The sequence below is a fragment of the Sphingobium sp. FG11 genome, from assembly GCF_057809915.1.
The window spans coordinates 1-113,801 of sequence record NZ_JBMDKW010000010.1; the positions used below are offsets into that span (position 1 = coordinate 1).

The 113,801-nt window shown below is 63.6% G+C and carries 104 protein-coding genes and 2 tRNA genes; 62 read left to right on the forward strand and 44 right to left on the reverse strand.

The genetic code is table 11. The features are described 5' to 3' along the window. Positions 1-90: 90 nt before the first annotated feature. Positions 91-1,122, reverse strand: a complete 1,032-nt coding sequence (locus ACODSN_RS10185; RefSeq protein ID WP_489055093.1) for a hypothetical protein — start codon at positions 1,120-1,122, stop codon at positions 91-93. Positions 1,123-1,247: 125 nt separating this feature from the next. Here ACODSN_RS10185 and ACODSN_RS10190 point away from each other — a divergent pair, with 125 nt between their 5' ends. Further along, positions 1,248-2,192, forward strand: coding sequence for an NAD(P)H-dependent flavin oxidoreductase (locus ACODSN_RS10190; protein ID WP_489055094.1), 945 nt, complete (start codon positions 1,248-1,250; stop codon positions 2,190-2,192). 28 nt (positions 2,193-2,220) lie between these two features. Here ACODSN_RS10190 and ACODSN_RS10195 read toward each other — a convergent pair whose 3' ends face one another. From ACODSN_RS10195 to ACODSN_RS10205, 3 genes are all read right to left on the reverse strand, one after another. Beyond that, on the reverse strand, positions 2,221-3,099 hold the full coding sequence (locus ACODSN_RS10195) for an alpha/beta fold hydrolase (RefSeq protein WP_489055095.1): 879 nt from the start codon (positions 3,097-3,099) through the stop codon (positions 2,221-2,223). A 115-nt stretch (positions 3,100-3,214) separates the two neighbouring features. Continuing rightward, positions 3,215-5,176 carry a hybrid sensor histidine kinase/response regulator gene (locus ACODSN_RS10200; protein WP_489055096.1) on the reverse strand — a complete coding sequence of 654 codons (1,962 nt, stop codon included), beginning with the start codon at positions 5,174-5,176 and terminating at the stop codon, positions 3,215-3,217. A 160-nt stretch (positions 5,177-5,336) separates the two neighbouring features. Then, a complete protein-coding gene (locus ACODSN_RS10205) occupies positions 5,337-6,398 on the reverse strand; it encodes an NAD(P)-dependent alcohol dehydrogenase (RefSeq protein WP_489055097.1) in 1,062 nt (353 codons plus the stop codon). 173 nt (positions 6,399-6,571) lie between these two features. Between ACODSN_RS10205 and uvrC the strand changes: the two genes are divergently transcribed. The 8 genes from uvrC to ACODSN_RS10245 all read left to right on the forward strand — a co-directional run bounded on the left by uvrC (position 6,572) and on the right by ACODSN_RS10245 (position 13,545). Next, positions 6,572-8,488 carry an excinuclease ABC subunit UvrC gene (gene uvrC / locus ACODSN_RS10210; RefSeq protein ID WP_489055243.1) on the forward strand — a complete coding sequence of 639 codons (1,917 nt, stop codon included), beginning with the start codon at positions 6,572-6,574 and terminating at the stop codon, positions 8,486-8,488. A 250-nt stretch (positions 8,489-8,738) separates the two neighbouring features. Then, complete coding sequence (locus ACODSN_RS10215; RefSeq protein ID WP_489055098.1) at positions 8,739-8,897, forward strand: hypothetical protein; 159 nt, start codon at positions 8,739-8,741, stop codon at positions 8,895-8,897. Positions 8,898-8,965: 68 nt separating this feature from the next. Further along, the gene (locus tag ACODSN_RS10220; RefSeq protein WP_489055099.1) at positions 8,966-9,175 is read left to right on the forward strand and encodes a hypothetical protein; all 210 of its coding nucleotides are present in this window, start codon (positions 8,966-8,968) and stop codon (positions 9,173-9,175) included. A 58-nt stretch (positions 9,176-9,233) separates the two neighbouring features. Then, positions 9,234-9,968 (forward strand): DNA repair protein RecO, encoded by a 735-nt coding sequence (gene recO, locus ACODSN_RS10225; protein ID WP_489055100.1) that lies wholly within the window; start codon positions 9,234-9,236, stop codon positions 9,966-9,968. A 49-nt stretch (positions 9,969-10,017) separates the two neighbouring features. Continuing rightward, complete coding sequence (gene leuB, locus ACODSN_RS10230; protein WP_489055101.1) at positions 10,018-11,061, forward strand: 3-isopropylmalate dehydrogenase; 1,044 nt, start codon at positions 10,018-10,020, stop codon at positions 11,059-11,061. Between the two features lie 54 nt (positions 11,062-11,115). Continuing rightward, positions 11,116-12,324 (forward strand): trans-sulfuration enzyme family protein, encoded by a 1,209-nt coding sequence (locus ACODSN_RS10235; protein WP_489055102.1) that lies wholly within the window; start codon positions 11,116-11,118, stop codon positions 12,322-12,324. A gap of 34 nt (positions 12,325-12,358) precedes the next feature. Beyond that, positions 12,359-12,757 (forward strand): Co2+/Mg2+ efflux protein ApaG, encoded by a 399-nt coding sequence (apaG, locus tag ACODSN_RS10240; RefSeq protein WP_489055244.1) that lies wholly within the window; start codon positions 12,359-12,361, stop codon positions 12,755-12,757. Next, the gene (locus ACODSN_RS10245) at positions 12,754-13,545 is read left to right on the forward strand and encodes a LysR family transcriptional regulator (protein ID WP_489055103.1); all 792 of its coding nucleotides are present in this window, start codon (positions 12,754-12,756) and stop codon (positions 13,543-13,545) included. Before apaG ends, ACODSN_RS10245 begins: the two co-directional genes overlap by 4 nt. Before the next feature lie 10 nt (positions 13,546-13,555). Here ACODSN_RS10245 and ACODSN_RS10250 read toward each other — a convergent pair whose 3' ends face one another. Both ACODSN_RS10250 and parE read right to left on the reverse strand, forming a co-directional pair. After that, complete coding sequence (locus ACODSN_RS10250; RefSeq protein ID WP_489055104.1) at positions 13,556-14,881, reverse strand: serine hydrolase; 1,326 nt, start codon at positions 14,879-14,881, stop codon at positions 13,556-13,558. 18 nt (positions 14,882-14,899) lie between these two features. After that, the gene (gene parE, locus ACODSN_RS10255) at positions 14,900-16,876 is read right to left on the reverse strand and encodes a DNA topoisomerase IV subunit B (protein ID WP_489055105.1); all 1,977 of its coding nucleotides are present in this window, start codon (positions 16,874-16,876) and stop codon (positions 14,900-14,902) included. A gap of 150 nt (positions 16,877-17,026) precedes the next feature. Between parE and ACODSN_RS10260 the strand changes: the two genes are divergently transcribed. Continuing rightward, on the forward strand, positions 17,027-17,872 hold the full coding sequence (locus ACODSN_RS10260; protein WP_489055106.1) for an outer membrane protein: 846 nt from the start codon (positions 17,027-17,029) through the stop codon (positions 17,870-17,872). A gap of 71 nt (positions 17,873-17,943) precedes the next feature. On the opposite strand, the gene ACODSN_RS10265 is transcribed toward ACODSN_RS10260, so the two are convergent. Further along, positions 17,944-18,624 carry a GcrA family cell cycle regulator gene (locus tag ACODSN_RS10265; RefSeq protein WP_489055107.1) on the reverse strand — a complete coding sequence of 227 codons (681 nt, stop codon included), beginning with the start codon at positions 18,622-18,624 and terminating at the stop codon, positions 17,944-17,946. 115 nt (positions 18,625-18,739) lie between these two features. Between ACODSN_RS10265 and ACODSN_RS10270 the strand changes: the two genes are divergently transcribed. Continuing rightward, positions 18,740-19,591 (forward strand): ABC transporter permease, encoded by an 852-nt coding sequence (locus tag ACODSN_RS10270; protein ID WP_489055108.1) that lies wholly within the window; start codon positions 18,740-18,742, stop codon positions 19,589-19,591. Positions 19,592-19,716: 125 nt separating this feature from the next. On the opposite strand, the gene ACODSN_RS10275 is transcribed toward ACODSN_RS10270, so the two are convergent. Next, a complete protein-coding gene (locus ACODSN_RS10275) occupies positions 19,717-21,021 on the reverse strand; it encodes a UDP-glucose dehydrogenase family protein (RefSeq protein WP_489055109.1) in 1,305 nt (434 codons plus the stop codon). A gap of 157 nt (positions 21,022-21,178) precedes the next feature. On the opposite strand from ACODSN_RS10275, the gene wecB reads away from it, so the two are divergent. The 5 genes from wecB to putA all read left to right on the forward strand — a co-directional run bounded on the left by wecB (position 21,179) and on the right by putA (position 30,295). Then, complete coding sequence (wecB, locus tag ACODSN_RS10280) at positions 21,179-22,291, forward strand: non-hydrolyzing UDP-N-acetylglucosamine 2-epimerase (RefSeq protein WP_489055110.1); 1,113 nt, start codon at positions 21,179-21,181, stop codon at positions 22,289-22,291. 102 nt (positions 22,292-22,393) lie between these two features. After that, complete coding sequence (gene wecC / locus ACODSN_RS10285) at positions 22,394-23,689, forward strand: UDP-N-acetyl-D-mannosamine dehydrogenase (RefSeq protein ID WP_489055111.1); 1,296 nt, start codon at positions 22,394-22,396, stop codon at positions 23,687-23,689. A gap of 156 nt (positions 23,690-23,845) precedes the next feature. Beyond that, positions 23,846-24,514: a polysaccharide biosynthesis/export family protein gene (locus ACODSN_RS10290; protein WP_489055246.1), complete on the forward strand. Its 669-nt coding sequence runs from the start codon at positions 23,846-23,848 to the stop codon at positions 24,512-24,514. Positions 24,515-24,531: 17 nt separating this feature from the next. Further along, positions 24,532-26,604, forward strand: coding sequence for a GumC family protein (locus ACODSN_RS10295; RefSeq protein ID WP_489055248.1), 2,073 nt, complete (start codon positions 24,532-24,534; stop codon positions 26,602-26,604). A gap of 91 nt (positions 26,605-26,695) precedes the next feature. Then, positions 26,696-30,295, forward strand: a complete 3,600-nt coding sequence (gene putA, locus ACODSN_RS10300) for a trifunctional transcriptional regulator/proline dehydrogenase/L-glutamate gamma-semialdehyde dehydrogenase (RefSeq protein ID WP_489055112.1) — start codon at positions 26,696-26,698, stop codon at positions 30,293-30,295. Between the two features lie 55 nt (positions 30,296-30,350). On the opposite strand, the gene ACODSN_RS10305 is transcribed toward putA, so the two are convergent. Both ACODSN_RS10305 and ACODSN_RS10310 read right to left on the reverse strand, forming a co-directional pair. Continuing rightward, positions 30,351-30,427: transfer RNA gene (locus tag ACODSN_RS10305), tRNA-Pro, on the reverse strand. Positions 30,428-30,708: 281 nt separating this feature from the next. Beyond that, complete coding sequence (locus ACODSN_RS10310; RefSeq protein WP_489055113.1) at positions 30,709-31,008, reverse strand: JAB domain-containing protein; 300 nt, start codon at positions 31,006-31,008, stop codon at positions 30,709-30,711. Positions 31,009-31,175: 167 nt separating this feature from the next. Here ACODSN_RS10310 and thyA point away from each other — a divergent pair, with 167 nt between their 5' ends. The 4 genes from thyA to ACODSN_RS10330 all read left to right on the forward strand — a co-directional run bounded on the left by thyA (position 31,176) and on the right by ACODSN_RS10330 (position 35,939). Next, entirely contained in the window at positions 31,176-32,120 is a 945-nt protein-coding gene (gene thyA / locus ACODSN_RS10315) for a thymidylate synthase (protein WP_489055114.1), read from the forward strand. Between the two features lie 94 nt (positions 32,121-32,214). Continuing rightward, on the forward strand, positions 32,215-33,513 hold the full coding sequence (locus ACODSN_RS10320; RefSeq protein WP_489055115.1) for a 3-methyl-2-oxobutanoate dehydrogenase (2-methylpropanoyl-transferring) subunit alpha: 1,299 nt from the start codon (positions 32,215-32,217) through the stop codon (positions 33,511-33,513). A 156-nt stretch (positions 33,514-33,669) separates the two neighbouring features. After that, entirely contained in the window at positions 33,670-34,674 is a 1,005-nt protein-coding gene (locus ACODSN_RS10325) for an alpha-ketoacid dehydrogenase subunit beta (protein ID WP_489055250.1), read from the forward strand. A gap of 5 nt (positions 34,675-34,679) precedes the next feature. Then, positions 34,680-35,939 carry a dihydrolipoamide acetyltransferase family protein gene (locus tag ACODSN_RS10330; RefSeq protein ID WP_489055116.1) on the forward strand — a complete coding sequence of 420 codons (1,260 nt, stop codon included), beginning with the start codon at positions 34,680-34,682 and terminating at the stop codon, positions 35,937-35,939. Positions 35,940-35,945: 6 nt separating this feature from the next. Here the strand turns inward: ACODSN_RS10330 and ACODSN_RS10335 are convergent, their stop codons facing one another. After that, on the reverse strand, positions 35,946-36,689 hold the full coding sequence (locus ACODSN_RS10335) for a class I SAM-dependent methyltransferase (protein ID WP_489055117.1): 744 nt from the start codon (positions 36,687-36,689) through the stop codon (positions 35,946-35,948). Positions 36,690-36,803: 114 nt separating this feature from the next. Then, positions 36,804-37,277: a hypothetical protein gene (locus ACODSN_RS10340; protein WP_489055118.1), complete on the reverse strand. Its 474-nt coding sequence runs from the start codon at positions 37,275-37,277 to the stop codon at positions 36,804-36,806. A gap of 164 nt (positions 37,278-37,441) precedes the next feature. Between ACODSN_RS10340 and ACODSN_RS10345 the strand changes: the two genes are divergently transcribed. Then, positions 37,442-38,596, forward strand: a complete 1,155-nt coding sequence (locus ACODSN_RS10345; protein ID WP_489055119.1) for an AI-2E family transporter — start codon at positions 37,442-37,444, stop codon at positions 38,594-38,596. Positions 38,597-38,638: 42 nt separating this feature from the next. Continuing rightward, a tRNA-Asp gene (locus ACODSN_RS10350) sits at positions 38,639-38,715 on the forward strand. 147 nt (positions 38,716-38,862) lie between these two features. Here the strand turns inward: ACODSN_RS10350 and ACODSN_RS10355 are convergent. The 4 genes from ACODSN_RS10355 to ACODSN_RS10370 all read right to left on the reverse strand — a co-directional run bounded on the left by ACODSN_RS10355 (position 38,863) and on the right by ACODSN_RS10370 (position 40,463). Further along, positions 38,863-39,102, reverse strand: coding sequence for a DUF2842 domain-containing protein (locus tag ACODSN_RS10355; protein ID WP_489055120.1), 240 nt, complete (start codon positions 39,100-39,102; stop codon positions 38,863-38,865). Next, on the reverse strand, positions 39,099-39,686 hold the full coding sequence (locus ACODSN_RS10360; protein ID WP_489055121.1) for a 5-formyltetrahydrofolate cyclo-ligase: 588 nt from the start codon (positions 39,684-39,686) through the stop codon (positions 39,099-39,101). Before ACODSN_RS10360 ends, ACODSN_RS10355 begins: the two co-directional genes overlap by 4 nt. Before the next feature lie 230 nt (positions 39,687-39,916). Further along, on the reverse strand, positions 39,917-40,252 hold the full coding sequence (locus tag ACODSN_RS10365; protein WP_489055122.1) for a cell division protein ZapA: 336 nt from the start codon (positions 40,250-40,252) through the stop codon (positions 39,917-39,919). Beyond that, positions 40,245-40,463 carry a hypothetical protein gene (locus tag ACODSN_RS10370; RefSeq protein ID WP_489055123.1) on the reverse strand — a complete coding sequence of 73 codons (219 nt, stop codon included), beginning with the start codon at positions 40,461-40,463 and terminating at the stop codon, positions 40,245-40,247. The genes ACODSN_RS10365 and ACODSN_RS10370 overlap by 8 nt, the downstream gene beginning before the upstream one ends. 189 nt (positions 40,464-40,652) lie before the next feature. On the opposite strand from ACODSN_RS10370, the gene tkt reads away from it, so the two are divergent. From tkt to ACODSN_RS10385, 3 genes are all read left to right on the forward strand, one after another. After that, positions 40,653-42,620 (forward strand): transketolase, encoded by a 1,968-nt coding sequence (gene tkt / locus ACODSN_RS10375; RefSeq protein ID WP_489055124.1) that lies wholly within the window; start codon positions 40,653-40,655, stop codon positions 42,618-42,620. Positions 42,621-42,653: 33 nt separating this feature from the next. Then, a complete protein-coding gene (gap, locus tag ACODSN_RS10380) occupies positions 42,654-43,664 on the forward strand; it encodes a type I glyceraldehyde-3-phosphate dehydrogenase (protein ID WP_489055125.1) in 1,011 nt (336 codons plus the stop codon). Between the two features lie 121 nt (positions 43,665-43,785). Then, positions 43,786-44,988 (forward strand): phosphoglycerate kinase, encoded by a 1,203-nt coding sequence (locus ACODSN_RS10385; RefSeq protein WP_489055126.1) that lies wholly within the window; start codon positions 43,786-43,788, stop codon positions 44,986-44,988. A gap of 13 nt (positions 44,989-45,001) precedes the next feature. On the opposite strand, the gene ACODSN_RS10390 is transcribed toward ACODSN_RS10385, so the two are convergent. Continuing rightward, positions 45,002-45,508 (reverse strand): TlpA family protein disulfide reductase, encoded by a 507-nt coding sequence (locus ACODSN_RS10390; protein ID WP_489055252.1) that lies wholly within the window; start codon positions 45,506-45,508, stop codon positions 45,002-45,004. A 135-nt stretch (positions 45,509-45,643) separates the two neighbouring features. On the opposite strand from ACODSN_RS10390, the gene ACODSN_RS10395 reads away from it, so the two are divergent. From ACODSN_RS10395 to ACODSN_RS10510, 24 genes are all read left to right on the forward strand, one after another. Next, complete coding sequence (locus tag ACODSN_RS10395; protein ID WP_489055127.1) at positions 45,644-46,549, forward strand: fructose bisphosphate aldolase; 906 nt, start codon at positions 45,644-45,646, stop codon at positions 46,547-46,549. 84 nt (positions 46,550-46,633) lie between these two features. Continuing rightward, positions 46,634-47,320: a thiamine phosphate synthase gene (gene thiE / locus ACODSN_RS10400; protein WP_489055128.1), complete on the forward strand. Its 687-nt coding sequence runs from the start codon at positions 46,634-46,636 to the stop codon at positions 47,318-47,320. Between the two features lie 261 nt (positions 47,321-47,581). Further along, entirely contained in the window at positions 47,582-48,148 is a 567-nt protein-coding gene (gene efp / locus ACODSN_RS10405) for an elongation factor P (RefSeq protein WP_489055129.1), read from the forward strand. Positions 48,149-48,187: 39 nt separating this feature from the next. Next, entirely contained in the window at positions 48,188-49,000 is an 813-nt protein-coding gene (locus ACODSN_RS10410) for an inositol monophosphatase family protein (RefSeq protein ID WP_489055130.1), read from the forward strand. A 127-nt stretch (positions 49,001-49,127) separates the two neighbouring features. Beyond that, positions 49,128-49,502 (forward strand): NADH-quinone oxidoreductase subunit A, encoded by a 375-nt coding sequence (gene ndhC, locus ACODSN_RS10415; RefSeq protein ID WP_489055131.1) that lies wholly within the window; start codon positions 49,128-49,130, stop codon positions 49,500-49,502. Continuing rightward, positions 49,493-50,047 carry a NuoB/complex I 20 kDa subunit family protein gene (locus ACODSN_RS10420; RefSeq protein ID WP_489055132.1) on the forward strand — a complete coding sequence of 185 codons (555 nt, stop codon included), beginning with the start codon at positions 49,493-49,495 and terminating at the stop codon, positions 50,045-50,047. Before ndhC ends, ACODSN_RS10420 begins: the two co-directional genes overlap by 10 nt. A gap of 1 nt (position 50,048) precedes the next feature. Then, complete coding sequence (locus ACODSN_RS10425; RefSeq protein WP_489055133.1) at positions 50,049-50,942, forward strand: NADH-quinone oxidoreductase subunit C; 894 nt, start codon at positions 50,049-50,051, stop codon at positions 50,940-50,942. Then, positions 50,935-52,170 (forward strand): NADH-quinone oxidoreductase subunit D, encoded by a 1,236-nt coding sequence (locus tag ACODSN_RS10430; RefSeq protein WP_489055134.1) that lies wholly within the window; start codon positions 50,935-50,937, stop codon positions 52,168-52,170. Before ACODSN_RS10425 ends, ACODSN_RS10430 begins: the two co-directional genes overlap by 8 nt. Beyond that, a complete protein-coding gene (locus tag ACODSN_RS10435) occupies positions 52,170-52,838 on the forward strand; it encodes a complex I 24 kDa subunit family protein (RefSeq protein WP_489055135.1) in 669 nt (222 codons plus the stop codon). The genes ACODSN_RS10430 and ACODSN_RS10435 overlap by 1 nt, the downstream gene beginning before the upstream one ends. Further along, positions 52,835-52,981 carry a hypothetical protein gene (locus tag ACODSN_RS10440; RefSeq protein ID WP_489055137.1) on the forward strand — a complete coding sequence of 49 codons (147 nt, stop codon included), beginning with the start codon at positions 52,835-52,837 and terminating at the stop codon, positions 52,979-52,981. The genes ACODSN_RS10435 and ACODSN_RS10440 overlap by 4 nt, the downstream gene beginning before the upstream one ends. Next, positions 52,981-54,318 carry an NADH-quinone oxidoreductase subunit NuoF gene (nuoF, locus tag ACODSN_RS10445; RefSeq protein WP_489055138.1) on the forward strand — a complete coding sequence of 446 codons (1,338 nt, stop codon included), beginning with the start codon at positions 52,981-52,983 and terminating at the stop codon, positions 54,316-54,318. Before ACODSN_RS10440 ends, nuoF begins: the two co-directional genes overlap by 1 nt. Next, entirely contained in the window at positions 54,315-55,022 is a 708-nt protein-coding gene (locus tag ACODSN_RS10450) for a hypothetical protein (protein WP_489055140.1), read from the forward strand. Before nuoF ends, ACODSN_RS10450 begins: the two co-directional genes overlap by 4 nt. Beyond that, positions 55,022-57,028, forward strand: coding sequence for an NADH-quinone oxidoreductase subunit NuoG (gene nuoG / locus ACODSN_RS10455; RefSeq protein ID WP_489055142.1), 2,007 nt, complete (start codon positions 55,022-55,024; stop codon positions 57,026-57,028). The genes ACODSN_RS10450 and nuoG overlap by 1 nt, the downstream gene beginning before the upstream one ends. Then, positions 57,025-58,077, forward strand: a complete 1,053-nt coding sequence (gene nuoH, locus ACODSN_RS10460; RefSeq protein ID WP_489055144.1) for an NADH-quinone oxidoreductase subunit NuoH — start codon at positions 57,025-57,027, stop codon at positions 58,075-58,077. Before nuoG ends, nuoH begins: the two co-directional genes overlap by 4 nt. Then, positions 58,074-58,559 carry an NADH-quinone oxidoreductase subunit NuoI gene (nuoI, locus tag ACODSN_RS10465; RefSeq protein ID WP_489055146.1) on the forward strand — a complete coding sequence of 162 codons (486 nt, stop codon included), beginning with the start codon at positions 58,074-58,076 and terminating at the stop codon, positions 58,557-58,559. The genes nuoH and nuoI overlap by 4 nt, the downstream gene beginning before the upstream one ends. Before the next feature lie 33 nt (positions 58,560-58,592). Further along, a complete protein-coding gene (locus tag ACODSN_RS10470) occupies positions 58,593-59,219 on the forward strand; it encodes an NADH-quinone oxidoreductase subunit J (RefSeq protein WP_489055148.1) in 627 nt (208 codons plus the stop codon). Further along, a complete protein-coding gene (nuoK, locus tag ACODSN_RS10475; RefSeq protein WP_037463269.1) occupies positions 59,216-59,521 on the forward strand; it encodes an NADH-quinone oxidoreductase subunit NuoK in 306 nt (101 codons plus the stop codon). Before ACODSN_RS10470 ends, nuoK begins: the two co-directional genes overlap by 4 nt. Positions 59,522-59,531: 10 nt before the next feature. Further along, on the forward strand, positions 59,532-61,631 hold the full coding sequence (nuoL, locus tag ACODSN_RS10480; protein ID WP_489055150.1) for an NADH-quinone oxidoreductase subunit L: 2,100 nt from the start codon (positions 59,532-59,534) through the stop codon (positions 61,629-61,631). Next, the gene (locus ACODSN_RS10485) at positions 61,631-63,199 is read left to right on the forward strand and encodes an NADH-quinone oxidoreductase subunit M (RefSeq protein WP_489055152.1); all 1,569 of its coding nucleotides are present in this window, start codon (positions 61,631-61,633) and stop codon (positions 63,197-63,199) included. Before nuoL ends, ACODSN_RS10485 begins: the two co-directional genes overlap by 1 nt. Continuing rightward, on the forward strand, positions 63,199-64,635 hold the full coding sequence (gene nuoN, locus ACODSN_RS10490; protein ID WP_489055154.1) for an NADH-quinone oxidoreductase subunit NuoN: 1,437 nt from the start codon (positions 63,199-63,201) through the stop codon (positions 64,633-64,635). Before ACODSN_RS10485 ends, nuoN begins: the two co-directional genes overlap by 1 nt. After that, on the forward strand, positions 64,632-65,339 hold the full coding sequence (locus tag ACODSN_RS10495; RefSeq protein WP_489055254.1) for a biotin--[acetyl-CoA-carboxylase] ligase: 708 nt from the start codon (positions 64,632-64,634) through the stop codon (positions 65,337-65,339). The genes nuoN and ACODSN_RS10495 overlap by 4 nt, the downstream gene beginning before the upstream one ends. Positions 65,340-65,356: 17 nt before the next feature. Continuing rightward, positions 65,357-66,136, forward strand: coding sequence for a type III pantothenate kinase (locus tag ACODSN_RS10500; protein ID WP_489055156.1), 780 nt, complete (start codon positions 65,357-65,359; stop codon positions 66,134-66,136). Continuing rightward, positions 66,136-67,773: a ribonuclease J gene (locus ACODSN_RS10505; protein ID WP_489055158.1), complete on the forward strand. Its 1,638-nt coding sequence runs from the start codon at positions 66,136-66,138 to the stop codon at positions 67,771-67,773. Before ACODSN_RS10500 ends, ACODSN_RS10505 begins: the two co-directional genes overlap by 1 nt. A 101-nt stretch (positions 67,774-67,874) precedes the next feature. Next, positions 67,875-68,144: a DUF1467 family protein gene (locus ACODSN_RS10510; RefSeq protein WP_489055160.1), complete on the forward strand. Its 270-nt coding sequence runs from the start codon at positions 67,875-67,877 to the stop codon at positions 68,142-68,144. 88 nt (positions 68,145-68,232) lie between these two features. Here the strand turns inward: ACODSN_RS10510 and ACODSN_RS10515 are convergent, their stop codons facing one another. Together ACODSN_RS10515 and gltX are read right to left on the reverse strand one after the other, a co-directional pair. Then, positions 68,233-69,519, reverse strand: coding sequence for a citrate synthase (locus ACODSN_RS10515; protein ID WP_489055255.1), 1,287 nt, complete (start codon positions 69,517-69,519; stop codon positions 68,233-68,235). Beyond that, positions 69,506-70,993, reverse strand: coding sequence for a glutamate--tRNA ligase (gltX, locus tag ACODSN_RS10520; protein ID WP_489055162.1), 1,488 nt, complete (start codon positions 70,991-70,993; stop codon positions 69,506-69,508). The genes ACODSN_RS10515 and gltX overlap by 14 nt, the downstream gene beginning before the upstream one ends. Before the next feature lie 35 nt (positions 70,994-71,028). Here gltX and ACODSN_RS10525 point away from each other — a divergent pair, with 35 nt between their 5' ends. Beyond that, complete coding sequence (locus ACODSN_RS10525; protein ID WP_489055164.1) at positions 71,029-73,182, forward strand: ComEC/Rec2 family competence protein; 2,154 nt, start codon at positions 71,029-71,031, stop codon at positions 73,180-73,182. Here ACODSN_RS10525 and lexA read toward each other — a convergent pair. The 15 genes from lexA to ACODSN_RS10600 form a co-directional block, all read right to left on the reverse strand. Continuing rightward, positions 73,179-73,844 carry a transcriptional repressor LexA gene (lexA, locus tag ACODSN_RS10530; RefSeq protein ID WP_489055165.1) on the reverse strand — a complete coding sequence of 222 codons (666 nt, stop codon included), beginning with the start codon at positions 73,842-73,844 and terminating at the stop codon, positions 73,179-73,181. The two genes, ACODSN_RS10525 and lexA, sit on opposite strands and share 4 nt — an antisense overlap. An 87-nt stretch (positions 73,845-73,931) precedes the next feature. Next, positions 73,932-75,116, reverse strand: coding sequence for a molybdopterin molybdotransferase MoeA (locus ACODSN_RS10535; RefSeq protein WP_489055167.1), 1,185 nt, complete (start codon positions 75,114-75,116; stop codon positions 73,932-73,934). Next, on the reverse strand, positions 75,113-75,583 hold the full coding sequence (moaC, locus tag ACODSN_RS10540; protein WP_489055168.1) for a cyclic pyranopterin monophosphate synthase MoaC: 471 nt from the start codon (positions 75,581-75,583) through the stop codon (positions 75,113-75,115). Before moaC ends, ACODSN_RS10535 begins: the two co-directional genes overlap by 4 nt. Beyond that, entirely contained in the window at positions 75,580-76,371 is a 792-nt protein-coding gene (trpC, locus tag ACODSN_RS10545; protein WP_489055170.1) for an indole-3-glycerol phosphate synthase TrpC, read from the reverse strand. Before trpC ends, moaC begins: the two co-directional genes overlap by 4 nt. Next, positions 76,368-77,360, reverse strand: coding sequence for an anthranilate phosphoribosyltransferase (gene trpD, locus ACODSN_RS10550; protein ID WP_489055172.1), 993 nt, complete (start codon positions 77,358-77,360; stop codon positions 76,368-76,370). Before trpD ends, trpC begins: the two co-directional genes overlap by 4 nt. A gap of 70 nt (positions 77,361-77,430) precedes the next feature. Then, positions 77,431-78,378 (reverse strand): hemolysin family protein, encoded by a 948-nt coding sequence (locus ACODSN_RS10555; RefSeq protein WP_489055174.1) that lies wholly within the window; start codon positions 78,376-78,378, stop codon positions 77,431-77,433. A 63-nt stretch (positions 78,379-78,441) separates the two neighbouring features. Continuing rightward, positions 78,442-78,951: an rRNA maturation RNase YbeY gene (gene ybeY / locus ACODSN_RS10560; protein ID WP_489055175.1), complete on the reverse strand. Its 510-nt coding sequence runs from the start codon at positions 78,949-78,951 to the stop codon at positions 78,442-78,444. Between the two features lie 38 nt (positions 78,952-78,989). Beyond that, on the reverse strand, positions 78,990-79,988 hold the full coding sequence (locus ACODSN_RS10565; protein WP_489055177.1) for a PhoH family protein: 999 nt from the start codon (positions 79,986-79,988) through the stop codon (positions 78,990-78,992). A gap of 102 nt (positions 79,989-80,090) precedes the next feature. After that, positions 80,091-81,443 carry a tRNA (N6-isopentenyl adenosine(37)-C2)-methylthiotransferase MiaB gene (miaB, locus tag ACODSN_RS10570; protein WP_489055179.1) on the reverse strand — a complete coding sequence of 451 codons (1,353 nt, stop codon included), beginning with the start codon at positions 81,441-81,443 and terminating at the stop codon, positions 80,091-80,093. A gap of 9 nt (positions 81,444-81,452) precedes the next feature. Further along, the gene (locus tag ACODSN_RS10575; RefSeq protein WP_489055257.1) at positions 81,453-82,211 is read right to left on the reverse strand and encodes a lysophospholipid acyltransferase family protein; all 759 of its coding nucleotides are present in this window, start codon (positions 82,209-82,211) and stop codon (positions 81,453-81,455) included. Positions 82,212-82,215: 4 nt separating this feature from the next. After that, a complete protein-coding gene (locus tag ACODSN_RS10580; RefSeq protein WP_489055180.1) occupies positions 82,216-82,638 on the reverse strand; it encodes a Fur family transcriptional regulator in 423 nt (140 codons plus the stop codon). Positions 82,639-82,743: 105 nt separating this feature from the next. After that, the gene (locus ACODSN_RS10585; protein WP_489055259.1) at positions 82,744-83,172 is read right to left on the reverse strand and encodes a Ros/MucR family transcriptional regulator; all 429 of its coding nucleotides are present in this window, start codon (positions 83,170-83,172) and stop codon (positions 82,744-82,746) included. Positions 83,173-83,288: 116 nt separating this feature from the next. Beyond that, positions 83,289-83,768, reverse strand: a complete 480-nt coding sequence (locus ACODSN_RS10590; protein ID WP_489055181.1) for a GNAT family N-acetyltransferase — start codon at positions 83,766-83,768, stop codon at positions 83,289-83,291. Continuing rightward, a complete protein-coding gene (tsaB, locus tag ACODSN_RS10595) occupies positions 83,765-84,391 on the reverse strand; it encodes a tRNA (adenosine(37)-N6)-threonylcarbamoyltransferase complex dimerization subunit type 1 TsaB (protein WP_489055183.1) in 627 nt (208 codons plus the stop codon). Before tsaB ends, ACODSN_RS10590 begins: the two co-directional genes overlap by 4 nt. 123 nt (positions 84,392-84,514) lie before the next feature. Next, positions 84,515-85,090, reverse strand: a complete 576-nt coding sequence (locus tag ACODSN_RS10600) for a NifU family protein (RefSeq protein WP_489055185.1) — start codon at positions 85,088-85,090, stop codon at positions 84,515-84,517. A 109-nt stretch (positions 85,091-85,199) separates the two neighbouring features. Here ACODSN_RS10600 and ACODSN_RS10605 point away from each other — a divergent pair, with 109 nt between their 5' ends. From ACODSN_RS10605 to ACODSN_RS10615, 3 genes are all read left to right on the forward strand, one after another. Then, positions 85,200-85,670, forward strand: coding sequence for a pyridoxamine 5'-phosphate oxidase family protein (locus tag ACODSN_RS10605; protein ID WP_489055187.1), 471 nt, complete (start codon positions 85,200-85,202; stop codon positions 85,668-85,670). 289 nt (positions 85,671-85,959) lie between these two features. Beyond that, on the forward strand, positions 85,960-87,339 hold the full coding sequence (locus ACODSN_RS10610; protein WP_489055189.1) for a DEAD/DEAH box helicase: 1,380 nt from the start codon (positions 85,960-85,962) through the stop codon (positions 87,337-87,339). A gap of 95 nt (positions 87,340-87,434) precedes the next feature. Next, a complete protein-coding gene (locus ACODSN_RS10615) occupies positions 87,435-90,326 on the forward strand; it encodes a M16 family metallopeptidase (RefSeq protein WP_489055190.1) in 2,892 nt (963 codons plus the stop codon). A 19-nt stretch (positions 90,327-90,345) separates the two neighbouring features. Here ACODSN_RS10615 and ACODSN_RS10620 read toward each other — a convergent pair whose 3' ends face one another. Both ACODSN_RS10620 and ACODSN_RS10625 read right to left on the reverse strand, forming a co-directional pair. After that, positions 90,346-90,516 carry a hypothetical protein gene (locus ACODSN_RS10620; RefSeq protein ID WP_489055192.1) on the reverse strand — a complete coding sequence of 57 codons (171 nt, stop codon included), beginning with the start codon at positions 90,514-90,516 and terminating at the stop codon, positions 90,346-90,348. 100 nt (positions 90,517-90,616) lie between these two features. Beyond that, positions 90,617-92,221 carry an alpha-glucosidase family protein gene (locus ACODSN_RS10625; protein ID WP_489055194.1) on the reverse strand — a complete coding sequence of 535 codons (1,605 nt, stop codon included), beginning with the start codon at positions 92,219-92,221 and terminating at the stop codon, positions 90,617-90,619. A 214-nt stretch (positions 92,222-92,435) separates the two neighbouring features. On the opposite strand from ACODSN_RS10625, the gene ACODSN_RS10630 reads away from it, so the two are divergent. From ACODSN_RS10630 to ACODSN_RS10650, 5 genes are all read left to right on the forward strand, one after another. Then, entirely contained in the window at positions 92,436-93,596 is a 1,161-nt protein-coding gene (locus tag ACODSN_RS10630) for a glycosyltransferase family 4 protein (RefSeq protein WP_489055196.1), read from the forward strand. A 144-nt stretch (positions 93,597-93,740) separates the two neighbouring features. Further along, complete coding sequence (locus ACODSN_RS10635; protein ID WP_489055261.1) at positions 93,741-94,904, forward strand: efflux RND transporter periplasmic adaptor subunit; 1,164 nt, start codon at positions 93,741-93,743, stop codon at positions 94,902-94,904. 3 nt (positions 94,905-94,907) lie between these two features. Then, positions 94,908-98,060, forward strand: coding sequence for an efflux RND transporter permease subunit (locus tag ACODSN_RS10640; protein WP_489055198.1), 3,153 nt, complete (start codon positions 94,908-94,910; stop codon positions 98,058-98,060). Positions 98,061-98,085: 25 nt separating this feature from the next. After that, entirely contained in the window at positions 98,086-99,480 is a 1,395-nt protein-coding gene (locus tag ACODSN_RS10645; RefSeq protein WP_489055262.1) for an efflux transporter outer membrane subunit, read from the forward strand. 82 nt (positions 99,481-99,562) lie between these two features. Further along, entirely contained in the window at positions 99,563-100,057 is a 495-nt protein-coding gene (locus ACODSN_RS10650) for a methylated-DNA--[protein]-cysteine S-methyltransferase (protein ID WP_489055200.1), read from the forward strand. Positions 100,058-100,101: 44 nt separating this feature from the next. Here the strand turns inward: ACODSN_RS10650 and ACODSN_RS10655 are convergent, their stop codons facing one another. Together ACODSN_RS10655 and ACODSN_RS10660 are read right to left on the reverse strand one after the other, a co-directional pair. Further along, positions 100,102-102,423 carry a TonB-dependent receptor gene (locus ACODSN_RS10655; RefSeq protein ID WP_489055202.1) on the reverse strand — a complete coding sequence of 774 codons (2,322 nt, stop codon included), beginning with the start codon at positions 102,421-102,423 and terminating at the stop codon, positions 100,102-100,104. Positions 102,424-102,776: 353 nt separating this feature from the next. After that, positions 102,777-104,288, reverse strand: a complete 1,512-nt coding sequence (locus tag ACODSN_RS10660) for a malonate--CoA ligase (protein WP_489055204.1) — start codon at positions 104,286-104,288, stop codon at positions 102,777-102,779. A gap of 238 nt (positions 104,289-104,526) precedes the next feature. Between ACODSN_RS10660 and madL the strand changes: the two genes are divergently transcribed. Together madL and madM are read left to right on the forward strand one after the other, a co-directional pair. Then, positions 104,527-104,955 (forward strand): malonate transporter subunit MadL, encoded by a 429-nt coding sequence (gene madL / locus ACODSN_RS10665; RefSeq protein WP_489055205.1) that lies wholly within the window; start codon positions 104,527-104,529, stop codon positions 104,953-104,955. Next, on the forward strand, positions 104,952-105,731 hold the full coding sequence (gene madM, locus ACODSN_RS10670; RefSeq protein ID WP_489055207.1) for a malonate transporter subunit MadM: 780 nt from the start codon (positions 104,952-104,954) through the stop codon (positions 105,729-105,731). The genes madL and madM overlap by 4 nt, the downstream gene beginning before the upstream one ends. 55 nt (positions 105,732-105,786) lie before the next feature. Here madM and ACODSN_RS10675 read toward each other — a convergent pair whose 3' ends face one another. Next, a complete protein-coding gene (locus ACODSN_RS10675; protein WP_489055209.1) occupies positions 105,787-106,497 on the reverse strand; it encodes a class I SAM-dependent methyltransferase in 711 nt (236 codons plus the stop codon). A gap of 175 nt (positions 106,498-106,672) precedes the next feature. Between ACODSN_RS10675 and ACODSN_RS10680 the strand changes: the two genes are divergently transcribed. Further along, entirely contained in the window at positions 106,673-107,698 is a 1,026-nt protein-coding gene (locus ACODSN_RS10680) for an aspartate-semialdehyde dehydrogenase (protein ID WP_489055211.1), read from the forward strand. A 60-nt stretch (positions 107,699-107,758) separates the two neighbouring features. Here ACODSN_RS10680 and ACODSN_RS10685 read toward each other — a convergent pair whose 3' ends face one another. Genes ACODSN_RS10685 through ACODSN_RS10695 form a run of 3 tightly spaced genes read right to left on the reverse strand, consistent with a single transcriptional unit; the run spans position 107,759 to position 110,835 of the window. Then, positions 107,759-109,327, reverse strand: a complete 1,569-nt coding sequence (locus ACODSN_RS10685; protein ID WP_489055213.1) for a DHA2 family efflux MFS transporter permease subunit — start codon at positions 109,325-109,327, stop codon at positions 107,759-107,761. Further along, on the reverse strand, positions 109,314-110,390 hold the full coding sequence (locus tag ACODSN_RS10690; protein WP_489055215.1) for an HlyD family secretion protein: 1,077 nt from the start codon (positions 110,388-110,390) through the stop codon (positions 109,314-109,316). The genes ACODSN_RS10685 and ACODSN_RS10690 overlap by 14 nt, the downstream gene beginning before the upstream one ends. Further along, complete coding sequence (locus ACODSN_RS10695; protein WP_489055217.1) at positions 110,383-110,835, reverse strand: MarR family winged helix-turn-helix transcriptional regulator; 453 nt, start codon at positions 110,833-110,835, stop codon at positions 110,383-110,385. Before ACODSN_RS10695 ends, ACODSN_RS10690 begins: the two co-directional genes overlap by 8 nt. Positions 110,836-110,981: 146 nt before the next feature. Here ACODSN_RS10695 and ACODSN_RS10700 point away from each other — a divergent pair, with 146 nt between their 5' ends. Beyond that, positions 110,982-111,743 (forward strand): alpha/beta fold hydrolase, encoded by a 762-nt coding sequence (locus ACODSN_RS10700; RefSeq protein ID WP_489055219.1) that lies wholly within the window; start codon positions 110,982-110,984, stop codon positions 111,741-111,743. Between the two features lie 6 nt (positions 111,744-111,749). Here ACODSN_RS10700 and ACODSN_RS10705 read toward each other — a convergent pair whose 3' ends face one another. Both ACODSN_RS10705 and ACODSN_RS10710 read right to left on the reverse strand, forming a co-directional pair. Further along, positions 111,750-113,204 (reverse strand): AMP nucleosidase, encoded by a 1,455-nt coding sequence (locus tag ACODSN_RS10705; RefSeq protein WP_489055221.1) that lies wholly within the window; start codon positions 113,202-113,204, stop codon positions 111,750-111,752. Between the two features lie 46 nt (positions 113,205-113,250). Continuing rightward, positions 113,251-113,733 carry a peroxiredoxin gene (locus ACODSN_RS10710; protein WP_489055222.1) on the reverse strand — a complete coding sequence of 161 codons (483 nt, stop codon included), beginning with the start codon at positions 113,731-113,733 and terminating at the stop codon, positions 113,251-113,253. Between the last annotated feature and the right edge of the window lie 68 nt (positions 113,734-113,801).

Here is a 113,801-nt window from a genome sequence, read left to right on the forward strand (position 1 = left end):
CCCACCCGACCGCCCATCAGGATATTATGTCTGGGCGGTCGGGTGGGGGTGAGGGCCGGTGCGGTCTTCCGCGCATTTCCAAACAGACTCTCAGACGGCGGCGCGGTCGAGATAGGGAAGGCGCCGGGTGATATCGTCGGGCAGCAGGCCGATGATAGCCGTGCGCGCCCGATGCCAGAGCGCCGAGAGCAGCAGCAGCGACGATCCGATCACCAGCGCGGTGAAAGCGGCGGACAGTTCCACCGCCCCCGCCTGCTTGAATAGGGCGTAGAGCGCATACAGCACATAAGCGAGGCTGGACACGAGCAGCGCGCGCCGGTCGATCGCCAGGGCCACGACCCCAAAAACGATGTAGAGCGCAATCACGAGCAGCGCTTTCGCGACGCCGATCTCGCCACCGAACACCCCCAGCAGTTGAAACAGCGAATGCGCGATCATCGGCGCGGCGGTCAGATGGAGCCAGAAGGCGACATCGGAATTGCGGGTCGAACGGGCGCGATCCGACATGTCCCAACCCATGGCGAGCGCGAAGATCGCGATGCCGGCGACCAGCAGAAGCAGGAAGGGTGTGACGCTGTGCTCCGGCAAGGCCGCAAGGACCAGCCCTGCGACCACTCCGGCCCCGGCCGCCGCTCCCGCCGCCACCGTGATCGGCACCATGAAGCGCCGCCAGTGGATCAGCGCCGCGACGGCGGTGAGCAATGCGGCGCCCGACAGGATCAGCGCATCGCCTCGATCGCCGGTATGCGGAAAGACCTTGCTTGCCAGAGCGAAAAGCGCCGAGGCGACGCCGCCGATGAAACCCGCGAGCAGCAGGATGGACGGAAGGGCCATGCGCCGCCGACGCGTGAAATATTCGGCGAGTCCCCAACTGGACGCGGCGATGAGCACGCCCGGCGCGCCCGTCCCAAGGCCGTTGCCGAGCCAGCCGACCGCCACCAGCAGGATGATCGACGCGATGGCGACAAAAATATCGTTGAAGCCGGTGAGCAGGCGAAAATGTTCTTCATCAACCGCGGGACTGGCGCGCAATGTTGCGACATGGTTGCGTAGCGCCTGCGCTGCCTCGGAAGAAATGGCGCCCGCCGCTACGGCATCTTGCAGATCATCTTCGCTGTACATGATGCTGTTCCCCCGATGCCGTCAGACCGCCTTACTGTATTGCCCGATCAATACGGTCGAGTTTTGACTTTTTCAAGACCTCCGGGGATGTTAGCCGCGATGATCGATATTGCGGGAGTGGATTCATGACCTTGCCAGCACTGCTCGAAGGCCGACTGTCGCTGCCGTTGATCGGGTCGCCCATGTTCATCATTTCGCGGCCCGAACTGGTGATTGCCCAGTGCCGGGCTGGCATTGTCGGCGCATTTCCTTCGCTCAACGCGCGCCCGTCCGGCATGTTCGAGGCATGGCTTCAGGAAATCGGCGATGCCCTCACGCCAGCGGACGCGCCGTTTGCCGTGAACCTGATCGTTCACCGCAGCAATGCGCGGCTGGAGGAGGATCTGGAACTGTGCGTTCGCTACAAGGTGCCGATCGTCATCACCTCGCTCGGCGCGCGGGAGGATGTGAACGCCGCCGTCCACAGCTATGGTGGTATCGTCCTGCACGATGTCATCAATGACGGGTTTGCGCGCAAGGCGATCGCAAAGGGCGCCGACGGGCTGATCGCGGTCGCGGCCGGGGCGGGCGGGCATGCCGGGATATTGTCGCCCTTCGCACTGGTTCAGGAAATCCGCGCCTGGTTCGATGGCCCGCTGGCCCTATCGGGTGCGATAGCGTCGGGTCGATCCATCGCCGCCGCGCGAGCGATGGGCGCTGACTTAGCCTATATGGGGTCGCCCTTCATCGCAACGGAAGAGGCGAATGCGGAACCTGCCTATAAGCAGATGATCGTGGATAGTGGCGCGGCCGACATCGTCTATTCGGATCACTTCACAGGCGTTTCGGGCAATTATCTGCGCCCCAGCATCGTGGCGGCGGGGCTGGACCCCGATACACTGCCGGAAGCATCGGCGATGAATTTCGGGTCGCTGGGCGATGGCGCGAAAGCCTGGCGCGATGTGTGGGGCGCGGGGCAGGGGATCGGGGCGATCCATAAGGTGCAGCCGGCCGCCGCCTTCATTGCGCAGTTGCGAGAGGAATATGAGGCGGCGATCAGCGCGTTATGCCGGAGAGACGGGCCTACCTGATGCGTCGATGATCCGATCGGTCGCGCCGTTACAGGAAGGCACGCAGCTCGGCGAGAAACTGGTCGAACTGGTCGTGATGAAGCCAATGACCCGCATCCGCGAACTCCACCAGTCTGGCGTCAGAAAAATGCGCCATGCGACCGTCCTGCGCCGGGTTCGACGCCCAGCTGTTAAGGCCGATGCACAGGAGGGTCGGACAGCTGATTCGCCGCCAGAACTCCGGCAGTTCCTCATCCGTCCCGCCGAATATCGGCTGGCCGTGGAAATAGGGATCGAATTTCCAGCTATAGCTGCCATCCTCGTTCCGGTTGACGCCATGCGACGTCAGATGCAGCGCCTGCTCCAGCGACAGGTGATCGTTGCGCTCGCGCATGCGGGCGACGGCTGCCTCGATCGTGGGGTAGCAGCGCGGCACGCGCCGCGCGCTGGCGCGGCGAGCCTCGATCCAGGACCGCCACCGATCGGGCGCTTCGAATTGACTCGCCTCTTCCAGTCGTTTGGGAGATAGGCCAAGTCCTTCGATCGCAACGACTTTCGCGACATTTTCGGGAAACAGGGCGGCATAGCGCAAGGCGACTGCCCCGCCGAAGGAATGGCCCACGATGAGCACAGGCGAACGATCCACAAGGTCCACAAGCTGGGCCAGATCATAGACGCATTTGTCGATCGAATAGCCGCCGTCGGTCGACCAGTCGCTGTCCCCATGCCCGCGCAGGTCCGGCGCTATTACATGGAAATCTCCAGCGAGCGCGCGCGCCGTCCGGTCCCAGCTATGCGCATGGTCGAATCCGCCATGGGAAAGAATCAGCGTGGGCGCTGTCGGGTTGCCCCAGTCAAGATAATGAATCCGCGTCCGCAGCGAAGTGAAGAAATGCGAGGTCGGTGTCGGCGCGGGTGCGATGTCCATGCGGTCCTGCTGGTTAATGGCGAGAATCTAGTCTCACATTCGCGATATATACCGTCGTGACAAGAAGCTGTTTTAGCGACAAGGCGAATTGTCGCCAAATGGGCGATTGATGCCCTCAGGCGCTGTCGGACCTGATCGGATTCTGCGTCACCGGCTCCGACCGCACGCTTTGCCGCGCTCTGGAGAGCATGACGGACAGATCGGATTGTTTGAACGGCTTGTCGAGCCTCAGCCGATTCACCGCTTGCGGAGGCAGTTCGGCAAAGCCGGTGACGATGACGACGGGCATATCGGGCCATCGCTCCTCGATCATGTCGGCAAGCTGAGCGCCGGTCATGCCGGGCATCGCATGATCGGTGATGACGATGTCGAAATGACCTTGATCCAGCATATCCAGCGCCTGCCGGGCCGATCCCGCCTGAAATACCGTATGCCCCATATCCTCCAGCAGCCCGGCGGTGTTGGTCAGTACCAGATCGTCATCGTCCACTGCCAGGATGACCAGCGGATTTGTACCCGCATCGCATATTTCCAGCGCCTGTGCGCTGTCCCGCGATTCAATCATATGCGCTACCGGCAGACAGAGGGAGACGGTAGCGCCCTGACCGGGCGCGCTGGCGATATGGAGAGCGCCGCCGCACTGCTCGGCAAAGCCATGCACCATGGAAAGCCCAAGTCCCGTGCCCTTGCCGACGCCTTTGGTCGTGAAAAAGGGTTCGCGCGCACGGGCCAGCGTGTCGGCGTCCATCCCCAGTCCTTCATCGGAGACGGACAGCTGGATATAGCGGCCCTCGGCAAGTTTTAGCCCCATGCACTTTTCCGGCGCCAGCTCCACACCCTCGATCAGAATCTTGCCGCCGTCGGGCATGGCGTCGCGGGCGTTGACGGCCAGGTTGAGCAGCGCCAGTTCGAGCTGCGCCGGATCGGCATGAGCCGGGCTGAAACCGGCGGGGAAGCGAGTCTCGATCGCAATGCCCGTCCCCAGGGTCGCCTGAAGCAGATTCGCCATGTCCCGCACCAGCGCCACGCAATCGACGCTGGCAAGCTTGAGTTCCTGTTTGCGTGCGAAGGCAAGCATCCGCTGCGTCAGCGTCGCGCCGCGTTCGGCCGCCGTCATCGCATTGTCGAGATAGCGGGTGATGTCGGCGCCCGTAGTGAGTCGCTGGCGGGCAAGATCGATGCTGCCGACGATCACGGCCAGCAGATTGTTGAAATCATGCGCCACGCCCCCGGTCAGCTTGCCGATGGCGTCCATCTTCTGCGCCTGAAAGACCGCTTCGCGGGCTTCTTCGAGTGTCTGCTGGGTTTTCATCCGCTCGGTAAGGTCGCGCGTGACCTTGGCGAAACCGATAAGGGTTCCGATGGCATCGCGAACGGGATCGATCACGACATTGGCCCAGAAGCGGGTGCCATCCTTGCGGATGCGCCAGCCTTCCGCTTCGAACCGTCCTTCGCGTTCCGCTGTTTCGAGCGCGCGCGAAGGAATGCCCGCCAGCCTGTCCTTTTCGGAATAAAAGCGGGAGAAATTCTGCCCCAGTATCTCGTCGGACCTATATCCCTTGAACCGTTCAGCGCCTGCATTCCAACTGGTGATCGTGCCGACGGGATCGAGCATGTAAATGGCGTAATCGGTGACGCTCTGCACCAGCAGGCGAAACCGCTCTTCGCTGCGTCGAAGCGCCTCTTCCGCCTCGCGTCGCTCGGTGAGGTCGCGGGTGATCTTGGCGAAGCCGATCAGCCTGCCCTGCGGATCACGAATGGGATCAATGACGACATTGGCCCAGAAACGGCCGCCATCCTTGCGAATGCGCCAGCCTTCGGCCTCGAACCGATTTTCGGTTTCGGCGGTATGCAGCGCGATCGCGGGGATGCCGGCGGCCAGATCTTCCGGCGAATAGAAGCGCGAAAAATGCTGTCCTATGATTTCATCGGCTTCATAGCCCTTGAACCGGCGGGCGCCCGCATTCCAGCTCACGACGATTCCCATGGGATCGAGCATATAGATGGCGTAGTCGGTGACGCTTTGAACCAGCAGTTCAAAGCGATCGCTGCCCTGGGTCGAAACCGCTATTGTCATGAAATGTCTCGATCGCCCCGCTTGTTTGCCTAAGGCAAACGTCATGGCGTTGCAATCGTTCCCCTTTTAGGCGTCATGATCCATCGCGGCACAAATGACACTCTGATCGGCTCTGCTCTGCGAAGTAGACGCTGGCAGCCGGTTACCGCTACCTCATTCATCAGGCCGCCAGCGTGGCGTTGTCGATCACGAACCGATATTTGACGTCGCTTTTCTGCATCCGGTCATAGGCCCGCTCAATGCCCTCTGCGGACACCATCTCAATGTCGGCGATGATGCCCTTTTCCGCGCAGAAATCCAGCATCTCCTGCGTCTCGGTGATCCCGCCGATCAGCGATCCCGCGATCGATCTGCGGCCGAAGATCAGCACGCCGACCGATGGCGAGGGATGCGGATGTTCCGGCACGCCCACGACGCACAATGTCCCTTCGCGCTTGAGCAGCAGGGTGAAAGCGTCGAGATTGTGGCTGGCCGCCACGGTGTTCAGAATGAAGTCGAAGCTGCCTGCGTGCGCGCCCATCTGGTCTGCATCGCGCGAAACGACCACTTCGTCCGCACCCAGATCGAGCGCGTCCTGTCGTTTGCCTTCGGACGTGGTGAAGGCGACGACATGGGCGCCCAGCGCGTGAGCGAGCTTCACGCCCATATGACCAAGGCCTCCGATGCCGACGATCCCGACCTTCTTGCCCGGCCCGACATTCCAGTGGCGCAGCGGTGACCATGTTGTGATTCCGGCGCAGAGCAGCGGCGCGACCCCGGCCAGTTGATCCTCAGGGTGCCGGATTTTCAGCACAAATTTGTCGTTTACGACGATGCTTTGCGAGTAGCCGCCGAGCGTATGGCCGGGTGCATCGGGCGTCGGTCCGTTGTAGGTGCCTACAAAGCCGGTGCCGGTGCCGGTGCAATATTGCTCCAGCCCTTCCTCGCAGGACGGGCATTGCCGACAACTGTCGACCATACAGCCGACTCCGACGATGTCGCCCACATTGAAGTCGGTAACGTCCGGCCCAACTGCGGTGACATGGCCGACAATCTCGTGGCCCGGCACGCAGGGATACAGCGTGCCCTCCCATTCCGACCGCACCTGATGCAGATCGGAATGGCAGATGCCGCAATAGGCGATGGCGATCTGAACATCATGCGCGCCGACCGCGCGGCGCTCAATCTCCATCGACTCCAGAGGTTTGTCGGCGGCATGGGCACCGAAGGCCTTGACTGTCATGATGAACCCTTTTCGTGAAAATATGGAGCGCGACGCGGCGCGGGGATATGCCGGCCACCTGTCGGTTGTGACGTGGAGATAGGATGGGGGCGAGCGCGATCAACCAGGGTGCCGATTTTGCCTCGCCTGCCGCGGCCCATTGCCATCGCAGCGCCCCCCGCTATCTGTTCCCCATGTCCTCCCCCCAATCCCCCGACCGCTTCAATGAAGACAAGGCCAGCTATACCGTGCGCGGGCAGGGCGCGCCGGACATGGACGCCGGAGTAGAGGCGATCCGCAACACGCTCAAAACCCTGCCGACCCGTCCGGGCGTCTATCGCATGCAGGATGCGCGTGGGGATGTGCTTTATGTCGGCAAGGCGCGTGCCTTGCGCAATCGCGTCGCGAACTACACGCAGGTGGATCGCCTGCCTCGTCGTTTGCAACGGATGGTGGCGCAGACCCGGTCGATGACGATCGTGACCACCAACAGTGAGGCGGAAGCACTGTTGCTGGAGGCGCAGCTCATCAAGCGCTACCGCCCGCCTTATAACGTCCTGCTGCGCGACGATAAAAGCTTTCCGTTCATCCTGCTGCGCGAGGATCACGACTTTCCGCGCGTGCAGAAGCATCGCGGCGCGCGGAAGGCGAAGGGGCGCTATTATGGTCCGTTCGCCAGCGCAGGTTCGGTGACGCGCACGATCAACGCGCTCCAGAAGCTGTTCCTGCTGCGCAGTTGCACGGACAGTTTCTTCGCCAATCGCTCGCGCCCCTGCCTGCTCTATCAGATCAAGCGCTGCTCCGCGCCCTGCGTCGGCCGAATTGACGAGGCAGGCTATCGCGAACTCGTGCAGGACGCGCAGGATTTTCTCGGCGGTAAATCGACCAAGGTGCAGCAGAAGCTGGGCGCGGCGATGCAGGCGGCGTCCGACGCCATGGATTTCGAACAGGCGGCCGTGGTGCGCGACCGGCTGAAAGCGCTGACATTCATTCAGGGCAGCCAGGCGATCAATGCCGAAGGGCTGGGCGATGCAGACATATTTGCGCTGGCGACGCAGGGCGGCGCGATGTGCATCCAGGCCTTCTTCATTCGCGGTGGCCAGAATTGGGGCCATCGCAGCTTCTTCCCGGTCCACACTGCCGAAGTGGCCGAGGATGAGGTGCTGGCGAGTTTCATGGCGCAATTTTACGAGGAAGTGCCGCCCCCCCGGCTGATCCTGTCCGACCGCGCGCCCGCCGAATGCGAACTGATGGCGCAGGCCCTGACCGAGCGGATCGGCAGCCGTGTCAGGATAGAGGTGCCCCAGCGCGGCGATCGCACGCGCCTGATCCGGCAGGCGCAGCGCAATGCGGTGGAAGCGCTGGATCGCCGGCTGGCCGAGACGACGACGCAGGCAAAGGTGCTGGCCGAAATGGTGGATATTTTCGGCCTCGATGACGTGCCGGACCGGATCGAAATCTACGACAACAGCCATATTCAGGGCGCTCATGCGCTCGGGGCGATGGTGGTCGCCGGGCCGGAAGGGTTTCGCAAGAGCGCCTATCGCAAGTTCAACATGAAGAATCCCGAGATATCGAATGATGATTTCGCGATGATGCGCGAAATGTTCGAACGGCGCTTTGGTCGCGCGGCGAAAGAGGATCCTGATCGGGATGGTGGCGAATGGCCAGACCTGGTGCTGATCGACGGCGGCAAGGGTCAGCTATCGGCGGCGCGCACGATGCTGGAGGATATGGGCATTGAGGATGTTTGCATGATCGGCGTCGCCAAGGGGCCGCATCATGGCCGCGAGGGCCGGGAAGTGTTCCACCTGATGGACGGGCGCGAGATCATCCTGCCGCTCAACCATCCCGTGTTGTTCTACATGCAGCGGTTGCGGGACGAGGCGCATCGCTTCGCGATCGGCGCGCACCGGGCCAAGCGCAGGAAGGCAATCACGGTCAGTTCGCTCGATGAAGTGCCCGGCATCGGGCCGGCGCGCAAGAAGGCGCTGCTGATGCATTTCGGCACGGCGAAGGCGGTGAAAAGTGCGGCGCTGGAGGATTTGTTGCGGGCGCCCGGCGTGTCGAAGGCGGTGGCGCAGCAGGTCTATGATTATTTTCATGGATGAACGCTGGCTGGCGACAAGCGCGCGATTTATGCTGCATTTGCAAAATCGGTAAAAAGTCGCTATATGGGCTTTGCTGACGTCATTCATGACGATCTATGACTCTTCCAGGCGGCGAATTTGCGGCCGGAAGCCTTCTGCGAAGCAATAGCTTCCCGTCGATCATGGCTCTCCCCAAGGAATGCACCAGCGTCGCGCCGTCAATGGATGGCGCGTCCTACTCACAAGTCGCGGCATTGGCTGCAAGGATTACATGCAAATTTCTGATACTTCTTCTTCCAGACCTACACTTTCCGCCAGCTTTGGCCGCGCGTCGCGCGCCGTTGCGTCGCGTTCCCGTGTAAACGGAGCTTCCGACGGCATATTGTCTCATGCTGAGCTGAAACAGATTGTCGCCGACCTGCTCGGCTGAATAACCACAACCGGGCGGTGCGCATGCGCCGCCCGTTATTTCTTTTTTAAGCCCGAAGGAAATGCCCGATGAGCCGCGAAGTCCTGAAACCCTTTCTGATCAGCAAGGACGAGGAGGGCGGCTATCGCCTGACCGTGCGCGACACCCGCTATAATTCGCAGGGCTATCCGATCGTCACCGCGACCTTGCAGGACGAGAAATTCACGACGATGTCGGCCGCCAAAGCGTTTGCGCGCCAGCACTGGAACGCCGAATCAGGCCAATATTCCACGAAATAAGCTGGGTTTCGCGCCGAACGGCGTGACGACGGCCAGGGCTTGCGACTAAAGCCGGGGCATGGCCGCGCTCATCACATCCGCCATCGTCTGCGCCCTTCGCCATCATGGCGAACATGGCGCGGTCGCGCGATTGCTGACGCCCGCGCACGGTCTGGTCGCCGGTTATGTGCGCGGCGCGCGCTCCCGCGCGCTGCGGCCTGTGTTGCTGCCGGGCAATCAGGTGAAGGCGGAATTTCGCGCCCGCACCGATGAGCAACTCGCCAGCCTGACGGTAGAACTGAGCCATAGTCGGGCGCCTTTGCTGGCGGAACCCCTGCCGGCGGCGGCGATCGACTGGGCCTGCGCGCTGACGGCGGCGAGCCTGCCCGAAGGCGTGCCTTGTCCTGCGCAGTACGAGGCGCTTGACGGCCTGCTGAACGCTGTGGAGGCTGCGCCCGCCGCGCGTGGCTGGGCGGTGGCGCTGATCCGCTATGAATTGCTGTTGCTGGCCGAGCTTGGCTTCGGGCTGGACCTGACGCGCTGTGCCGCGACGGGCGCGACGACCGATCTCGCCTTCGTCAGTCCGCGCAGTGCCGCCGCGGTGAGCCTCTCCGCTGCCACCGGCTACGAAAAGCGGCTGCTTCGCCTTCCGCCGTTCCTACTCACCGGCGGGCTGGCCGAATGGAGCGACATCATCGACGGTCTGGCGCTGACCGGCTTTTTCCTGGAGCGCTCGCTGCTGGCCGACCGGCGCGCGGATATCTTCTCTGCGCGCGAGAGGCTGGTCGAGCGGCTTAAAAGAGCGGTTGCGTGATCGGCGGTAGCTTCATAAGGCGCGGCGACTGGATGTGAGGAGTGCTGGCATGTTGATCGCCCTGTTGCCCGGAGACGGTATCGGACCCGAGATCGTCGCGCAGGCGAAGCGGGTGCTCGATGCGCTGGCGATCGATGGCCTCACCTATGAGGATGGGCTGGTCGGCGGTGCGGCCTTTAAGGCGGTGGGTCATCCGCTGCCGCCCGAGACGCTGGAGCTGGCGAAGCGCGCCGACGCCATCCTGTTCGGCGCGGTCGGCGATCCTAGTTGCGACGCGCTGGAGCGGCATTTGCGGCCCGAACAGGCGATCCTTGGGCTGCGCAAGGAACTGGGGCTGTTTTCCAATCTCCGTCCGGCGAAGGTTTTTCCCGAACTGGCCGGCGAATCCGCGCTCAAGCCCGAAGTGGCGAGCGCGATCGATCTGCTGATCGTGCGCGAAACAAATGGTGACGTGTATTTCGGCGAGAAAGGCTTTCGCACCACCGCCGACGGCCTGCGCGAAGGCTATGACGTCATGTCCTATAATGAGGCCGAGGTGCGCCGGATCGCGCATAGCGGCTTCAAGGCGGCGCAGGCCCGCCGGGGCAAGCTCTGTTCGGTCGACAAGGCCAATGTGCTGGAAACCAGCCAGTTGTGGCGGGACGTGGTGATCGAGGTTTCGGCCGAATATCCCGATGTCGCGCTCAGCCATATGTATGTCGACAACGCCGCCATGCAGCTCGTGCGCAACCCCGGTCAGTTCGACGTGATCGTGACCGGCAACCTGTTTGGCGACATATTGTCCGATCAGGCGAGCATGTGCGTTGGCTCGATCGGCATGCTGGCGTCCGCCACGCTTAACGGCAGCGGGCAGGGTCTTTACGAGCCGATCCACGGTTCCGCCCCCGACATTGCCGGGCAGGGCAAGGCCAATCCGCTGGCGACGGTCCTGTCGGCTGCGATGATGCTGCGCTATTCGCTGGGGCTTGGCGCACAGGCGGATCGCATCGAGGCGGCGGTGAGCAAGGCGTTGGCCAACGGCGCGCGCAGCCCCGATCTGGGCGGCGCGATGACCACGGTCGAGATGGGCGACGCCGTGCTGGCGGTGCTTTGACCGGATGGATTGACCGGACGGCTATTGGCTGTCCCCACGGGATTTGAGGGCATTATGAAGCGCAAGAGCGGGCAGAACCCCGATATCACCCGCCACTGGAAGCCCGCGACGCTGGCGATCCGGGGCGGCACCGCGCGCAGCGAATGGGGCGAAACCTCCGAAGCGCTGTTCCTGACCAGCGGCTATAGCTACGACCGGGCGGAGGATGCGGCGGCGCGCTTTGCCGGCGATCAGCAGGGCATGACCTATTCACGCCTGCAAAATCCGACTGTCGAGATGCTGGAACAGCGGATCGCCTTGCTGGAGGGGGCGGAAGCCTGCCGCGCGACCGCGACGGGCATGGCCGCAATGACGGCGGCTTTGCTGTGCCAGCTATCGGCAGGCGACCATGTCGTCGCCGCCAAGGCGGCGTTCGGCTCGTGCCGCTGGTTGACCGATTCGCTGCTGCCGAAATTCGGGATCGAGACGACGACCGTGGACGGGCGCGATACCGGCGCCTGGGAGGCGGCGATCCGCCCCAATACCAAGGTTTTCTTCTTCGAGACGCCCGCCAATCCGACGATGGATATCGTCGATCTGGCAAAGGTGTGCGGCATCGCCAAGGCCCACGGTATCACCAGCGTCGTGGACAATGCGTTCGCGACGCCGGCGCTCCAGCGGCCGATGGATTATGGTGCGGATGTCGTCGCCTATAGCGCCACGAAGATGATGGACGGCCAGGGACGCGTGCTCGCGGGCGCCATTTGCGGGACCGAAGAATGGATTTTGGGCACATTGCTGCCCTTCCATCGCAACACCGGGCCGACCCTGTCGCCGTTCAACGCCTGGGTGGTGCTCAAGGGGCTGGAAACATTGGACCTGCGCATCCGGCGGCAGAGCGAAAATGCGCTCAAGGTCGCGGCGTTTCTCGAAGGATGCGTTGAAAAAGTCCTGTATCCGGGCCTTGAAAGCCATCCCCAGCATGGTCTGGCCATGTCGCAAATGACGATGGCCGGGCCGATATTCTCGCTCTATGTCGGCGGCGGCCGGGCGGAGGCGCATGGGCTGCTGAACGGGCTGGAACTGGTCGATATCAGTAACAATATCGGCGATTCGCGATCGTTGATGACCCATCCTGCATCGACCACCCATTATGGCATGGCGGAAGAGGCGCGGCTGGAAATCGGCGTGACCGAGGATATGCTGCGGCTGAATGTCGGCCTGGAGGATCCGGACGATGTGATCGCCGATCTCGACAGGGCGCTGGCATCGATAGGGCGTTGACGGATCGGCTCTGCCGGGCGCATCTCTCATGTCCATGAACGCCCTGTTTCCCTTCCATGCGACGACGCATGACATCACGGTGCACGTCGCCGTCACCTTCCTGCCCGAACAGTCGGAGCCGGATCGGGGACGCTGGTTCTGGGCCTACCATATCCGGATCGAAAATATCGGCAGCCAGCCGGTGCAATTGCTGACCCGGCACTGGATCATCACCGATGGGCGCGGCGCGCAGCATCGGGTTGATGGCGACGGGGTGGTGGGCGAGCAGCCGGTGGTGCAGCCGGGCAAAAGCTATGACTATGTGTCGGGCTGCCCGCTCAATACGCCGACGGGTTCGATGAAGGGGCGCTATCATATGCTGGGTGCCGATGGCGTCACGTTCGACGTGGCCATTCCTGGCTTTGCATTGGTCGCACCGGCGGTGGCGGAATGAAGCGCACCCATTTGCCGATGAACGGCCTGCGCGTGCTGGACGCGGCGGCGCGGCATCTGTCCTTCACGCGCGCGGCCGACGAACTGGCGGTGACTCCGGCGGCTGTGGGGCAGCAAATCCGCGCGCTGGAGGATATGCTGGGCGTCGTCCTGTTCCGCCGGACGCCCAAGGGGCTGGAACTGACGCCGGAGACGGAGGCGGGGCTGGATGCCCTGCGCGCCGGATTTTTGGAATTTGAGGAAGCCGTGCGCGCGATGCAGGCGGGACAGGCGAGTTCGGCGCTCACGATCGCCGCGCCGCGCGACATTACCGCCAAATGGCTTCAGGCGCGGCTCGCCGCTTATGCCGCGACCCAGCCCGACCTGCGGTTCCAACTGGTGGCGGCCGATGACGCGCTGGATTTCACCGAGGCGAATCTGGACCTCGCCTTGCGGCTGGCGGACTCTCACGGTGAGCATGAAGGCGTGGCGATCGGCGAAGCGACCTTCGTGACCGTCGAAGCTGTGGCGGGCGGACCCGCACACCGGATCGAATGGCCCGGTAGCCCCCATGGCGAGGAGCCGGTGACGATCCGCGTCGCGGATGCGGGCCTTGCGATCGAGGCAGCGGCGAACGGCTTTGGCTGGGCGAGCGTACCGTCGCTGCTGGCGCAGGCGGATATCTCCTCCGGGCGGGTACGGGTGGTCGGGGAAGCGTCGCGTTCCACGCTGTCCTATTGGCTGATCGCGCCGATGCCGCAATGGCGGCAGAAGAAGGTGAAGGCACTGGTCGAGGCGCTGACCGCCTAGGTCGAGCGCATTAGCGAGCCAGCAGGTTGAGCGCCCGCGTCATCAGCGCGACGAAGCGCGCCTCGTCCACCCGCGCGGCGGGATCGTTCCAGGCCGCACTGACCGCATAATATTGGCCGTCATGCGCGCGGGCGAGGAAGTTCATCGCGATGACGCCGGGTTCGCTGCCGCCCTTATAGCCGAGATAGGCCCAGCGTTTCGCGTCGGCGGCGGCGATGCCTGGTTCGATGGCAAGGATCGCGAGCGCCTCGCCGCCCTGCCTGCGCAAATGGTCGATCAGGCGAATCTCGTCCATGGGTGAGGCGAACCATTCGATCCGGTCGATCGCGGCGGGGGTTTCGGCGATGCTGCCGATGTCGATCATGCCGGGTTCGAGGCGCGCGGCATTATCACGCAGCAAGATGCGGCGTTCGGCCGGCGAGCTGCTCACATAACGGTCTCGCAGCGCTGCATTGGCCGGCATTTTCAGGGCGAAGGCTTCCGCCGTGGTGAGCAGGGGCAGCGTCTTGTCTGGATCGGCATGACCTGTCGCCCGGACCATGGCGTCGATTCTTTCCCGCCCTAGCGCAAGCAGCAGCGAGTCCGCCGCGCTATTGTCGCTTTCGGCGATCATCGCGGCGGCGAGGCTATGCAGCGTCATGGGCGCATTGTCGGGATAGCGCATCAGGCGGCCAGAAAAGCTCTTATGCGCGAGCGGAATAACGTCCGCCCAACGCCGCTCGCCCGCTGCAACGGCGCGGGCGGCTTCCGCCAATAGGATGAGCTTGAAGGAGGAGCCGGTCGCCATCTGTGCGTCGGGCGCGCGCGCTGCGATCAGTTGCGGCCCGGCATCGGTCAGTTTTGCCGCGGCGAAGGCGGTACGACCGGGAAGGGCCGCCAGGTCGCCCAAGACCTTCGCCATGCTGTCGTTCGTGCGGCCGACGCCGACGATGCGCAGGCCGATCACGAGATTTGGGGCGGCGGGAGCCACGACGAGCGTGAAGCCGACCACGGCCTTCTCATAGCGAATCTCGACCTGACCGGCGCTGGGACCATCCTGTCGAACCGACCCCAGGGCGACCGGCTTGCCATTGTGCTGGCGCAAATCGGCAGCGACGGCACGCCATTGCTCGGTAGAGACAGCCCTGAGGAACAGGTCTGAGAAAAAGTCCGTCTCGTCGCCCGGCGTGGACAGGATGCGGACGAGTTGGGCTGCGCGCGATTGGTACGCTGCGGTGGGTTGGGCGGTGGCAGGTGCAGCGAACAGGACGAGCGCCGCGAGAGACGCGATCAGCAACCATGCGACCGCGAAAGCAGGAAACCAGGATAATAGTGGGCGCGCGGGATCAGGCGACATATCAGATGGTCCTCCCCCTCACGCGTCGATCGCTTCCTCGTCCACGGCGGCGGCATTTTCCTGAATGAAAGCAAAGCGATGGGCCGGATTTGTGCCCATCAGCCGGTCGACCAGATCGCGCACCCCGGCGCGTTCCTCGACATCGGCGGGCAGGGTGATGCGGATCATGCTGCGGGTCTTGGGATCCATGGTGGTCTCGCGCAACTGCATCGGGTTCATTTCGCCAAGCCCCTTGAACCGGCTGACCTCTACCTTCTTGCCCTTGAACTCCTTCTTCATCAGCGCCTCGCGATGGGCGTCGTCGCGCGCATAGAGGCTCTTGCCGCCCGATACGATGCGATAGAGGGGCGGCTGGGCAAGGTAGAGATGGCCGCGCCGCACCAGTTCGGGCATTTCTTGGAAGAAGAAGGTCATCAGCAGAGTCGCGATATGCGCGCCATCGACATCGGCGTCAGTCATGATGACGATGCGCTCGTAACGCAGGCTGTCCGGGTTGCAATCCTTGCGCGTGCCGCAGCCGAGCGCCAGGATCATGTCGGCGATTTCCTGATTGGCCAAAATCTTGGCGTTGTTCGCCGATGCGACGTTTAGGATCTTGCCGCGCAGGGGCAAGATCGCCTGCGTCTTGCGGTCGCGCGCCTGCTTGGCGGAGCCGCCGGCCGAATCGCCCTCCACCAGAAAGATTTCAGTGCCTTCGGGATCGTCGGTGGAACAGTCGGTCAGCTTGCCGGGCAGGCGCAGCTTGCGCGCGCTGGTCGCGGTCTTGCGCTTGACCTCTTTCTCGGCCTTGCGCTTGAGCCGTTCGTCCATGCGATCGATGACATAGGCCAGCAGCGCCTTGCCGCGATCCATATGATCGGTCAGAAAATGATCGAAATGGTCGCGCACCGCATTTTCGACCAGTCGCGCGGCGTCCGGGGACGTTAGCCTATCCTTGGTCTGGCTTTGAAACTGGGGATCGCGGATGAATACTGACAGCATGATTTCCGATGACGTCATGATGTCGTCGGCGCTGATGTCCTTGCCCTTTTTCTGGCCCACCAGTTCGGCGAAGGCGCGGATGCCCTTGACCAGCGCGGCGCGCAGACCCGCTTCATGAGTGCCGCCATCGGGGGTCGGGATCGTGTTGCAATACCAGCTATAGCTGCCGTCCGACCAGAGCGGCCAGGCAACCGCCCATTCGACGCGGCCCGCCGTCCCTGGAAAATCCTGGTTGCCCGAGAAGAAAACGCTGGTCGCGCATTCGCGGGATCCCACCTGTTCCTTCAGATGATCGGCGAGACCGCCGGGAAACTGGAACATCGCCTCGGGCGGAATGTCGTCCGAAATCAGTTCGTGCGCGCATTTCCAACGGATTTCGACGCCGGCGAAGAGATAGGCTTTCGACCGGGCTAGGCGATAGAGGCGCGCTGGCTTGAACTTCTGTTCGCCGAAAATCTCGGTATCGGGGATGAACATGGTTGACGTGCCGCGCCGGTTGGGCGCCGCGCCGACCTTTTCGAGGCCACTGGTGGGCAGGCCCTGCGCGAAGCCCTGGCGGAACAGCTCTTTGTTGCGGGCGACTTCCACCACGGTCACACTCGACAGGGCGTTGACCACGCTGGCGCCGACGCCATGCAAGCCCCCCGAAGTGGCATAGGCCTTGTCGGTGAATTTACCCCCGGCATGGAGGGTGGTCATGATGACCTCCAGCGCCGATTTGCCCGGATATTTGGGATGCGGATCGACCGGGATGCCCCGGCCATTATCGGTGATGGTCAGGCGATTGCCCGGCTCCAGCGTGATTTCGATCCGGGTGGCGTGACCCGCCACCGCTTCGTCCATGCTGTTGTCGAGCACTTCGGACGCGAGATGGTGGAGGGCGCGCTCGTCAGTGCCGCCGATATACATGCCGGGGCGGCGGCGTACCGGCTCCAGCCCTTCCAGCACCTCAATCGAGGAGGCGTCATAGCCGGGTGAGGATGTGGGTTGTTTGGCGAACAGATCATCGGACATGGGACGAGGTATAAGGGCGGGGGTGGGTTGCGCAAGCGGGGCGTCCGACAATGCCTGGCAATGAAATGTAACACGGGCGGCGGAAACCAAAGTCAGGCGGAGCCGTTGGGGCGGACAGGGCGTATTGGCCCTAGGGCAGGAGAAAATTGCATGAAATTACTGGGGATTGCGCCGCTTGGCGCCACGGTCTCGCTCATTCTCGCGATGCCCGCAGTGGCGCAGACGGATGCCGGGGCGGTGAACTGGACTGGCCCATATGTGGGCGGGTCTCTGGGCTACACGTTCCAGAAAAAGGATGGTGGCGAACATCTGCGGTTCGACACCAATGGCGACGGCAATTATAATGATGTGGTGCGTACCGGCACCGGCGCCAACGCCTTTGATCGTGGCACATGCGGCGGCGCGGCTCGCGGCCCCAACCGGGCAGATGGTTGCGACGGTGACAAGGATGCGGTCAGCTGGATGGGGCATATCGGCTATGATATGCAGTTCGGCAGCATCGTGGCGGGCGTCGTGGCAGAAGGCGGTAAAGCCTATATCAGCGATAGCGTGAGTGAATTTTCGCGGACTCCGGCGAGTTACACCATGACGCGGCGGATCGACTGGAACGGTAATCTGCGCGCGCGATTGGGTTACACAACGCCCGGCGGGGTAATGCCATACATCACGGGCGGTCTTGCTTATGCGAAGGTGAAGAACAGCTTCAGTTCGATAGGCTCCGCGAATGGCTTTGCACCATCCGGCAGCAATGAGAACGCGTGGGGCTGGACAATGGGCGGCGGTGTAGAGGCGAAGGTCGCGCCCAATTTTTCGATCGGGGCGCGTTATCTTTGGACCCGCTATAAAACCAACGATTACAACGTGAATGTCACGGCCGGGTCGGCAACCTTACCCAATCCCTTTGTCAACTTCCCGACGCGGGATAGCACCGATATCGGGCGCGGCGACAAGTTCGACACGCAAAGCGTGATGGCGACGGCCAGCTTCCGCTTCTGAGCAGCGAAAATAGAAAAGGCCGGCACCTGTAGGGGAGCCGGCCTTTTTCCTTTGCGGAAAATGCGAGTATATTAGCGCACCCGTGGGCCACCGAACGGTAGCGGCGGGGGCGGGCGGCGCGTGCCACGCGGCAGTTGCGCCTGATAGGCGCGGCCGCAATGTTCGACGCAGTAGGGGAAGCCGGGGTTAACCTGTTCCCCGCAAAAATGAAAGTCAGGCTCGCCCGGATGGCCAAGTGGCCATTTGCAGATCCGCTCCGTCAGGTCGAGCAGGCTCGTCTTGCCGGCGATCTCGGCGCTTGGCTTGGCAGGGACAAGCCGGCGCGGCGGCGCGGGCGGGATCGGGGCCTGCTGATCGCCAGGGCCCTGACGCAGAAATCCGCCGGGGCCGACCGAAACGATGCGCGGCTGGGGCGCGGCAGGCGCTGGCGCCGCTTCGCCAGCAGGCGAGGTCGGCGCGGAGGGCGCCACCGGCGCGGCGGCGCGAACGGGTGCAGGCTCTGGCGCTGCGGCGGGGCGGGGGGCTTCCGGCTCGGGCGTCGCGCTGGCGGCGGCCTTGCGCGGCGGAGGCGCTTTCTTGGGCGCTTCATTCGCTTTCACCGGCGATGGGCGGGATTGCAGGTCCAGGCGATGCGCCTTGCCGATCACCGCGTTACGGCTGACGCCGCCAAGCTCTTCCGCGATCTGGCTCGCGGTCAGGCCCTTTTCCCACATCGCCTTGAGCTGGTCGATTCGCTCGTCGGTCCAGGACAATGAAAAACTCCTCAAAATCTCTTGATCGCGCCCTATATGGTGAGCGATCGCGCGCTTGCAAAGGCGCGAACAACGCCCTTGCGGCGCTCAACGCCACCCGATAGTCGATCCCGTCATGAACAACCAGCCGAAAATTGCAGACGCCGCCGCGATCCCGGCGCCCTTTCACGAGCCGGGCGAAAAGGTCATCCGCAACGTCAACTGGCCCGGAACCTACGCGCTGTACAAAAAGGAAGTGAGGCGCTTCATGAAGGTGCAGCTCCAGACGGTATGGGCGCCCGCGATCCAGACTCTGTTGTTCCTGGTGATCTTTTCGATCGCGCTGGGTGGCGGGAGCCGGACGGTGCTGGGCGTGCCTTTTACCGATTTCATCGCGCCGGGCCTGATCGTCGGTACCGGCATGTTGCAGGCGGCGTTCCAGAACAGCTCCTTCTCGCTGCTCGCCGGGAAGATGCAGGGGACTATCATCGATTATCTGATGCCCCCGATTTCCGCCGGCGAACTGTTGTTCGCGCTGGTCGCGGCATCGGTGACGCGGGCCTGCGTGGTGGGCATCGCGCTGTGGATCGCGATGGCGCTGTGGCCGGGCGTTCATGTGATGCCCATCCATCCCTGGGCGATCATGTGGTTCGGCATTGGCGGAGCGATGCTGATCTCCTTCATCGGCGTGCTGACGTCGATCTGGGCCGACAAGTTCGATCATGGGGCGGCGATCACCAATTTCGTGATCGCGCCGCTGTCTCTCTTGTCAGGCACTTTCTACGCGATCGACCGGCTGTCGCCCCTGTTCCGGACGTTGAGTCACGCCAACCCGTTTTTCTACATCATCTCGGGTTTTCGGTATGGCTTCCTGTCGCGCGCGGACAGCAATGTGCCGACCGGCGCGGTTGTGATTCTTGGACTGAACCTCTTGTTGGGGGCGGCATGCTATGTGGCGCTGCGCCGGGGATGGAAGATCAAGGCCTGATTTCGGCCAGCCTCAGGTAAAAGCAGCGAGCACCGGCACAACCAGCATCAGGAGCATCAGGAGCGCGAGGGCGATGGCCCAGTGGCCGGGTTGCGGCCAAACGCTCTCCTCGCGCGGCTTTATCCTCATCCGCCGATGCGCGTGAGGGCGAATCCGGCTTCTGTGACTTCGTGGACGGGATAGATGTTGCGCAAGTCGACGAGAATCGGCGATCGGACGGTGGCGGCGAGGCGCTTGAGGTCCAGGGCGCGGAAAATATCCCATTCGGTGACGAGCACGACGGCGTCGGCGCCCTGCGCGGCGGCATAGGCGTCGCTCGCCATGACGACGTTGGGCATCATCGGTGCGGCGACCTCCATGCCTTCGGGATCATAGGCGATGATCGTCGCGCCGGCATCTTCCAGCGCCTGAACGATGGCGAGGCTGGGCGCATCGCGCATGTCGTCGGTATTGGGCTTGAAGGTGAGGCCCAGCAGCGCGACCGTCTTGCCGCGCGCGTCGCCGCCCAGCGCCTTGACGATCTTGCGGCCCATGGCGCGCTTGCGCAGGTCGTTGACCTGCACCACCGTCTCGACGATGCGGATCGGCGTGTCATAATCCTGGCCGGTCTTGACCAGCGCCAGCGTATCCTTGGGAAAGCAGGAGCCGCCATAGCCTGGCCCTGCGTGCAGGAATTTGCTGCCGATGCGATTGTCGAGACCGATGCCGCGCGACACATCCTGCACTTCCGCGCCGACAGCTTCGCACAGGTCGGCCATTTCGTTGATGAAGGTGATCTTGGTCGCCAGGAACGCATTGGCGGCATATTTGATGAGTTCGGCCGTGCGCCGCCCGGTGAACATCAGCGGCGCTTTGTTCAGACTGAGCGGCCGGTAAATCTGGCGCATCACCCCGATCGCGCGCTCGTCGCCGGTGGTGCCCACCACGACCCGGTCGGGCCGCTTGAAATCACCGATCGCCGCGCCTTCGCGCAGAAATTCCGGGTTGGAGACGACCGCGATGTCGAGGTCGGGGCGCAGCTCGCGCGCGATCCGCTCGACCTCGTCGCCGGTGCCGACCGGCACGGTCGACTTGGTGACGATCACCGCCGGGCCATCGAGCGCCTCCACAATCTCGCGCGCGGCGGCGTAGACATAGGATAAGTCGGCATGGCCATCGCCCCGGCGCGAAGGCGTGCCGACCGCGATGAAGATCGCGTCCGCGCCTTTTACGCCTTGCTTGAGGCCGGTCGTGAAAGTCAGTCGCCCCGCCGTCGCGTTGGAGCCGACGAGTTGATCCAGGCCCGGCTCGAAGATCGGCATCCGTCCCGCCTCGATCGCTGCGATCTTGCCGGCATCCTTGTCCACGCACACCACATCATGACCGAAATCGGCAAAACAGGCCCCCGACACAAGGCCCACATAGCCCGTGCCGATCATCGTGATTTTCATAAGGATTCTGGCTCCGCCAACAAAATCTTTATCCGGCTCTAATCACAGGCAACGAAGAATTCAATTCGTTGCGTTGCAGCATCATTTGATCGGTGTTCAGCCGCTGTATACTATTTTCTGCCAGATGAGGGGCCATTGCACAGATAGGGAGTGGCTAATGAAAGTTGCGCTGGTTTTCGGCACCCGGCCGGAGGCGATCAAGCTGTTTCCGGTGATCCACGCGCTGCGGGCGCGGGCCGATATCGAAACACGGGTGATCGTGACGGCGCAGCATCGCGGCTTGCTGGACCAGGTTCTGGAGATTGCGGGCGTCACTCCGGATATCGATCTGGATGTCATGACCCCCAATCAGACGCTGGACGGGCTGACGGCCACGCTGATCGTGGCATTGGGCAAAGCGTTCGATGCCGAGCAGCCGGACCGCGTGGTCGTGCATGGCGATACGCTGACGACGATGGTGGCGAGCCTTGCCGCTTACTACCGCAAGATCCCGGTCGCCCATGTCGAAGCCGGCCTGCGCAGCGGCGATATTCATCATCCCTGGCCCGAGGAGGTTAATCGCCGCGTCGTCGCCTGTATCGCGGACATGAACTTCGCGCCGACGCAGGCGGCCGCCGATGCGCTGCTGAAAGAGAATAGGGACACGGCGGGCATATATGTGACGGGCAATACGGTGATCGATGCGCTGTTGGCAACGCGCGAGCGGGTGCTGGCGGACCCGGCGCTCGCAGGCGGACTGGACGATCTCGCCTCGCGTTTCTCTGGCAAACGGATCATCGCTGTCACCAGCCATCGACGCGAGAATTTCGGCGGCGGGATGGAGGCGATCGCCCGGTCGATCGCCGATATCGCGGCGCGACCCGATGTTGCCGTGATCTTTCCGGTGCATCCCAATCCCAATGTCCGTCCGGTTATGGATGCGGTGCTTGGCAACCTTTCCAATGTCGCGATGATCGAGCCGCTCGACTATCCGCATTTCGTCCGGCTGCTCGACATGAGCCATCTGGTGCTGACCGACAGCGGTGGCGTGCAGGAAGAAGCGCCTTCGCTCGGTAAGCCGGTGCTGGTGATGCGCGAGACGACCGAGCGGCCCGAAGGGATCGAGGCGGGAACGGCGAAGCTGGTCGGCACGGATCGCGATGTGATCGTGCGCGAAGTGCTGGCGCTGCTGGACGACGAGGATGCCTATGGGGCGATGGCGCGAGCGCACAACCCATTCGGTGACGGGCAGGCGGCGGAGCGGATCGCGGCGGTCATTGCCGCCGGCTGAACGGCCCGTATCCGACTCAATCTGGCGAAGCCATTACCGAAATCTTCAGCATTTTCGGGCAGCACGGCGGGCGATCCATCGCCTCAAAGGACTTCGCTGCCCATGCCCGTCGATACCCATCAGAAGGTTTCCGTCATCGGCCTTGGCTATATCGGCCTGCCGACCGCGGCGCTGATCGCACGCGGTGGCGCGCAGGTGGTGGGCGTCGATGTGAGCGCCCATGTCGTCGAAACTGTCAATTCGGGCCGGGTCCATATCGAGGAAGTCGATCTCGACGGGCTGGTGCAGGGTGTGGTGGCGCGCGGCAAGTTGCGCGCCAGTCTGGAGGTCGAGGAAAGCGATGTGTTCATCATCGCCGTGCCGACCCCGGTTGCGGAGGATCGCGCGCCCGACATCAGCTATGTCCTGAAGGCCGCGCGCACAGTCGCGCCCGTATTGAAGGCGGGTGACACCGTCATCCTGGAATCCACCTCGCCTGTCGGCACGACCGAAGCGATGCGCGATGTGATCGGCGCGATGCGGCCAGACCTCAAAATGCCGGGTAAGGGCGTGCAGGGCGATATCGCCATCGCCTATTGCCCTGAGCGCGTGCTGCCGGGCCGCATCCTCGTTGAACTGATCGACAACGACCGCTGCATCGGCGGGATCACGCCGCGTTGTGCGCGCAAGGCGTTGGGATTTTACCGCCAGTTCGTGCGCGGGGCGTGCATCACCACGACGGCGCGGGCGGCGGAAATGGTGAAGCTGGTGGAGAATAGTTTTCGTGACGTGAACATCGCCTTTGCCAATGAATTATCGGTCATCGCGGAGAATATGGATATTGATGTGTGGGAGGTGATCCGGCTCGCCAACCGGCATCCGCGAGTCAATATCCTGTCGCCCGGCCCCGGCGTCGGTGGCCATTGCATCGCGGTCGATCCGTGGTTCATCGTCCATGGCGACCCCGAAAACGCCCGGATCATCCGCACCGCGCGCGAGGTGAATGACGGCAAGACCGATTATGTCGTGGCGAAAGCATCGGATATGATCGATGCGTTCGCCGGTGAGAGCGTCGCCTGCCTCGGCCTCGCTTTCAAAGCCAATATCGATGATTTCCGCGAAAGCCCGGCAGTCAAGGTCGCGGCGCGGCTGGCGCGGCGTTATGGCCGCAGGATCAGGATCGTCGAACCCTATGCGCAAGACCTGCCGATGGAGTTTGCGGGGACGGGCGCTGAGCTGATCGATCTCGATACGGCACTGGAACAATGCGGCGTTTTCGTCATTCTTGTCGATCATGACATGTTCAAATCGGTTCCCGTCGACGAGCGCGCCGGCAAAGCGGTGTATGATACGCGGGGTATCTGGCCCGATCAGCCGCGCAGGCTGGCGGCGCCGGAACCCACTCGCGCCGCGCTCTGATCGTCCACGCCCGCGCGCAGCCCGTCCGGCGCGCGGTTGCCAAGCTTTGGCGGCATCGCTACGCCCCGCCGCTGAAGATGGCTTTATCGGCCGTCATCCGCTCCGCGCGGGGAAGGGCCGGGAATGACGGGCAGCTTCGGATCCTATCTGGCGGGCATGGCGATGCTGGCCGCGCTCGCGGGCTGTTCCACGACGGGCGACGCGCCTAAGGGGAGCGCCGCCTATGCGGTGATTCCGCCCCCCGCTGCTGTCGGCGCCGACTATCCTATTGCCGCCGACGATGTGCTGCGCATTCAGGTCTATCATGAGCCGGGCCTTTCGCTGGAGGACGCGCGCGTGACGGCGGCCGGCGCGGTGCGCATGCCGTTGATCGGGGATGTACCGGTAGCGGGTCTTTCGGCGGAGGAAGCGGCCGATGTGATTGCGGGGCGGCTGGGTCAGCGCTATCTCATTTCGCCGCAGGTGACGATTTTCGTGAAAGAGGCGGTGGCGCGACGGATCACCGTGGATGGTGAAGTGCGCGAGCCGGGCTTGTTCCCGATCGCGGGGCGGATCACATTGTTGCAGGCGGTGGCCATGGCGAAGGGGCCGACGCGCCTCGCCAGCCTGGTCCAGATCGTCGTCGTGCGCGAGGGCGAGAACGGGCGACAGGCCGCCATGTTCGATCTGTCGGCGATCCGCAAAGGCGCAGCGACCGATCCGGAAATACGCCCCGGCGATATCGTGATCGTGGGGCTTTCGCGGGCAAAAGCGATTCTGGGCGGGGCATTGCTGGCGGTTCCCGCGCTGGCGACCGGGTTCATCGCGCTGGACGGGAAGCATTGATGGGCAGGTCTGACCGGATGGGGAACGCCGCAGGCGGGCGGCTGGCGCATCTGGTGCAGTTGTCGCGCGATGCCGGGATCGTGGTGCGGCGCAACCGCATCATCCTGTTCGTCACCATGGCGTTGTGCGTGCTGGCGGGGATCATCTATATCCTGCTGTCAACGCCCGACTATCGCGCCACCGCCTCGGTCGAGGTGGAGGATGTGCCGGCAGGGGCCGCCGGCGCGACGCCGAGGCCGGATGTGGCCGCCGATGGCGAGGCGATCATGCAGACCCAGATGGAGGTGCTGCGCAGCCGCGCTATCGCCGAAGATGTTGCGCGCGATCTTTCGCTGGTCGGCAGCGACCGCTTTTTCGAGGATATGGGCAGCCGCAGGCCGGGTCAGGGCGTCGGCACGCTCAGCCAGCGACAGGTGGAAGCCGACAAGGTGGTGAAGCTGCTGCGCGAGGGGCTGACCGTCGAGCTGCCGGGCAAATCGCGGGTGATGCGGATCAGCTTTATCAGCGCCGATCCGGTTTTGTCGGCGCGGGTCACGAACAGCTACGCCGACAGCCTGATCCGGGCGGATTTGAAGCGGGGTTTTGAATCGGGGGTGCAGGCGCGCCGCTTTCTGCTGGGCGAACTGGATGGCGCGCGCCGCGATCTGGAACGGGCCGAGCGCGATCTGGCGGGCTATGCGGCGCATGTCGGCGCCAGCGCCATCGTCGGGGATGAAGGCAAGCCGTCGGGCGCCAGCGGTGGCTCCGTCGCGGCGCGGCTGGAGCAGCTTAACGGCTTTCGCGCGCAGGCGACCGCCGACAGGATCGCGGCGCAGAAGCGTTGGGAAAGCGCGCGTGCGGCCGGGACCGACAGCTTGCCCGAAATATTGGGCAATGGCGCGATGCAGCAGTTGATGGCGCAGCGGGCGCAGGCGCGTGCCGAAGTCGCCGAGGAACGGCAATTCCGCAAGGACGCGCACCCCGAAATGCGCGAGGCGCGCGCCCGGCTGAACGCGCTGGACGAGCAGGCGGATGCGATGGCGAACACGATCCGCGCGTCGATCCGCCAGCAATATGAGGTCGCCGCCCATGGCGAAAAGCAGATCGCGCGCGAAATCGCCGGTCTGGAGCGCGACGCGATGGCCGAGCGCGGCCGGGACATGCAGATGGGCATCATGGAGCGGCAGGTCGACACCTATCGCCTGCTGCACGACAGCCTGCTCCAGCGCTATCGCGACATGGCGTCGCAGGCGGGTTTTCAGGCCGGGCATATCCAGCCGCTCGACCGCGCGGCGGTGCCGACCCGGCCATCCTCGCCGCATATCGGCGTCACCATGCTGCTCGCATCGCTGGGCGGGTTTCTGCTGGGATTGCTGCTGATCGCGGCGCGGCATATTTTCGACGATGCGGTGACATCGGCGGAAACGCTCGCCGAACGGGTGGACCTGCCGCTGCTGGGCGCGATCCCGTCGACGGGCGACGGGGTGCTTCCGGGCGAAATCATCGCCCCCATCGCCGCGTCGCTGCTGCTGGGGTCGGTTGCGGGCCTGCCCCGGTCGATCCTGTTCACCAGCGCGCAGGAGGGGGAGGGCAAATCGGCAACGCTTCATGCGCTGGCGCTGGCGCTGGCTGGCCTCGGCAAGCGGATCATCGTCGTCGATTGCGACATGCGACGGCCCCGTCAGCACAGCCTTTTTCGCCTGACCCCGGACAAGGGGCTGAGCGAGGTCATGACCGGGCAGGCGAGGCTGGAGGATGCGGTCGCCGAGAGCGGTGTGGCGGGGCTGTCAGTGCTGCCTTGCGGGGCGATGCCGCCCAATCCGGCCGAGCTTCTGTCCGCCTCCGCGCTCGATGCGTTGCTGGCGGACTTGCAGGGCCGCTATGATTCGGTGCTGATCGACGCGCCGCCGATCCTGGGCCTGTCCGACGCGCCCCTGCTCGCGGCGAAGGCGCAGGCGAGCGTGCTGATCGTGGAATGGGGGCGCAACCATCATGGCGGACTGCGCGTCGCGGTGGACCGGATGCGGCAGGCGGGCGGCGCGATATTGGGCGCGATCCTGACCAAGCAGCATGCCCGCGCCCATGATTATGATTATCACCGGGCGGGGTAGATAATAGTAGGCGGCCGGCCGGGCGCGATGTGCCGGCGCCGGTGCGAGAAAAGGCGGAGCGACCGGGGGCTGGCAGGAGTAGGATGGACCGATGACTCGCCCGCCCTTCGCCGCCTTTGCGCCGCCGATCCGGCCGCAATCGCCTTTGCGCGCCGCCATCACGGCAGCATATCGCAGGGACGAGGCCGCCTGCCTCGCGCCGTTGCTGGAGGCGGCGACGCTGGAGCCAGCCGATCGTGATGCAATCCGGGCGATGGCGGTCAGGCTGGTGTCGGCCTTGCGGGCGCGGGGGCGCAGCGGCGGTGTCGAGGGACTCGTGCAGGAATATGCGCTGTCGAGCGATGAGGGCGTCGCGCTGATGTGCCTTGCCGAAGCGCTGTTGCGCATTCCCGACGCCGCCACGCGCGACGCGCTGATCCGCGACAAGATCGCGAACGGCGACTGGCGCGCGCATATGGGCGGCGGGCGGTCGCTGTTCGTCAACGCCGCCACGTGGGGGCTGGTGATGACGGGCAAGCTGGTCGGCAGCGTCGACGACCGGGGCCTTGGCGCGGCGCTGACGCGGCTGGTGGCGCGCGCGGGCGAGCCGGTGATCCGGCGCGGCGTCGATCTCGCCATGCGGATGATGGGGGAACAGTTCGTCACCGGCGAAACCATCGGCGAGGCGCTGAAGCGCGCGCGGGTGATGGAGGCGAAGGGCTTCACCCACAGCTATGACATGCTGGGCGAAGCGGCGACGACTGCGGCGGATGCGGCGCGCTACTGGCAGGATTATGAGCTGGCGATCCATGCGATCGGGCGGGCGTCGGCCGGGCGCGGCATTGTTGCGGGGCCGGGCATTTCGATCAAGCTGTCGGCGCTGCACCCGCGTTACGCCCGGGCGCAGGCGGGCCGGGTCATGGCGGAACTGCTGCCGCGTGTGCAGCAACTCGCCGCGCTCGCCCGGCATTATGACATCGGTTTCAATATCGACGCGGAGGAGGCGGACCGGCTGGAACTGTCGCTCGACCTGCTCGAAAGCCTGGCGCTCGATCCCGCGCTCGGCGGATGGAACGGGCTTGGCTTCGTCGTGCAGGCCTATGGCAAGCGTTGCCCGTTCGTGATCGACTGGATCGTCGATCTGGCGCGGCGCGGCGGACGGCGGATCATGGTGCGGCTGGTCAAGGGCGCTTATTGGGACGCGGAAATCAAGCGCGCGCAGGTGGACGGGCTGGCGGACTTTCCGGTCTACACCCGCAAGCCGCACAGCGACGTCGCCTATATCGCCTGCGCGCGTCGGCTGCTGGCCGCGCCGGACGCCGTGTTCCCGCAATTCGCGACGCATAATGCCCAGACGGTCGCGACCATCCATCATCTGGCGGGGCCGGATTTTGCCGTGGGCGATTATGAGTTTCAGTGCCTGCATGGCATGGGCGAGCCGCTTTACGAGCAGGTGGTGGGCAAGGACCGGCTGGACCGGCCATGCCGCATCTATGCGCCGGTGGGGACGCATGAGACATTGCTCGCCTATCTAGTGCGGCGGTTGCTGGAAAATGGCGCGAACTCATCCTTCGTGCACCGGATCGGCGATCCTTCGGTGTCGATCGGGGAGATCGTCGCGGACCCGGCGGAGACTATGCGCGCCATGCCGCATCCGGGCGCGCGGCATGACCGGATTGCGCTACCGGGCGCGCTTTACCCCGACCGGCGCAATTCGGACGGCATCGATCTGAGCGATGAGAACGCGCTGGCGATGCTGGGCGAGGCTCTGCGGGACAGCGCGGCGATGCAATGGACCGCCGCGCCGGAGGGTTCGACGGGGGAGGCGCGCGCCGTGCTGAATCCCGCCGATCATCGCGATATCGTCGGCCATGTGATCGAGGCGAGCGAGGCGGATGTGCGCCGGGCGGTCGAGTACGCTGCGTCGAGTCGCTGGTTCGAGACGCCGGTCGCGGGGCGGGCCGCGATATTGGAGCGCGCCGCCGATGCGATGCAGGCGCGGATGCCGATCCTGATGGGACTCATCATCAGGGAAGCCGGGAAATCGGCCTCCAACGCCATTGCCGAGGTGCGGGAGGCGATCGATTTCCTGCGCTATTATGCGGTTCAGGCGCGCGCGACCTTCGGCCCGGAACAGGCGCCGCTCGGGCCGGTGCTGTGCATCAGTCCGTGGAATTTCCCGCTGGCGATCTTCACCGGCCAGATCGCCGCCGCGGTGGTGGCAGGCAATCCGGTGCTGGCCAAGCCCGCCGGAGAAACGCCGCTGATCGCGGCGGAGGGCGTGCGCATCCTGCATGAAGCAGGGGTGCCCGCCGATGCGCTGCAACTGCTGCCGGGAGCAGGCGATGTCGGCGCGGCGCTGGTGGCCGCGCCGCAGATCGCCGCCGTCATGTTCACCGGATCGACGGAGGTCGCACGGTCGATCCAGCGTCAGCTTGCCACGCGCCTGTCGCCGGACGGCAGGCCCATTCCCCTGATCGCCGAAACCGGCGGGCAGAATGCGATGATCGTCGATTCCTCCGCGCTGGCCGAACAGGTGGTCGGCGATGTCATCGCGTCGGCCTTCGACAGCGCCGGACAGCGCTGTTCGGCGCTGCGCATCCTGTGCGTGCAGGAGGATGTGGCGGACGGCGTGCTGAACATGCTGCGGGGCGCGCTGGCGGAACTGGCGGTAGGGCCGACCGACCGGCTGGCGGTCGATATCGGCCCCGTCATCAGCGCGCGGGCGCAGGCGACGATCAACGCGCATGTCGCGGCCATGCGCGCACAGGGGCTGCGCGTGGACCAACTGCCGCTGTCGACCGCGACGCTGCACGGAACGTTCGTGCCGCCGACGATCATCGAGATCGACGCCATCGCCAGCCTGAAGCGCGAGGTGTTCGGCCCTGTTCTGCATGTCATCCGCTTTCGTCGGGACGAACTGGACGGGCTGGTCGATGCGATCAATGCGACCGGCTATGGCCTGACCTTCGGGCTGCACACGCGGCTGGACGAAACAATCACGCGGGTGACGGCGCGGGTGAAGGCGGGCAATCTCTATATCAATCGCAACGTCATCGGTGCGATCGTGGGGGTTCAGCCCTTTGGCGGGCGCGGGCTGTCGGGGACCGGACCCAAGGCGGGCGGGCCGCTTTATCTGGGGCGACTGGTCAGGACGATGCCCGTGACCCTGTCGAGCGAGGTTTGCCCGCCCTTGCTCGCACCATTCGCGCAATGGCTGGAAGCGCAGGGCGAGATCGAAGCGGCCACCTTTGCGCGGCGTTGTAGCGAGGAGTCCGCCTGGGGCATGGTCATGGAGCTGCCGGGGCCGGTGGGGGAGCGCAACCTTTATGCGCTCCATCCGCGCGGGAAGATCCTGCTATATCCGAGGACGCGGGGCGGGTTGTTGCGCCAGATGGCGGCGGTGCTTGCCACCGGCAATCGCGGCGTGGTGCGGGGCATGGCTTTGCCGGATGACTTACCGGGCGAGATTGCAGCGTGTTTCTCGACGGGGATGGCCGATCGACCAAGCGTCGCGCTGGTGGAGGGCGACGCGGATCATGTTGCAGAGGTCGTGCGCGCGGTGGCGGAGATGGAAGGGCCGATCGTCACCGTCCATGCGGTCGGCAACGAGGCGGAGCGCGCTCCGCTCGAAGCGCTGCTGGAGGAGGTGTCGACCTCGATCAACATGACGGCAGCCGGCGGCAATGCCAGTCTGATGATGATCGGATAGACAGTGTGGCGAGACGAGGCGCCGCAAATGCGGCGTTTCTCGCCATGCAATATGTTGGTCGGGGAAAGAGGATTCGAACCTCCGGCCCCTGCCTCCCGAAGACAGTGCTCTACCAGGCTGAGCTATTCCCCGACCGATGCCGGAATCGCTTTTGGGCGATCCCGTAAGGCAGGCGGCGGTCTATAGTTGCGGGTTTCCGGGCTGGCAAGCGGGGGATGGCGCTTTTTTCTTACTTCGAGAGTCTGTCTGGAAATGCGCCTTTGGCGCATCCGCTCCGGCCCTTCAAACGAGGCACGTCACTCGTTTGAACCCACCCGACCGCCCATTCAGGATACACTCTGTGGGCGGTCGGGTGGGTGAGGGCCGGTGCGGCAACCTTAAATGCGGTCTTCCACGCATTTTCAAACAGACACTCAAAGCAGCCCGGCGGCGCGGAAGCTGAAATGATCGCCGCCTGCCCGGATGACATGGTCGGCAAGCTGTATGTCCATCGGGCGCAGGCGTCGGCACAGGCTGCGCGTGAGGGCGATGTCTGTGGCGTCGGGGAGCGGCGAGGAGCGGCCCTTGCGCTTCTGTTCCAGCGCCAGCCAGCGGCATTCGCGCGTCAGCAGCGTCTGCATCAGCGTGCGCCAGTCGGTCTGGCCGGTCAGTCGCTCGACGGGGCGCCAGTCGCCGTCGAGGATCACCATCGCGAGTTCGTTTCGGTCGAGCATCGCATCAGGCTGTGCCTGACGGCCGCCGCTCCACCATCCCGCGACTGGTCCATTTCGGCGGCAAGCGATGCAAGTCTGGTCCAAAGTGAAGGTCGGATTGGCGAGGGCCGGGCGGTGGGCTACATGCGGGTAGCCGCCGGATTCGGTTCGTTACGAAAGCTCCCGCCTTGACCCATCCCAGCTCCGCGCCCGTCCATTATGAAGAACAATATCTGGATCTGATGCGGCGGGTGTGGGCCGAAGGAAGCGAGCGGATCGACCGGACGGGTGTCGGCACGCGATCACTGCTGGGCGCGACGATGCGCTTTTCGCTGGCCGATGACGCCGTGCCGCTGCTGACCACGAAGCGGGTCTATTGGAAGGTCGCGGCGCGCGAGATGCTGTGGTTTCTGACCGGCGACACCAATATCCGCGAACTGGTGCGGCAGGGCGTGCATATCTGGACCGACTGGCCGCTGGATGCCTACCGGCGCGCGACGGGCGAGGAAATTGACCGCGACGCATTCGAGGCACGGATCGTCGCGGAGGATGATTTCGCGGCGCGCTGGGGTGATCTGGGGCCGGTCTATGGCGCGCAATGGGTGAACTGGCCGCGTTATGAGGACGCCGGCGACGGGCTGTTTCGGCGGGCCGAGCGGGGCCATGACCAGATCGCCGATCTGGTCGGGGCGATCCGCAAGACGCCCGGTTCGCGCCGCCTGCTGTTCACCGGATGGAATGTGGCGGAGGTGGCGCAGATGGCGCTGCCGCCATGCCATATGACCTATCAGTTTCAGGTGGCGGACGGGCGGCTGAACGGCCTGTTGTTCCAGCGTAGTTGCGATCTGGGGCTGGGCTTCGCCTTCAACATTTTCGGCCTGGCGATGATGACGCGGATGCTGGCGCAGCAATGCGATCTGGAGCCGGGCGAGATCGTCTGGCAGGGCGGCGACGTGCATCTCTATCTGAACCATGCCGCTTTGGTGGAGGAACAGATCGGCCGGACACCATCGGGTGCGCCGAAATTGCGGATACTTCGGCGGCCTTCGAGCATTTTCGATTATCGGATTGAGGATTTCGAGGTGGTCGATTATGCGCCCCAAGCGGCTATTTCCGCGCCCGTTGCCGTCTGAAAAGGGGGGCGGACAGGGAGGGCTTGCCAGTTGCGGCGTTGAAATATAATGTGCTTACCAAGCAACATTATTGCGCTGCACAAGAGGAGCCGGAATGAGTGAGTCGCCGCGACCGGACGCCGGGCCGGGTGATGGAGCGGGCCACAATATCGCTCCGCTGCGGCTGCATGTGCCCGAGCCGCCCGCGCGTCCCGGCGATCGGGCCGACTTCAGCCATTTCGATATTCCCGCCGCCGACGCGGCGCTGCGGCCCGATGAGACGGCCAGCCCGAATGATATGCGCGACCTGGCCTATGGGCTGGTGCGGGTGCTGGACGAGGAGGGGCAGGCGGTCGGCCAGTGGAACCCTGGCCTGTCGCCGGAAACGCTGCTGCGGATGCTGCGCGCCATGGCTCTGACCCGTGCCTTCGATGCGCGCATGTTCCGCGCGCAGCGGCAGGGCAAGACGAGCTTCTACATGAAATCCACGGGCGAGGAGGCGGTGTCGATCGGGGCGGCGACGGCGCTGGCGCGCGACGATATGTGTTTCCCAAGCTATCGCCAGCAGGGCATATTGATCGCGCGCGACTGGCCGATCATCGACATGATGAACCAGATTTATTCCAATCGCGGCGACCGGCTGAAAGGGCGCCAGTTGCCGATCATGTATTCGGCGCGCGAGGCGGGCTTTTTCTCCATCTCCGGCAACCTCACCACCCAATATCCGCAAGCGGTCGGCTGGGCGATGGCGAGCGCGGCGCGGGGCGACACGCGGATCGCGGCGACCTGGTGCGGCGAGGGATCGACGGCGGAGGGCGACTTTCATTCGGCCTGCACCTTCGCCAGCGTCTATCGCGCGCCGGTGATCCTGAATGTCGTCAACAACCAGTGGGCGATCAGCAGCTTTTCCGGATTCGCCGGGGCGGAAGCGACGACCTTCGCCGCGCGCGCGGTCGGCTATGGCATCGCCGGGCTGCGGGTCGATGGTAATGACGCGCTGGCCGTCTATGCCGCGACCCGCTGGGCGGCGGACCGCGCCCGCGCCAATGCCGGACCGACGCTGATCGAACATTTCACCTATCGGGTCGAGGGACACAGCACATCGGACGATCCGGGCGTCTATCGCTCCGCCGAAGAAAGCAGCCAGTGGCCGCTCGGCGATCCGATCGCGCGGCTCAAGCAGCATTGCATCGGCCTTGGCATCTGGGATGAGGAACGCCACGCCGCGATGGACAAGGCGCTGGCGGAGGAGGTGCGCGACGCGGCGCGGGCGGCGGAAAAGAACGGGATATTGGGCGATGGTCTCCATCATCCGATGGAATCGCTGTTCGAGGATGTGTTCGAACAAATGCCGTGGCATTTGCGCGAACAGCAGCAGCAGATGCTGGACGAATGGAAGGCGGCGGGGCTGTGAGGATGAACCGCACGACAGCCGTTCGGGCTGAGCCTGTCGAAGCCCTGCTCTTCGTTACAGAAAAGGACGGCCCTTCGACAAGCTCAGGACGAACGGAAGGAGGCCGCGCGCGTCATGGCTGATACCCATTTCGAAACCTCCGACGAACCCGTTCAGATGACGATGATTCAGGCGATCAACAGCGCGCTGGACGTGATGATGGCGCGCGATCCCGATGTGATCGTGATGGGCGAGGATGTCGGCTATTTCGGCGGTGTTTTCCGCGCGACGGCGGGCTTGCAGGAGAAATATGGCAAGAACCGCGTGTTCGATACGCCGATCACCGAATGCGGCATTATCGGCGTGGCGGTGGGCATGGGCGCTTACGGCTTGCGGCCGGTGCCGGAGATTCAGTTCGCCGACTATATCTATCCCGCGCTCGACCAGCTCGTGTCGGAAGCGGCGCGGCTGCGCTATCGCTCGGCGGGCGAGTTCATCGCGCCGATGACGGTGCGGTCGCCCTTTGGCGGCGGCATTTTCGGCGGCCAGACGCACAGCCAGTCGCCCGAGGGCATCTTCACCCATGTATCGGGGATCAAAACGGTGATCCCGTCCACTCCCTATGACGCCAAGGGGCTGCTGATCGCGGCGATCGAGGATAATGATCCGACGATCTTCTTCGAACCCAAGCGCATCTATAACGGCCCGTTCGACGGCCACTATGATACGCCCGCGAGAAGCTGGGCCGGGCACCGCCAAGCGCAGGTGCCGACCGGCTATTACAAGGTCGCGCTGGGCGAGGCGCGGGTGGTGCGGGCCGGGGAGGCGCTGACCATCCTCTGCTATGGCACGATGGTGCATGTCGTCGCCGATGTTGTGGAGACGAGCGGTCTGGACGCCGAGATCATCGACCTGCGGACGCTGGTGCCGCTGGATATCGCGGCGATCGAGCGATCGGTGCGCAAGACCGGCCGCTGTCTGATTGTGCATGAGGCGACGCGGACCAGCGGCTTCGGCGCGGAGTTGCTCGCCCTCGTGCAGGAGCGATGCTTCTATCATCTCGAAGCGCCGATCGAGCGGGTGACGGGGTTCGACACGCCCTATCCGCATAGCCTGGAATGGGCCTATTTCCCCGGCCCGGTGCGCATCCGCGAAGCCATCGCCAAGATCATGAAGGAGTGACAGGTATGGCGCTGTTTCCATTCAGGCTGCCGGATATTGGCGAGGGCATAGCCGAAGCGGAGATCGTCGCATGGCATGTCAAGGTCGGCGATCGGGTCGAGGAGGACCAGCCGATCGCCGACATGATGACCGACAAGGCGACCGTCGAAATGGAAAGTCCGGTGGCTGGCATCGTTACCCGCCTTGCCGGGGAGCCGGGCGCCATGGTCGCGATCGGGGCCATGCTGGTGGAGATCGAGACGGAGGGCGATCGTGCGGTAGAGCAGAGCCAGGACGATAGCCCGGCGCCCGTCGCTGAAGAGGCGGGGGAGACTTCGGTATCGCCGCCAGCTGAGTCCGATAAGGCGAGCGAGGCGGAGCCGCCTGCGGCCATGGCATCCCCAGATGCATCCCAAAGTGGGGGGAGTGGGGTGCTTGCCTCGCCCGCCGTCCGCGCCCGTGCCCGCGAACTGGGCATCGATCTGGCGCAGGTGAAGGCGGCGGGGGACCATATCCGCCATGCCGATCTCGACGCGTTCCTGCTTTATGGTCAGGCGCAGGGCTATCGCCCCGCCGGTCGGTCTGTCGTTCGGCCTGACGAGCAGCTCAAAGTCATCGGCCTGCGCCGCCGGATCGCCGAGAATATGGCGGCGTCCAAGCGGCATATTCCGCATTTCTCCTATGTCGAGGAAATCGACGTCACCGCGCTGGAGGCGATGCGGGCGCAGTTGAACGCGCATCGGGGCGACCGGCCGAAGCTGACGCTGTTGCCGCTGCTGATCGTCGCCCTGTGCCGGGCGCTGCCCGACTTTCCCATGCTGAACGCGCATTATAACGATGAGGCGGGCGTGGTGACGCGATTCGGCGCGGTGCATCTGGGGATCGCGACCCAGACCGACGCCGGGCTGATGGTGCCGGTGATCCGTGACGCGCAGGACCGCAATGTCTGGCAACTGGCGGCGGAGATCGGCCGACTCGCGCAGGCTGCGCGATCGGGCAAGGCGAAGTCGGAGGAACTGTCGGGATCGACCCTGACACTGACGTCGCTCGGCCCTCTCGGGGGCATCGCGACGACGCCGGTCATCAACCGGCCGGAGGTCGCGATCATCGGGCCGAACCGCATCGTCGAGCGGCCCGTCTTTCGCGGGCGCGAGGTCGTGCCGGCCAAGCTGATGAACCTGTCGATGAGCTGCGACCATCGCGTCGTAGACGGTTGGGATGCGGCCAGTTTCGTTCAGGCTGTCAGGGTGCTGCTGGAAACGCCGGTGTTGTTATTCGACGATTGAACTGGGCTATTTGGTCAGCACCACGATCGATCCCAGCGCCATGTCCGGTTCGAACAACATGCGCCACGCCCGCCGGATCAGCAAAAAGCGAGCTTTGCTGAACAACGGCGGGCGGGGACCGCGATCCTTGCAAAAGACGCTGAACAGATGGATCGGCATCGGCAATATCCGCGCATGGCGGAACCCAGCCTCTATCCCGCGCCGCACGATCAGGCGGGGCGGCATATCGCGTTCGGTCACTCCATACAGCGTCATGGCGTCCACCGAGGCCGGCTCGACAGAATGCCCTTCTCCCGGCTCATGGGTAACGAGGATGCCGCCCGGCCGGAGCGCGCGATAAGCGGACGCGATCGCCGACCCTTCATCCTCGGCATGGTGCAGAGAATCGAAGAAGACCGCAGCGTCGAACTGATCGTCCAGCCCCAGCGATTCGAAATCGCTGCACATAAAGCTCAGTCCGGGCGGATGACCGTTCAGCGCGGCATTTTCCTGTGCGAGATCGATCATGTCGGGCGCGATATCCTGTCCCACGACCTCATAGCCGCTGCGTGCCAGAAACAGGCTGGTCCAGCCGCCACCGCAGCCAAGATCGAGTATCCGGGCCGGGGGACGGGGCAAAAGGGTCATGATGAACCCGATCGACGCCAGTTGCATTCCGGCATCGGGATCGGAAAAGGGCTTTTGCAGGGAATGGCTGCGTCCCGGATCGCCGACGCGCGCGAGGTAGGTCAGTTCGCCCTCTTTGGGCATCCGCATTTCTCCGGTGGCTGTCTGAAGCCTCTACGGACTAGAGGCAGTCCTTTCAAGCTTTGCGGCCCTCAGAGTCTGTTTGGAAATGCGCCTTTGGCGCATCCGCACCGGCCCTCAGCGCATCGTGGCGCGATAGGTCAGGCGTCCGCCCTGGCCCGGCGGCACGGCGTCGGGCAGGGTCCAGCGGACATGGGTGATATCGGCGGGCACCGCGCGGCGCGTGCCGCCCAGCGGCGTTGCGAGCAAGAGCTGGTCCAGCCGGCCCCAATGCGCCCCGCCATCGACCGACACCTGCATGGCGGCATCGGACGGATCGGGATCGACGCCGCGCCGGACGGCGTTGGTCACGGCCAGGCTCTGGATCGGATGGCGGCCCTGATTGCTCCAGTTGATGACGAAGATCAGCCGATCGCCGGGCGACAGGCGGTCGGGGTTCGTCAGGATGCGGCGGGCACGGCCGTTGAGATCGGTGGTCACGCGTTCGACGAAAATCTGCCGCTCCAGCCGGATGTCGGTGCGCGCCATAGCCATCGGTGCTGCCGCGACGCAGGCGAGCGCGCAGAGGTTTCGCAGATATCGCCAGATCATCGACTGCCCCGTTTTCTTCCCCGGTGGCCAGCCTTAGCCGTTGTGCGCCAAAATTTGGTTAAGGCGGCGGCGGAATCACGGTTTGACGCCGGATCGATTGCAAATTGACGGGGCATCGGGGCGGGTGCAGAGCATGGCAGGTGGGCAAGGGGATCGACGCGGACGTGTCACTGAAGGAACAGCAGGAAATCAATCGTCGGCGGGACCGGCTGCTCGCGTCCATCGCGCTGACGAGCGGCATCGGCCTGCTGCTGGCGCTGCCCTTCGCCCTGCGCGCCGGGGCCGAGTTTTTCCTGCCGCTCACCGCCGCGCTCGTCATCGCCATCGCGCTGGTGCCGTTCCTCGAATGGATGGAGCGGCGCGGCGTTCCGTCCGGGCTGGCGGCGCTCTTTGCGGTCGTGGCGTTTCTGGTGGTCGCCAATACGGCGCTGGTGCTGATCATCGTGCCGGCGACCGACTGGTTCCGCATCCTGCCGCAGCGATTGCCGCAAATTCAGACGAATCTGGCGCCGCTCATCGATTTCTATTCCCAGCTTCAGCGCTTTGTCGATGAAACGGTGCAGATGCTCGCCAGCGGCCCGGCTGCGGCGGCGCAGACGGCGGCCGTCGATGCGCCAAGATCGCTGTTGCAGTTTGCCGCGACCTCCGCCCCGGCGGCGATCATCCAGATGGTGTTTGCGCTGCTCATCATCTATTTTTTCCTCGCCGGATGGACCCGGCTGCGGCGGCGCACGATCAACAGTCGCGGCAGTTTCGACGGGGCGATGGCGGTGGCGCGGGTGATCCAGAATGTGGTCGATGCGACATCGGCCTATGTCATCACGATCGCGACCATCAACCTGTGCCTGGGCGCGGCGGTCGCGGTCGCGCTGTGGCTGATCGGCATGCCATCGCCCTGGATGTGGGGCGGCATCGTCGCTCTGCTGAACTTCGTTCCCTATTTCGGGCCGATGCTGGCGGCCGTGCTGCTGGGGCTGGGGGGCCTCATGGTGTTCGACGATGTGTGGAAGGCGTTGCTGCCCGCCGCGCTCCAGATCGCCTTCCATCTGGTCGAATCGAATGTGGTGACGCCGACCGTGCTCGGGCGCCGTCTGACGATGAACCCGCTGCTGATTCTCGTGTCGCTCACTTTCTGGGCGTGGGTGTGGGGGACGCCCGGCGCGCTGCTTGGCGTACCGCTGCTCATCATCATCCAGACCGTCGTTTCGGCGGCTGGCATGCCCGATATCGCCGGTTTCCTGTTCGAGCGCGGCACGCTGACCGTCGCCCCGCGCGAGGAAAATGACGATAAAGAGAAAAGTGCCGGTTCTCACGGTTGACAGGTGGGACGCGCCAGCATATCTGGCCGCTCCACACCGAACGCGGGTGTAGCTCAGTTGGTTAGAGTGCCGGCCTGTCACGCCGGAGGTCGCGGGTTCGAGCCCCGTCACTCGCGCCATTTTCCTTCGGGGGAATGGCCATTTTGTAAGCGTTCGTGAAGGAAGCCCCGAGGCAGGGGCCATCCGCCAGATCGGGATTGTCAGGCGGGCTTTAGGGCCGGTGCGGCCTTATGAAATGCGCTCTTTCGCGCACTTCCAAATGCCCCTCATCGCCGCCAGCGCCCGGTCTCCATCCAGGCGAGCAGCCGCCGCAGCGGCAATATCCAGATCCATATCAGGCCCAGAAACAGATAGATCGGAACCTGCGCCCACATGGGCAGGCCGCCGATCAGCCCCGACAGGCTGCCTACCAGCACCGCCCAGCCGAGGATGAGGCCAAGGATGGCGAACATGCCCACAGGCTTGCGCCAGCTTGGCTCATAGATGTGGCGGGGGTCGATGCTCATGCGTCCAGGCTTTCGATCAGTTCGGTTTCGGTAAGGATGATGTGGAGCGGCAGGTCCCACGGGTCGGCCGGCACCGCGTCCTCCTCCTGAATCGACCAGGCGAGGCCGATGCGCAAGGCGTCCGGGTAACGGGCGAAGGCGCGGTCATAATAGCCGCCGCCTTGCCCCAGCCTGTTCATCGATCGGTCGAAGGCGATCAGCGGGGCGATGATGACGTCCGGCGTCACCGGGCCGTCGCCGGGTTCCGGGTGGCTGGTGCCGAACAGGCCGGGGCCGAGCGGGTCGTCGGGTTGCCAGGCGAGGAACTCCATGCCACCCAGCCGGTCGATCGTGCGGGGCAGGGCGATGGTCTTGCCCATCGTCGTCAACTGCCCCGCCAGCCGCTGCGCCGGGGCCTCGTCGTCCAGCGCCATATAGAGCGCGACCGAGCGGGCGGCGTTGATTCGGCGCGCGAGGGGCGAGGGCAGCGCCTTGAAAGCGAGCCGATGGGCCAGCGGATCGAGCGCCGCGACGAATTCGCGCCGCCGCTGCCGGGCGATCGTGCGCAGCCGGCTCTTGTCCGGGTCGGTCATGTCGTGGGTCATGGTCGCTTCCTGCCCGTCGGGACTGACGGCTGCAACCGGCGACTGCAAGGAAGAGAGGGGGTGACGGGACCACCTTGGCCGTGTGCTGGAAAATCCTCTGACGCCTCAACGTCAGGTGGGGACCATGTAGATCGGGCCGGAACCCGCCCAGAGACAGCCCCCTAGGATGTGATTATCGCCTCAGGGATGTTCGCTAAAGCTCGTACCAGGCAGAACCCGTCATACGCAATCTAGGCTGCCGGTGGCTCCGGGACAAGTCTTTGGTTCAGCTTTTCTATGCGCGCGGCCAATGCCTCTATCGCTTGTGCGGCCGGGGAATCGTCGCTCTCCAGGGGCAGGGCGGGCGGTCGCTGCGCCGCCTGGCGCTTGAGGTCCGCGACCTCGTCCGCCAGGAACAGGGCGGCGAACAACAGGGTGCGGGTTTCGGTGAGGCCCTGCGCGCTTTGCTGCGCGGCGCGCGCCTTTTCCTCGATCAGGCTGGCAAGATGGGCGAGATGGGCTTCCTCGCCATCACGACAGCGCACGACATATTGGCGGCCGGTAATGTGCAATGTCGTCTCAGCCACGATTCGCGCTCCCGGTTTCGCCGTCTCTCAGCTCGGAGATCAGATCGTCGAGCGACCGGAGCGCCGCCCGAGCGGCTTCGCGATCGATCGACGGTGGTCGGGTCGAGGCCGCCGCCGTTCGGGCCGCCTCCACTGCCGCCATATTGCGCTCAAGTCGGCTGATCGCGCGCTCCAGCGCGCCGATCGCCTGCATCATGCGGTCGCTTGCCATGCATCCTGCATAGCGAAACTTCGGGCCATGCAAAAGCAATCTGTAGTCGGTTTCGACGTCCGTTCCGGCGAACGGGTCGCCCCGCTGCGGTTGACGCCTAGCACATGAGGCGACAAAGGAGGCCCGATCGCGATTCGCAAGGCCCCGAGTTTTGCGATGCCTTTTGTTGCAGGAAAGATACCCGCCCTGATGACCGTTTCCGAAAAGTCGCTTGCGAACGCCATCCGCGCCCTTTCCATGGACGCCGTGCAGGCGGCGAACAGCGGCCATCCGGGGATGCCGATGGGCATGGCCGATGTCGCGACGGTGCTGTTCAAGGATTATCTGAAGTTCGATCCGTCGCAGCCCAAATGGGCGGACCGCGACCGCTTCGTGCTGTCGGCCGGCCATGGGTCGATGCTGATCTACAGCCTGCTGCACCTGACCGGCTATGCGCGGCCGACGATGGACGATATCCGTCATTTCCGTCAGTTGCACAGCCCCTGCGCCGGGCACCCTGAGAATTTCGAGCTGGCGGGCGTGGAAGCCACGACCGGCCCGCTGGGTTCGGGCCTTGCCACCGCGGTCGGCATGGCGATTGCCGAGCGGCACCTCAATGCGCAGTTCGGCGACGCGCTGGTCGATCACCGCACCTGGGTGATCGCTGGCGACGGGTGCCTGATGGAAGGCGTCAATCATGAGGCGATCGGCCTTGCCGGGCACCTGAACCTTGGCCGCCTGATCGTGCTGTGGGACGATAACAAGATCACTATTGACGGCGCGGTCGACCTGTCGAGCAGCGAAGATGTCCGCGCACGCTATGCCGCGACCGGATGGCATGTCGTGTCGTGCGACGGCCATGACGTCGCCGACGTGCGTCGCGCCATCGATGAAGCGCTGGCCGATCCGCGCCCCAGCCTTGTCGCCTGCGCTACCAAGATCGGCTATGGCGCGCCCAACAAGGCGGGCACGTCCGGCGTCCACGGTTCCGCGCTGGGCGACGCCGAAGTCGCCGCCGCGCGCGAGTTTCTGGGCTGGAGCGCCGAGCCGTTCGTCATCCCCGACGATGTCGCCGCCGCGTGGAAGGCTATCGGCGCCAAGGGCGCCCCGGTGCGCACCGAGTGGGAAGGACGCATCGCAAGTGACGCCAATAACGCCGAATTTACCCGCCGCATGGCCGGCGAACTCCCCGCCGACTTCTCGCTCGACGCCTATATCGACTCGCTGATCGCCAGTCCGCAAAAGGTCGCGACGCGCCGCGCGAGCGAACTGACGCTGGGCGCGATCAATGCGCTGCTGCCCGAAACGCTGGGCGGATCGGCCGATCTCACCGGCTCCAACAATACCAAGACGAAGCAGACGGGGCCGCTGACCCGCGACGATTATGCCGGTCGCTATGTCTATTACGGCATTCGCGAATTCGGTATGGCCTGCGCGATGAACGGCATGGCGCTGCATGGCGGTGTCATCCCCTATGGCGGCACCTTCCTCGTCTTTTCCGACTATATGCGCGGCGGCATCCGGCTGGCGGCGTTGCAGCAGCAGCGCGTCATCCATGTGCTGACCCACGACAGCATCGGCCTGGGCGAAGATGGTCCGACCCATCAGCCGATCGAGCATGTCATGTCGCTGCGCATGATCCCCAACCTTGATGTCTATCGCCCGGCCGACATTGTCGAGACGGCGGAATGCTGGGAACTGGCGCTCAAGGATGCGACCGGCCCGTCGGTGCTGGCGCTGACCCGGCAGAACCTGCCGCAGTTGCGGACGGAAAAATCGGAAAATCTCTCCGCGAAGGGCGCTTATCGCCTGCGTGCCGCGACCGCCGAGCGCAAGGTCGTGCTGGTCGCGACCGGATCGGAAGTCGAGATCGCGGTGGAGACCGCCGCGCTGCTCGAAGCGCAGGGCATTGGCGCGGACGTGGTATCCATGCCGAGCTGGGCGCATTTCGAAGCGCAGCCGCAATCCTACAAGGACGAATTGCTGCCTCATCATGTGCTGCGCGCATCGATCGAGGCGGGCACGACCTTTGGCTGGGAACGCTATACCGGCATCGCCGGTCTGCGCTTTGGCATCGACAGTTTCGGCGCGTCGGCCCCCGCCGAAGCGCTTTACGACCATTTCGGCCTGACGGCCGCCAAGATCGCACCGCGCATCGTCGCGGCGCTCAACGTCTAATCGATATCAACGCCTGACAGGGAGGCTAGTGCAGTGGCAACGAAGGTAGCAATTAACGGTTTCGGACGCATCGGCCGCCTGGTGGCGCGCGCCATCCTGTCGCGCACCGACCATGATCTCGAACTGGTCAGCATCAACGATCTGGGCGACGCGCAGGCCAACGCCTTGCTGTTCAAGCGCGATTCGGTTCACGGCAACTGGAAGGGCGACGTCAGCGTCGATGGAAGCTTCCTCGTCATCGACGGCAAGCGCATTGCCGTGACCGCCGAGCGTGACCCCGCCAAGCTGCCGCACGCCGCGCAGGGTGTGCAGATCGCGCTCGAATGCACGGGCATCTTCACCACCAAGGACAAGGCGAGCGCGCATCTGACCGCTGGCGCCAAGCGCGTCATTATTTCGGCGCCCGGCACCAATGTCGATCGGACCGTGGTGTTCGGCGTCAATCATGACGCCCTGACCGCCGACGACATCGTCATCTCCAACGCCAGCTGCACCACCAACTGCCTGGCCCCGCTCGCCAAGGTGCTGAACGATGCCATGGGCATCGAAAGCGGTTTCATGACCACGATCCACAGCTATACCAACGATCAGAATACGCTGGATCAGCTGCACAGCGACATGCGCCGCGCACGCGCCGCCGCGCTGTCGCAGATTCCGACCTCCACCGGCGCCGCCCGCGCGGTGGGAGAGGTTCTGCCCGAACTGAAAGGCAAGCTCGACGGGTCGTCGATCCGCGTGCCGACCCCCAATGTCTCGGTCGTCGATCTCAAGTTCATTCCGGGCCGCCCCACGACCAAGGAAGAGGTCAACGCCCTGCTGAAGGCAGCGTCGGAATCCGGCCCGCTCAAGGGCGTGCTTGGCTATTCGGACGAGCCGCTGGTTTCGATCGACTATAATGGCGACCCGCGCAGCTCGACCGTCGACAGCTTGGAAACAGCGGTCGTGGACGGCAAGCTGGTGCGCGTGTTGAGCTGGTACGACAATGAATGGGGCTTCTCCAACCGCATGATCGACACCAGCGGCGTCGTGGCGAAGTTTCTGTAATCTAACGAACGGACTAGCCACCGTTCACCCTGAGCTTGTCGAGGCCTGTCCTTTCTCCGGGGAACAGGCCAGGGCTTCGACAGGCTCAGCCCGAGCGGGCTGGGTATTCAGGGGAAAAGACATGACCAAGCCGTTCAAGACGCTCGACGATATGGGTGATATTCGCGGCAAGGCCGTATTGGTGCGCGAAGACCTGAACGTGCCGATGCAGGACGGTTCGGTCAGCGACGATACAAGGCTGCGAGCGGCGATGCCGACGGTGCTGGAACTGGCCGATCGCGGCGCGAAAGTGCTGATCCTCGCCCATTTCGGCCGGCCCAAGGGCCAGAAGAACCCGGAATATTCGCTGAGCAAGATCACCCGGCCGCTCTCGGCGGTGCTGGGGCGCGAAGTGCAGTTCATTCCCGATTGCGCGGGGCAGGCGGCGATCGACGGCATCGCGGTGATGCGTCCCGGCGATATCGCGATCCTTGAAAATACGCGCTTTCATGCCGGCGAGGAAAAGAACGACCCGGCGCTGGCGGATGCGATCGCCGCGATCGGCGATCTCTATGTCAACGACGCTTTTTCCGCCGCGCACCGCGCTCATGCCTCTACGGAAGGTCTGGCGCGCAAGCTGCCCGCCTTTGCCGGTCGATCGATGGAAAAGGAACTCGATGCCCTGACCGCTGCATTGGGCGAGCCGGTGCATCCCGTCGCGGCGGTCGTCGGCGGCGCGAAGGTTTCGACCAAGCTCGATGTCCTCAACAACCTCGTGACCAGGGTCGACCATCTCATCATCGGCGGCGGCATGGCCAACACCTTCCTGCACGCGCGCGGAGTCGATGTCGGCAAGTCGCTGTGCGAAAAGGATCTGAGCGACACGGCCGACGCGATCTTCGACGCGGCGGAAGCGGCCGGCTGCATCATCCATCTGCCCTATGATGTGGTGGTGGCGAAGGAATTCGCCGCCAATCCGCCCTCGGTGCGGACCTGCAACGTGCATGAAGTCGCGGCGGACGAGATGATCCTCGATGTCGGTCCGGCCGCGGTGGAAGCGCTGGGCGACGCGCTCAAAAATTGCCGGACGTTGGTGTGGAACGGGCCGCTTGGCGCGTTCGAAATGGCGCCGTTCGACACGGCGACTGTCGCGCTGGCGAAAACGGCGGCGGCGCTGACCAAGGATGGCAGCCTCGTGTCGGTGGCGGGGGGTGGCGATACCGTCGCCGCGCTCAACCATGCGGGAGTCGCGGGCGACTTCACCTTTGTCTCCACCGCCGGGGGGGCGTTCCTCGAATGGATGGAAGGCAAGGAGCTGCCGGGCGTCAGCGCGCTGATCGGCTGATCGGGGGCGCCGGTTAACCCGGCGCCTTTTCCTGCAACAGCGGCACCAGCACCGTGTTGAGGCTATCCAGATCGAACGCGCCGGACCGTGCGTAACGCAGTATCCCGGCGCGATCGATGACGAAATTGGTCGGTACGCCGGTCAGCGGTCCATAGGGTCCCTTGATCCGGCGCGCGGACGGGATCGCCATGGCGGCGAACAGTTTTTTGAGCTGAAAGAGCGGCACCGACCCTTCGGTCGTGATCGCAAAGACCCTGAGGCCACGCGGCTTCTGAAGCGCATAATAGGCGTCCAGCGTCGGTAATTCCTTGCGGCACGGCACACACCATGTGGCCCAGAAATTGAGCATCACCACCTGACCCTTGAGCGAGGCGAGCGAAACCTTGCTTCCATCCACCAGCGTCAGTTCAAAATCGGGTGCGGCGCCGCCGATCCGGGGCGGGGTCGCCGCGATGGCCGTATGGGACAACAGGCAGGCGGCCCCGATAAAGCCCAATCGTGCGAATACACCCGGTCCCATCAAAACCCCCTTGCCATGCCCTGACATGATCCCGGCCACGCCGCCGTCGTCATCACTAACATGGTTGAGAAACTTGCCCAAATCCGTTACTGGCCCCCGCAATCTTTCGCGGTGCAGCAACAGGGACCTCATCTCATGCAATTTCAGGACATGTCGAAGAAAATCGAACAGGGCGACGGCTTTATCGCGGCGCTGGACCAGAGCGGTGGTTCGACGCCCAAGGCGCTGGCCGGCTATGGCATCGAAGAAGGCGCATGGGATAGCGAAGAAGCGATGTTCGGCCTGATCCACGACATGCGCAGCCGCGTCATCACCGCGCCTGCCTTCAACGGCAAGAAGGTGCTGGGCGCGATCCTGTTCGAACGGACGATGGATGGTCAGGTCGGCGGCGTTTCCACCGTCAAGGCGCTGCTGGATCGCGGCGTGGTGCCCTTCATCAAGATCGACAAGGGTCTGGAGGACGAGGCGAACGGCGTTCAGGTGATGAAGCCCAACCCCACGCTCGACACGCTGCTGCATCGCGCCAAGGCGCTGGGCGTGTTCGGCACCAAGGAGCGTTCGGTCATCCACCTCGCCAATCGTGAAGGCATCGCCGCCGTGGTCGCGCAGCAGTTCGAGGTCGGGCAGCAGATCCTCGCCGCCGGTCTCGTGCCGATCATCGAGCCGGAAGTGAATATCAAGTCGGCCGAGCGCGCGCAGGCGGACCAGATCCTGCTCGAAGAATTGCTCAAGGCGCTCGACGCGATGCCGGGCGACGACAAGGTGATGCTGAAGCTGTCGCTGCCGGTCGAGCCGGGCCTGTTCGATCCGCTGGTCGATCATCCCCGCGTACTGCGCGTCGTGGCGCTTTCGGGCGGCTTCGCGCGGCCGGAGGCATGCGTCGAGCTGGCCAAGAATCGCGGCATCATCGCGAGCTTCAGCCGGGCGCTGCTGAACGATCTGCGCTTCCAGATGAGCGATGACGAATTCAACGCCTCGCTGGGCGGCGCGATCGACGAGATCCACGCCGCGTCGACCGCCAAGACGCCGGTCGCGGCCTGATCGATCGATGAAGGGCCGGGCGCGTGACCGCTCCGGCCCTTCATGGTCTTTCGCCGCGCGCCCGACTGGGGTAGGGCGCTCGGCATGACCGATTTCACGCAAGAAGAGCTGGCGCTCGATCCCCATTTCGCCGACCAGTTCGAGCGGGGCTTTCGCCCGGCCTGCCAGCTTTACCTGATCTCGCCACCCGTGATCGACGATCTGTTCGTGGATCGTCTGGGCCAAGCCTTCGACGGCGGCAAGGTCGCCGCGTTCCAGTTGCGGCTCAAGGGGCTGGACGATCATGCGATCGCCAAAGCCGCCGAACCCTTGCAGCGCCTGTGCGCCGACCGCGAAGTGGCGTTCATCATCAACGACAGTATCGGCCTCGCCAAGCGGCTGGGCGCGGACGGTGTGCATCTGGGGCAGGGCGACGACGACCCGCGCGAGGCGCGCAAGCTGCTGGGACCGAAGGTGCAGATCGGCGTGACCTGCCACGACAGCCGCCACCTCGCCATGGAAGCGGGCGAGGCGGGGGCGGACTATGTCGCGTTCGGCGCTTTCTATCCGACGGCGACCAAGGAAACGCATCATCGCCCGGAGCCGTCGATCCTCGGCTGGTGGACGACGCTGTTCGAACTGCCCTGCGTCGCGATCGGCGGGGTGACGGCGGCCAATGCCGCGCCGCTGGTGGCGGCGGGCGCGGATTTCATCGCGGTCAGCAGTGCCGTGTGGGGCCATGAAGCGGGGCCGGGCGCGGGCGTCGCGGCCTTTGCATCGATCACCGGCTAGTGGCCCGAATCTGAAGTTCGTGGCACTATCCTGCGAGGCTGAGCGAACTTCAGATTCATCAGGGCCACTAGCAAATATTCGATTCTAGTGTGGTTTATGAATTTGAAATACGCTCACAGCCTAGCCGCAACATGTAGCGTATTTCAAATCCACCACACTAGGGACCGCCCCCTTGCCCTCGCGGCCCAGTCCATGTAGAGGCCCCGGCAGCCCGAAAAGGCCGGCTCTTTTCAACCACAGACATATAGGCAGGCTCTTCCCATGAAGATCAGCGGCGTGGACATTCGTCCCGGCAACAATATCGAATATGAGGGTGGCCTGTGGCGCGCCGTCAAGATTCAGCATACCCAGCCCGGCAAGGGTGGCGCCTATATGCAGGTTGAGCTGAAGAACCTGATCGACGGCCGCAAGAATAATGTCCGTTTCCGCTCCGCCGAAAGCGTCGAGCGCATCCGGCTCGACACCAAGGATTTCCAGTATCTCTATGCGGAAGGCGACATGCTCGTTTTCATGGATCAGGAAACCTATGAGCAGATCAATCTGCCACAGGAATTGCTCGGCGACGCCGCCGACTTCCTGCAGGACGGCATGGAAGTGACGCTGGAAATGTATGAGGAGCGGCCGATTTCGGTGCAGCTTCCCGACACGATCGAAGCGACCGTGGTCGAAGCCGACGCCGTGGTGAAGGGGCAGACCGCGTCCGCCAGCTACAAGCCCGCGATCCTCGACAATGGCGTGCGCGTCATGGTGCCGCCGCACATCGTCAGCGGCACGCGCATCGTCGTCGACGTCTATGCCCGCGAATATGTGAAGCGCGCCGACTCCTGATATTGGTCCCTCCCCGTCGGGGAGGACGGAGAATTATATATGGTATCCCATTCGGGCCTGTTGACCGTCATGGAACGCGCCGTGCGCAAGGCGGGCAGCAAGCTGCGCCGCGACTTCGGCGAGGTCGAGCATTTGCAGGTGTCCCGCAAGGGACCGGCGGACTTCGTGTCGATGGCCGACAAGAAGTGCGAGGAAACGCTGGTCGAGGAATTGCAGAAAGCCCGGCCCGACTGGGGCTTTTTGCTCGAAGAGGGCGGGGTGATCGAGGGCGATCCCAACAAGCCGCGCTGGATCATCGATCCGCTCGACGGCACCACCAACTTCCTGCACGGCATCCCGCATTTCGCGATTTCGATCGCCGTCGAAGAGCCGATGTATGGCGGCAAGAAGGAAGTCACGACCGGCCTCGTCTATCAGCCCGTGACCGACGAAAGCTATTGGGCCGAAAAGAACCGGGGCGCGTGGCGGCATGACCAGCGGCTGCGCGTATCGGCGCGGCGCGACCTGGCCGACTGCCTGATCGCGACCGGCATTCCGTTCATGGGCCATGGCGATTTCGCGCAATGGACGCGCGTGTTCGGTGCGGTTGCGCCATCGGTCGCGGGGCTGCGACGGTTCGGCGCGGCGGCGCTCGACCTCGCCCATGTCGCCTCCGGCCGCTATGACGGCTATTGGGAAAGCGGCATCCAGCCGTGGGACATCGCGGCGGGCATCCTGCTGGTGCGCGAGGCGGGCGGTTTCGTCACCGATTTCCGCGGCGGCGACCAGTCGATCGAGCGCAAGGAAGTGATCGCGGGCAACGACGCGATCCACAGCAAATTGCACAAACTTGTTGCGGGCGCGTTGCGCTGAGCGACAATATGGCAAGCCTTTGTAGGGCTTGGCTTTTTGCGAATCATTCTCAGCCCTGCCACCCCTTGCTTCGCATATGCAGCGGGCCTAAAGCGCCCGCATAGTCCTTTTCGCCCAGGGGATACCATTGGTCGATCTCGCTCAATATCTGCCGATTCTGCTCTTTCTGGGCGTAGCCCTGCTGCTGTCGGGGACGTTCGTTTTCCTGCCGATGCTGGTGGGGCGCCTGACCGGCGCGCACAAGCCCGATCCGGCCAAGCTCAGCGAATATGAATGCGGCTTTCCTGCGTTCGAGGAACCGCGCAGCCAGTTCGACGTGCGCTTCTACCTCGTCGCGATCCTGTTCATCATCTTCGATCTGGAAGCGGCGTTCCTGTTCCCGTGGGCAGTGAGCCTCGACCAGATCGGCTGGTCCGGCTGGTCGACCATGATGATCTTCATAGCGGAGCTGGTGCTCGGCCTCGTCTATGCGTGGAAGAAGGGAGCACTCGATTGGGAGTAGAACTCACAAGCCCGGCGCCCGGCACCTTGCCGCCGCAGGGGACGCAGCCCGACCAGAGCTTCTTCGACTCGCTCAATGGCGAAGTGAATGACAAGGGCTTCCTCGTCACTTCGACCGAGGAACTGTTCCAGTGGGCGCGCACCGGATCCTTGTGGTGGATGACCTTCGGCCTGGCGTGCTGCGCGGTCGAGATGATCCACGTCAACATGCCGCGCTATGATATGGAGCGCTTCGGCGCCGCGCCGCGCGCTTCCCCGCGCCAGAGCGACGTGATGATCGTCGCGGGTACGCTGTGCAACAAAATGGCGCCGGCGTTGCGCAAGGTTTACGACCAGATGTCGGAACCCAAATATGTGATTTCGATGGGGTCGTGCGCCAATGGCGGCGGCTATTATCATTACAGCTACAGCGTCGTGCGCGGCTGCGACCGGATCGTGCCGGTGGACATTTATGTGCCCGGTTGCCCGCCGACCGCCGAAGCCTTGCTCTATGGCGTGATGCAGTTGCAGCGGAAGATCCGCCGCATAGGGACGATTGAACGCTAAGATGGGTCATTCCGCACCCCGGATCGCGACCATCGACGGCATCGCGCAGGAACTGTCCGGCCTGCTCGGATCGATGGTGATCGAGACGATCGAGCATGCCGACGAACTGACCTTCGTCGTCGCGCGCGAGAGTATCGCTCAAGTGCTGCTGCTGCTGCGCGATCAGGCGCAATATCAGCAGTTGATGGAAATCGCCGGCGTCGATTATCCCGACCGCGCGGAGCGGTTCGAGGTCGCCTATCATCTGTTGTCGGTGACGCGCAATCACCGCGTCCGCATCAAGGTCTCGACCGACGAGGATACGCCGGTTCCCACCGTGACCCATATCTGGCCTGTCGCGGGCTGGCTGGAGCGCGAGATATTCGACATGTATGGCGTGGTGTTCGACGGCAATACCGACCTTCGCCGCATCCTGACCGATTATGGGTTCAAGGGCCATCCGCAGCGCAAGGACTTCCCGCTGACCGGCTATGTCGAACTGCGCTATTCCGAAGAGGACAAGCGCGTCGTTTATGAGCCGGTGAAGCTGGCGCAGGACTTCCGCAGTTTCGACTTCATGTCGCCGTGGGAAGGCGCTGAATATATATTGCCGGGCGACGAGAAGGCACCCCAGGCTCCCGGCGCGCCGACCCCAGCCGCCGCGACCCCGCCGCCGCCCGTCCCGCCCAAGGGCGCGGCCGCTGGCGCGACGCCCAAGGTGACAGAAAAGGCGAGCGATACCGGCGCGGGTGAGCCTGCCAACAGGGAAGCGGCGAAGGCCACCGAAGAGAAGCCTGTTCCTCATGGTGCGGCGACGGCGGACGGCACGGTCAAGGCCGAGCCGGGCCATAATGAGGGCGAGATCCAGGCGGATAAAGCCAGAGGAACGGGCAAGCCGGAGGCCGATAATGGCTGATTATCTCGAAAAGCTCGACCATGACGTCAACGCCGACGACCCGTCGTTCGGCGATACGCAGATCCAGAACTATACGATCAATTTCGGTCCGCAGCATCCCGCCGCGCATGGCGTGCTGCGGCTGGTCATGGAACTGGACGGCGAAATCGTGGAGCGGTGCGATCCGCATGTCGGCCTGCTGCATCGCGGCACCGAAAAGCTGATCGAGTACAAGACGTACCTTCAGGCGCTGCCCTATTTCGACCGGCTCGACTATTGCTCGCCGCTCGGCATGGAGCATAGCTATGTGCTGGCGATCGAGAAGCTGCTGAATCTGGAAGTGCCGCTGCGCGCGCAATATCTGCGCGTGTTCTTCGCGGAACTGACCCGCATCTGCAATCATATGCTCAACCTCGGGTCGCATGTGATGGATGTCGGCGCGATGACGCCGAACCTGTGGCTGTTCGAAATTCGCGAGGATTGCCTCAACTTCTTCGAGCGCGCGTCGGGCGCGCGGATGCACAGCGCCTATTTCCGGCCGGGCGGCGTGCATCAGGACGTGCCGCTCAAGCTGCTGACCGACATTGCCGACTGGCTTGATACGCGCATGCCGCGTCTGTTCGAGGATGCGATTTCGCTGGTGGCGGACAACCGCATCTTCAAACAGCGCAATGTCGACATCGCCATCGTGTCGAAAGAGGACGCGCTGAAATGGGGCTTTTCCGGCCCGATGATCCGGGGCAGCGGCATCCCCTGGGACATTCGCAAGTCGCAACCCTATGACGCTTACGACCGTGTGAACTTCGACGTTCCGGTCGGCACCAACTATGATTGCTACGACCGCTTCATGGTGCGCGTCGAGGAGGTTCGCCAGTCCGCGCGGATCATGAAACAGTGCCTCAACGACATGCCCGAAGGGCCGATCGCCAGCTTCGACCGCAAGGTGGTGCCACCCAAGCGCGGCGAGATGAAGCGCTCGATGGAAGCGCTGATCCACCATTTCAAATTGTACACCGAGGGCTTCCATGTGCCCGCCGGCGAAGTCTATGTTGCGACCGAAAGCCCCAAGGGCGAATTCGGCGTGTTCCTGGTCGCGGACGGCAGCAACAAACCCTATCGCTGCAAGATCCGCCCGACCGCGTTCTCGCACCTCCAGGCGATGGACTTTATGTTGAAGGGCCACATGCTCGCCGACACCACTGCTGTATTGGGCGCGATGGACATCGTGTTCGGAGAATGTGATCGCTAATGGCTGACGCACCCCATATCCCCGACGAAGCCGAGACCCGCGCGCGCTGGGGCGCGTTTGCGTGGACGGCGGAGAATGCCGCGCAGGCCGATAAGGTCATCGCCCGCTATCCCGCCGGTCGCCAGCAGTCCGCCGTGATGCCGCTGCTCGACCTTGCCCAGCGGCAGGTCGGCGCGGAGACGCAGACGCAGGGCTGGCTGCCCGTGCCGGTGATGGAATATATCGGGCGTCAGCTCGATGTGCCCTACATGCGCGTCTATGAGGTCGCGACCTTCTACACCATGTACAACCTCGCGCCGGTCGGCCGCTATCATGTGCAGGTGTGCGGCACCACGCCCTGCATGTTGCGCGGTTCCGACGATGTGTTCGCGGCCTGCAAGAACAAGGGTCTGGTCAAGGGTGCGACGACGCCCGACGGGCTGTTCACGCTGACCGAAGTCGAGTGCCTGGGTGCCTGCGCCAACGCGCCGATGGTGCAGATCAACGACGATAATTACGAAGACCTGACCTATGACAGCATGAGCGCCGTGCTGGAAACGCTCGCCGCTGGTGGCCAGCCCAAGATCGGCCCGCAGATCGATCGCCAAACCAGCGCGCCCGAGGGTGGCCCGACGACGCTCAAGGAAATGGTCGGCGAAAACCACGACTATCGGGGGGAATGGGCGTGAGCCTCATCGCCATCATCCTCGGGATCATCGTCTTTGTGATCGCGCTGAAGGTCATCGGCAAGCTGATCGGCCTCGCAATCGGCATTGGCCTTGGCGTGCTCGTCTATATCGTCGCCGAAAAATTCATCGGAAAGGGCCGCTGATGGCCGAAGAAACCGCACCCCCTGCGCCACCGCCCTTCGTGGGGCCGCTGGCCGACAAGGATCGCATCTTCACCAACGTTCATGGCTTCCAGGATTGGGGCATCGACGCCGCGATGAAACGCGGCGACTGGGACAATACCAAGGCGCTGCTGGAGATCGGGCAGGACGCGATCATCGAGCGGATGAAGGCGAGCGGCCTGCGCGGGCGCGGCGGCGCGGGTTTCCCGACCGGCCTTAAATGGAGCTTCATGCCCAAGGAAAGCAAAGACGGGCGTCCGAGCTTTCTGGTCATCAACGCTGACGAATCCGAGCCGGGGTCTTGCAAGGATCGCGAGATCATCCGCCACGACCCGCACAAGCTGATCGAGGGCGCGCTGGTCGCCGGGTTCGCGATGCGCGCGCGGGCGGCCTATATCTACATTCGCGGCGAGTTCATCTATGAGGCGAAGGTTCTCTTCGCCGCCGTCGAGCAGGCTTATGCCAAGGGCTTCATCGGCAAGAATGCCTGTGGGTCCGGCTATGATTTCGACGTGTTCGTCCATCGCGGCGCGGGCGCCTATATCTGCGGCGAGGAAACCGCGCAGATCGAAAGCATCGAGGGCAAGAAGGGTCAGCCGCGCCTGAAACCGCCTTTTCCGGCGGGTGCGGGTCTCTATGGCTGCCCGACCACGGTCAACAATGTCGAGAGCATCGCAGTGTCGCCGACGATCCTGCGGCGCGGCCCCGAATGGTTTTCCGCCATCGGCCGCCCCGGCAATGTCGGCACCAAGCTGTTCCAGATCAGTGGCCATGTGAACAAGCCCTGCGTCGTCGAAGAGGCGATGGGCATTCCGTTCCGCGAACTGATCGACCGCCATTGCGGCGGCATTCGCGGCGGCTGGGACAATCTGCTCGCGGTGATCCCCGGCGGCTCGTCGGTGCCGCTGGTGCCCGCGCGCGAGATCATGGACGCGCCGATGGATTTCGACGGATTGAAGGCGCTGGGATCGGGCCTCGGCACCGCCGCCGTCATCGTCATGGACAAGTCGACCGACATCGTTCGCGCGATCAGCCGCTTGAGCTATTTCTACAAGCATGAAAGCTGCGGCCAGTGCACGCCATGCCGCGAAGGCACCGGCTGGATGTGGCGCGTGATGGAGCGGCTGCGCACCGGCGAGGCGGACCTGTCCGAAATCGACATGCTGCATGACGTCACCAAGCAGGTCGAAGGCCACACCATCTGCGCGCTCGGCGACGCGGCGGCGTGGCCGATTCAGGGGTTGATCCGGCATTTCCGCCCCGAAATCGAGCGGCGGATCAATGAACGCGGCGCCCCGATCATGGAGGCGGCGGAGTGAGGCTATCCGCATCATTTGCGGTTTTGGTCGCTATATTGGCTCATGCCGATGCGGTATTGGCGCAGGAAACGGGCACGCATATCCGCTCCGCGCCGCGAGCCGAGATTCCAAGTGCAACGAATATGTCGGCGGTTGACAAAGGGCGGGCCACGCTTGGGCTATTCGCTGCCTGCATCGTCGACCGTACTCCTGGGAGGGCACGGGCTTATATAGGCATATTTCCCGGCACCGAAGCTAGCAGCAAGGCAGCGAAAGCTCTTGCGACCGCAGAATGCTTCGTAGCGAACGGGGGTGGCGAAGCATTTATGGGGTTTGATGAACGTTTATTACGTGGTGCTATTTTTGCTGCGTTTTATAGAAAGACGTTCAAGAAAAAAGAGCTGCAACTAGATGAAGTGAAGACAGATTACTGGCCCGATACCGTCGGACAGGGCTCGGCTTCGGCTAATGAATACGTAGCTTTGCGCCAATTTTCGGATTGCGTTGTTCATAAGGATGCGCCCCTAAGTCGTGCATTGATACTGGCGCCCGTTGCCAGCGATAGGGAGCGTGCCGCTCTGGCGGCGTTAAAACCCTATTTCGGACCCTGCATGGTGGAAGGCCTGAAAGTGGAGTTCAGCAAGGCCATGTTGTTCGGCCTGATCGCGGAAAGTCTTTATCGCACATCCATGGCGGCGGCAAAGGCCAGCGGAGAAATGCACTAATGCCCAAAGTCACCGTAGACGGCGTAGAACTCGAAGTCCCGGCGGGCGCGACTGTGCTGCAGGCGTGCGAGCTGGCGGGGAGGGAAATTCCGCGCTTTTGCTATCATGAGCGGCTGAGCATTGCGGGCAATTGCCGCATGTGTCTGGTCGAAGTCGCGCCGGGGCCGCCCAAGCCGCAGGCAAGCTGCGCGCTGCCCGCTGCCGACGGCCAGATGATCCGCACCGACAGCGCCATGGTCAAGAAGGCGCGCGAGGGGGTGATGGAGTTTCTGCTCATCAACCATCCGCTCGATTGTCCGATTTGCGATCAGGGCGGGGAGTGCGATTTGCAGGACCAGTCGGTCGCCTATGGTCGTGGCAAGAGCCGCTATGACGAGAATAAGCGCGCCGTCACCGAAAAATATATGGGTCCGATCGTCAAGACGGTGATGACCCGCTGCATCCAGTGCACCCGCTGCGTGCGCTTTGCCGAGGAGGTCGCGGGCGTGCCGGAGATCGGCGCGATCGGGCGCGGTGAGAATATGCAGATCACCACCTATCTCGAACATGCCGCCAAGAGCGAGCTTTCGGGCAATGTGGTCGATCTGTGCCCGGTCGGCGCGCTGACCAGCAAACCCTATGCGTTTGAAGCGCGGCCGTGGGAACTGAAGAAGATCGCGGCGATCGACGTCATGGATGCGATCGGCACCAATATCCGGCTCGATGCGCGGGGCCGCCAGGTGCTGCGCGTGCTGCCACGCATCAATGACGATGTGAATGAGGAATGGGCGTCGGACAAGACGCGCCATCATGTCGACGGGCTGGTGCGCAAGCGGCTCGACCGGCCCTATGTGCGGCGCGACGGCAAGCTCGCGCCCGCGACGTGGGACGAAGCATTCGCGGCGATCGCGGCGGTCCAGCATGGCGGATCGGTTGCTGCCATCGCGGGCGATCTGCTCGATTGCGAGACGATGTTTGCGGCTAAGCTGCTGGTCGAAAAGCTCGGCGGCACGATGCTGGAAGGGCGCCAGACCGGGCTGCAATATGATGTGTCGAGCCTGTCGGCGGTCAATTTCAATTCGACGCTGAACGGCATCGAGACGGCGGACGTGATCCTGCTGGTCGGCACCAATCTGCGCTGGGAAGCGCCGCTGGTGAACACGCGCATTCGCAAGGCGGTCAAGAAAGGCGCGAAGGTTTTTGCTGTCGGGCCGGAGTTTGACCTAACCTATAAGGTCGAGTGGCTGGGTAATGACGCGGCGCTGCTGGGCAAGCTGCCCGATGCCGTGGTCGAGGCGTTCGGCAAGGCCGCGCGTCCGGCGATGATCGTGGGCGGCGGCGTGCTGGCGAAGGATGGGGCGCATGGCGACACGCTGGCGCTGGTCGAGACGCTGGGCCTCGTGAAAGAAGGCTGGAACGGCTACAACGTCCTGCATTTCGCAGCGGCGCGGATGGGCGGGTTGATGCTCGGCTATGCGATCGACGGCGGCGTCAAGGCGATCGCGGCGGCCAAGCCGAAGCTGCTGTTCTCGCTCGGTGCGGACGAGGTGGATTATGCCGCGTTCGAGGACAGCTTCAAAGTCTATGTCGGCCATCATGGCGACAAGGGCGCGCATGCGGCGGACGTGATCCTGCCCGGCGCAAGCTATGCCGAGAAGGCGGGCACCTATGTCAATCTGGAAGGCCGGGTGCAGCGCGGCGAGAAGGCCGTATTCGCGCCGGGTGACGCGCGCGAGGACTGGTCGATCCTGCGAGCTTTGTCCGATGTGATGGGCGCGCGCCTGCCGTTCGACAGTTTCGATGCCTTGCGCGCGCAGATGGCGGCGGCGGTGCCGGCGCTGGGCGTCGAGGGGCTGGCAGATTATGGCTGGTCGATCCCGTCGCTGCCGACGGGCGCGAGTGGTGAACTGGGTTCGCCGATCAAGGATTTCTATCTGACCAACGCGATCTGCCGGGCCAGCCCGACGATGCAGCAATGTTCGGCCGAACTGATCCACGGCGTCGAATTTGCGGAGGCGGCGGAATGACCGCGTTCTTCCAGGCCCATCTCGGCGCCTCCTACGATCTCGCCTGGTTCCTTTCGACCATCATCGGCATCCTGGTGATCGCGCTGCCGGTCATGCTGGCGGTCGCGATGATCATCTATGCCGATCGCAAGATCTGGGCGGCGATGGCGCTGCGCCGGGGGCCGAACGTCGTCGGCCCGTTCGGCCTGCTCCAGTCGTTCGCGGACGGCCTCAAGGTCTTCTTGCAGGAAACGATCATTCCGTCGGCGGCGAACCGGACTTTGTTCCTGATCGCGCCGATCATCACCTTCACCTTGGCGCTGATCGCCTGGGCGGTGGTGCCGTTTCAGGCCGGAGTGGTGCTCGCCAACATCAATGTCGGGCTGCTGTATATCCTCGCGATCTCGTCGCTCGGCGTTTACGGCATCGTGCTGGCGGGGTGGGCGTCCAACTCCAAATATCCCTTCTATTCCGCGATCCGCGCCAGCGCGCAGATGATCTCCTATGAAGTCTCGATCGGCTTCATCCTGATCTGCGTCGTGCTGTGGGCGGGCAGTTTCAACCTGACCGCGATCGTCGAAAGCCAGCGCGGCTATTATGGCTTCATCAACGGCAACGGCTTCAACCCGCTGCTTTTCCCGATGTCGATCATGTTCCTGATCTCATCCATGGCGGAAACCGCGCGCGCGCCGTTCGACCTGACCGAAGCGGAGAGCGAGCTGGTCGCGGGTTATCAGACCGAATATTCGTCCATGGCCTTCGCGCTCTACTGGCTCGGCGAATATGCCAACGTGATTCTGATGTGCGCGCTGAACGCCATCCTGTTCTGGGGCGGTTACCTGCCCCCGTTCGACTGGGCGCCGCTCTATTGGGTGCCGGGCATCATCTGGCTGTTCGCCAAGATCCTGTTCTTCTTCTTCGTCTTTTCTTGGGTAAAGGCGACGGTGCCTCGCTACCGTTATGACCAGTTGATGCGGCTGGGCTGGAAGATTTTCCTGCCGACCTCGCTGTTCTTCGTCTTCCTGGTCTCGGGCTTTCTCATGCTGACGCGCTATGGAGGCGCACAATGAGCCTCGGCTATTATATCAAGTCGTTCACCCTCTGGGAGTTCGTGAAGGCGCACTGGTTGACCTTGAAATATTTCTTCAAGGCCAAGGCGACGATCAACTATCCCTATGAGAAGAACCCGATCAGCCCGCGCTTCCGGGGCGAACATGCGCTGCGCCGCTATCCCAATGGCGAAGAACGCTGCATCGCGTGCAAGCTTTGCGAGGCGGTGTGTCCGGCGCAGGCGATCACTATCGAAGCGCAGCCGCGTGACGATGGCAGCCGCCGTACGACGCGCTACGATATCGACATGACCAAGTGCATCTATTGCGGCTTTTGTCAGGAAGCCTGCCCAGTGGATGCGATCGTCGAGGGGCCGAATTTCGAGTTTTCGACCGAAACCCGCGAGGAGCTGGTCTACGACAAGGCCAAGCTGCTTGAGAATGGCGACAAATGGGAGCGCGCTCTGGCCGCGAACCTTGCCGCCGATGCGCCCTATCGTTAAGCCGCGACCCGTTCGAAGGGGATACACCGTCCTGTGATTCATGTTCTCGCCTTTTACCTGTTCGCCACCCTCGTGGTGAGCAGCGGCGCGCTCACCATCCTGTCGCGCAATCCGGTGCATTCGGTGCTGTGGCTGATCCTCGCCTTCTTCAACGCGGCGGGGCTGATGGTGCTGCTGGGTGCGGAGTTCATCGCGATGCTGCTCGTCATCGTCTATGTCGGCGCGGTCGCGGTGCTGTTCCTGTTCGTGGTCATGATGCTCGACATCGACTTTGCCGAACTGCGCGCAGGCTTCGTCGATTATCTGCCGTTCGGCATATTGCTGTCACTGGTGCTGCTGGCCGAGATAATCCTCGGGATCGGCATCTGGAGCGTCGGATCGATCGAGCTGGGCCAGCGCGTCGCGCCGACCGCGCCGGACGTGTCGAACATCCAGGCGATCGGGGTCCTGCTCTACACGCGCTATATCTTCCTGTTCGAAGCGGCGGGCATCGTCCTGCTGGTCGCCATGATCGGCGCGATCGTGCTGACCCACCGCGCCCGTGGCGGCGTGAAGGGCCAGAATGTCGCGAAGCAGAACCGCCGCCGTCCGCAGGATGCGGTGCGCAATATCAATCAGCCCGTCGGCCAAGGTGTGGATTTAGGGGGGGTGGAGCTGTGATCGGCCTGCAACATTATCTGGTCGTCAGCGCGATCCTGTTCGTGATGGGGGTGCTCGGCATCTTCATCAACCGCAAGAATGTCATCATCATTCTGATGGCGATCGAGCTGATCCTGCTGAGCGTGAACATCAACCTCGTCGCATTCAGCGCGTTCCTGGGCGATCTGGTGGGGCAGGTGTTCAGCATGTTCGTGCTGACCGTCGCGGCGGGCGAAGCGGCGATCGGCCTTGCCATCCTCGTCATCTATTTCCGCGGTCGCGGCACCATCGCCGTCGACGATGTCAACCGGATGAAGGGCTGAACCTGAGACCATGATCCAGCTAATCGTCCTTCTTCCGCTGCTCGCGGCGGTCATCGCCGGTCTTGGCAACAAGGCGCTGGGCAAATTGCCCGCCAAGATCGTCACCACAGGCGCGCTGTTCATCAGTTGCGCCCTGAGCTGGCCGATATTCATCAGCTTTCTCACCGGCCATGCCGAAGCGCATGTCGCGCCGCTGTTCACATGGATCCAGACGGGAAGCTTCGATGCGCAATGGGCGTTGCGGGTCGACGCGATGACGGCGGTCATGCTGGTGGTCATCACCAGCGTGTCGAGCCTCGTCCACCTCTACAGCTGGGGCTATATGGACGAGGAGCCGGATCAGCCGCGCTTCTTCGCCTATCTTTCGCTGTTCACCTTTGCGATGCTGATGCTGGTGACGGCGAACAATCTGCTCCAGATGTTCTTCGGTTGGGAAGGAGTGGGCCTCGCCTCCTATCTGCTCATCGGTTTCTGGTTCCGCAAGCCGTCCGCCAACGCTGCCGCGATCAAGGCGTTCGTCGTCAATCGCGTCGGCGATCTCGGCTTCATGCTCGGCATTTTCGGCACCTATCTGGTGTTCAACACCATCTCGATCCCTGAAATCCTCGCCGCAGCGCCCTCCATGGCCGGATCGACGATCGGCTTCCTCGGCGCGCGCTTCGATACGATGACGGTGCTGTGCCTGCTGCTGTTCATTGGCGCGTGCGGCAAGTCGGCGCAGCTTGGCCTGCACACGTGGCTGCCGGACGCGATGGAAGGCCCGACTCCAGTGTCGGCGTTGATCCATGCCGCGACGATGGTCACGGCCGGCGTGTTCATGGTGTGCCGTCTGTCGCCGATGTTCGAAACCTCGCCGACCGCGTTGCATGTCGTGACATTCGTCGGCGCGGCAACGTGTCTCTTCGCGGCGACGGTCGGCACGGTGCAGACCGACATCAAGCGCGTCATCGCCTATTCGACCTGCTCGCAGCTGGGCTATATGTTCTTCGCGGCGGGCGTCGGCGCTTATGGCGCGGCGATGTTTCACCTGTTCACGCACGCTTTCTTCAAGGCGCTGCTGTTCCTGGGTGCCGGATCGGTGATCCATGCGATGCACCACGAGCAGGACATGCGCTATTATGGCGCGCTGCGTAAGGAAATCCCGATCACCTTCTGGACGATGACGCTGGGCACGCTCGCCATTACCGGCGTCGGGCTGCCGCTCGTGGGCTATGGCTTTGCCGGATTCTATTCGAAGGACGCAATCCTGGAGAGCGCGTTCGCGGCGGGTGGCCCCGGTACGGGCGCGTTCCTGGTCGGCGTGTTCGCGGCGCTGCTCACCAGTTTCTACAGCTGGCGGCTCGTGTTCCTGACCTTCTTCGGCAAGCCGCGCTGGGCCGCGTCGGAGCATATCCAGCACGCGTTGCATGACGCGCACGGTCATGGGCATGACGACCATGCGACCCATGGCCATGGCGCGGAGGACGATAACGCCCCGGCGCAGGAGAATGCGGGCCATGATCCGCACGCGCATGGTGCCGATCCGCATCACCTGCCCACCGGCACCGGCGGTTATCATCCGCATGAAAGCCCGTGGGTCATGCTGGTGCCGCTGATCGTGCTGAGCCTGGGCGCGGTGTTTGCCGGCTTCCTGTTCCACGATCAGTTTATCGGGCCTGAAGGCGGCGAGGCTTTCTGGAAGGGCGCGCTCGCGTTCAACAGCCATCTGATGCATGCGAGCCATGAAGTACCGACCTGGGTCAAGTTCGCGCCGTTCACGGTCATGCTGACCGGCTTCGCGATCGCATGGGGCGGCTATATCAAGCATACCGATTGGCCGCAGCGTTTCGTTGGACAGTTCGGTGTCCTTTACGACTTCCTGCTGCACAAATGGTATTTTGACGAGCTGTATAATGTGATCTTCGTCAAGCCTGCCTTCGCGATCGGCCGCTTCTTCTGGAAGTTCGGTGACGTCGGCTTCATCGACCGCTTCGGCCCCAATGGCCTCGCCGCGCTGGTGGTGCAGGGGGGCAAGGTCACGCGCCGGCTGCAATCCGGTTATCTTTACACCTACGCGCTGGTGATGCTGATCGGGCTCGCCGCGGCTGCAACCTGGGCGATGACACGATAATGGACGGCTTCCCCATCCTTTCGCTGATGATGGCAGTGCCGATGGCGGGGGCCATCGCCTGTCTGTTCGTCGATGCTCCCAAGGCGCGCTGGATCGCCCTGCTCGCGACGCTGGCCGATCTGGTGCTGGGCGCGCTGCTGTGGGCCAGCTTCGATCAAGGACCGGGCGCGGCGCAGTGGCAGTTCCATGAATTTGCGCCGCTGTTCGGCCGGTTCGCATGGTCCGTCGGGATCGACGGCATCGCGCTGATGCTGATCGTGCTGACCGTATTCCTGATGCCGATCTGTATCGGCGCGAGCTGGAACGCGATCCAAAAGCGCGTCGGCGAATATATGGCCGCATTCCTGTTCATGGAGGTGCTGATGATCGGCGTCTTTACGGCGCAGGATCTCTACCTTTTCTATGTGATGTTCGAAGCCGGTCTGATCCCGATGTATCTCATCATCGGCATCTGGGGCGGGGCGGACCGTATCTACGCCAGCTACAAATTCTTCCTCTACACGCTGCTTGGCTCCGTGCTGATGCTGATCGCGATGATGTGGATGGTGCATGAGGCGGGCACGACCGACATTCCGACACTGATGGCGTATAATTTCGATCCCAAGGCGCAGACGCTGCTGTTCCTGGCCTTCTTCGCCAGCTTTGCGGTGAAGATGCCGATGTGGCCGGTCCACACCTGGCTGCCTGACGCGCATGTGCAGGCCCCGACTGCCGGGTCGGTCATTCTGGCGGGTGTGCTGCTGAAGATGGGCGGCTATGGCTTCATCCGCTTCTCGCTGCCGATGTTCCCCGAAGCGTCCGCGCAGCTAGCGTGGCTGGTCTGGGGCCTGTCGATGGTCGCGGTCGTTTACACCAGCCTCGTCGCGCTGGTGCAGTCCGACATGAAGAAGCTGATCGCCTATTCATCGGTCGCGCATATGGCGATCGTGACGGTCGGCCTGTTCGCCTTCAATCAGGCGGGCATCGAAGGCGCGATGATGGTCATGCTAGGCCATGGCCTTGTGTCGGGTGCGCTGTTTCTGTGCGTCGGCGTCATCTACGACCGGCTGCATACGCGCGAGATCAACCGCTATGGTGGCCTCGCCATCAACATGCCGCGCTATGCGACCTTGTTCCTGCTGTTCACCATGGCGTCGGTCGGCCTGCCCGGCACGTCCAACTTCGTCGGCGAGTTCCTCGCACTGATGGGTATTTATCAAGCGTCGAGCTGGGTTGCGCTGGTCGCGACAACCGGCATCATTTTGGGCGCGGCCTATATGCTCTATCTCTATCGCCGCATCGCTTATGGCGAGCAGAAGAATGCCGATGCCGCCGCCATGCCGGATCTGGATGCGCGCGAAATCTGGTTGCTCGCGCCGATCGCCGCCGCCGTACTGTGGATGGGCGTCTATCCCGAAAGCTTCCTTGCGCCGATGCGGCCCGACATCCGCGCGCTCGAAGCGCGTCTGGCCTCTGCCGCGCCGGCAGGGGATGCTCATATCAAGATGGGCGCGCCCCGTTCCGCCGGTGAGGCGCATCATGGCGAACATGCCGCGCCCACCCATGAAGCGTCGGGGGAGGCGCACTGATGATCGACACCTCTTCCATTTTGGCGGTACTGCCCGAACTGGTCCTGACCGCCGGCGGCCTGATCCTGATGCTGGTCGCCGCCTATGCCGGGGACGGCAGCGCGCGGCTCGTCAACGCGCTGTCCGTGGTGACGCTGATCGTGGCGGGCCTCGCCCTCACCGTATCGCTGGCCCATGGACCAGATGCGTTCGATGGTCTGGTCCGCGCGGATGCCTTCTCGGTCTACGCCAAGGCGTTGATCTATGGCGCGGCGGCGGCGGCGATCCTGCTGGCGCCCCGCTATTTCCTGAGCGATGGCGCGTTGCGGCCCGAATATCCCATTCTGATCCTGTTCTCGGCGATCGGCATGGGCATGATGGTGTCGGCGGGCGATCTGCTGACGCTCTATGTCGGGCTGGAGATGCAGAGCCTTGCCGCCTATGTGCTGGCGAGCTTCATGCGGCAGGATGAGCGCTCGTCCGAGGCGGGCCTCAAATATTTCGTGCTGGGTTCGCTCGCCAGCGGCATCCTGCTCTATGGCGTGTCGCTGCTGTACGGTTTCACCGGCACGACCAGCTTCGACGGCATTGCCGTCGCGCTGGGAGATGGTGTGGGCAAGGGCGAGCTGTTCGGCATGGTGTTCCTGCTGTCGGGCCTCGCCTTCAAGATGAGCGCCGTGCCGTTCCACATGTGGACGCCCGACGTCTATGAAGGCGCGCCGACGCCGGTCACGACCTTCTTCGGCTCCGCGCCCAAGGTTGCTGCGATGGGCCTGACCATCCGGGTCGCGATCGAGGCGCTGGGTCCAGCGGGTCTCGACTGGCAGCAGATCGTGATCTTCGTTGCGCTCGCCTCGATCCTGTTCGGCGCGGTCGCGGCGATTGGCCAGACCAATATCAAGCGGCTGATGGCCTATTCCTCGATCAACAATGTCGGCTTCGCGCTGATCGGCCTCGCCTGCGGCACGCCGGCGGGCGTCGCGGCGACGCTCAGCTATCTCGCCATTTATGTCGTGATGACGATCGGTGGTTTCGCCTGCGTGTTGCAGATGCGCGATGCGCACGGCAAGCCGGTGGAAACCATCGCCAGCCTCGGCGGCCTGTCGCAGTCGCGCAAGGGGCTGGCCGCTGCCTTCGCGATCACGATGTTCTCGATGGCGGGCATCCCGCCGCTGTTCGGCTTCTGGGCCAAGTTCCTGGTGTTCGATGCGGCGGTCGCGGCAAACCTGACGGCGCTCGCGGCCTTCGGCATCGCGATGTCGGTGATCGGCGCCTATTATTATCTCAAGATCATCAAGACGATCTATTTCGACGAACCGGCCGAAGCCTATGAGGCCAAGGGCGGCGCGGTCGAAAATATCATCATGGCGGCTTGCTCGGTGGTGCTGGTCTTCGGGTATCTGCTCAACCCCTTGCTCGACAAGGCGAGCGCGGCGGCGGCGGCGTCCCTGTTCTGACCCGTTTTTCATTCGTCGAGGAGACCGGCTCCACCAATGCCGACATGCTGGCAATGGCGGAGGAGGGCGCGGCCGAGGGCAACTGGCTGCGCGCCGGGCATCAGACCGGCGGCCGTGGCCGGATGGGCAGGCAGTGGGAAAGTCCACGGGGCAACCTTTATTGTTCGACGCTGGTACGTGTGCGCGCAGGCGACCCCGAGGCCCATAGCCTCGCGCTGGTGGCGGCCAATGCGGTTCATGCGCTCGTCGCGCCGCTGTGCGCGGGGCAGGCGCGGATCAAATGGCCCAATGACATATTGGTCGATGGCGCGAAGATCGCCGGGATATTGCTGGAGCGGACGGGCGACGCGGTGGTCGTGGGCATCGGCATCAACGTGACCGGCCATCCGACCGGGCTGGACCGTGCGGTCACGAGCCTGTTCGCCCAGGGCGCGGCCGGTGCGGATGCCGAAAAGCTGATGGCGCGGCTGGCTGACCTGTTTGCCCACTGGCTGTCGATCTGGCGCGCGCAGGGGCTGGAGCCGGTGCGGGCGCACTGGCTGGCCAACGCGCATCCCGCCGGATCCCCGATGCGGGTCAACCTGCCCGATGGCGATGTGGTGGAGGGTAGCTTCGATTCGCTCGACCGGCAGGGCATGCTGATCCTGCGCTTGGCGAATGGCGACAGCCGTGCCATTCATGCCGGCGATATCCTTCTCATCTGAAACCGGGGGAGCCGGCCATGCTTCTCGCGATCGACGCGGGCAACACCAATGTCGTTTTTGCGCTGCTCGACGGGCGCGACATCCGCGCGCGCTGGCGCATTGCGACCGATCCGCGCCGCACGGCCGATGAATATGCGGTGTGGCTCAATCAGCTGCTGATGCTGGAGGGCTATGCGCTGGCGCAAGTCGACGCCGTCATCATCGCCACGGTCGTTCCGCGTGCGCTGCATAATCTTCAGGTCCTGTCGGAGAAATATTTCAAGGTCACGCCACTGATCGCCGGGCAGGGCGCGGTCGAATGGGGCATCGACCTCGATGTGCAGGAGCCTGCGTCGGTCGGTGCGGATCGGGTTGTAAACGCCATCGCCGCCCACCATCTTTACGATGGCGACCTGATCGTCATCGATTTCGGAACGGCGACGACGTTCGACGTCGTCGACTATCGGGGCGCCTATAAAGGCGGGATCATCGCACCCGGCATCAATCTGTCGCTCGATTCGCTCGTGGCGGCGGCGGCGAAATTGCCCCGGATCGCGATCGCGCCGCCCGAGAATCGATCGGTGATCGGCCGCACCACGGAATCGCAGATGCTGATCGGCGTGTTCTGGGGCTATGTGGCGATGATGGAGGGGCTGGTCGCGCGGATGCGAAGCGAGATCGGTCGCCCGACCAAAGTGATTTCCACCGGGGGCCTTGCGGTCCTCTTCAACGACAACAGCGATATTTTCGATGCGATCGCGCCGGACCTGACGATTCAGGGTCTCGCCTTGCTGCACGAACGGAGTTTGAAACCATAATGACACCCGGAAATGAGCTGCTTTTCCTGGCCCTTGGCGGGTCGGGCGAGATCGGCATGAACGTCAACCTCTATGGCTGTCAGGGCAAGTGGGTCATGGTTGACCTTGGCCTGACTTTTGCAGATCCCAATTACCCCGGCGTGGACCTGATCCTGCCGGACCTCGCCTTTATCGAAGAGCGGCGCAAGGACCTGCTCGGCATCGTCCTCACCCATGGGCATGAGGATCATATCGGCGCCATTCCATACCTCGCCGCTGACCTCGGCGTGCCGCTCTATGCGACGCCATTTACCGCCGGACTGATCCGGTTGAAGCTGGAGGAAGAGGGGCTGACCAAGGAGGTCAAGCTCCATGTGATCGAGAATGAGGGGAGCTTCGCGCTCGGGCCGTTCGGTTTCCGCTATTTCCCGCTGGCGCATTCGATTCCCGAAGGCAATGCGCTGCTCATCGATACGCCCTATGGCCGGATTTTCCATACCGGCGACTGGAAACTGGACGACCGGCCATTGCTGGGCGTGCCATCGACGCCGGCGCAACTGACGGCGCTGGGTGACGAGGGCGTGCTGGCGCTCGTATGCGACAGCACCAATGTTTTCAATGAACAGGCGAGCGGCTCCGAAGGCGATGTGCGCCAAGGGTTGATGGAGACGGTCGCGGACGCCAAGGGGCGGGTGCTCGTCACCACCTTTGCGTCCAACGCGGCACGGGTGCAGACGCTGGGCGAGGTGGCGGCGGCGTGTGGACGGCAGGTCTGTGTCGCCGGGCGCTCGCTCGACCGTATTATCAAGACCGCCAAGGCGGCTGGCTATCTCAAGGACTTCCCGCCGACGGTGGACTGGGATGCCGCAATGGCACTGCCCCGCGACGAGGTGATGATTATCGCCACCGGCGGGCAGGGCGAAGCGCGCGCCGCGCTCGCCCGTGTCGCCTTCGATTCCCATCCGATCAAGCTGGCGGAAGGCGATCTCGTCGTCTTTTCCTCCAAGCAGATCCCTGGCAACGAGATCGCGATCGGTCGTATCCAGAATGCCCTCGCGACCAAGGGCGTACTGATGGTCACGGACCGGCAGGCGGAGGTTCATGTGTCGGGTCATCCCGGCCGCCCCGAACTGGAAGCGATGTACGGCTGGATCCGGCCAGAGATTTTGCTGCCCGTGCATGGGGAGCGACGACATATGGCCGAGCAGGCGCGGCTGGGCCTTTCCAGTGGGATCGGTCAGGCGGTGGTCCAGTCCAATGGCGACTTGCTGCGGCTGGCGCCGGGCCGGGCGGCGATTATCGGTCATCAGGCCACGGGCCGGCTGGTGCTGGACGGCGATGTCATCCTTCCGGCCGACGGTTCGACCATGAACGAGCGGCGCAAGGTCGGGCTGCATGGGCAGATCAGTGTGGCGGTCGCCGTCGATAGCAAGGGCAAGCTGATCGGCAAGCCTGCGCTGCGAACGCTGGGCGTGCCGGTCGAGGAAGATAAGGACGCGTTTCTGACCGAGGCGGCAGCCGATGCTGCCGGTGCGGTGGGCAAGGGATCGCTGGAGGATGAGGCGCTGCGCGAGCGGGTGAGGCTGGCGGTGCGCCGCGCCGCGACCCGCTGGACTGGCAAGAAGCCGATCGTAGATGTGCTGCTGGTCCGCGCTTAAGAACATGGCCGAAGCTTGCCCGGATTAAATCGCGGCAAGTTTCGGTCGGACGCGCGAGTTTCGCTTCAATTGGCGCGCCATCCTGTTTAGGGGCACCCTTCATGAACTGGTATGCGATCCTCGCCATTTATTTGCTGTTCTGGACGATCAGCGCCTTTATCGTCCTGCCTTTCGGCATTCGTACGCCCGACGAAACGGGCGAGGCATTGCTGAAAGGGCAGGCGGACAGCGCGCCCAGCAATTTTCAGCCTGGCAAAGTGATCATCCGCGCAACGATCATTTCGACCATCCTGTTCGGCCTATATTATGCCAATTATGTCGAGGGATGGATCACGGTCGACTATCTGCCGGGATATCATCTGGCGGATTGAAACCCGGTATAGGCAGGCTGGCTGCGGCTTCATCAGTCACAACGAAAAACGGCGCCCGAAGGCGCCGTTTTTTTGATCGGCAGTGCGCTCAGCGCTGCGCCACCGGCACATAGTCGCGCTGGGCAGGGCCAGTATACAACTGACGCGGACGGCCGATTTTCTGCGCTGGGTCCGAAATCATTTCGTTCCACTGCGCGACCCAGCCAACGGTGCGGGCGAGCGCGAACAACACGGTGAACATTTCCGTCGGGAAGCCGATCGCCGACAGGATCACGCCCGAATAGAAATCGACATTCGGGAACAGCTTCTTTTCGATGAAGTATGGATCGCTAAGTGCGATCTTCTCCAGTTCCCGCGCAACGTCGAACACCGGATCGGTAACGCCCATCGTCTTGAGCACATCTTCCGCCGTCTTCTGCATCACGGTCGCGCGCGGATCGTAATTTTTATAGACGCGATGGCCAAAGCCCATCAGGCGGAACGGATCGTCCTTATTCTTGGCGCGGGCGATATATTCCGGAATGCGATCGACGGTCCCGATTTCGCGCAGCATGTTGAGCGCAGCCTCGTTCGCGCCGCCATGGGCAGGACCCCAGAGGCAGGCGATGCCAGCCGCGATGCAGGCGAAGGGGTTCGCGCCCGACGAACCGGCCAGGCGTACGGTCGAGGTCGACGCATTCTGTTCGTGATCGGCGTGGAGGATGAAAATCTTGTCCATCGCGTCCACGATCACCGGATCCGGCTCATATTCCTCGGCGGGCACGCCAAAGGTCATGCGCAGGAAATTCGCGGTGTAGGACAGGTCGTTGCGCGGATACAGGAAAGGCTGACCCACCGAATATTTATACGCCATGGCGGCGATCGTCGGCATTTTCGCGATCAGGCGATGGCTCGCGATCCGGCGCTGGTCGGGATCGTTGATGTCGGTGGAGTCGTGATAGAAGGACGACAGCGCGCCGACCACGCCGCACATGATCGCCATGGGGTGCGCATCGCGACGGAAACCACGGTAGAAGGTCGTCAACTGTTCGTTGACCATTGTGTGCCGCGTGATCGTATAGGTGAAGTCGTCGAGTTGCGCCTTGGAAGGCAGTTCGCCGTTCAGCAGCAGGTAGCTGACTTCCATGAAGCTCGACTGTTCGGCCAGCTGGCCGATGGGATAGCCGCGGTGCAGCAGGACGCCTTCGTCACCGTCAATATAGGTGAGGCCGGAATCGCAGCTAGCGGTCGAGGTGAAGCCGGGATCATAGGTGAACATGCCAGTATTCGCGTATAACTTACGAATATCAATGACCTGGGGTCCTACAGTGCCGCTCAGCACTGCATAATCCTTCGCCTGTTCCCCTACGGTCACCGTGACATTAGTTTCGGACATCATGTTCTCCCTTACTGCCCTCGACCGACGAGGGCCGCATGGCGCTCTTCAGCCGATTCAAGCTTTCCTCTTTCCCCAAAAGGAAAAGCACATCGAAAATTCCAGGGGACGTCGTACGCCCCGTCAGCGCCGCCCGCAAAGGCTGCGCCACCTTGCCCAGTCCCAGACCGGCATCCTCCGCCACGCAGCGTATTGCGTATTCGATCGCTTCGACCGTCCAGGATTGAACGATGGCAAGAGCGTCGGCCGTCGTCCCCAGCAGCGCGCGCGCGGAGTCGTCTAGCAGAGCCGATGCCTTCTCGTCAAAATCCAAGGGGCAATTTTTGAACAAAAATTCGGCGCCCTCGGCAATTTCGTTAAGCGTCTTGGCCCTGGGCTTGAGCGATGGCATCGCCAGCGTCAGCAGAGCCTTGCCGTCGGCGGGCAGCGAACGGTCGAGCCGGGTCGCGACGCGCGGAGCCACCAGTGCCGCGAGCCGTGCATCATCCGCTTCTCGCAGATAATGGCCGTTCAGATTTTCGAGCTTCTTGATGTCGAAGCGCGACGGCGATCGGCCGACGCCGCCAATGTCGAACAGTTCGACGGCGCGGTCCCGGCTGATGATCTCTTCGTCGCCATGGCCCCAGCCGAGGCGCAACAGATAGTTGATGACCGCTTCGGGCAGCATCCCCATCTCGTCACGATAGGCATCGACCCCCAGCGCGCCGTGACGCTTGGAAAGCTTGGCCCCATCCGATCCGTGGATCAGCGGGATGTGGGCATAGACCGGCTCTTCCCAGCCCATTGCCCTGATGATGGCCAGTTGGCGAAAAGCGTTGTTCAGATGATCGTCGCCGCGAATGACGTGGGTAACGCCCATGTCATGATCGTCCACCACCACGGCCAGCATGTAGGTGGGCGTGCCGTCCGACCGCAGCAGGATCATGTCGTCCAGTTCGGCATTCTGCACGACGACGCGGCCCTGCACCGCGTCCTCGATCACCGTCTCGCCGGTGCGGGGCGCCTTGATACGGATGACGAAGGGTGCGCCGTCGGGCGCCTCCGCCGGGTCGCGATCGCGCCAGCGGCCATCATAGCGCATCGGCTGTTTGGCGGCGCGCTGTTCTTCGCGCAGGGCGGCGAGTTCTTGCGGAGTCGCGTAACAGCGATAGGCGTGGCCGCCCTCCAGCAACTGATTGGCGATTTCAGCATGGCGCGGGGTCCGCGCAAACTGGAACACCGGCTCTTCATCGCCGCCAAGCCCGAGCCAGTCGAGACCGTCGAAGATCGCGGCGACGGCGTCGTCGGTGGAGCGGGCGCGATCGGTATCCTCGATCCGCAGCAGGAACTTGCCGCCATGGTGCCGGGCGAACAGCCAGTTGAACAGGGCTGTGCGCGCGCCGCCAATATGCAGATAGCCGGTCGGCGATGGCGCGAAACGGGTCACGACCGGCTTGTTCAATCCCGTTGCACTCACTCGGATATTCCCCGACATTCACCGTTCAGACCATGGATGCGACGCCCCCTAGCATGGCTTTTCAGCCACGACAAACCTCCGTTCCCATCGGCGTGCGGGCGCTTGCCTTGCGCGGCACGGCGCGGGTGGAACAGTGGCTGGAGGTCGAGCGCGAACAGATTGGCTTGTGGGCGCCCGTGGCGCTGGGAATCGGTATCGCCGCATGGTTCCTGCTGCCTGATCGCGGGGGCTGGCTGGGCTTTGCATGCGGTGCGCTGGGGGTGGTTTGTGGCGGCGTCATGCTGCCTGCGGGGATGCGCTTGCGGCATATCATGGTCGCGGGGGGGCTGCTGGCCTGTGCCGGATGCCTGCTCGTGTGGGGCAAGTCGATGCTGGTGGGGGAGCCGCCATTGGCGCGCGCCCTGTTTACGCAGGTCACAGGCGAGGTGCGGTCGGTGAACGAGGTGCCAGCGCAGGGAATCGTCCGCGTGCTGGTGCGGCCGGTGGGTGATCCGGCCCTGCCGACGACGATCCGGGTCAATATCGCGGCGGCCGACATTCCCGATGGGCTTGGGGAGGGCGCGCGTATCCGCTTTCGCGTCCGATTGATGCCGCCTGCCCCGGCCAGCGTGCCGGGTGGCTATGATTTTGCCCGGCGCGCCTATTTTCTGGGGATCGGGGCGACGGGCAAGGCGCTGAAGCCGGTTGAGATGCTGCGCCCCGCAACCATTGGGCCAGGCCTGCGCGCGCGGTTGGCAGCGCATATTCGCGGGCAGATCGAGGGACCGTCGGCTGGCATCGCGCTGGCGCTCGCCACCGGCGATCAGGGATCGATCGCGGAGGAGGATGCGAACGCGATGCGGCGCAGCGGCCTCGCCCATTTGCTATCGATCAGCGGCCTGCATGTGACGGCGCTGATCGGGGCAGTGATTTTCCTGTTGCTGCGGATCATGGCGCTCAGTCGGCGTGCCGCGCTCGGCTTGCCGCTGATGATGATAGCGGCGGCGGGCGGCGCACTCGCGGGCATCGGCTATACGTTGCTGACGGGGGCGGAGGTGCCGACGGTGCGGTCCTGTGTCGCCGCGCTGCTGGTGCTGGGCGGACTGGCGCTGGGGCGCGATGCGATCACGCTGCGGCTGGTCGCGGCGGGCGCGATCGTCGTGCTGGCACTATGGCCCGAAGCGCTGGTCGGCCCTAGCTTTCAGATGAGTTTTGCCGCCGTGATCGCGATCGTCGCACTGGGCGAGCATCCGCGTTATCGGGCGTTTGTCGCCGGACGCGATGAAAATGCGCCGCGCCGGATTGGACGCGCGCTGTTCGCGCTGCTCGCAACCGGCTTTGCGGTCGAACTGGTGCTGGCGCCGATCGCGTTGTTCCATTTTCACAAGGCGGGATTGCTCGGGTCGTTCGCCAATCTGATCGCGATTCCGCTGACGACTTTCGTGGTGATGCCGCTGGAGGCGTTGGCCCTTCTGCTCGACATGGGCGGGCTGGGCGCTCCGGCCTGGTGGCTGACGGCGCAGGCGTTGCGGTTTCTGCTGTTTATCGCCCATGGCGTTGCGGCCAGTCCGATGGCGGTGATGCTCGCACCCGCAACGCCGGTCTGGTTGTTCGGGGTCATGGTGATGGGGGGGCTGTGGGTGCTGCTGTGGCGCACACGCTGGCGCTGGATCGGGCTGTTGCCGATTGTGCCCGGCCTGATCGCGATTGCTTCCACCTCTCCGTCCGACATAGTGGTGACGGGAGATGGTGGCCATGTCGCGGTGCGGACGGCCGATGGCGGCATGGCGATGCTGCGCGAGCGGGCGGGCGATTATGTGCGCGATACGCTGTCGGAAAGCGCTGGTTTTGGCGGTGAACTCACGGCGATCGCCGCATTGCCGCAGGCGCGTTGCTCGTTGGATATCTGCGCGCTCAATATGATGGCGGGCGAGCGGCGCTGGCGGGTGCTGTTCACGCGCAGCGATGTGCTGATCGACCGTGCGACGATGCAGCGCGATTGCGCGGCGGCGGATATTATCCTGAGCAATCGCCGCCTGCCCTATTGGTGTCGACCGCGCTGGTTGAAAGCGGATCGCGCCTTGCTGAGCCAAACCGGCGGACTGGCCATCGACCTCGACGATGCGACCATCCGAACGGTGCGTGTGCCCGGTGATGCCCATCCGTGGGTGCCGGCGACGCCCTTAAGCCGCCGCCGTCCGCGATCACATTCCCTGCCTGCACCTTAATTATAGCGACGCAGCAGTCCGGCGAGCTTGCCCTGAATCCGTACCTGGCCGGACGCGTAGATTTGCGGCTCATAGGCGCTGTTGGCCGGGTCGAGCCGGACCTTGGGTCCTTCGCGCCGGAAATATTTGAGCGTCGCTTCCTGTTCGTCGATCAAAGCGACCACAATCTGTCCGTCGCGCGCCACATCGGTGCGCTGGATCAGTGCGAAATCGCCGTCCAGAATACCCGCCTCCATCATCGAGTCGCCCGATACTTCCAGCGCATAATGATCGCCCGTGCCGAGCAGAGCGGCGGGAACAGAGAGCATGGTCTGCCCTTCCATCGCCTCGATCGGCACGCCGGCCGCGATTCGCCCGTGCAGGGGGATTTCGATCACGTCGTTGGCGGCGACCGGCAGCATGGGCGCGGGATGAGGCTTGGAAGGAAGCTTTGCGCCGCGACCGACCGCCTCAGGAAATTTCAGCACTTCGAGCGCGCGCGCCCGATTGGGCAGGCGACGAATGAAGCCGCGTTCCTCCAGCGCGTTGATGAGACGATGGATGCCGGACTTGGAACGCAGGTCGAGCGCGTCCTTCATCTCCTCGAACGAAGGAGACACGCCGCCCTCTTCGAGTCGGGTGTGAATGAAGTTGAGCAATTCCTGCTGCTTTGGCGTCAACATGCCACTTGTCCTCCATGGAACGGATAGAGAACACATAGGAAACGAAATGGGGCGAGTCAAGCATCGGCTGACGACCCGGCTCCGTGTTCAGGGCGTGAAGGGAAGGATCGTTACGCCGTCGCCCGCCTTGGCCGGAGGCGATCCGGCCGGTCGCTGGATGAGGCAGTCCGCAGCGGCAAGCGAGGCTACGGCCGCGCTGTCCTGCGACGTAACCGAAACGACGCCTGAGTCGCTCTGGAAGGCACGCAGATATTCGTCACGCTCGCCGGTAGCCGGAAGGGCGGAGCCTAAAAACGCTTTAGTGGTGCGCGGTTTCGGATCACTGGCGCCGGCCATATGGCGGATCAGCGGGAGCAGGAAAAGCGTCGCCGTGACGAAGGCCGATACAGGGTTGCCGGGCAGTCCCAGGAATATGGCGTTTCCGATCGTCCCGGCCATTAGCGGCTTTCCGGGCCGCATACGGATCTTCCAGAAGTCGAGCGTCCCTCCCGCCGCCAGCAGCGCGGGACGGACAAGATCGTGATCGCCCACCGACGCGCCGCCGGTCGATATGATGATGTCCGCTCCGGCCGCGCGCGCGAAAGCGTCGGTTTGCGCGGCGAGATCGTCGCCTATGATGCCCAGGTCGGTGATCTCGCATGGCAGCGCGACGAGCATGGCCGCCAGCATCGGGCCGTTTGAGCCGGGCAGGCGGCCGGGCGGGGTGGGCGCGCCGGGCGGGGTCAGTTCATCGCCCGTCGACAGCAAAGCGATGCGCGGTTTTCCGCCCACCGGCAGGTTGCCATGCCCGGCCAGCACGGCGAGCGCGATCCGCGCCGGGCCGAGCAGCGCGCCTGCCGGCAGCAATATATCGCCCTGGCGGAAATCCGATCCCGCGGGCCGAACATGCCGAGCGGGCGGGAGGGCCTCGCCGAGGGCCGCCAAGGCTCCGCCCTCCAGCCGCGCATTTTCCTGGATCAGGATGGCATCGGCCCCGTCCGGCAATGGTGCGCCGGTGAAAATGCGGCAGGCGGCGCCGGGTCCAAGCGGCGCAGGAGCCTCGCCACCGGCGGCGCTGGTCCCTGCGATAGTCCACGGGCCGGGCCATTCCGATGCCCGCACCGCATAGCCATCCATCGCAGAAAGATCGGCCCAGGGCTGATCGCGCAGGGACAGGATGTCATGCTTCAGCCAGCGCCCGGCGCACAATGCGGCGGGCAAATTCTCGCTGGGCAGCGGCGTAGCGAGCGCCAACAGGCGGGCCTGCGCCTCCTCCACCGGGATCAGGCTCATGGCGCGCGCCAGTCGCCCGACTTGCCGCCCGATTTCTCCAGCAGGCGGACGGCGCCGATGACCATGCCCTTGTCCAGCGCCTTGGCCATGTCGTAAATGGTGAGCAGCGCGATACTGGCGGCGGTCAGCGCCTCCATCTCGACCCCGGTCTGCCCGGCGGTCCGCGCGGTCGCGGTGACATCGACGCCCTCTTCATCGAGAGCGAAGTCGATGGTCACGGCGCTGAGCGCGATGGGATGACAAAGCGGGATCAGATCGGCGGTGCATTTCGCGCCCATGATGCCGGCAACGCGCGCGACCGCCAGCACATCGCCCTTTTTGACCAGCCCCTGCGCGATGGCGGACGCCGCCTCGTGCGCCATCGTGATGCGGCCGCTGGCAATCGCCTGGCGCGCGGTCGTGGCCTTGGCCGAGATATCGACCATGCGCGCCGCGCCATCCTCGTCCAGATGGGTCAGGCCGTTCATGCGCCGGTGAGCAAGGCGTGAGTGGCGGCTTCGAGGTCGGCCTGTCGCATCAGCGATTCCCCGACGAGGAAGCAGCGCACGCCGTGGTCCGCCATCATCAGCAGATCGGCATGCGAGCCCAGCCCGCTTTCGGCGACGAAGGTGCAGCCCTGCGGCGCGAGCGAGACCAGTTCATATGTTCGCGCAAAATCGATCGAGAAGTCCCTCAAATCACGGTTGTTTACGCCGATGAGCCGCGACCGCAGCTTGAGCGCGCGCTCCAGTTCATGGGCATCGTGGACCTCCACCAGCACGTCCATGCCAAGGCCGATCGCCGCATCCTCGATCTCGGCCATCAGGCCGTCATCCAGCGCCGCGACGATGATGAGGATGGCGTCCGCGCCGATCGCGCGGCTTTCCAGTATCTGCCAGGGATCCACCATGAAATCCTTGCGCAGCACCGGCAAGGCACAGGCCGAACGGGCGGCCATCAGATAATCGTCATGCCCCTGAAAATAAGGGCCATCGGTCAGCACTGACAGGCAGGCGGCCCCGGCGGCGGCATAGGCCTGCGCATGGGACGGCGGATCGAAATCGGCACGGATCAGGCCCTTGGAGGGGCTGGCCTTCTTCACCTCGGCAATCAGGCCGAAGCCCGAACGCGCGGCATCGTCCAGCGCCTTGCGAAAACCGCGCGGCGGGGTCTGCTCGGCGGCGCGGGCATGGAGCGTGGAGACGGTCGTCGCGGCGCGGCGTCGAGCCACCTCTTCGCGCGTCGTGTCGCAAATTTCGATCAGCTTGTTGGTCATGAATAGGCAATCCAGCAGTTGAGGAGCCGGTTGGCAAGGCCCTGGTCAATGGTCGCGGCGGCCTGCGCCACCCCTTCGCGCAAATCGGTCGCCTTGCCCGCGATGACAAGGGCGGCCGCCGCGTTCAGGAGCACCGCGTCCCGATAAGCGCCCGGCTCGCCCAGCAGCAGCGCGCGCAGGGCGGCAGCATTATGGGCCGGATCGCCGCCCCTGATAGCCTCGATCGGATGGGCGGGCAGGCCCGCATCGGCGGCGGACAGGCGACGCATTGCAACCAGTCCATCGGCCGTGAGTTCGGCGACATCATTGCTGCCCGCCAGCGACAATTCGTCCAGCCCTTCGTCGCCAGACACGATCATCGCCCGCTCCACGCCCAGTTCGGCGAGCGCCTGCGCATAGATCGGCACATAGGCGGGGCGAGCAATTCCAATCAGTTGCCGCCTGACATTGGCGGGATTTGCCAAAGGACCCATCAGGTTGAAGATCGTCCGCCGCCCGATGGCGCGACGGATCGGCCCGAGCCGTTTCAGCGCGGGATGATGGTTCTGTGCGAACAGGAAGCAGATGCCGAGGTCGGCGAGGGTCGCCTCCGCCGTTGCGGCAACGCGATCGAGATCGAGGCCCAGTGCTTCGATCGTGTCGGCCGCGCCCGCCTTTGACGAAGCGGCGCGATTCCCATGCTTTGCGACGGGCACACCGCTCGCCGCCACGACCAGGCTGACGGCGGTGGAAACGTTGAGCGTGTGATGGCCATCGCCGCCAGTGCCGCATACGTCGATCGCATAGTCCGGCGCGGTGATCGGGATCATGCGCGCGCGCATGGCGCGGGCGGCGGCGGCGATTTCGACCGCGCTTTCGCCGCGTTCCGCCATGGCGACCAGAAAAGCGGCGATCTCGTCTTCCGGCAGGTCCGCGTCGAACAACAGGTCGAATGCACGAGCAGCATCGGCCGGGGAAAGGGGCAGGGCGGGATCGGGCAGACGAGACATGGAAGCCGCCTTAATCACGGGCGTGGTGATGAGTCGAGGGGCGCACGGCGACAAAGCGCGACGCGCGCGCCTATTCCTCGTCGCCCTCGACTGCTCTGGCCGGTGGATGGAGCCGCAGGCGGGTGACGCGGCGGCCATCGCTCGCCACGATCTCCAGCTTCCAGCCGCTCTGCGGATGCTCCAATATCTCACCCGGTTTCGGCACATAGCCCGCCAGCACGAACGCAAGGCCGCCCAGCGTATCCACATCCTCTTCGACGTCTGCCAGCTTCGCGTCGATTTCCTCGGCGACATCGTCCAGTTCGGCGCGGGCGTCGGCATCCCACATGCCGCCATCGAGCGGGGTCAGCATCGGCTCGGGCGCATCGTCATGTTCGTCCTCGACCTCGCCGACGATTTCCTCGACCAGATCCTCGAACGTCAGAAGTCCTTCGGTGCCCGAATATTCGTCCAGCACGATTGCCAGATGGGTGCGCTTGGCGCGCATTTCGGCGAGCAGATCGAGCGCGCCCATGCTTTCAGGGACGAACAGCGGCTGACGGATCAGCGGCTCCAGCGAATCCGGCACAGGGGCCGCGCCGGCGAGGATCGCGAAGGCATCACGGATATGGACCATGCCGATGATCGTATCGAGCGTGTCGCGATAGACCGGGATGCGGCTGTGCCCCGCTTCGGCGAACAGCGCCGCCAGTTCGGCAAAGCTCGCCTTTTCCTCGATCGCGATGATATCGGCGCGCGGGACGGCGACGTCATCGACGGTATGTTCGGAAAAATGCAGAAGGTTGCGGACCATCTGCCGCTCGATCGCCGACAGGTCGCCTTTGGTCGGGGCGGGGGCGCCGTCTTCTTCGGCTTCCTCGTCATAGTCGTCGAGTGCCTCCTCCAACTCCTTGCGGAGACTGTGGCCTTCATCCTCGCCGAAAAGCAGCGCCTTGAGGCCGCTCCATAAACCGCCTTCGTGGCTGCTACTGTCCGCTTCCTTTGCGCCAGCACTGTCCTTCGGGCTGCCTTCAGCCATGTCCTATCCTGATCCCCTGTTAAATCGCCGTCGGAGCCTGTTACCAGACGGTCCGAAAACGCATCATATCGTCTGACGATCCCCATAGGGATCGGGAAGGCCAAGCGTGCCGAGCGCACGGATTTCCAGCGCTTCCATCGCTTCGGCCTCATTGTCTTCCATATGATCATAGCCGAGCAAATGAAAAGTGCCATGCACGATCAGATGCGCCGCATGATCGGCCACGGAAATGCCCTTTTCCGCCGCTTCGGCCGCGCAAACGCCTTCCGCCAGCACGATATCGCCTAGCAGCACTTCCCCATCGTCGGTGTTGGCGGTGGCTTGCAGCAGGTCGGGCTGCACCATCGGGAAGGACAGGACATTGGTCGGCTTGTCCTTGTCCCGATAGGCGCGATTGAGCTGATGGACTTCGGCATCCGAGGTCAGCTTGACCGCGACTTCGTACAACGCCTGATCGGTGGCGAAGCCGACATAGGGGCTGTGCGTGATCGCGGCGGCCACCGCCCGTTCGGCGAGCAATTGCCAGTCGCCATCGGGCCAGCCTTCCTCGTGAAGTAGCGCGACTTCAATCATGACGAACCTTCTCTGCGGGTTCCGGCCGCTTGATAACTTTATGCATCAGGTCCCTCATAAGCCTGGACAATCCGTCCCACAACCGGATGGCGCACGACGTCCGCAATGCCGAAAGGCACCATGGCGATGCCGTCCACGCCGTCGAGCCGCGCGACCGCGTCGGCCAGCCCCGATATCCCCGGCTGGGGCAGATCGACCTGCTTGGGATCACCGCAGATCACCATGCGGCTTCCTTCGCCGAAGCGGGTGAGGAACATCTTCATCTGGGCGATGGTGGTGTTCTGCGCCTCATCCAGCACGATGAAGGCGTTGGCGAGCGTGCGCCCGCGCATGAAGGCGAGCGGTGCGATCTCGATCTCGCCGGATGCGATCCGCCGCTCCACCTGCTCGGCAGGCAGCGTGTCATGCAGCGCGTCATAGATCGGCCGAAGATAGGGATCGACCTTTTCCTTCATATCGCCGGGCAGGAAGCCGAGCTTTTCGCCTGCTTCGACGGCGGGGCGAGACAGGATCAGCCTGTCAACCGTGCCGGTGATGAGCTGGCTGACGGCCTGCGCGACCGCCAGATAGGTCTTGCCGGTGCCGGCCGGGCCGAGCGCGAAGATGATATCGTTGCGGTTCAGCGCCTCCATGTAAGTGACCTGCGTCGCGGAGCGGGGCACGATGGTCTTTTTACGCGTGCGGATCATCACCTTGGGCGGTTCTGCGACGTCATGGCGGATGATGCCGTCGAGCATCGGTTCAGCCGACATGGCGATGACCGCCTCGACCGCGCCGGCATCGATCTGCTGCCCTTCGACAATGCGGTTATACAGGCCGGTCAGCACATCGCGCGCACGCGCCGCGGCTTCGGCATGACCTTCGATCTGCAACTTGTTGCCGCGCGCCGCGATGTAGACGCCGAGACGATTTTCGATCGCGACGAGATTCTGGTCATATTGGCCGAACAGCGTGCCGAGCAGATGCGGCTTTTCGAACGTGACCTCCAAGCGGGCGCGTTCGGCGATGTCGGTGCGGCTATGCGGTTTCTTGCCCATGTCAGCGGCCCTCCTGCCAGGTCTTCCATCTCTTTACGACCGCCAAGGAGCGGGATTGGGAGAGATGGCTTCCCGACGAAGCGGGAATGACGAGGCGTGGGTTCAAGCGGCTTTCCTCCTGGCTGACTGTCCGGCGAGACTATTCGGGCCGGCGCTGACGATATCGACTTCCACCAGATCGCCGATCGAAAGGGTCGGCGCGGTGATATGGACGGATTGGAGCCAGGGCGTCTTGCCGATCAGTTGCCCCGCATGGCGTCCCTTGCGCTCCAGCAATATTTCGGTGTTCCGGCCGACGGTTGCGGCATTGAAATCCTGTTGCTGCGCATTGACCAGCGCCTGAAGGCGGGCCAGCCGTTCATCCATCACGGCGGCCGGGATCTGCCCGTCCATGCCCGCGGCGGGGGTGCCGGGACGGGGGCTGTATTTAAACGAATAGCATTGCGCATAGCGCACTTGTGCGATGATCTTCAGACTATCTTCGAACTCGGCATCGCTTTCGCCGGGGAAGCCGACGATGAAATCGCCGGACAGGGCAATATCGGGCCGAACGGCGCGAACGCGGTCGATGATCCGCAGATAGCTGGCGACATCGTGACTGCGGTTCATGGCCTTGAGAATCCGGTCATTGCCCGACTGTACCGGCAGATGCAGGAAAGGCATCAGCTTTTCGACATCGCCATGCGCGGCAATGAGTCCCTCGCTCATGTCGTTGGGATGGCTGGTCGTATAGCGGATGCGCTTGAGGTCGGAGATCGCGGCAAGCGCGCGGACCAGGCCGTCCATGCCCTGGACACGCCCCTTGTCGTCCTCGCCCGTCCAGGCGTTGACGTTCTGGCCCAGCAGGGTGATCTCGCGCACGCCGCCATCGACCAGCGCCTTCGCCTCGTCGATAATGGCGCTCCAGCTCCGGCTGATTTCCGCGCCGCGCGTATAGGGCACCACGCAATAGGTGCAGAATTTGTCGCAGCCTTCCATGATGGTGAGGAAGGCGGTCGGCCGTGCCTGTTTCGAGCGGCCGGGCAGGGCGTCGAATTTGGAGAAGGCGGGCATGTCGGTGTCGACCGCTTCCTCGCCGCGCGCAGCCCGGTCGATGAGGTCGGGGAGCCGGTGATAGGCTTGCGGGCCGACGACGATATCGACGCTTTTCGCGCGCCGGCTGATTTCGCTACCCTCCGCCTGCGCGACGCAGCCCGCGACCGCGATCATCGGGCGCGACCCATCCTCGCGAGTCATGCGGCCGATGTCGGAATAGACCTTGTCCACCGCCTTTTCGCGGATGTGGCAGGTGTTGAGGATGACGAGATCCGCCTGCGCTCCGTCAGCGGCGGCGGCCATGCCCTGGCCGGTCAGCATCTCCGCCATGCGCTCGCCGTCATAGACGTTCATCTGGCAGCCGAAGGATTTGACGTGGAAGCTGGTCGGGATCTTGTTGGGGACGTCGTTTCGATTCATGTCGACCAGCTATACAGGCGGCAGGGCGGCAGCGAAAGACGGCTGGTGCATCGATATGCTCGCCGCGATCTTTTGCCGGGCTTCGGACGCAATCGCCTTGCGATCGGGATGGCGGGCAGGGTCGAACGGCTCAAGAAAGCGCAGTGTCACCGCGAACGTGCCCCTCCGCCCGAAGATGCGGGCGGCATTGGCGCCCGCCGATTCCTCGCCGTGCCAGGCGATCTCTGTCGTGGCCGCGCCATAATCGATATGGACGGGCTGAACCATGACCGCGCGTGGCGGGGGCAGCAGCACAGAGAGCAGGGTGGGCTTGAACGGCAAAAGGCCGCGCCCGTCGCTGGTCGTGCCTTCGGGGAACAAAGCGACCGGCTGGTGGCCCGCCATTGCGGCGCGCAGCCCATCGATCTGGCCGGACAGGGCAGAGCGCCGGTCGCGGGCGATGAACAGCGTGTTGTTCTGGGCGGCGAGCCAGCCAATGACGGGCCAGCGGGCGATGCCGTCATGCGCGACGAAGGCCGTACCTGTCGCCCCGCCTAGCGCCAATATATCGATCCAGCTGATATGATTGGCGATGATGAACATGTCTCCACTCGGAACATGCCCCTCTACCTGCACCTGAGCACCCACGGCGCGCGCGGCAAGGCCAAGGAAGCGGCGCGGCCACGGGGAATGCCGCCGCAACAGGCGCCAGAGCAGATGAAGCGGAAGGCACAGCAGCAGGCTCAGCGCCAGGGCGGCGGCGCGCCTCAGCCGACGAGCGGGAGCCAGCCGGTCAGCCCTTCCGGTCGAGCGAGACGCCGTACAGTTCCATCCTGTGATCGACGAGACGGAAGCCAAGCTTTTCGGCGATCTGCTTTTGCAACTGTTCCAGTTCCGGATCGACAAATTCGATGACGTTGCCCGTTTCGACATCGATCAGATGATCGTGATGGGCCTCTGGCGCCGCTTCGTAGCGCGCGCGGCCGTCGCCAAAATCATGACGCTCCAGAATGCCCGCCTCTTCGAACAGGCGGACGGTGCGGTAGACGGTGGCGATCGAAATGCCGGGATCGATAGCGGCCGAGCGGCTGTGCAATTCTTCGACATCGGGGTGATCCGACGCATCGCTCAGCACTTGGGCGATGACCCTGCGCTGCTCGGTGATACGCAGCCCCTTTTCGTGGCACAGAGCTTCGATATCGATCTTGCGGTTCATTCAGGCTCGCTCGCTGATGACGGGTAAAGAGCGCAGCCTAGCGGCTTTTCCGGGCATGCGAAAGGGGCGCATCATCGATACGCCCCTCTCTCATTTCGTGCGGAATTACTTGGCGGCGCGCGTCGTGCGGCGGCGCTTGGTGCCAAGGCCGATTTTCTTCGCGAGCGAGCGGCGCTGTTCGGCATAATTGGGAGCGACCATCGGATAGTCGGCGGGAAGGCCCCATTTCGCGCGATAGTCATCCGGCGTCATCTGATAATGAGTCATCAGATGGCGCTTGAGCATCTTAAGCTTCTTGCCATCTTCAAGGCAGATGATGAAGTCGGGCTTGATAGACGAGCGGATGGATACTGCCGGTTCGGGCTTTGTTTCCGGAACGGCGGCTGGCGTATTCAGGCCAGACAGGGCTGCGAATACATTTTGAATGAGTGCCGAGACGTCCGAGACCGCCACGCTGTTATTGGAGACATGCGCTGCGACAATGTCCGAGGTCAAAGTAATGAGCAATTCGCTCTGCGCCGATTCGATTTCCATGGTTCTTGTTTCCTGAGAAGGCTTTTTTTGGTGCGACCCGCCCATGGAAAAATCATTTCAGAGGCGGTATGTGTCCGCTATACCTCCAGCCCAAGTTTAGCAAGTCCCTATTCGCGTTATAATAGCATGTCCAGACGAAAACTTAACGCGTCGTGAAGTTGACCGTCATTGCCGCGATAATAACCGGGGCGTCTGTGCACATATTCAAAGCCCGCACCCTCATATAACCTGACCGCATCATTAGAAGCGCGCACTTCCAGATTCATCGAGGTGATGCCCCTGCGGCGCGCCAGGCCAAGACTATGGTCGAGCAATTGTCGTCCGACGCCCCGCCCGCGCCAAACCGGGTCTACGCCAAGTAATAGCAACTCGCACTCATCCAGTACTGAACGTACAAGTGCGAATCCCAGAGTGGCCGCATCGACCCGCGCTACTGTAAGCCAGGTGCCCGGCATCAGCATGACTCCGGTCAGTTGCGCCAATGTCCATGCCTCACCGTAAAGCGGATCGAAAGCGCGGGTCATCACATGCATCGCATCCGCCAGGGCATCGCGATCCCCTTCGTCATAACTGGCGAGGGTCAGACCTGGCGTCACGGCAGATTTGGCTGGGAGAGGGGGCGCGCGTCTGCTTCGCGTCCGTAGATGGGTGAGGGGGGCAGGGGATCGAGATCCGCGATCAGCGGATAGTCGGCCGCGTCGGGATATAGGCTGACGGCCGAGCCATGGCCCCGCGCTGTCACGAGAGCTTCGGCCCCCGTGCCGTAAAGCAAGGGTATGGCCAGTTGCTGCGCCAGCACGGCAATCGGCGTGGATGCGATCGGGCTGGTCGCGGTGCGGCCATCAGCGGTAAAACATTGCCAGAATAGTTCGCCATGGCCGCCGGTGATGGTCACGGCGATCGGGCCATCGGGATGGTCGCGCGCCGCCGCCGCCGCGATGATGCCGGGTGCGCTATAGCCGCGAACGGGCACGCCCCAGGCCAGTGCGAGCGCCCGCGCCGCCGCTATGCCAATGCGCACGCCGGTGAAGCTGCCCGGCCCGACATCGACCGCGATCGCATCGGCGCGACCCCCTTCGGGCATGGAGGCGATGGCAGGCAACAGGGCTTCGGCATGGCCACGCCCGACGACTTCATGGAAGCGGCCGATCATATCGCCATCGTCCAGAAGCGCGACGGAAAGCGCCTGAGTCGCGGTGTCGATGACCAATAGACGCAAACAGACCCCCGTCAGGCGCCCGCGCTAAGCGGGATTCCATCGCCGGTTAGTCGATCCGTCGCCAATTGCCAAATTTCACGAAATTCGCGGAAATGATCGCCGCTATTTCCTTATCAACGCTGATTAAACAGCGCGAACTTCAGTCACCTCGGGCACATAATGTTTGAGCAACTGTTCGATGCCATTTTTGAGTGTCGCGGTGGAGGAGGGGCAACCCGCGCAGGCGCCCTGCATCTTGAGATAGACGGTGCCCTTGTCGAAGCCGCGATAGATGATATCGCCGCCATCATTGGCGACCGCGGGCCGCACGCGGGTGTCGATGAGATCGCGAATCTGCTCCACGATTTCGGCGTCCTGCGGATCGTCGGCAAATTCCTCCTCCGCCGCGGGCACAGCGATGCCGGCCGCCGATCCCGGTGCGAACAGGGGCATGTTCGCGGAGAAATGTTCGAGCAACAGCCCCAATATATCCGGCTTCACATCGCTCCATTGCGCGCCCGGCGCAATCGTCACCGAAATGAAGTCGCTGCCGAAAAAGACGCCCGTGACATCGCCCAGGCCAAACAGCGCGTCGGCCAGTGGCGAGGCTTCCGCTTCTTCAGGCGAGGCGAAGTCGCGCGTGCCGCCGCTCATCACCGGGCGGCCGGGCAGGAATTTGACGGTCGCCGGATTGGGCGTGTTTTCGGTCTCGATCAGCATGGCCGCTATGTGGCGTGAACCGGGGCGGATATCAAGTCATGCGCCTGTTGCGAGTGCGGAACTTCCCGCCGGGCCAGCCATTGACCGTCCGAGCATAAGGAGACCCACGATGAGCACCGAGTCCGACATCCGTGAACGCTTCTGGACACAATTGTCGCAAAGCCCCTTTTTGATGGTGGGCCTGAATGGCGCGTCGGGCCACAGCCTGCCGATGACCGCGCAACTCGATCCCAAGGCCAATCATGCTTTCTGGTTCTATACGAGCAAGGATAACCGGCTGGCGCCCGGTGGCCCAGCCATGGCGCAGTTTGCCGCCAAGGATCATGATCTTTTCGCCTGTATCGATGGGACGCTGGTGACGGAGACCGATCCGGCCGTCATCGATCGCTACTGGTCGAAGGAGGTTGAGGCCTGGTATCCGGGCGGGCGGAACGATCCTCATTTGCTGATGCTCCGCCTCGATCTAGGTGTCGCCGAAATATGGCGCGCCGACATGTCGCTGACGGGCGTGTTCAAACAATTATTTGGCGGCGATGTGGCCGAAGAGATGAAGGGCAAACATGCCGAGGTGTCGCTCTGACGCCAGCCACGACAGGATGAATAAGGCGATCCGTGCGCGACCGTGCACGGATCGCTTGTATTTTACGAGCGTTTGGGCCATATCGCCGCAGCGCAGCAAGCGGACCCATGTCCCCATAGCGATTGGCAGCGTGATCGTTCCGGCCTTTGACAAGGTTCGGGACCGGCCAATGACAGCCTGCGCAAGCTTTTGAGGCTTCCCTATTCACGCGGGTCGTTTCGTAACCCGCCTTGCGCCCGGTTTGCGTCTCGCAGCCGTCTGGCGTCGTGGCCAGACATGTGAGTTCTTCATGCAGTTTACCGATCTCGGCCTTGCCGAACCGATCATCAAGGCGCTTGCCGCCAAAAAATATGTCGATCCTACCCCGATTCAGCAGCAGGCGATCCCCGAATTGCTCAAGGGCCGCGACCTGTGCGGCATCGCCCAGACGGGCACCGGCAAGACGGCGGCGTTCGCGCTGCCCAGCCTCGATCATTTCGCCCGCAATCCGAAGGAAACGCCGCTCAAGGGCTGCCGGATGCTCGTCCTTTCGCCAACGCGCGAACTGGCGGCTCAGATTGCGCAGAGCTTTCGCGACTATGGCCGATTCATGAAATTGTCGGTCGAGGTCGTGTTCGGCGGCGTGCCGATCAACAAGCAGATCCGTGCCCTGGCACGCGGCGTCGATATCGTCGTCGCGACGCCCGGTCGCCTGCTCGACCTGATCGACCAGCGCGCGTTCACGATCAAGGATACGGAAATCTTCGTTCTCGACGAAGCCGACCAGATGATGGACATGGGCTTTATCCATCCGTTGAAGCGCGTCGCCAAGATGTTGCCGGCCCAGCGCCAGAATCTCTTCTTTTCCGCGACGATGCCCAAGGAAATCGAGGCGCTCGCCGCCCAGTTCCTCAATGATCCGGTGAAGGTCAGCGTCGCGCCGCAGGCGACCACGGCGGAGCGCATTCGCCAGCAGGCGATCTTCGTCAACCAGACGGAAAAGCAGGCGCTGCTGACCATCGCGGTCAAGGATGAGGCGATCAACCGCGCGCTCATCTTCACGCGCACCAAGCATGGCGCAGACCGGGTCGTGCGTTTTCTGGAGGGCGCGGGCATCGCGGCTTTCGCGATCCATGGTAACAAGAGCCAGGGCCAGCGCACGACCGCTTTGCAGGCGTTCCGCGATGGCCGCGTCAAGCTGTTGGTGGCGACCGACATCGCGGCGCGCGGCATCGACGTGTCGGGCGTCAGCCATGTCATCAATTTCGAGCTGCCCAATGTGCCCGAACAATATGTTCACCGCATCGGCCGCACCGCGCGCGCCGGGGCGGAGGGCATCGCGATCAGCTTCGTGGCGGATGATGAGCGGCCCTATCTCAAGGCGATCGAGCGGACGACGCGGGTGAAGCTCGACATCGCGCCGCTGCCGGAGAATTTCAACGAGGCGGTCCGCAATCTTCCCAAGCCTGCCGCGCCGCGCAAGCCCAAAGAGCAGACGTCCGAACAGAAGGCGAAGCGCGCCGACGGCCAGCGTCGTTATCAGGACGGGCAGAAGCAGCAGCGCGGCGCTCCCGATCGCGCCCATCGCCCGGATGGCGAAGCGCCCGCCAAGCGCCCGTTCCATCGCAAGCGCACGGGCGTTGGCGCGCATAAGGGCGCGGTTCAGCGCACCGGGGCGCCGCGCGGTTAAAACCGCTATCGATGAGCCGGAGTGTATCCGCACCGGCTCATCGAGGCGCGATTGACAGTGGCCATTCAGGAAAAGGGCGCTAGGCTGCTGGGCCTATGACCCTTTTCCTCCGGCGTACCGCCGCCTCGCTGCCCGTCCTCGCACTTTTGCTGGCTGGTTCCTCATCCCCTTCATGGGCGAGGACGACACCTGCGGCGACGGCCGCTGTCCCCGGGTCAAGCGAAACGCAGGTCCGGCCGTGGCTGTACGAAAATAGCGATGTGCCTATCGACGCAGCCTGGCGTTTCGGCACGCTGCCTAACGGCCTTCGCTATGCCATCCGTCGCAACGGCGTGCCGCCGGGGCAGGTTTCGGTTCGGCTGCGCATAGATGCAGGCTCTTTGATGGAGCGGCCTGACGAGCTTGGTTATGCCCATTTCATGGAGCATCTGACCTTTCGGGGATCGCGCCATGTGCCCGATGGCGAATCCAAACGGATATGGCAGCGGCTCGGCGTGACTTTTGGCAGCGACAGCAATGCGCAGACGACGCCGACCGGCACCACCTATGCGCTCGATCTGCCGCAGGCGACGCCAGCGGGCCTGAGCGAAAGCCTTAAGATTCTGGCCGGCATGATGGCCGAACCCAATATCGTCGACAGCGCGGTGGCGGCGGAACGTGCGGTTGTGCTGGCGGAGCGGCGCGAGGGCGATGGGCCGCAGATGCGCATTTCCGATGCCAGCCGGCTGCATTTCTTCGCGGGCCAGCCGCTCGCCGACCATAGCCCGATCGGCACGGTCGCGACGCTCAATGCGGCCACTGCCGCCAAGATGGAAGCGTTTCACGACCGCTGGTATCGGCCCGAAAATGCCGTGATCGCCATCGCGGGTGATATCGATCCCGCCGCAGCAGAGCAGCTTATCCGCGATAATTTCGGCGCATGGGCCGCGCCGGGCAAGGGCGCGGCGCTGCCTGATTTCGGCATGCCCGATCCCAAGCTGCCAGCAACCCGCGTCGCCATCGAACCAGGCGTGCCGACCGGCCTCACCATGGCATGGTTGCGCCCCTGGAAGCCCCATGCCGACACCATCGTCTATAATCAGGACAAGCTGACGGACATGCTGGCGTTGCAGATCATCAGCCGCCGGCTGGAGCAGGCTGCGCGCGGCGGCGGCAGCTTCCTTCAGGCCAGTGTCGATCAGCAGGATGTCAGCCGATCGGCAGACGGGACGTTCGTGACGATCGTGCCAGCGGGCGAGAATTGGGACAAGGCGTTGCAGGATGTCCGCGCCATCATCGAGGACGCGAAGGCGACCCCGCCGAGCCAGCAGGAAATCGATCGCGAATATGCGCAGATGGATACCGCGCTCGCGATCCAGGTCGAAAATGCCGATACCGAAGCGGGAGCCAAGCAGGCGAGCGATCTGGTGAGCGCGGTCGATATTCGCGAAACCACCGTCAGTCCGCAGGCGGCGGTCGATATTTTTCGGTCCGGCAGGCCAGCAATGACGCCGCAGAAGATCATGGACTCGACGCGGCGGCTTTTCTCCGCCGGGGTGTTCCGGGCACTGCTGGTGACGGGGAAGGCGGTGCCGGGACAGGACAAGAAGCTTGCCGCCGCCGTCGCCGCGCCGGTACGGGCCGCAACCAATGTGCGCCTCGCCAGTGGCGCTGTCACTATGGACAGCCTGCCCAGTCTCGGCGCGCCGGGCCGGGTGGTGTCGCGGACGCCCGTGGGCTTGCCGGGCATGGAGAGTGTCACCTTCGCCAACGGCGTGAAACTGACGCTGTTCGCCAATGATGCCGAAACCGAAAAAGTCCGCATCAATGTGCGTTTCGGTCATGGCCAACAGAGCTTTTCGCCGACGAAGCCCGCGCCGTCCTGGGCCGCCGACTATGCGCTGGTGGCGAGCGGTATCGGCAAGCTTGGTCAGCGCGAACTGGACGAACTGACCAACGGCCGCCGCATGGGCATGGACTTTTCCATCGCCGACAACGCCTTCGAAATGCAGGCGGTGACGCGCCCGGCGGATTATAAGGACCAGTTGCGTCTGTTCGCGACGAAGCTGGCCGCGCCGGGCTGGGACCCGGCACCGATAGCCCGCGTCAAAACCGGCGCGATGGTCGCCTATGACGCCATGTCCCGGTCGCCCGATGCGGTTCTCGGGCGCGATCTCGGCTGGTTGCTGCATGACAAGGATGTGCGCTTCCGCACACCTTCGCGGCAGGAGATCGAAGCGCTGACGCCGCAGGCCTTCCGGGCGACCTGGGAACCGCTGCTGGCGTCAGGGCCGATCGAAATTCAGATATTCGGTCAGGTGAAAGCGGACGACGCGATTGCGGCGGTCGCGGCCACATTCGGCGCACTATCCCCGCGTGCCGATGCGCCGGTGCCGGCAGCTAATCGCGTCATGCGCTTCCCCGCCCATGTCGAGGCGCCCGTGATCCTGCGGCATGAGGGCGACAAGGAACAGGCGGCGGCGGTCATCGCCTGGCCCACGGCGGGCGGTTTCGACATGCTCAAGGAAGCGCGCCAGCTCGAAATCCTGACCCAGATCTTTAACGACCGGCTGTTCGACAAGCTGCGCTCGACCGAAGGCGCGGCCTATTCGCCGAGCGTCTCGAACAATTGGCCCTTCTCCTATGACAGCGGCGGTTATGTGCTGGTGTCGAGCCAGGTCTGGCCGGATCGGGTCGGCTTCTTCTACAGCGTCGTGAAAGACACTGCCGCCGATCTCGCCAAAACGCCGGTCAGTGACGATGAACTGCAACGTGCGGTGGCGCCGATGCGGCAGATGCTGATGCGGGCCAGCACCGGCAACGCCTTCTGGATGAACCAGATGGAAGGGGCGACGCAGGATGCGCGCTATATCAAGGCGATGCAGACCATGGCGGAGGACACGCTGAGCGTGACCCCGGCCGATATTCGTGCGCTTGCCGCCAAATATCTTGTTGCGTCCAAAAGCTGGTCGGCGGTCGTGTTGCCGCAAGGGGTCAGCGCCAAATAGGTGGGTGGTTTCGGACAGCTCATGAGGTTGCCTGTGCCCCTCCGTGGATGACCAGCAGATGTTCGTAAAACCGGATATGATCGAGATGGATGCCCCGAATATTTGGGTTGTCCGATTGGGCAGCGAGCGTGCGGTTACGGTTGATACGCTGTTCAAAATAGGCGCGGTTGAACGCAGGTGCCGCCGTCATCAAATTTTCTCCCAGACTTGGCGGTACAAAGCCGGGAACGGATAGTGGTTGCTGCGCCGCAGCAGGCGATTGCGACAAAATGCATCGTGATCGGGACGAGCTACACTATCCTGATGCTGCCCGAGAGGGGCGGGATGAGGACGGTCTCGGTCGGACAACCGAGTTCGATAAGCAGAGACCCTCCGTTCGTCAGACCGGGCGCGGTGATCGCCTGATCCGTCAGATTGAAGACGCACAGCAGCCTCTCCTTCCCGGACGTCCTTTCGAACGCCAGCAGATCGGGCGGCGATTCGATGATCGTGATCGCCCCGTCCCGCAAGGCGGGGCTGGCACGCCGCGCCGACAGCAGGGCGCGGGTCCATTGCAGCATCGACTCGGCGTCCGCCTCCTGTTCGGCGACCGACAGCGGCAGATGCGCCGTATCCATCGGCAGCCAGGGTTCGCCGCTCGAAAATCCGCCATGGGGCGTTTGCGCCGTCCATGGCATGGGCGTGCGTGCGCCGTCGCGACCAAGTGTCTGGGGCCAGTTGGAGATCGCTTCGGGGTCCATCAATCGATCGAACGGAACATGGGCTTGCGGCAAGCCCAGTTCCTCGCCCTGATAGAGGAAGATGTTGCCGCGCAGCGCGACCAGCAACAGCATCGTCAGCCGCGCCAGCCGGTCGCGATCCACTGCCTTGCCCCAGCGCGTCACATGGCGCGGCGCATCATGGTTGGAAAAGGCCCAGCTTGGCCATCCCTCGCCCGGCTCTCCCGGCCATTCGCGGATCGCGGCCCGCACGACATTCGCGTTCAGTTCGGGTGCATAGAGATAGGTGAAGCCATAGGCGCTGTTCAGCCGGTCGGGCGGCATCGTGAACAGCTTCATTTCCCGGTCCGCATCCTCGCCGCCGACTTCGGCGACGGTGAAATGTGCGCCATGGGCGTTGATCGCGGCTTGCAGCGCTTCAATGAAGGTCACGACATCGGCATGCCCTTGATTATAGAGACGGCGCTGATAATCGAACGGTCGCGTGCGCGGCCCCGGTTTCGTTTCGGGCGGATTGTCGCGCAGTGCGGGATCGTGCATCGCGAAATTGATCGCGTCGAGCCGGAAGCCATCCACGCCGCGATCGAGCCAGAAGCGGGCGGTGTCGAGCAATTCGGCCTGCACCGCCGGATTATGGACGTTGAGCTGAGGCTGTTCCTTTAGGAAGTTGTGCAGATAATATTGCCCGCGCCGCGCATCCCATGTCCAGGCGGGTCCACCGAACACCGATTGCCAGTTGCTGGGCGGCGACCCTTCCGGCTTGGCGTCGGCCCAGACATACCAGTCGGCATAGCCATTGTTCCGGCTGCCCCGGCTCTGCACGAACCAGTCATGCCGGTCGGAGGTGTGGGCGTAGACCTGATCGATGATGATCTTGAGGCCAAGCCCATGCGCGCGTGCGATCAGCGCATCGAAATCGGCGAGCGAGCCGAAGATCGGATCGACATCGCGATAGTCGGCCACATCATAGCCGAAATCAGCCATGGGCGAGGTGAAGAAGGGCGACAGCCAGATCGCATCGACGCCAAGGCTGGCGATATGGTCCAGCCGCGCCGTGACGCCGGGCAGGTCGCCAATGCCGTCGCCATTGGAATCGTTGAAGCTGCGGGGATAGACCTGATAAATGACGGCGCCCCGCCACCAGGGGCTATGGGCGTCCACTTGGCTATCGGGCATGGCGGCTCCCATGAATGGATTGAGCGATTGCGCCGGGATGGGCGTATCGCCGGAACGATGCCTAGAGACCTATCAGCTTTTTTCGCCTACGCCAGCACCCGCCGGGTACCGCCGCTGCTCGCACCCGCGTGGGATGTGTCGCGCGAAAGGGAGTAAAGTCACATATGAGGCCGATCGCCATGCATGCGCCGGGGCCATATTCAGGGGAACGGGCATGGGGCTGAACATCATCCTGTCCGTTGAGGCACTTGAGCCGCAATTGTCGGGTATTGGCCGCTATAGCTGGGAACTTGCCCGGCGGCTTGATCCCGACATGGGTGTGGATGCACTCCGCTTCTATCGCAACGGGCATTGGATCGACGATCCTGCGACACTTCTTCGCCCGGCGATTCCCCTGACCAAGGCACAACGCTGGATCAAGCGTCGTATGAGGCCGCCGCGATGGCTGCGGGAATGGCAGGACCGGCCGATCTGGCGCAGCCATATTTTCCACGGTCCCAATTATTTCCTGCCCGAGGAAGGGGAGGGTGGCGTCATTACCGTCCACGACCTGTCCATCTTCTGCTTCCCTGAGACCCATCCCGCCGAACGGCTGGATTTTTTCGCTCGTCATTTCACCCTGTCCTTGGAGCGCGCGTCGCACATTATCACCGACAGCGCGACAATGCGGGGGGAGTTGATAGCAGAACTGTCGATCGATCCTGACCGTGTGACGTCCATCCCGTTGGGTGTGGGGCCATCCTATTATCCGCGCTCGATTGCGGAACTCACGCCGGTGCTGGCTCGCCACCGGCTGGCTCCCGGCGGTTACGCCTTGTGCGTGTCGACCGTGGAACCGCGCAAGCGCATCGCCGAACTGCTGCGCGCGTGGGAAATGCTGCCCGTCGCGATTCGCCAGCGCTGGCCGCTCATGGTGACGGGTGGGAGCGGGTGGTTGAGCGACGCCGTAACCGGCATGATGGAAAAAGGAAGCCGCGAGGGCTGGGTCCATTATCTCGGCTTCGTGCCCGAAGAAGAATTACCCTTTCTTTATGCGGGGGCGGCGCTGTTCGTCTATCCATCCATCTATGAAGGGTTCGGCCTGCCTCCGGTCGAGGCTATGGCGAGCGGTGTTCCTGTGGTCGTCGCGAATGCATCGTGCCTCCCTGAAGTCACAGGCGGCGCGGCCATGCTGACGTCGCCGGAAGACTTAGAAGATTTCGCCCGCCGGTTGGAAAAGGCGCTGACCGACGATGTGTGGCGCGCTGTCGCACGGCAAGCGGGGCTGGCCGTTGCCGCAGGCTATAGCTGGGATCGATGTGCGCGAGAAACGGCGGCGCTATATGCCAGGATCGATGCCAAGCGTGCCGACGCCAGATGCAGTTCGGAATCATAGACAGTCATGCTGCACTGCAACTATTTTGTCGAACTGGCATGACTTTGGGTTGAACGATCCGTTGCAGATTACTACTTTGGCGGAAAGCGAAATGAGTGGATATTCGCGGCGCATCGCGCCCATAGATCAGAGGCGGACGAGATGATGCGCAAGGGGAAATCCGTCGGGCTGTTGCTGTGCGTGACCACGGGTCTGCTCGCCGGATGCGGTAAGAGCGCGCCCCCCGCTCCGCCGCCACCTGCGGTAGGGGTGGTCGCTCTCAAATATGAGAATGCTGACCTCACGGCCGAGCTTCCGGGCCGGATTACGGCGATCGAGACTGCCGAAGTCCGGCCGCAGATCAGCGGAGTGATCCGTCGTCGGCTGTTCGCCGAGGGCGGTTATGTGCACGCCGGACAGCTGCTTTACGAGATTGAGGATGCGCCCTACCGGGCGGCGCTCGCCCAGGCGCAGGGCGCATTGGCCCGTGCGCAGGCCTCGATTCGGGCGACCGGACTTCAGGCGCAGCGTTACCGCGAGCTGGTGGCCATAAATGCCGTCAGCCGGCAGGAAGCGGACAACTCCGCCGCCGCCGCCCAGCAGGCGCGCGCCGATGTTGCAGCGCAAGGCGCGGCGGTGCAGGCGGCGCAAGTCAATCAGGGCTTTACGCGGGTCCGCGCGCCGATTTCCGGGCGGATTGGACGGTCCCTTTTTACCCCCGGCGCGCTGGTGCAGGCGGGGCAGCCCGATCCGCTCGCGACGATCCAGCGCACGGACACGGTCTATGTCGATGTGACCCAATCGGCCGCGCAGATACTGGATCTGCGGCAGGCGATGCGCAGTGGCGGCGTGAGCGAGGCGGATGGCGCGCGCGTGCAGCTTCTGTTGCCGAACGGGACCGTCTATCCGGTGGAAGGGCGGCTGCAATTTTCCGAAGTGACCGTCGATCCCAGTTCGGGCGCGGTGACGCTGCGAGCGAGTTTCGCCAATCCGGACGGCCTGCTGCTGCCCGGTATGTTCGTCCGGGCGCGATTGATCGAGGGGCAACGGCGTCAGGCCATCCTCGTGCCGCAGCAGGGCATCACGCGGGATCCGCGCGGGCGCGCCACCGCCATGATCGTCAATGCGCAGAACAAGGTCGAGCTTCGTCAGGTCGTTACCGATCGGGCGGCCGGGGACAAATGGATCGTGACTGGTGGCCTGAAACCGGGCGAGCGCCTGATCGTCGAGGGGCTGGTTAACCTCAAGCCGGGCGCCGTGGTGCGGCCGGGGCCGCCGCAGCAGGTGACGGCTGAAGCAGGCACGGCCGCACCGGGCGGGGCGAAGTAAATCATGGCGCGCTATTTTATCGATCGGCCCATCTTTGCGTGGGTCCTCGCCATCGTCATGATGATGGCGGGACTGCTTGCCATCCGGTCGCTGCCGGTCGCGCAATTCCCCGAGATCGCGCCGCCATCGGTCATCATCGCCACCAGCTACCCGGGCGCGGACGCGCAGACGCTGGAAAGCTCGACCACGCAGATTATCGAGCAACAGCTCAAGGGCATCGATCATCTACGTTATTTTGCCTCGACCAGCGATGGCGCGGGCAATCTGAACATCACGCTGACGTTCGAGCAGGGCACCAATGCGGACATCGCGCAGGTGCAGGTGCAGAACAAGCTGGCGCAGGCGACGCCGCTCTTGCCGCAGGAGGTGCAGCAGCAAGGCCTTCGGGTAACGAAATCAACCTCAAGCTTTCTGTTGGTCGTCAGCATCTATGCCGATGACGGCATTCACGATCAGCAGGATGCAGGCGACTTTATCGCCTCGACGCTACAGGATCCGCTCAGCCGGGTGGCGGGCGTGGGCGATACCCAGTTGCTGGGCGCGCAATATGCGATGCGCGTCTGGCTCGATCCCTACAATATGGCGACGCTGGGAGTGACTACCGGCGATGTGAAAGCCGCGATCCGTGCGCAGAATGCGCAGGTTTCGGCGGGGCAGATCGGCGGTACGCCATCGCCTCAGGGTCAGGCGCTCAATGCTACCATCACCGCCCAGTCACGGCTGCGCACGCCCGAACAGTTTCGTGCGATCCGCCTGCGCAGCGGCAGCAATGGCTCGGTCGTGCTGTTGTCCGATGTCGCGCGGGTGGAACTGGGGGCGGAAAATTACAGCTTCGGCGCACGGTTCAATGGCCACCCCGCCGCCGGTTTCGGCATAAAGCTGGCGCCGGGCGCCAACGCCCTGGAAACCGTGGCGGGCGTCAAGAGCCAGATCAAGGCGCTGTCCAAGAATTTTCCAAGCTGGGCGAAATATGACTTCCCGGTCGATAATTCGACGTTCGTCAAACTGTCCGTCGAACAGGTTATCCATACCCTGGTCGAAGCGGTGTTGCTGGTCTTCGTCGTCATGTTCCTGTTCTTGCAGAACTGGCGGGCGACGCTGATCCCGACCATTGCCGTGCCGGTGGTGCTGCTCGGTTCGCTCGCCATTCTTCATGCGGCGGGTTTCACCATTAACACCCTGACCCTGTTCGGCATGGTGCTCGCGATCGGTCTGCTGGTCGATGACGCCATCGTCGTGGTGGAAAATGTCGAGCGGCTCATTCAGGATGAGGGGCTTAGTCCCAGGGACGCCGCGAAGAAATCGATGGATGAAATCAGCGGCGCGCTGATCGGCATCGGCCTCGTCCTGTCGGCGGTGTTCCTGCCCATGGCGTTCTTTGGCGGATCGACCGGCGTCATCTTCCGCCAGTTTTCGATCACCATCGTGTCATCGATGATCCTTTCGGTGCTGGTTGCCCTGATCCTGACGCCGGCCTTGTGCGCGACGATCCTCAAGCCCGCGCATCAGTCGCATGGCGAGCGGAAGGGCTTCTTCGGCTGGTTCAACCGCACCTTCGACAAGGGTGTCGTCCGCTATGGCGAGCGGGTGGAAAAGATCGAACGGCGCTGGGGCCGGACGATGATCGTCTATGGCCTGATCGCGGTTGGCATGGCTTTCATCTTCCTGCGCCTGCCGTCCGGCTTCCTGCCCGAAGAAGATCAGGGCCGCATCCTTAATCAGGTGTCGCTGCCCGCAGGCTCCACGATCGAAGAGACGCAGCGCAGCCTGCAGAAGATGCGCCACATCTATCTGACGCAGGAAAAGGAGAATGTGTCGGCATTATTCTTCATTTCGGGCTTCGGCTTCGTCGGCCAGGGTCAGAATGTGGGCATCATGTTCGTCCGCCTGAAAGACTGGAAGGAGCGCACGGGCAAGGATAATACCGCCGCTGCGATCGCCCTGCGCGTCAACAAGGCCTATCACAAGATTTCCGCGGGAACGGCGTTCGCCTTGGTGCCGCCTGCGGTGCAGGAACTGGGCAATGCATCCGGTTTCGATTTCCAGTTGCTGGATAATGGCGGTCTTGGCCATGAAAAGCTGCTGGCCGCGCGCAATCGGTTGCTGGGTATGGCTGCCGGCGACGCGCGGCTGGCGCAGGTCAGGCCCAACGGCCTTGAGGATACGGCGCAGCTCAAGCTGAATGTCGATCAGGCGGCGGCGGGCGCATTGGGTATCGCGCAGGCCGACGTCAATGACACGATCAGCACGGCGATGGGCAGCGCTTATGTGAACGATTTCCTGGACCGTAACCGGGTGAAAAAAGTGTTTGTGCAGGCCGACGCGCCGTTCCGCACGACCCCGGACTCGATCGGATTGCTGCATGTTCGCGGCAGTAGCGGCGTCATGGCCCCGCTCTCCGCCTTTTCGACCACCGAATGGACCAAGGCTCCCTCGAAGCTGGAACGTTTCAACGGCGTGCCGTCGATGAACATTCAGGGTGCGCCCGCCCCCGGCGTCAGCAGCGGCACGGCCATGCAGGCGATGGAGGAATTGGCGGCCAAGCTGCCGCCGGGGATCGGCTTTGCCTGGAGCGGCATATCCTATGAGGAACGGACGTCCGGCGGTCAGGCGCCCTATGTATATGCGCTGTCGATGCTGATCGTGTTCCTGTGCCTCGCGGCCCTGTATGAAAGCTGGTCGGTGCCGATCGCGGTGATGCTGGTGGTGCCGCTGGGCGTATTCGGGGCCGTGATCGCGGCTACGCTGGCCGGGCTTAACAACGACATCTACCTTCAGGTCGGCCTGATCACCACGATCGGCGTGTCCGCGAAAAATGCCATCCTGATCGTCGAATTTGCCGAAGAACGGATGCGCGAGGGCATGTCCGCGCCCCGAGCGGCGCTGGAGGCGGGCAAGTTGCGCCTGCGCCCGATCGTCATGACGTCCTTCGCCTTCATCTTCGGCGTATTGCCGCTGGCGACATCCACGGGTGCGGGCGCGGGCGGGCAGAATGCGATCGGCTGGGCTGTGGTCGGCGGTATGCTGTCCGCGACCGTCCTTGCGATCTTCTTCGTGCCGGTGTTCTTCACCGTGGTTAAACGGCTGTTCCGTCAGCATAAGCCGACGGAAAATGCGGAGCATGTCGATCCCTCAATCCGGCCGCAGGAGGGCTGATCTCGTGCAATATCTCGCCGGAAAAATGCTGCTCGCCACGAGTCTCGCCTTGTCGCTCGCAGCCTGCGACATGGCGCCCAAATATGTACGCCCGGCCCCGCCGGTGCCCGCCGCCAGCCCGCAGGGACCGGCCTATCCGGTTGCGGTCGATGGATCGGCGGTCAGTCCGGCGGATACGGCGTGGCAAGACTTTTTCGTCGACCCGCGCCTTGTCCGGGTGATCGATACGGCGCTCGGCAATAATCGCGACCTTCGCCTCGCGGTGGCCAATGTCGAGCAGGCGCGATCCCAATATCGCGTGCAGCGCGCCGATCTGCTGCCGACCGTCGATGGTCGCGCGGGGGGCACTTTCCAGAAATCGCCCTTCGGTGGTGCGGCTGGCGCTGCCGGGAGGATGGATATTTATTCGGCCTCGGTCGGCGTTTCGGCGTGGGAGGTCGACCTGTTCGGCCGCGTGCGCAACCTGACCAAAGCCGCGCAGGAACAATATTTCGCGTCGGTCGAAAATCGCAATGCGGCCCAGACGGCCCTGATCGCGGAGGTCGCCACGGCATGGCTGACCATGGCCGCCGATCAGGAACGGCTTCGCATCGCCCGCGATTTGGAAGGGGCATTCGGCAAGACGCTCGAACTTACCCGAGCGCGCTTCGATCGCGGGATCGCGTCGGAACTGGAGGTGCGGCAGGCGCAGACCAGCTACGATCAGGCGCGGTCCGATATCGCGCAGGCCACGACGCTGGTTGCGATGGATCAGAACGCGCTCAATCTGCTGGCGGGCACGACGATCGGAGCAGCCGACCTGCCCACCGCCCTGCCGGAGGGCGATGTAACGATCGCCAATCTGCCGGCCGACCTGCCTTCGGCACTGCTGCTGCGGCGTCCCGATATTGCTGCGGCGGAACATGATCTGCGCGCCGCCAATGCCAATATCGGCGCTGCGCGGGCCGCCTTTTTCCCCACCATTTCTCTGACCGCCGCGCTGGGGACGTTGAGTCAGGGCCTTTCGGGCCTGTTCGCGGGAGGGAGCGAAAACTGGTCGGTCGCGCCATCGGCCAGCGTGCCGATCTTCGATTTCGGACGCAATCAGGGCAATCTGCGCTTTGCCAGGGCGCGTTACGACGCGATGGTGGCGACATATGAGAAAAGCGTGCAGACCGGCTTTCGCGAAGTGGCGGACGCGCTGGCGCGTCGCGGCACGATGAGCGCGCAGCTGGAGGCGCAAAGTTCGCTCCGTTCATCCGCGCGCGTGGCCTATACATTGGCGCAGGCGCGTTTCCGGGCGGGGATCGATCCGTTCCTGACGACGCTCGATGCGCAGCGCACCCTCTATGGGGCGGAGCAAAGCCTGCTGGCCACTCGCCTGACGCGCGCGACCAATATGGTGGAGTTGTATCGGGCCATGGGCGGCGGCCTTCGTTAAGGCGATGCTTTGACAGCAAGCGCCGGGAAGCCGTGGCCCCCGATCTCCGTTATGCCGTTCCGACGATGGAAAGGATGGAAACATGGCTCTTGCCTACAAAATGTTCGCCTCGCCGGTCGGCGATTTAACGCTCATTGCGAGCGATGCGGGGCTGGTCGCGATTCTGTGGGAAAATGACGATCCAGCGCGCGTGCGGCTGGGCAGCCGGGCGGTCTCGCTCGATCATCCCGTGCTGAGTGCGGCCTGTAAACAGCTTGCCGAATATTTTGCGGGCGAACGGCGCGCTTTTGATCTGCCGCTCGATTTTCAGGGCACCGATTTTCAGCAGCAGGTCTGGGCGGCGCTGCTGGAAATCCCTTATGGTGAAACGCGCAGCTATGCACAAATAGCCAAGGTGATCGGCCGGCCGACAGCCTGCCGCGCGGTGGGTGCCGCCAATGGCCGCAATCCGATTTCGATCGTTGCGCCATGCCATCGGGTTGTCGGCGCGGACGGGCGGCTGACGGGCTTTGCGGGCGGGCTGGCGGTCAAGGAGCGATTGCTGGCGCTGGAACGAACTGCGCTTTGCCAAGCGTGATAATATCGGCGGGCGACGCTGTCTGCGCGCCGCCCGCCGACAGATCAGTCGAACTTATACGCGAAGCTCACCCCGAAAGTGGCGGGCATGCCGGTGAACCGGGTCACGGTGTCGGCGAACTTCACGACGTTGGTCCAATAATATTTATTGGTGATATTATTGCCAAAGACCCAGGCTTTCCAGCGGCCCTGGCTATCTTCGATGCCGAGCTGAGCGTTGACCAGCGTGTAGGCATCGATGTCATAGAGCGATGATGCCGCGAGCTGCGCCGTCGTTTTGCTGCGGTAGGCGATGCCGGCTCCGCCGAAAATATTCAGGGTGGATGTGATCGGTCCGCTATAGTTGGCGTCGAGGTTTACGCTCCATTTCGGCGAGAAGTTGAGCGGCAGGCCCTGCATATTCACCAGCGGCCCTTCGATACTATATCCCGTATATTCCTTGATCTTGGTGTCGATATAGACCGCCGCGCCCGACAGCGTCAGGCCCTTTACCGGACGAAGCCCGACCGACAGTTCCGCTCCATCGATGCGGGATTTGGGGATGTTGACCTGAGTCGCCACCAGCCCGAACGGGAAGCCCGTATCCTTGCGGCCGCGCTGCTGCTTGTCGGTATAATCGTAACGGAAGATCGCGCCCTCGATGGACAGGCCCTCGATCGCGTTCGACCGGAACCCCAGTTCATAGGCCTGAAGCGCTTCCTGCGAAACCGGCGTGAACGATGCATTATTACCGGCGCTGAGCGACGGGTAATTGCCCGCCTTATAGCCTTTGCTGACCCGCGCGTAGATCAGCGAGCGATCGAAAGGCTTGAGGTTGAGGTTGACGTTCCAAGGGACGTTCGACTGCTCCAGGCGATCATATTTAAAGCCCGGTAAGAGGTCGGCATTGGATGTGAGGCATCCGCCGGGTGCGATGCGCTGTGCCGCCGTCAAAGGTGGCAGCCCTCTGCCCGCGCGCAGGAAATTGGTGAAATTATTATAGCCGGCCGCCGCGTTGCCATTTCCGGCGTCGGCGCTGCATCCCGTGAAATTGCGGCTCTCATTGTTGATGCGCATGCCGCCCGAGACCGTCAGGTAATTCGTCAGCTCCGCTTCGACATTCGCGAATACGCCATAACTGCGAACGCGCTGGTGATTGATGTTGCGTGTCGTATTGATGTCCACGCCGAAAAAGTTCGAGATGACGGAAAAGTCGTCGAAATGTCCCAGTTGATAATCATCGACATTATCGCGTTGATAATTGGCGCCGACGACGAAATCGATGTTTGAGAATTTGGCCGACAGGCGGACTTCCTGCGTGAAGCTGTTCGCCCGCGATGCGAGGTCATAGGCGCCGTCAATGACATCCCTGCCGATCGCCGCCGAATAGCCGATGCCGTCGGCTTCATGCGCGGATCGGTTGCGGAATTTGGAATAGGCCGTCAGCGCGGTCAGCGTGACGTCGTCCGCAAGGTCATATTCCATGCGAAGCGAACTTTGGTAGAACCAGGCATTCTGGCCAAAATCCCTGTCCCGATCCCAATCGGCCGACCGATCGTTCTTCGCGGCGAGGGGCGCCGATGTCACGAACGGGAAGGGGGGGACGGCAGGATTGCCGGCGACGATTTTGATAAGCTGGGGCGCTTGCGTATCCGACTTGTCTTTCCAGCCGTTGAAGTTCAGCAACGCGCGGAATCGATCGCCCGGCTCCCATTCCAGCATGGCGCGACCGGCGAATTTGCGCACCTTGCCCAGCCTGTCGTCGCGGGTGAAGCTTTGCTGCCAGCCATCGCCGCGTTCGCCACGCAGCGCGATCCGGCCTTTCAGCGAATCCGTCAGCGGGCCGCTGACAAACCCTTCGAGCGACGCGGTGTTGAACCGTCCATAGCTGCCCCTGATGCCGGCCTTGAAGCTGTCCGTCGGCTTGGCGGCGATATAGTTTATCGCGCCGCCGGTGGCGTTCTGGCCATAGAGCGTGCCCTGCGGTCCCTTGACGACCTCGACCCGTTCCAGATCCAGCGCCGCGCCGCGCGTGAAGATGGGGAGGGTCAGCGGTACTTCGTCGACATAGACCGTCACGCTCGATCCGGCGCCGACGGTCGGTTCGTTCACGCCGACGCCGCGCAGGCTGTAGATCGGCGTCGCGTATCCGCTATTGCCGATTGAAAGGCCCGGCACGAGCGCCGCAAGATCATTGACGCTCGACACCTGCCGCGTCTCAAGCTGCGAACTGTCGAGGACGCTGATCGCGAGGCCAACATCCGTGAGCGCCTGCGAGCGGCGGTTGGCGGTGACGACGATCTCGGCGCTCTCATCGGCCGACGCGCTGCTGGAATTTTCTCCGTTTCCGGCTGCCGGCGTCTGTGCCAGCGCCGCATTCGATATCATCGCGGCTCCGCAAATGGACGCCATCCACTTGAATTTACCCATCTTGGTCAACTTGGTCCCCTCCTATTGAATCAGATGCCCGTCAATATCGTTTTAGTATAAGCAAACTAATTAGGTTCGACCGACTATCATTCACGCATAGCGTCGTCAAGAAACCGTTCGAATTTGCAACCTTCATGGGCTTGGGACCGGCTGACGGTGACGTAAACAACGGGAGAAACGGGCCGAAATGGTGCCAACGATGCAACACGCGTTGGAATCTGAACTGGCAAGGCTGACGCACTAAGGCAGTCGGGAACGGCTCCGGCATCGGCACCGTCTGTCGTCCGGCCATTGCGCGCGCCGTTTGATTTTCAGGTGAAGCTGTCGGCCAGTTGCGCACGCAATATAGTCTTTTGCACCTTGCCCATCCCGTTTTTGGGCAATTCATCGACGAATACGATGCGCCGGGGCTGCTTGAAACGGGCGAGTTTTTCAGTCAGCGCGGCCATCAATGCGTCGGCATCGTCAAAGCCTGCGGTCATCGGCACCACGACGCCGATGACCGCCTCGCCCAAATCGGGGTGGGGCGCGCCCACCACGGCGGATTCGCGAACTGCGCTCAGTTCGTCGAGCGCGGTTTCGACCTCGGCCGGGTAGATATTATAGCCGCCCGAAATGATGAGATCCTTGCCCCGGCCGACGATCGAAACATAGCCGCGCGCGTCGATCAGGCCCAGATCGCCCGAAATGAAATAATCGCCGCGAAATTCCGTCGCCGTTTTTTCGGGCATCCGCCAATAGCCCTGAAAGACGTTGGCACCCTGGATTTCGATCATGCCGATCTCTCCCTGCGGCAAGATCTGCCCGGACTCCGGGTCCGTGATGCGGATCGATACGCCGGGCAGGGGCAGGCCCACGGTCCCGGCAATCCGGTCGCCCTCATAGGGGTTGGATGTGTTCATATTGGTTTCGGTCATGCCATAGCGTTCCAGTATCGCGTGGCCGGTGCGATCGGAAAAGGCGCGGTGAATGTCGGCCGAAAGCGGCGCGGAACCGGATATGAACAGGCGCATATGATCGACCAGCTGCCGGTTGAAGCGATCTTCCTTCAGCAGCCGGATGTAGAAGGTCGGCACCCCCATCATCGTCGTCGCGCGCGGGAGGGCGTGCAGCACCTCTTCCACATTGAAACCGGGCAGGAAGATCATCGCTGCGCCCGACGCCAGGATGACATTGGTTGCAACGAACAGGCCGTGGGTGTGAAAGATCGGCAAGGCGTGGAGCAATATGTCGTCGCCAGTGAACCGCCAATGATCGCGCAGCGTGAAACAGTTGGACGCGAGATTGCCGTGGCTCAGCATCGCGCCTTTCGACCGGCCGGTCGTGCCGGACGTGTAAAGGATGGCGGCGAGATCCTCATCCTTCATCGCCAACGTGTCGAAGTCGACCGGGCGATCGCTCGCGACCTGGGCCAGCGTTCCCTCTCCCTCTTCGCCCAGCGATTCCACGCGTGGCACGCCGGCCGCCTGCGCGAGCGGGGCCACCGATTCCAGCCGGGCGGGATCACAGACGAACAGCGCTGGTTCGGCATCGCGCATGAAATAGTCGAGTTCGCCCGCAGTGTAGGCGGTATTGAGCGGTAGAAAGATCGCACCCGCGCGCAGGCAACCCAGATACAGGAGTAGCATGTCGATGCTTTTGGGCGCCTGCACCGCGACCCGGTCCCCCGGCTTCACGCCAAGAGCGATGAGCAAATGAGCGAACTGCGCCGAACGGCTCTGGACATCGGCATAGCTGACCATCGAGCCATCCCGCAATATGGCGAATGGGCGGGCGCGATCGCCGGGAAAGCAGGCTTCGAGACGATCGTAGAGATTGGCCATGGTGGGAACCTTATGTTCGGAATGCGTTTTGGCGAACGGGTGTTGCTTCCTTGACTGCCACCGTTCGATACCCGACGGGCAGAGCGTCCGGCGAGGGGCATGCCGCGCATTTGCTGATGCCAAACAACCTAGCTTTGTCTACGCCTGTCGCACAATAAGGATATCGTGCATTCCGGGGGCGCGTTCTGATGGATTTGTTTTTCACCTGCCTGTGGCCCGCCTCGGCGGGGCGGCGATCATGACGATCTCGGGCGTCGCCTTACTGGCGCTATGCACGCTTGCCGGGCATCTGCTGGGTGAACTGCTTGGCTTTGCATTGGGCGTGCATGCGAATGTGGGCGGCGTCGGCATCGCGATGCTGCTGCTGATCGCGACGCGCATCTGGCTGCAACGCCGCGGCCGGTTGAGCGCCGGCGTCAATCAGGGCGTGATGCTGTGGGGCTCGCTCTATATCCCCATCGTCGTCGCGATGGCGGCGCAGCAAGATGTCGTGGCCGCTGTCGAGGGCGGCCGGATGGTGTTGACGGGCGGCATTGGCGTCGTGCTGCTGTGTTTCGGCATGGTGGCTGTGATCGGACGCTTCGCGGGGCAGGGCGAGACGATGGACGAAATCGAAGCGCGCGAGCGGCAGGATGGGCAGGGTGATCCCGCCGGGGTGGCATCATGATCGCAGACATGGCGGCGCGGTTCGCCCATGTCCTGAGCGGCAACGCGCTGCTCGTCGCCTTCGCTCTGGTCGGCACGATCATGTGGTTTTCCAATTTTCTGGCGGCCAAGCTCACCAATAACCGGATCCACGGCTCCGCGATCGCGATCGTCATCGGGCTGCTGCTGGCGTTTTGGGGCGGGGTCGTCACCGGCGGGCACAAGGGCCTGGCCGATGTTCCGCTTATGTCCGGCATCGGGCTGATGGGCGGGGCGATGCTGCGCGATTTCGCGATCGTGGCGACGGCCTGCGAAGTCGATCTGGACCGTGCCCGGCGTGCGGGCCTGATCGGTGCGATCGCCCTGTTCCTCGGCACGATCCTGCCCTTCTTCTTCGGCGCGGCGTTGGCATGGGGCTTTGGCTGTCGGGACGCGGTGTCGATCTCGACCATCGGGGCGGGGGCAGTCACCTATATCGTCGGTCCGGTGACTGGTGCGGCGATCGGCGCGAGTTCGGTCGTCATTGCGCTGTCGATCGCGATCGGGGTGGTCAAGGCGATCCTCGTCATGATCCTGACCCCGATGATCGCGCCGCTCATCCGGCTGAACAGCCCGCGCACGGCGATGATATTCGGCGGCATGATGGGAACGGTGAGCGGTGTTTCCGCCGGGCTGGCGGCGACCGACCGGCGGCTGGTGCCCTATGGCGCGCTGACCGCGACATTTCATACAGGGCTGGGCTGCCTGATGGCGCCTTCGATCCTTTATTTCATCGTCCGGTTGAGCGTGGGCGCATAGGTCCGATGCTTTTGCACGGGATGCTGACGAACCGGCGTGGGCCGACCGTCACATTCTAACGCCAGGCGTGAAACACCGCGCGCCAGCGGCGATTCTTATCGCGGAAGGGCATAGCCCAACGCCGCCAGCCTCGATTATCCAGCGCAGCGGGCGTGACGGAAAATCGGGTGAAGCCGAAACGGCGGCACATTTCGCGCAGCGCCAGAATGTTGGGCGCCCAGAAATTGGTGGGGTCGCCGTCCAGTTCGAGTTCGGTGAACAGCCGCATGGCTGGCGCGGGTTCATGCCGCAGGGCGGTAACGGTTTCGATCACGAGATGGTCGGTACAAAGGGCGGCCGCCGATTGCAGGATATTATAGGGGTCGGTCACATGATAAAGAACGCCGAGCAGCAGCACCATGTCGAAGCTGCCTAGCTCGCTTGCCCGATGGTCGGGAATGTCGAGGTCGATCGAGCGGACGGCCGAACCGAAGCGCGCATGGGCATGGTCGAAACCACGCTTGTCGCCCCAGCCCTGGCCCGACCAGCAGAAATGATCGGTCGCCAGCACATCCGCCGCGCCGCGCCGTTCCGCCTCGAACGAGAAGAAGCCATCCCAGGCTCCGATGTCCAGTACGCGTTTGCCGTCCAGCCGTTCGGGGAATATCTGTTGCGCCTCATCCTGCAAGGCTTCAAGCGGCTTCACGCCTGTTACCCGCTCTCCATCGGGAAATTCGAAGGAATGGAACCAGCGATCGGGAAGTGGCGGCAGCGTCGTGGGAAGCATGAAGGTCCGTTCTGGCAAGGGCAGAAAGTGGCTCGTAAACCAGTGCAATGAGCCTCGCAATCATGGTCTTGGTTCGAGCGCTCCCTCCGGCTGAACAAAATCGCCCGCTGGACAAAATCGGCAGTAACGCTATGGGGCCTGCTCCGCAATTATGCACGGAGTGGAGTCTTTAGTCATGGGTTACAGGGTCGTCGTCGTCGGAGCCACGGGCAATGTGGGCCGCGAAATGCTGACCATTCTCGCCGAGCGCGAGTTCCCCATTGACGAGATTGCGGCGGTTGCCTCGTCGCGCTCGACCGGCCTGGACGTCGAATTTGGCGAGACCGGCAAGACGCTCAAGTGCAAGAATATCGAACATTTCGATTTCACCGGATGGGATATCGCGCTGTTCGCAGCCGGTTCCGGCCCGACGGCCGAATATGCGCCCAAGGCGGCGGCGGCGGGCTGCATCGTAATCGACAACAGCTCGCTCTACCGGATGGACCCGGACGTGCCGCTGATCGTGCCGGAAGTGAATCCGGACGCGATCGACGGCTATACGAAGAAGAACATCATCGCCAATCCGAACTGCTCGACCGCGCAGATGGTCGTGGCGCTCAAGCCGCTGCATGACGCCGCGATCATCAAGCGCGTCGTCGTCGCCACCTATCAGTCGGTGTCCGGCGCGGGCAAGGCTGGCATGGACGAACTGTTCGAACAGTCGCGCAATATCTTCGTCGGCGATCCGGCGGAAGCGAAGAAGTTCACCAAGCAGATCGCCTTCAACGTGATCCCGCATATCGACGTTTTCCTGGACGATGGTTCGACCAAGGAAGAATGGAAGATGGTGGCCGAGACCAAGAAGATTCTCGATCCCAAGATCAAGCTGACCGCGACCTGCGTGCGCGTGCCGGTGTTCGTCGGCCATAGCGAGGCGATCAACATCGAGTTCGAGAAGGAAATCTCGGCGAAGGAGGCGCAGGATATTTTGCGCGAGGCGCCCGGCATCATGCTGGTCGATAAGCGCGAGGACGGCGGCTATATCACGCCGATCGAATGCGTCGGCGACTTCGCGACCTTCATCAGCCGCGTGCGCGAGGACCCGACGGTCGACAGCGGGCTTTCGCTGTGGTGCGTGAGCGACAATCTGCGCAAGGGCGCGGCGTTGAACGCGGTGCAGATCGCGGAGCTGCTGGGCCGCCGTCATCTGAAGAAGGGCTGATCGCTCTTCTACTGGAGTTATGGAAAGGGGCGCCCTCCAGATTGGAGGTGCGCCCTTTTTCTATTCGGACAGATGAACGAGATCGGCGCGCTGCACGATCTTGGGCGACTTGAGCAGCAGGATGAGCGGCAAAGTCACCAGGCACGCGATCATCATCAACTGGAAATCGTCGATATAGGCGATCATCGCCGCCTGCCGGCTGACCTCGCCGTTCAACATGGCGAGCGCGCCCGCGCCGGTATCCCCCAGCATCTGGAGCAGCGACGGATCGAGTGGCAGGCGGGCGGCGGTCAATTGCTGGGCGAGATCGGCATGGCTGACCTGCATGTTGCGCGCGAGTTGCGACGTCGCGATCGCGATGCCGACCGATGCCCCGATATTGCGCATGAGGCTGAATATCGCCGCTCCGTCCGTGCGCAGATATTGCGGCAGGGTGGAGAAGCTCATGACGTTGAGGGGCAGTAGCACAACGCCGATACCGACCCCCTGAATGAAGCCGCTGACGATGATTGGCGTCGTTTCCATCTCCAGCGACCATCGCGTCATCTGCCATAGCGAGAAGGATGTCAGCATGAGGCCGACCAGCACCAGCGCGCGGGGGCCAAAACGGCGCATGAGCCAGCCGGTGACGCTCATGACGGCGACCGATCCCAGGCCGCGCGACATAAGGATGAGGCCGGTATCGATCACATCATAGCCATAGAGCGACTGAAGCATGGACGGCAGCAGCGCGAGGCTCGACATCATCACAACGCCGATCATGCCCATGAACAGCGATCCCGTCACCAGATTGCGATCGCCCAGCAGCCGGGGATCGAACAACGCATTTCTGTTGGTCGCCGAATGCACTGCGAACATCCAGAATGCCGCCAGCGCGATCCCGAATTCACACAAAATCTCCGCAGATTGCAGCCATTCCTTATGTTCGCCCCGGTCCAGCGCAAGCTGGAATGCGCCGATCGCGACGGCCAGCATCGCGAATCCCAGCCCGTCGAACATGCGCCGGCCCTTCGGCTTGGCGGGTAACAGGGGGATGAGAAGCGCGAGGCAGAGGATGCCGATCGGCACATTGATGTAGAACACCCATCGCCAGTCCAGACTTTCGGTCAATATCCCGCCCATCACGGGACCGATGACCGGCCCCACCATCACGACTACGCTGAAGATCGACAGCGCGCGCATATGATAGGATGGCTTGTGGATATCGAGCAGGAATGCTTGTGACAGCGGCCCGATAAAGGCCCCGGCGATGCCCTGGATCAGCCGGAACAGCACCATCTGCGTCAGATTGGCCGCGATGCCGCACAGCATGGACGCGGCCATGAAGGATGCGATGGCACAGATCATCAGTCGGCGCGCGCCGATCCGGTCGGCCAGCCAGCCCGTCAGGGGAGTGGCGATCGCCAAAGCGACGATATAGCTGGTGAGGACCCAACTGATGCTGTCCTGGCTAGCACCCAATGACGCCTGCATGTGGGGCAGTGCGACGTTCGCGATCGTCGTGTCGAGGATCTGCATCGTCGTCCCGGCCATCAGGCCGATCATCACCAGCGTTCGGCTGGCGGTTTCGAGCACGGGACGATCCGCAGGCGCGATCCCTGACGCGCCGCTCGCGCTAAGGCTGGCCACGCGACGCGATATCCACGCTAATGTCGGCGCTCAGACCCGCGATGAGGGGGCGCGGCGCTGTGCTGTCGATCGCGATCCGCACCGGGACGCGCTGCGTCACCTTGACCCAGTTGCCATTGGCGTTCTGGGCCGGGAGCAGCGAGAATTGCGATCCGGTGCCCGCGCCGATGCTATCGACATGGCCGCGCAACGTTAAGCCGGGATAAGCGTCCAGTTCGATTTTTGCCCGCTGCCCGATGGCCATATGGTCGAGCTGCGATTCCTTGAAATTCGCCTCGACCCAGCCACGCTCGTTCGTGACGATGCTGAGGACTGGCATGCCGACGACCATCATCTGGCCGACCTGAAGCCGGCTGGACTGGCTGATCCGTCCCGATGCCGGCGCGCGCACCTGCGTCCGGGCGAGGTTGAGCGCGGCGCGCGCGCGGGTAGCCTGCGCCGCCGCGGTGGCCGGATTGACGCCGGGCACCTGCGCCCCGGTCGCGAGCGCGGCGCGGGCCTTGGCGGCATTGGCGATTTTGTTGCGCACCTCCGCCCGCGCCACTTCCAGGACATTCTGGGCCTGCTGGACCCGCGCCCTGGTCGTGAATCCTTTTGCCATCAATTCATTCTGGCGACTGAAATCCTGTTGGGCGAGCGTCAGGTTGCTGCGCGCGCTGTCGATGTCCGCGCCGGTGCTTTCATAGTCGGTTCGCAATTGATCGACGCGAACCTGCGCGCCCGCGAGCGCGGCGTCCGCTTCGGCGAGCGCCACGCGATACGGTTCCGGGTCGATACGGAACAGCAGGTCGCCGGCCTTGACCATCTGATTTTCGCGCACCTGCACCGCGACGATCCGGCCGGCCACATCGCTGCCCACCGACACGATATCCTGTTTTACATAGGCGTTGTCAGTCGAAACCGAGCGGCCGCTGGTCCACCATATCCAGCCGCCTGTCACCGCGATGAGGAGGGGGACGGAAAACATCAGCGCGCGCTTGCGCCCACGCATCGGGACATCGATGGTCGCAATCCGTTCCGATGGGGCGATGCCGCTTTGAACGGGGCGATCGGCCTCAGCCATGCCGGGCCGTCGCGCTGCTGAACGCCTGGTCGTCGAGCAGATTGGTGCGCACCCGTTCCAGCATGCTGCAAAGCAGGTCTTTTTCTTCCTGGCTGAAACCGGCCAGCGCCTGACCCACGACATCCGCGCCGATATCGCGCACCGTTCCGATCAAGGGCTGTGCGTCATCGGTGACATGGAGATTCCACGCCCGGCGATCCGCGGGATTGGGGCGGCGTTCCATCAGCCCAGCCTGAACGAGTCGGTCGACCATGCGACATGTCGTGATCGGCTCTACATCCAGCCGTTCGGCAAGCTGGCCCTGATTGATGCCGGGGTGGAGATCCGTAGCCATCAATACGCGCCATTGTGCGCCGGTGACGTTGAACCGCCGCGCCGCCGCATCGAAGCGTTTGCGCATCAGCCTTGCCGCATCGGCAATGTGAAAGCCGAGATTATTGTTCATGATGCTACTTATAGTGAGCATAGTTATAAATGGCCAGCCCTTTGTCGGCGGCCGGACAGGGTGCTGCGTGCCATCGCGCGGCACGACCTCGACAAGCGGGCGGCGAGGCCATATCGGCTTGTTCCGCCAGCCAGGGGAGCGACGTCATGACCGAAGCGCAGATCGAAAAGCGAGAGATTGAGGGGCTGGGCGGCCTGCCGATCGCGGTGCACATCATGGGAGAGGGGCGCGATCTGGTCCTCATCCACGGCTATTTTTCGAACGCCTTCACCAATTGGGTTCGCTACGGACATGCTGAAAAACTGGTGACTGCGGGCTTTCGCCTCATCATGCCCGATCTGCGGGGGCATGGCGAAAGCAGCAAGCCACATGACGCTGCAGCGTATCCGCAAGATGCCCTGACCGACGACGGGCTGGCACTGATCGAACAGATGGGTCTGACCGACTATGATCTGGGTGGCTATTCTCTGGGGGCGCGCACGACGATGCGGATGCTGGCGCGAGGGGCCAGTCCCGGTAAGGTCATCCTGTCGGGCATGGGGCTGGACGGGCTGACCGTGACGCAGAGCAATGTGGGCTATTATCAGCGAGTGCTGAACAATATGGGCACGTTCGATCGCGGCACATCTGAATGGATGACCGAGGCGTTTCTGAAGACGACCAAGGGCGATCCGGTGGCGATGCTGAACATTCTCGACACCTTCTGCGATACGCCGATGGAGATCATCCAGACGCTGTCACAGCCGGTCGCGGTCATCTGCGGCGCGGACGATCGCGACAATGGCAGCGCGGTCGAACTCGCCGGCATCCTGCCCCATGGCCGCTACTACGAAATACCGGGCAACCACATGGCGGCCGTCACCAAGAAGGAACTTGGGCAGGCGATGGTGGACTTCCTCACCACCTGAGCGCCCTTACCGGAACGGTGGTTCGTTGAAGGCGCGCAGCTTGCGACTGTGCAGCTTCGCGCCCTGTTGCCGCAGCAACTCGCAGGTCATCAGGCCGACGCGCAGATGCCCCGCGATCGCCTCCTCATAAAAGCGGTTCGCCTGGCCCGGCAATTTCAGTTCGCCGTGGATCGGCTTGTCCGACACGCAGAGCAAAGTGCCATAGGGGACGCGGAAGCGATACCCCTGCGCCGCGATCGTCGCCGACTCCATGTCGATGCCAACGGCGCGCGACAGGCTGAAGCGCAGGGCGGAACTGGAATAGCGCAATTCCCAGTTGCGATCGTCGGTGGTGACGATCGTGCCGGTGCGGAGCCGCCGCTTGAAATCTTCAGGGTCGCCGCCGCCCAGCACGGTTTCGGCGGCACTCGCCATCGCCACCTGAACCTCCGCGATGGCGGGCACGGGAATTTCCGGTGGCAGCATCGCGTCGAGCACATGATCGTCGCGCAGATAGGCGTGGGCGAGCACATAGTCGCCGATCCGCTGGCTGGGGCGAAGGCCGCCGCAATGGCCGATCATCAACCAGGCTTCGGGACGGATCACCGCCAGATGATCGCAGATCGTCTTGGCGTTGGAGGGGCCAACGCCGATATTGACGAGCGTGATGCCGCTGCGGTCGGGGGCGATCAGATGATAGGCGGGCATCTGATGCTTGCGCCAGGCGCTGTCGGCGATCATGCGCGCCGGGTCGGCGGTCTCCGGCGTCACATAGACTCCGCCGGCTCCTGACAGCGCGGTGAAGCGGCTGCCCTCGCGCTTCAATTCGCCGCAAGCCCAGTCAACGAACTCATCGACATAGCGGTGATAGTTGGTGAACAGGATATAATGTTGGGCATGTTCGGGGGGCGTGCCGGTATAATGTTTGAGCCGCGCCAGCGAAAAATCTGTGCGTAATCCGTCGAATAATGCCAACGGCCGATCTCCGTCCGCATCGGGTGTGAACAGGCCGTCTGCGATCTCGTCGCCGATCTCCGCCAGTTCGGTCGCGGGAAAATGGCGCGCCAGTTCGGTGGGCGGGATGCCGTCAAGCGCGCTCATGTCCAGCCCGTCCAGCACATAAGGAAACGGGATCGGCTGGTTGCTCAGATCGACTTCGACCTCCACGCCATAATCGCGCACCAGCAGGTCGATCTGTTCGGCAAGATAGGTGGCGAACATCGCCGGGCGCGTGATCGTCGTGACATAGCGGCCCGGACGGGACAGGCGGGCGAACGATCGCCCCGGCGGCGGTGCGTCATTATCGCCATGATGCAGGATGCGCAGTTCGGGATAGCAGAACAGCCGGTCGCGCGCCGCCTCCGCACCGGGCACGCTGCCGTCGCGGGCGTAGGCGCGCATCGCGTCGCGCAGATTTTCTATGGACGTCCGATAGATCCGGTCGAGTTGCGCGACGATGCCGCTGCCGATGCTTTCCGTCATCGCTCCTTGCTATCGCAGAGTGATGACGGAAGGAAGGCGGCTGTGGTTACAGTTGCTCCAGCATATGGTCGGCGGAGGAAATCTTGTAGTCGCCGGGCGCTTCGACATTAAGCTGTTCGACCACGCCGTCCCGGACGATCATCGAAAAGCGCTGGCCCCTGTTGCCCATGCCGAACTTGCTGCCATCCATGGTCAGGCCCAGCGCATCGACAAAATCGCCATTACCATCGGCCAGCATCGTGACCGCGCCGTCCGCGTTAGCCGACTGGCCCCATGCCCCCATCACGAACACATCGTTGACCGCGGTGCAGGCGATTTCGTCCACGCCGCGTTCCTTGAGCGCCTGCGCCTTTTCCACGAATCCGGGCAGGTGCCGGGCCGAACAGGTGGGCGTGAAGGCGCCGGGAACCGAAAAAAGCGCGACCGTGCGACCGGCGAAATAATCGTCCGAAGCGACCGGCTCCGGCCCATTGTCGGTCATCGTCATGAATGTCGTGACGGGAAGGCGATCGCCTTTGGCTATGGTCATCTGTGTCTCCTGAATACCAAGTGGCCCGGAGGTCGTGGCTTGGGGTGCCGCTGTCAAGGCGTGGCGCG

Bases quoted from the DNA above. Each gene is read 5' to 3' on its own strand.
- ACODSN_RS10615 (WP_489055190.1), top strand. From the start codon at position 87,435: ATGACCCTTTTCCTCCGGCGTACCGCCGCCTCGCTGCCCGTCCTCGCA.
- ACODSN_RS10260 (WP_489055106.1), top strand. From the start codon at position 17,027: ATGAAATTACTGGGGATTGCGCCGCTTGGCGCCACGGTCTCGCTCATT.
- ACODSN_RS10235 (WP_489055102.1), top strand. From the start codon at position 11,116: ATGAAGCGCAAGAGCGGGCAGAACCCCGATATCACCCGCCACTGGAAG.
- ACODSN_RS10555 (WP_489055174.1), bottom strand. From the start codon at position 78,378: ATGGCTGAAGGCAGCCCGAAGGACAGTGCTGGCGCAAAGGAAGCGGAC.
- ACODSN_RS10370 (WP_489055123.1), bottom strand. From the start codon at position 40,463: ATGGCAAGCGACCGCATGATGCAGGCGATCGGCGCGCTGGAGCGCGCG.
- recO (WP_489055100.1), top strand. From the start codon at position 9,234: ATGGCCGCGCTCATCACATCCGCCATCGTCTGCGCCCTTCGCCATCAT.
- ACODSN_RS10390 (WP_489055252.1), bottom strand. From the start codon at position 45,508: ATGGGACCGGGTGTATTCGCACGATTGGGCTTTATCGGGGCCGCCTGC.
- ACODSN_RS10505 (WP_489055158.1), top strand. From the start codon at position 66,136: ATGACACCCGGAAATGAGCTGCTTTTCCTGGCCCTTGGCGGGTCGGGC.
- ACODSN_RS10320 (WP_489055115.1), top strand. From the start codon at position 32,215: ATGAGTGAGTCGCCGCGACCGGACGCCGGGCCGGGTGATGGAGCGGGC.
- ACODSN_RS10385 (WP_489055126.1), top strand. From the start codon at position 43,786: ATGACCAAGCCGTTCAAGACGCTCGACGATATGGGTGATATTCGCGGC.
- ACODSN_RS10630 (WP_489055196.1), top strand. From the start codon at position 92,436: ATGGGGCTGAACATCATCCTGTCCGTTGAGGCACTTGAGCCGCAATTG.
- ACODSN_RS10655 (WP_489055202.1), bottom strand. From the start codon at position 102,423: ATGATATCGAATGCGGCGCTGGCACAGACGCCGGCAGCCGGAAACGGA.
- ACODSN_RS10410 (WP_489055130.1), top strand. From the start codon at position 48,188: ATGGTATCCCATTCGGGCCTGTTGACCGTCATGGAACGCGCCGTGCGC.
- ACODSN_RS10585 (WP_489055259.1), bottom strand. From the start codon at position 83,172: ATGGAAATCGAATCGGCGCAGAGCGAATTGCTCATTACTTTGACCTCG.
- ACODSN_RS10205 (WP_489055097.1), bottom strand. From the start codon at position 6,398: ATGACAGTCAAGGCCTTCGGTGCCCATGCCGCCGACAAACCTCTGGAG.
- ACODSN_RS10485 (WP_489055152.1), top strand. From the start codon at position 61,631: ATGGACGGCTTCCCCATCCTTTCGCTGATGATGGCAGTGCCGATGGCG.
- ACODSN_RS10190 (WP_489055094.1), top strand. From the start codon at position 1,248: ATGACCTTGCCAGCACTGCTCGAAGGCCGACTGTCGCTGCCGTTGATC.
- ACODSN_RS10340 (WP_489055118.1), bottom strand. From the start codon at position 37,277: ATGATCTGGCGATATCTGCGAAACCTCTGCGCGCTCGCCTGCGTCGCG.
- wecB (WP_489055110.1), top strand. From the start codon at position 21,179: ATGAAAGTTGCGCTGGTTTTCGGCACCCGGCCGGAGGCGATCAAGCTG.
- ACODSN_RS10355 (WP_489055120.1), bottom strand. From the start codon at position 39,102: ATGAGCATCGACCCCCGCCACATCTATGAGCCAAGCTGGCGCAAGCCT.
- ACODSN_RS10270 (WP_489055108.1), top strand. From the start codon at position 18,740: ATGAACAACCAGCCGAAAATTGCAGACGCCGCCGCGATCCCGGCGCCC.
- ACODSN_RS10690 (WP_489055215.1), bottom strand. From the start codon at position 110,390: ATGGCTGAGGCCGATCGCCCCGTTCAAAGCGGCATCGCCCCATCGGAA.
- ACODSN_RS10250 (WP_489055104.1), bottom strand. From the start codon at position 14,881: ATGTCGCCTGATCCCGCGCGCCCACTATTATCCTGGTTTCCTGCTTTC.
- ACODSN_RS10700 (WP_489055219.1), top strand. From the start codon at position 110,982: ATGACCGAAGCGCAGATCGAAAAGCGAGAGATTGAGGGGCTGGGCGGC.
- ACODSN_RS10245 (WP_489055103.1), top strand. From the start codon at position 12,754: ATGAAGCGCACCCATTTGCCGATGAACGGCCTGCGCGTGCTGGACGCG.
- uvrC (WP_489055243.1), top strand. From the start codon at position 6,572: ATGTCCTCCCCCCAATCCCCCGACCGCTTCAATGAAGACAAGGCCAGC.
- miaB (WP_489055179.1), bottom strand. From the start codon at position 81,443: ATGAATCGAAACGACGTCCCCAACAAGATCCCGACCAGCTTCCACGTC.
- ACODSN_RS10710 (WP_489055222.1), bottom strand. From the start codon at position 113,733: ATGACCATAGCCAAAGGCGATCGCCTTCCCGTCACGACATTCATGACG.
- ACODSN_RS10625 (WP_489055194.1), bottom strand. From the start codon at position 92,221: ATGCCCGATAGCCAAGTGGACGCCCATAGCCCCTGGTGGCGGGGCGCC.
- nuoN (WP_489055154.1), top strand. From the start codon at position 63,199: ATGATCGACACCTCTTCCATTTTGGCGGTACTGCCCGAACTGGTCCTG.
- parE (WP_489055105.1), bottom strand. From the start codon at position 16,876: ATGTCCGATGATCTGTTCGCCAAACAACCCACATCCTCACCCGGCTAT.
- ACODSN_RS10275 (WP_489055109.1), bottom strand. From the start codon at position 21,021: ATGAAAATCACGATGATCGGCACGGGCTATGTGGGCCTTGTGTCGGGG.
- nuoI (WP_489055146.1), top strand. From the start codon at position 58,074: ATGAGCCTCGGCTATTATATCAAGTCGTTCACCCTCTGGGAGTTCGTG.
- leuB (WP_489055101.1), top strand. From the start codon at position 10,018: ATGTTGATCGCCCTGTTGCCCGGAGACGGTATCGGACCCGAGATCGTC.
- nuoF (WP_489055138.1), top strand. From the start codon at position 52,981: ATGGCCGAAGAAACCGCACCCCCTGCGCCACCGCCCTTCGTGGGGCCG.
- ACODSN_RS10430 (WP_489055134.1), top strand. From the start codon at position 50,935: ATGGCTGATTATCTCGAAAAGCTCGACCATGACGTCAACGCCGACGAC.
- ACODSN_RS10310 (WP_489055113.1), bottom strand. From the start codon at position 31,008: ATGCTCGACCGAAACGAACTCGCGATGGTGATCCTCGACGGCGACTGG.
- madM (WP_489055207.1), top strand. From the start codon at position 104,952: ATGATCGCAGACATGGCGGCGCGGTTCGCCCATGTCCTGAGCGGCAAC.
- ACODSN_RS10535 (WP_489055167.1), bottom strand. From the start codon at position 75,116: ATGAGCCTGATCCCGGTGGAGGAGGCGCAGGCCCGCCTGTTGGCGCTC.
- ACODSN_RS10695 (WP_489055217.1), bottom strand. From the start codon at position 110,835: ATGAACAATAATCTCGGCTTTCACATTGCCGATGCGGCAAGGCTGATG.
- ACODSN_RS10640 (WP_489055198.1), top strand. From the start codon at position 94,908: ATGGCGCGCTATTTTATCGATCGGCCCATCTTTGCGTGGGTCCTCGCC.
- ACODSN_RS10435 (WP_489055135.1), top strand. From the start codon at position 52,170: ATGGCTGACGCACCCCATATCCCCGACGAAGCCGAGACCCGCGCGCGC.
- ACODSN_RS10680 (WP_489055211.1), top strand. From the start codon at position 106,673: ATGGGTTACAGGGTCGTCGTCGTCGGAGCCACGGGCAATGTGGGCCGC.
- trpC (WP_489055170.1), bottom strand. From the start codon at position 76,371: ATGACCAACAAGCTGATCGAAATTTGCGACACGACGCGCGAAGAGGTG.
- ACODSN_RS10425 (WP_489055133.1), top strand. From the start codon at position 50,049: ATGGGTCATTCCGCACCCCGGATCGCGACCATCGACGGCATCGCGCAG.
- lexA (WP_489055165.1), bottom strand. From the start codon at position 73,844: ATGTTGACGCCAAAGCAGCAGGAATTGCTCAACTTCATTCACACCCGA.
- ACODSN_RS10645 (WP_489055262.1), top strand. From the start codon at position 98,086: ATGCTGCTCGCCACGAGTCTCGCCTTGTCGCTCGCAGCCTGCGACATG.
- apaG (WP_489055244.1), top strand. From the start codon at position 12,359: ATGAACGCCCTGTTTCCCTTCCATGCGACGACGCATGACATCACGGTG.
- ACODSN_RS10675 (WP_489055209.1), bottom strand. From the start codon at position 106,497: ATGCTTCCCACGACGCTGCCGCCACTTCCCGATCGCTGGTTCCATTCC.
- ACODSN_RS10360 (WP_489055121.1), bottom strand. From the start codon at position 39,686: ATGACCCACGACATGACCGACCCGGACAAGAGCCGGCTGCGCACGATC.
- moaC (WP_489055168.1), bottom strand. From the start codon at position 75,583: ATGAACGGCCTGACCCATCTGGACGAGGATGGCGCGGCGCGCATGGTC.
- ACODSN_RS10335 (WP_489055117.1), bottom strand. From the start codon at position 36,689: ATGCCCAAAGAGGGCGAACTGACCTACCTCGCGCGCGTCGGCGATCCG.
- ACODSN_RS10525 (WP_489055164.1), top strand. From the start codon at position 71,029: ATGGCTTTTCAGCCACGACAAACCTCCGTTCCCATCGGCGTGCGGGCG.
- ACODSN_RS10610 (WP_489055189.1), top strand. From the start codon at position 85,960: ATGCAGTTTACCGATCTCGGCCTTGCCGAACCGATCATCAAGGCGCTT.
- ACODSN_RS10330 (WP_489055116.1), top strand. From the start codon at position 34,680: ATGGCGCTGTTTCCATTCAGGCTGCCGGATATTGGCGAGGGCATAGCC.
- gltX (WP_489055162.1), bottom strand. From the start codon at position 70,993: ATGTCGGGGAATATCCGAGTGAGTGCAACGGGATTGAACAAGCCGGTC.
- ACODSN_RS10650 (WP_489055200.1), top strand. From the start codon at position 99,563: ATGGCTCTTGCCTACAAAATGTTCGCCTCGCCGGTCGGCGATTTAACG.
- ACODSN_RS10600 (WP_489055185.1), bottom strand. From the start codon at position 85,090: ATGCTGATCGAGACCGAAAACACGCCCAATCCGGCGACCGTCAAATTC.
- ACODSN_RS10605 (WP_489055187.1), top strand. From the start codon at position 85,200: ATGAGCACCGAGTCCGACATCCGTGAACGCTTCTGGACACAATTGTCG.
- ACODSN_RS10565 (WP_489055177.1), bottom strand. From the start codon at position 79,988: ATGGGCAAGAAACCGCATAGCCGCACCGACATCGCCGAACGCGCCCGC.
- tkt (WP_489055124.1), top strand. From the start codon at position 40,653: ATGACCGTTTCCGAAAAGTCGCTTGCGAACGCCATCCGCGCCCTTTCC.
- ACODSN_RS10510 (WP_489055160.1), top strand. From the start codon at position 67,875: ATGAACTGGTATGCGATCCTCGCCATTTATTTGCTGTTCTGGACGATC.
- ACODSN_RS10395 (WP_489055127.1), top strand. From the start codon at position 45,644: ATGCAATTTCAGGACATGTCGAAGAAAATCGAACAGGGCGACGGCTTT.
- ACODSN_RS10580 (WP_489055180.1), bottom strand. From the start codon at position 82,638: ATGAACCGCAAGATCGATATCGAAGCTCTGTGCCACGAAAAGGGGCTG.
- ACODSN_RS10215 (WP_489055098.1), top strand. From the start codon at position 8,739: ATGCAAATTTCTGATACTTCTTCTTCCAGACCTACACTTTCCGCCAGC.
- ACODSN_RS10325 (WP_489055250.1), top strand. From the start codon at position 33,670: ATGACGATGATTCAGGCGATCAACAGCGCGCTGGACGTGATGATGGCG.
- nuoH (WP_489055144.1), top strand. From the start codon at position 57,025: ATGACCGCGTTCTTCCAGGCCCATCTCGGCGCCTCCTACGATCTCGCC.
- putA (WP_489055112.1), top strand. From the start codon at position 26,696: ATGACTCGCCCGCCCTTCGCCGCCTTTGCGCCGCCGATCCGGCCGCAA.
- efp (WP_489055129.1), top strand. From the start codon at position 47,582: ATGAAGATCAGCGGCGTGGACATTCGTCCCGGCAACAATATCGAATAT.
- ACODSN_RS10185 (WP_489055093.1), bottom strand. From the start codon at position 1,122: ATGTACAGCGAAGATGATCTGCAAGATGCCGTAGCGGCGGGCGCCATT.
- ACODSN_RS10660 (WP_489055204.1), bottom strand. From the start codon at position 104,288: ATGGCCAATCTCTACGATCGTCTCGAAGCCTGCTTTCCCGGCGATCGC.
- ACODSN_RS10500 (WP_489055156.1), top strand. From the start codon at position 65,357: ATGCTTCTCGCGATCGACGCGGGCAACACCAATGTCGTTTTTGCGCTG.
- ACODSN_RS10295 (WP_489055248.1), top strand. From the start codon at position 24,532: ATGGGGAACGCCGCAGGCGGGCGGCTGGCGCATCTGGTGCAGTTGTCG.
- wecC (WP_489055111.1), top strand. From the start codon at position 22,394: ATGCCCGTCGATACCCATCAGAAGGTTTCCGTCATCGGCCTTGGCTAT.
- thiE (WP_489055128.1), top strand. From the start codon at position 46,634: ATGACCGATTTCACGCAAGAAGAGCTGGCGCTCGATCCCCATTTCGCC.
- nuoG (WP_489055142.1), top strand. From the start codon at position 55,022: ATGCCCAAAGTCACCGTAGACGGCGTAGAACTCGAAGTCCCGGCGGGC.
- nuoL (WP_489055150.1), top strand. From the start codon at position 59,532: ATGATCCAGCTAATCGTCCTTCTTCCGCTGCTCGCGGCGGTCATCGCC.
- ybeY (WP_489055175.1), bottom strand. From the start codon at position 78,951: ATGATTGAAGTCGCGCTACTTCACGAGGAAGGCTGGCCCGATGGCGAC.
- ACODSN_RS10705 (WP_489055221.1), bottom strand. From the start codon at position 113,204: ATGACGGAAAGCATCGGCAGCGGCATCGTCGCGCAACTCGACCGGATC.
- ACODSN_RS10515 (WP_489055255.1), bottom strand. From the start codon at position 69,519: ATGTCCGAAACTAATGTCACGGTGACCGTAGGGGAACAGGCGAAGGAT.
- ACODSN_RS10195 (WP_489055095.1), bottom strand. From the start codon at position 3,099: ATGGACATCGCACCCGCGCCGACACCGACCTCGCATTTCTTCACTTCG.
- ACODSN_RS10620 (WP_489055192.1), bottom strand. From the start codon at position 90,516: ATGACGGCGGCACCTGCGTTCAACCGCGCCTATTTTGAACAGCGTATC.
- ACODSN_RS10220 (WP_489055099.1), top strand. From the start codon at position 8,966: ATGAGCCGCGAAGTCCTGAAACCCTTTCTGATCAGCAAGGACGAGGAG.
- ACODSN_RS10200 (WP_489055096.1), bottom strand. From the start codon at position 5,176: ATGACAATAGCGGTTTCGACCCAGGGCAGCGATCGCTTTGAACTGCTG.
- trpD (WP_489055172.1), bottom strand. From the start codon at position 77,360: ATGTCTCGTCTGCCCGATCCCGCCCTGCCCCTTTCCCCGGCCGATGCT.
- madL (WP_489055205.1), top strand. From the start codon at position 104,527: ATGACGATCTCGGGCGTCGCCTTACTGGCGCTATGCACGCTTGCCGGG.
- ACODSN_RS10635 (WP_489055261.1), top strand. From the start codon at position 93,741: ATGCGCAAGGGGAAATCCGTCGGGCTGTTGCTGTGCGTGACCACGGGT.
- ACODSN_RS10290 (WP_489055246.1), top strand. From the start codon at position 23,846: ATGGCGATGCTGGCCGCGCTCGCGGGCTGTTCCACGACGGGCGACGCG.